The sequence below is a fragment of the Hoeflea marina genome (assembly GCF_003182275.1).
GTDB classification, from domain to species: domain Bacteria; phylum Pseudomonadota; class Alphaproteobacteria; order Rhizobiales; family Rhizobiaceae; genus Hoeflea; species Hoeflea marina.
The window spans coordinates 569,504-682,315 of record NZ_QGTR01000003.1; the positions used below are offsets into that span (position 1 = coordinate 569,504).

At 64.9% G+C, this 112,812-nt stretch carries 111 protein-coding genes, 3 tRNA genes, 1 other RNA gene and 1 pseudogene (2 of these 116 only partly in view); 53 read left to right on the forward strand and 63 right to left on the reverse strand.

All coding sequences use genetic code 11. The annotated features are described in order from the left end of the window. The 4 genes in view from DFR52_RS13890 to DFR52_RS13905 are tightly spaced (at most 17 nt apart) and all read left to right on the forward strand, a layout consistent with a single transcriptional unit that may run on beyond the window. A protein-coding gene (locus DFR52_RS13890) for a sialic acid TRAP transporter substrate-binding protein SiaP (RefSeq protein WP_110032557.1) crosses the window boundary here: on the forward strand, positions 1–64 show its end. It extends 932 nt beyond the left edge of the window; only the last 64 of its 996 coding nucleotides appear in the window; its start codon lies off the left edge, out of view; it ends in the stop codon at positions 62–64. 17 nt (positions 65–81) lie between these two features. Beyond that, positions 82–624 (forward strand): TRAP transporter small permease, encoded by a 543-nt coding sequence (locus DFR52_RS13895; RefSeq protein WP_110032558.1) that lies wholly within the window; start codon positions 82–84, stop codon positions 622–624. Next, the gene (locus DFR52_RS13900; protein ID WP_110032559.1) at positions 621–1,916 is read left to right on the forward strand and encodes a TRAP transporter large permease; all 1,296 of its coding nucleotides are present in this window, start codon (positions 621–623) and stop codon (positions 1,914–1,916) included. The genes DFR52_RS13895 and DFR52_RS13900 overlap by 4 nt, the downstream gene beginning before the upstream one ends. An 8-nt stretch (positions 1,917–1,924) precedes the next feature. Next, the gene (locus DFR52_RS13905; protein ID WP_210205835.1) at positions 1,925–2,797 is read left to right on the forward strand and encodes a shikimate dehydrogenase family protein; all 873 of its coding nucleotides are present in this window, start codon (positions 1,925–1,927) and stop codon (positions 2,795–2,797) included. Positions 2,798–2,817: 20 nt separating this feature from the next. Here the strand turns inward: DFR52_RS13905 and DFR52_RS13910 are convergent, their stop codons facing one another. Then, complete coding sequence (locus DFR52_RS13910; RefSeq protein ID WP_110032871.1) at positions 2,818–3,225, reverse strand: GFA family protein; 408 nt, start codon at positions 3,223–3,225, stop codon at positions 2,818–2,820. 79 nt (positions 3,226–3,304) lie between these two features. Then, positions 3,305–4,003, reverse strand: a complete 699-nt coding sequence (locus DFR52_RS13915; RefSeq protein WP_110032560.1) for an SDR family NAD(P)-dependent oxidoreductase — start codon at positions 4,001–4,003, stop codon at positions 3,305–3,307. A gap of 93 nt (positions 4,004–4,096) precedes the next feature. Between DFR52_RS13915 and DFR52_RS13920 the strand changes: the two genes are divergently transcribed. Genes DFR52_RS13920 through DFR52_RS13930 form a run of 3 tightly spaced genes read left to right on the forward strand, consistent with a single transcriptional unit; the run spans position 4,097 to position 7,832 of the window. Continuing rightward, a complete protein-coding gene (locus tag DFR52_RS13920; protein ID WP_210205836.1) occupies positions 4,097–4,660 on the forward strand; it encodes a 2Fe-2S iron-sulfur cluster-binding protein in 564 nt (187 codons plus the stop codon). Then, positions 4,657–5,643 (forward strand): FAD binding domain-containing protein, encoded by a 987-nt coding sequence (locus DFR52_RS13925; protein ID WP_110032561.1) that lies wholly within the window; start codon positions 4,657–4,659, stop codon positions 5,641–5,643. The genes DFR52_RS13920 and DFR52_RS13925 overlap by 4 nt, the downstream gene beginning before the upstream one ends. Beyond that, positions 5,640–7,832: a xanthine dehydrogenase family protein molybdopterin-binding subunit gene (locus DFR52_RS13930; RefSeq protein WP_110032562.1), complete on the forward strand. Its 2,193-nt coding sequence runs from the start codon at positions 5,640–5,642 to the stop codon at positions 7,830–7,832. The genes DFR52_RS13925 and DFR52_RS13930 overlap by 4 nt, the downstream gene beginning before the upstream one ends. Positions 7,833–7,881: 49 nt before the next feature. Here the strand turns inward: DFR52_RS13930 and DFR52_RS13935 are convergent, their stop codons facing one another. After that, the gene (locus DFR52_RS13935; RefSeq protein ID WP_110032563.1) at positions 7,882–8,805 is read right to left on the reverse strand and encodes a cation diffusion facilitator family transporter; all 924 of its coding nucleotides are present in this window, start codon (positions 8,803–8,805) and stop codon (positions 7,882–7,884) included. Between the two features lie 190 nt (positions 8,806–8,995). Here DFR52_RS13935 and DFR52_RS13940 point away from each other — a divergent pair, with 190 nt between their 5' ends. After that, the gene (locus DFR52_RS13940) at positions 8,996–11,344 is read left to right on the forward strand and encodes a mechanosensitive ion channel domain-containing protein (RefSeq protein WP_110032564.1); all 2,349 of its coding nucleotides are present in this window, start codon (positions 8,996–8,998) and stop codon (positions 11,342–11,344) included. Between the two features lie 37 nt (positions 11,345–11,381). Here the strand turns inward: DFR52_RS13940 and DFR52_RS13945 are convergent, their stop codons facing one another. The 7 genes from DFR52_RS13945 to DFR52_RS13975 form a co-directional block, all read right to left on the reverse strand. Beyond that, positions 11,382–12,362, reverse strand: a complete 981-nt coding sequence (locus tag DFR52_RS13945; RefSeq protein ID WP_170132270.1) for a 2-dehydropantoate 2-reductase — start codon at positions 12,360–12,362, stop codon at positions 11,382–11,384. Positions 12,363–12,389: 27 nt separating this feature from the next. Further along, complete coding sequence (locus DFR52_RS13950) at positions 12,390–13,922, reverse strand: acyl--CoA ligase (protein ID WP_110032565.1); 1,533 nt, start codon at positions 13,920–13,922, stop codon at positions 12,390–12,392. A gap of 98 nt (positions 13,923–14,020) precedes the next feature. Beyond that, positions 14,021–14,773 (reverse strand): ABC transporter permease, encoded by a 753-nt coding sequence (locus DFR52_RS13955; RefSeq protein WP_110032566.1) that lies wholly within the window; start codon positions 14,771–14,773, stop codon positions 14,021–14,023. 8 nt (positions 14,774–14,781) lie between these two features. Then, a complete protein-coding gene (locus tag DFR52_RS13960; protein ID WP_110032567.1) occupies positions 14,782–15,582 on the reverse strand; it encodes an ABC transporter ATP-binding protein in 801 nt (266 codons plus the stop codon). Beyond that, positions 15,569–16,330: an ABC transporter permease gene (locus DFR52_RS13965; RefSeq protein WP_110032873.1), complete on the reverse strand. Its 762-nt coding sequence runs from the start codon at positions 16,328–16,330 to the stop codon at positions 15,569–15,571. The genes DFR52_RS13960 and DFR52_RS13965 overlap by 14 nt, the downstream gene beginning before the upstream one ends. Before the next feature lie 71 nt (positions 16,331–16,401). After that, on the reverse strand, positions 16,402–17,376 hold the full coding sequence (locus DFR52_RS13970; protein WP_110032568.1) for an ABC transporter substrate-binding protein: 975 nt from the start codon (positions 17,374–17,376) through the stop codon (positions 16,402–16,404). 105 nt (positions 17,377–17,481) lie between these two features. Next, positions 17,482–18,183, reverse strand: coding sequence for a FadR/GntR family transcriptional regulator (locus DFR52_RS13975; protein WP_245415338.1), 702 nt, complete (start codon positions 18,181–18,183; stop codon positions 17,482–17,484). 252 nt (positions 18,184–18,435) lie between these two features. On the opposite strand from DFR52_RS13975, the gene DFR52_RS13980 reads away from it, so the two are divergent. Beyond that, positions 18,436–19,032, forward strand: a complete 597-nt coding sequence (locus DFR52_RS13980) for a fumarylacetoacetate hydrolase family protein (protein WP_425351197.1) — start codon at positions 18,436–18,438, stop codon at positions 19,030–19,032. A 141-nt stretch (positions 19,033–19,173) separates the two neighbouring features. On the opposite strand, the gene DFR52_RS13985 is transcribed toward DFR52_RS13980, so the two are convergent. Together DFR52_RS13985 and DFR52_RS13990 are read right to left on the reverse strand one after the other, a co-directional pair. Then, positions 19,174–20,187, reverse strand: coding sequence for a class 1 fructose-bisphosphatase (locus tag DFR52_RS13985; RefSeq protein ID WP_245415339.1), 1,014 nt, complete (start codon positions 20,185–20,187; stop codon positions 19,174–19,176). Between the two features lie 255 nt (positions 20,188–20,442). Further along, the gene (locus DFR52_RS13990) at positions 20,443–21,345 is read right to left on the reverse strand and encodes a LysR family transcriptional regulator (protein ID WP_110032570.1); all 903 of its coding nucleotides are present in this window, start codon (positions 21,343–21,345) and stop codon (positions 20,443–20,445) included. A gap of 120 nt (positions 21,346–21,465) precedes the next feature. Here DFR52_RS13990 and DFR52_RS13995 point away from each other — a divergent pair, with 120 nt between their 5' ends. The 10 genes and pseudogenes from DFR52_RS13995 to DFR52_RS24295 all read left to right on the forward strand — a co-directional run bounded on the left by DFR52_RS13995 (position 21,466) and on the right by DFR52_RS24295 (position 32,777). Continuing rightward, a complete protein-coding gene (locus DFR52_RS13995; protein ID WP_110032571.1) occupies positions 21,466–22,434 on the forward strand; it encodes a TAXI family TRAP transporter solute-binding subunit in 969 nt (322 codons plus the stop codon). 4 nt (positions 22,435–22,438) lie between these two features. Beyond that, positions 22,439–24,298 (forward strand): TRAP transporter permease, encoded by a 1,860-nt coding sequence (locus DFR52_RS14000; RefSeq protein WP_110032572.1) that lies wholly within the window; start codon positions 22,439–22,441, stop codon positions 24,296–24,298. Further along, the gene (locus tag DFR52_RS14005) at positions 24,295–25,659 is read left to right on the forward strand and encodes an acyclic terpene utilization AtuA family protein (RefSeq protein ID WP_110032573.1); all 1,365 of its coding nucleotides are present in this window, start codon (positions 24,295–24,297) and stop codon (positions 25,657–25,659) included. Before DFR52_RS14000 ends, DFR52_RS14005 begins: the two co-directional genes overlap by 4 nt. Next, on the forward strand, positions 25,646–25,945 hold the full coding sequence (locus tag DFR52_RS14010; protein ID WP_110032574.1) for an AtuA-related protein: 300 nt from the start codon (positions 25,646–25,648) through the stop codon (positions 25,943–25,945). Before DFR52_RS14005 ends, DFR52_RS14010 begins: the two co-directional genes overlap by 14 nt. Before the next feature lie 182 nt (positions 25,946–26,127). Beyond that, positions 26,128–26,307 (forward strand): annotated as a pseudogene (locus tag DFR52_RS25100) (hypothetical protein); the annotation flags it as partial. 186 nt (positions 26,308–26,493) lie between these two features. Continuing rightward, the gene (locus tag DFR52_RS14020) at positions 26,494–28,128 is read left to right on the forward strand and encodes an ATP-binding protein (protein ID WP_110032575.1); all 1,635 of its coding nucleotides are present in this window, start codon (positions 26,494–26,496) and stop codon (positions 28,126–28,128) included. A 1-nt stretch (position 28,129) separates the two neighbouring features. After that, positions 28,130–28,945, forward strand: a complete 816-nt coding sequence (locus DFR52_RS14025) for an HNH endonuclease (RefSeq protein WP_110032576.1) — start codon at positions 28,130–28,132, stop codon at positions 28,943–28,945. After that, on the forward strand, positions 28,938–30,770 hold the full coding sequence (locus DFR52_RS14030) for a DEAD/DEAH box helicase (protein ID WP_110032577.1): 1,833 nt from the start codon (positions 28,938–28,940) through the stop codon (positions 30,768–30,770). The genes DFR52_RS14025 and DFR52_RS14030 overlap by 8 nt, the downstream gene beginning before the upstream one ends. After that, on the forward strand, positions 30,767–31,201 hold the full coding sequence (locus DFR52_RS25105) for an EcoRII N-terminal effector-binding domain-containing protein (RefSeq protein WP_110032578.1): 435 nt from the start codon (positions 30,767–30,769) through the stop codon (positions 31,199–31,201). The genes DFR52_RS14030 and DFR52_RS25105 overlap by 4 nt, the downstream gene beginning before the upstream one ends. A gap of 4 nt (positions 31,202–31,205) precedes the next feature. After that, positions 31,206–32,777, forward strand: coding sequence for a hypothetical protein (locus DFR52_RS24295; RefSeq protein WP_146215615.1), 1,572 nt, complete (start codon positions 31,206–31,208; stop codon positions 32,775–32,777). A 166-nt stretch (positions 32,778–32,943) separates the two neighbouring features. On the opposite strand, the gene DFR52_RS14055 is transcribed toward DFR52_RS24295, so the two are convergent. From DFR52_RS14055 to DFR52_RS14065, 3 genes are all read right to left on the reverse strand, one after another. Next, entirely contained in the window at positions 32,944–33,402 is a 459-nt protein-coding gene (locus DFR52_RS14055; RefSeq protein WP_110032582.1) for a very short patch repair endonuclease, read from the reverse strand. Beyond that, on the reverse strand, positions 33,395–34,654 hold the full coding sequence (gene dcm, locus DFR52_RS14060) for a DNA (cytosine-5-)-methyltransferase (RefSeq protein ID WP_110032583.1): 1,260 nt from the start codon (positions 34,652–34,654) through the stop codon (positions 33,395–33,397). Before dcm ends, DFR52_RS14055 begins: the two co-directional genes overlap by 8 nt. 607 nt (positions 34,655–35,261) lie before the next feature. After that, a tRNA-Ser gene (locus DFR52_RS14065) sits at positions 35,262–35,351 on the reverse strand. Positions 35,352–35,632: 281 nt separating this feature from the next. Between DFR52_RS14065 and DFR52_RS14070 the strand changes: the two genes are divergently transcribed. The 4 genes from DFR52_RS14070 (at position 35,633) to DFR52_RS14085 (ending at position 39,372) form a co-directional block, all read left to right on the forward strand. Next, positions 35,633–35,950 carry a hypothetical protein gene (locus DFR52_RS14070; RefSeq protein ID WP_110032584.1) on the forward strand — a complete coding sequence of 106 codons (318 nt, stop codon included), beginning with the start codon at positions 35,633–35,635 and terminating at the stop codon, positions 35,948–35,950. Between the two features lie 26 nt (positions 35,951–35,976). After that, complete coding sequence (gene msrA, locus DFR52_RS14075) at positions 35,977–36,627, forward strand: peptide-methionine (S)-S-oxide reductase MsrA (RefSeq protein WP_110032585.1); 651 nt, start codon at positions 35,977–35,979, stop codon at positions 36,625–36,627. A 173-nt stretch (positions 36,628–36,800) separates the two neighbouring features. Further along, entirely contained in the window at positions 36,801–37,793 is a 993-nt protein-coding gene (locus tag DFR52_RS14080) for a BMP family lipoprotein (protein WP_110032586.1), read from the forward strand. A 955-nt stretch (positions 37,794–38,748) separates the two neighbouring features. After that, positions 38,749–39,372, forward strand: a complete 624-nt coding sequence (locus DFR52_RS14085) for a ribonuclease D (protein WP_110032587.1) — start codon at positions 38,749–38,751, stop codon at positions 39,370–39,372. A gap of 37 nt (positions 39,373–39,409) precedes the next feature. On the opposite strand, the gene DFR52_RS14090 is transcribed toward DFR52_RS14085, so the two are convergent. Next, positions 39,410–40,300 carry a LysR substrate-binding domain-containing protein gene (locus DFR52_RS14090; RefSeq protein ID WP_110032588.1) on the reverse strand — a complete coding sequence of 297 codons (891 nt, stop codon included), beginning with the start codon at positions 40,298–40,300 and terminating at the stop codon, positions 39,410–39,412. 158 nt (positions 40,301–40,458) lie between these two features. Here DFR52_RS14090 and DFR52_RS24515 point away from each other — a divergent pair, with 158 nt between their 5' ends. Continuing rightward, complete coding sequence (locus DFR52_RS24515; protein ID WP_158284966.1) at positions 40,459–40,602, forward strand: hypothetical protein; 144 nt, start codon at positions 40,459–40,461, stop codon at positions 40,600–40,602. A gap of 86 nt (positions 40,603–40,688) precedes the next feature. On the opposite strand, the gene rpsA is transcribed toward DFR52_RS24515, so the two are convergent. The 5 genes from rpsA to aroA form a co-directional block, all read right to left on the reverse strand. Further along, the gene (gene rpsA / locus DFR52_RS14095) at positions 40,689–42,398 is read right to left on the reverse strand and encodes a 30S ribosomal protein S1 (RefSeq protein WP_110032589.1); all 1,710 of its coding nucleotides are present in this window, start codon (positions 42,396–42,398) and stop codon (positions 40,689–40,691) included. A gap of 131 nt (positions 42,399–42,529) precedes the next feature. Beyond that, on the reverse strand, positions 42,530–43,183 hold the full coding sequence (cmk, locus tag DFR52_RS14100; RefSeq protein WP_110032590.1) for a (d)CMP kinase: 654 nt from the start codon (positions 43,181–43,183) through the stop codon (positions 42,530–42,532). Continuing rightward, entirely contained in the window at positions 43,180–43,830 is a 651-nt protein-coding gene (locus DFR52_RS14105) for a DsbA family protein (RefSeq protein ID WP_110032591.1), read from the reverse strand. The genes cmk and DFR52_RS14105 overlap by 4 nt, the downstream gene beginning before the upstream one ends. Positions 43,831–43,850: 20 nt before the next feature. Beyond that, positions 43,851–44,555: an SDR family oxidoreductase gene (locus DFR52_RS14110; protein WP_110032592.1), complete on the reverse strand. Its 705-nt coding sequence runs from the start codon at positions 44,553–44,555 to the stop codon at positions 43,851–43,853. A gap of 29 nt (positions 44,556–44,584) precedes the next feature. Then, positions 44,585–45,943 (reverse strand): 3-phosphoshikimate 1-carboxyvinyltransferase, encoded by a 1,359-nt coding sequence (gene aroA / locus DFR52_RS14115; RefSeq protein WP_110032593.1) that lies wholly within the window; start codon positions 45,941–45,943, stop codon positions 44,585–44,587. 217 nt (positions 45,944–46,160) lie between these two features. On the opposite strand from aroA, the gene DFR52_RS14120 reads away from it, so the two are divergent. From DFR52_RS14120 to DFR52_RS24520, 4 genes are all read left to right on the forward strand, one after another. After that, entirely contained in the window at positions 46,161–46,610 is a 450-nt protein-coding gene (locus DFR52_RS14120) for a TIGR02300 family protein (protein WP_110032594.1), read from the forward strand. Between the two features lie 152 nt (positions 46,611–46,762). Then, positions 46,763–46,838: transfer RNA gene (locus tag DFR52_RS14125), tRNA-Ala, on the forward strand. A 229-nt stretch (positions 46,839–47,067) separates the two neighbouring features. Further along, the gene (locus DFR52_RS14130) at positions 47,068–47,340 is read left to right on the forward strand and encodes a type II toxin-antitoxin system ParD family antitoxin (RefSeq protein ID WP_110032595.1); all 273 of its coding nucleotides are present in this window, start codon (positions 47,068–47,070) and stop codon (positions 47,338–47,340) included. Positions 47,341–47,540: 200 nt separating this feature from the next. Then, complete coding sequence (locus DFR52_RS24520) at positions 47,541–47,696, forward strand: type II toxin-antitoxin system RelE/ParE family toxin (protein ID WP_158284967.1); 156 nt, start codon at positions 47,541–47,543, stop codon at positions 47,694–47,696. 138 nt (positions 47,697–47,834) lie between these two features. Here the strand turns inward: DFR52_RS24520 and DFR52_RS14135 are convergent, their stop codons facing one another. Further along, positions 47,835–48,503, reverse strand: coding sequence for a GntR family transcriptional regulator (locus DFR52_RS14135; protein WP_110032596.1), 669 nt, complete (start codon positions 48,501–48,503; stop codon positions 47,835–47,837). Positions 48,504–48,649: 146 nt separating this feature from the next. Between DFR52_RS14135 and dctP the strand changes: the two genes are divergently transcribed. The 6 genes from dctP (at position 48,650) to DFR52_RS14165 (ending at position 54,558) form a co-directional block, all read left to right on the forward strand. Beyond that, positions 48,650–49,648: a TRAP transporter substrate-binding protein DctP gene (dctP, locus tag DFR52_RS14140; RefSeq protein ID WP_425351185.1), complete on the forward strand. Its 999-nt coding sequence runs from the start codon at positions 48,650–48,652 to the stop codon at positions 49,646–49,648. A gap of 70 nt (positions 49,649–49,718) precedes the next feature. Next, positions 49,719–50,216 carry a TRAP transporter small permease subunit gene (locus DFR52_RS14145; protein WP_110032598.1) on the forward strand — a complete coding sequence of 166 codons (498 nt, stop codon included), beginning with the start codon at positions 49,719–49,721 and terminating at the stop codon, positions 50,214–50,216. Further along, positions 50,213–51,529: a TRAP transporter large permease gene (locus DFR52_RS14150; protein WP_110032599.1), complete on the forward strand. Its 1,317-nt coding sequence runs from the start codon at positions 50,213–50,215 to the stop codon at positions 51,527–51,529. Before DFR52_RS14145 ends, DFR52_RS14150 begins: the two co-directional genes overlap by 4 nt. Further along, positions 51,526–52,872 (forward strand): malonyl-CoA decarboxylase, encoded by a 1,347-nt coding sequence (locus DFR52_RS14155; RefSeq protein ID WP_110032600.1) that lies wholly within the window; start codon positions 51,526–51,528, stop codon positions 52,870–52,872. Before DFR52_RS14150 ends, DFR52_RS14155 begins: the two co-directional genes overlap by 4 nt. Further along, positions 52,862–54,409 carry a malonate--CoA ligase gene (locus tag DFR52_RS14160; RefSeq protein ID WP_110032601.1) on the forward strand — a complete coding sequence of 516 codons (1,548 nt, stop codon included), beginning with the start codon at positions 52,862–52,864 and terminating at the stop codon, positions 54,407–54,409. Before DFR52_RS14155 ends, DFR52_RS14160 begins: the two co-directional genes overlap by 11 nt. Before the next feature lie 73 nt (positions 54,410–54,482). Beyond that, positions 54,483–54,558, forward strand: a tRNA-Ala gene (locus DFR52_RS14165). 131 nt (positions 54,559–54,689) lie between these two features. Here DFR52_RS14165 and DFR52_RS14170 read toward each other — a convergent pair. The 8 genes from DFR52_RS14170 to ffs form a co-directional block, all read right to left on the reverse strand. After that, a complete protein-coding gene (locus DFR52_RS14170) occupies positions 54,690–55,967 on the reverse strand; it encodes a lytic murein transglycosylase (RefSeq protein ID WP_110032602.1) in 1,278 nt (425 codons plus the stop codon). A 123-nt stretch (positions 55,968–56,090) separates the two neighbouring features. Further along, positions 56,091–56,525, reverse strand: a complete 435-nt coding sequence (locus tag DFR52_RS14175) for a pyridoxamine 5'-phosphate oxidase family protein (protein WP_110032603.1) — start codon at positions 56,523–56,525, stop codon at positions 56,091–56,093. 171 nt (positions 56,526–56,696) lie between these two features. Continuing rightward, positions 56,697–57,815: a DegT/DnrJ/EryC1/StrS family aminotransferase gene (locus DFR52_RS14180; protein ID WP_110032604.1), complete on the reverse strand. Its 1,119-nt coding sequence runs from the start codon at positions 57,813–57,815 to the stop codon at positions 56,697–56,699. Between the two features lie 176 nt (positions 57,816–57,991). Further along, positions 57,992–58,597: a recombination mediator RecR gene (recR, locus tag DFR52_RS14185; RefSeq protein ID WP_110032605.1), complete on the reverse strand. Its 606-nt coding sequence runs from the start codon at positions 58,595–58,597 to the stop codon at positions 57,992–57,994. A 182-nt stretch (positions 58,598–58,779) separates the two neighbouring features. Next, complete coding sequence (locus DFR52_RS14190; RefSeq protein ID WP_110032606.1) at positions 58,780–59,394, reverse strand: LysE family translocator; 615 nt, start codon at positions 59,392–59,394, stop codon at positions 58,780–58,782. A 38-nt stretch (positions 59,395–59,432) separates the two neighbouring features. Beyond that, complete coding sequence (locus DFR52_RS14195) at positions 59,433–59,756, reverse strand: YbaB/EbfC family nucleoid-associated protein (RefSeq protein ID WP_110032607.1); 324 nt, start codon at positions 59,754–59,756, stop codon at positions 59,433–59,435. Between the two features lie 61 nt (positions 59,757–59,817). Further along, on the reverse strand, positions 59,818–61,668 hold the full coding sequence (locus DFR52_RS14200) for a DNA polymerase III subunit gamma/tau (protein ID WP_110032608.1): 1,851 nt from the start codon (positions 61,666–61,668) through the stop codon (positions 59,818–59,820). 108 nt (positions 61,669–61,776) lie between these two features. Then, positions 61,777–61,873, reverse strand: an RNA gene (gene ffs, locus DFR52_RS14205) — signal recognition particle sRNA small type. A gap of 94 nt (positions 61,874–61,967) precedes the next feature. Between ffs and DFR52_RS14210 the strand changes: the two genes are divergently transcribed. Continuing rightward, positions 61,968–62,372 (forward strand): HIT domain-containing protein, encoded by a 405-nt coding sequence (locus DFR52_RS14210; protein ID WP_110032609.1) that lies wholly within the window; start codon positions 61,968–61,970, stop codon positions 62,370–62,372. A gap of 4 nt (positions 62,373–62,376) precedes the next feature. Next, positions 62,377–63,336 carry an NAD(+) diphosphatase gene (nudC, locus tag DFR52_RS14215; RefSeq protein WP_110032610.1) on the forward strand — a complete coding sequence of 320 codons (960 nt, stop codon included), beginning with the start codon at positions 62,377–62,379 and terminating at the stop codon, positions 63,334–63,336. Between the two features lie 16 nt (positions 63,337–63,352). On the opposite strand, the gene DFR52_RS14220 is transcribed toward nudC, so the two are convergent. Further along, positions 63,353–64,231, reverse strand: coding sequence for a prephenate dehydratase (locus tag DFR52_RS14220; RefSeq protein WP_110032611.1), 879 nt, complete (start codon positions 64,229–64,231; stop codon positions 63,353–63,355). A 40-nt stretch (positions 64,232–64,271) separates the two neighbouring features. Next, on the reverse strand, positions 64,272–65,030 hold the full coding sequence (locus tag DFR52_RS14225; RefSeq protein ID WP_110032612.1) for a 3-deoxy-manno-octulosonate cytidylyltransferase: 759 nt from the start codon (positions 65,028–65,030) through the stop codon (positions 64,272–64,274). Between the two features lie 150 nt (positions 65,031–65,180). Between DFR52_RS14225 and DFR52_RS14230 the strand changes: the two genes are divergently transcribed. The 6 genes from DFR52_RS14230 to DFR52_RS14255 all read left to right on the forward strand — a co-directional run bounded on the left by DFR52_RS14230 (position 65,181) and on the right by DFR52_RS14255 (position 72,934). Further along, positions 65,181–65,738: a c-type cytochrome gene (locus DFR52_RS14230; RefSeq protein ID WP_110032613.1), complete on the forward strand. Its 558-nt coding sequence runs from the start codon at positions 65,181–65,183 to the stop codon at positions 65,736–65,738. 254 nt (positions 65,739–65,992) lie between these two features. Then, on the forward strand, positions 65,993–67,828 hold the full coding sequence (locus DFR52_RS14235; RefSeq protein WP_110032614.1) for an extracellular solute-binding protein: 1,836 nt from the start codon (positions 65,993–65,995) through the stop codon (positions 67,826–67,828). Positions 67,829–68,079: 251 nt separating this feature from the next. After that, a complete protein-coding gene (locus DFR52_RS14240; protein WP_110032615.1) occupies positions 68,080–69,180 on the forward strand; it encodes a microcin C ABC transporter permease YejB in 1,101 nt (366 codons plus the stop codon). Continuing rightward, on the forward strand, positions 69,177–70,322 hold the full coding sequence (locus DFR52_RS14245) for an ABC transporter permease (RefSeq protein WP_110032616.1): 1,146 nt from the start codon (positions 69,177–69,179) through the stop codon (positions 70,320–70,322). The genes DFR52_RS14240 and DFR52_RS14245 overlap by 4 nt, the downstream gene beginning before the upstream one ends. Further along, positions 70,319–71,965 (forward strand): ABC transporter ATP-binding protein, encoded by a 1,647-nt coding sequence (locus DFR52_RS14250; protein ID WP_245415341.1) that lies wholly within the window; start codon positions 70,319–70,321, stop codon positions 71,963–71,965. The genes DFR52_RS14245 and DFR52_RS14250 overlap by 4 nt, the downstream gene beginning before the upstream one ends. A 12-nt stretch (positions 71,966–71,977) precedes the next feature. After that, positions 71,978–72,934, forward strand: a complete 957-nt coding sequence (locus DFR52_RS14255; RefSeq protein ID WP_110032617.1) for a 2-hydroxyacid dehydrogenase — start codon at positions 71,978–71,980, stop codon at positions 72,932–72,934. Positions 72,935–72,944: 10 nt separating this feature from the next. Here DFR52_RS14255 and DFR52_RS14260 read toward each other — a convergent pair whose 3' ends face one another. The 3 genes from DFR52_RS14260 to DFR52_RS14270 all read right to left on the reverse strand — a co-directional run bounded on the left by DFR52_RS14260 (position 72,945) and on the right by DFR52_RS14270 (position 75,631). Next, a complete protein-coding gene (locus DFR52_RS14260) occupies positions 72,945–73,796 on the reverse strand; it encodes a C40 family peptidase (protein ID WP_110032618.1) in 852 nt (283 codons plus the stop codon). Next, positions 73,793–74,161, reverse strand: coding sequence for a MarR family transcriptional regulator (locus DFR52_RS14265; RefSeq protein WP_110032619.1), 369 nt, complete (start codon positions 74,159–74,161; stop codon positions 73,793–73,795). Before DFR52_RS14265 ends, DFR52_RS14260 begins: the two co-directional genes overlap by 4 nt. 72 nt (positions 74,162–74,233) lie before the next feature. Beyond that, a complete protein-coding gene (locus DFR52_RS14270) occupies positions 74,234–75,631 on the reverse strand; it encodes a leucyl aminopeptidase family protein (protein ID WP_110032620.1) in 1,398 nt (465 codons plus the stop codon). Between the two features lie 135 nt (positions 75,632–75,766). Here DFR52_RS14270 and DFR52_RS14275 point away from each other — a divergent pair, with 135 nt between their 5' ends. Further along, entirely contained in the window at positions 75,767–76,582 is an 816-nt protein-coding gene (locus DFR52_RS14275; protein WP_110032621.1) for a tetratricopeptide repeat protein, read from the forward strand. Between the two features lie 264 nt (positions 76,583–76,846). On the opposite strand, the gene DFR52_RS14280 is transcribed toward DFR52_RS14275, so the two are convergent. The 9 genes from DFR52_RS14280 to DFR52_RS14320 all read right to left on the reverse strand — a co-directional run bounded on the left by DFR52_RS14280 (position 76,847) and on the right by DFR52_RS14320 (position 85,900). Next, complete coding sequence (locus DFR52_RS14280; RefSeq protein WP_110032622.1) at positions 76,847–77,854, reverse strand: type II secretion system F family protein; 1,008 nt, start codon at positions 77,852–77,854, stop codon at positions 76,847–76,849. Between the two features lie 10 nt (positions 77,855–77,864). Continuing rightward, entirely contained in the window at positions 77,865–78,875 is a 1,011-nt protein-coding gene (locus tag DFR52_RS14285; RefSeq protein WP_110032623.1) for a type II secretion system F family protein, read from the reverse strand. Positions 78,876–78,884: 9 nt separating this feature from the next. After that, on the reverse strand, positions 78,885–80,351 hold the full coding sequence (locus DFR52_RS14290; protein WP_110032624.1) for a TadA family conjugal transfer-associated ATPase: 1,467 nt from the start codon (positions 80,349–80,351) through the stop codon (positions 78,885–78,887). 30 nt (positions 80,352–80,381) lie between these two features. After that, positions 80,382–81,647 carry a CtpF protein gene (locus DFR52_RS14295; RefSeq protein WP_245415363.1) on the reverse strand — a complete coding sequence of 422 codons (1,266 nt, stop codon included), beginning with the start codon at positions 81,645–81,647 and terminating at the stop codon, positions 80,382–80,384. 58 nt (positions 81,648–81,705) lie between these two features. Beyond that, a complete protein-coding gene (locus tag DFR52_RS14300) occupies positions 81,706–82,413 on the reverse strand; it encodes a CpaD family pilus assembly protein (RefSeq protein ID WP_110032626.1) in 708 nt (235 codons plus the stop codon). Between the two features lie 14 nt (positions 82,414–82,427). Continuing rightward, complete coding sequence (locus tag DFR52_RS14305) at positions 82,428–83,906, reverse strand: type II and III secretion system protein family protein (protein WP_110032877.1); 1,479 nt, start codon at positions 83,904–83,906, stop codon at positions 82,428–82,430. An 82-nt stretch (positions 83,907–83,988) separates the two neighbouring features. Continuing rightward, a complete protein-coding gene (gene cpaB / locus DFR52_RS14310; RefSeq protein WP_110032627.1) occupies positions 83,989–84,795 on the reverse strand; it encodes a Flp pilus assembly protein CpaB in 807 nt (268 codons plus the stop codon). A gap of 258 nt (positions 84,796–85,053) precedes the next feature. Then, positions 85,054–85,569 (reverse strand): A24 family peptidase, encoded by a 516-nt coding sequence (locus tag DFR52_RS14315; protein WP_110032628.1) that lies wholly within the window; start codon positions 85,567–85,569, stop codon positions 85,054–85,056. Between the two features lie 148 nt (positions 85,570–85,717). Continuing rightward, complete coding sequence (locus tag DFR52_RS14320) at positions 85,718–85,900, reverse strand: Flp family type IVb pilin (RefSeq protein WP_110032629.1); 183 nt, start codon at positions 85,898–85,900, stop codon at positions 85,718–85,720. A 372-nt stretch (positions 85,901–86,272) separates the two neighbouring features. Here DFR52_RS14320 and DFR52_RS14325 point away from each other — a divergent pair, with 372 nt between their 5' ends. The 3 genes from DFR52_RS14325 to DFR52_RS14335 all read left to right on the forward strand — a co-directional run bounded on the left by DFR52_RS14325 (position 86,273) and on the right by DFR52_RS14335 (position 88,109). Then, positions 86,273–86,692: a pilus assembly protein N-terminal domain-containing protein gene (locus DFR52_RS14325; RefSeq protein ID WP_110032630.1), complete on the forward strand. Its 420-nt coding sequence runs from the start codon at positions 86,273–86,275 to the stop codon at positions 86,690–86,692. Positions 86,693–86,841: 149 nt separating this feature from the next. Beyond that, complete coding sequence (locus tag DFR52_RS14330) at positions 86,842–87,474, forward strand: TadE/TadG family type IV pilus assembly protein (protein ID WP_110032631.1); 633 nt, start codon at positions 86,842–86,844, stop codon at positions 87,472–87,474. A 74-nt stretch (positions 87,475–87,548) separates the two neighbouring features. Then, complete coding sequence (locus tag DFR52_RS14335; protein ID WP_245415342.1) at positions 87,549–88,109, forward strand: TadE/TadG family type IV pilus assembly protein; 561 nt, start codon at positions 87,549–87,551, stop codon at positions 88,107–88,109. 54 nt (positions 88,110–88,163) lie between these two features. On the opposite strand, the gene DFR52_RS14340 is transcribed toward DFR52_RS14335, so the two are convergent. Beyond that, positions 88,164–89,033, reverse strand: coding sequence for a phosphate/phosphite/phosphonate ABC transporter substrate-binding protein (locus DFR52_RS14340; RefSeq protein WP_158284968.1), 870 nt, complete (start codon positions 89,031–89,033; stop codon positions 88,164–88,166). A gap of 162 nt (positions 89,034–89,195) precedes the next feature. Between DFR52_RS14340 and DFR52_RS14345 the strand changes: the two genes are divergently transcribed. The 4 genes from DFR52_RS14345 (at position 89,196) to DFR52_RS14360 (ending at position 92,757) form a co-directional block, all read left to right on the forward strand. Further along, a complete protein-coding gene (locus DFR52_RS14345; protein WP_110032879.1) occupies positions 89,196–90,416 on the forward strand; it encodes a phosphopentomutase in 1,221 nt (406 codons plus the stop codon). A gap of 8 nt (positions 90,417–90,424) precedes the next feature. Beyond that, a complete protein-coding gene (locus DFR52_RS14350; protein ID WP_110032880.1) occupies positions 90,425–91,384 on the forward strand; it encodes an adenosine deaminase in 960 nt (319 codons plus the stop codon). 73 nt (positions 91,385–91,457) lie between these two features. After that, positions 91,458–92,087 (forward strand): uracil phosphoribosyltransferase, encoded by a 630-nt coding sequence (gene upp / locus DFR52_RS14355; protein WP_110032633.1) that lies wholly within the window; start codon positions 91,458–91,460, stop codon positions 92,085–92,087. 118 nt (positions 92,088–92,205) lie between these two features. Continuing rightward, the gene (locus DFR52_RS14360) at positions 92,206–92,757 is read left to right on the forward strand and encodes a TIGR02281 family clan AA aspartic protease (protein WP_110032634.1); all 552 of its coding nucleotides are present in this window, start codon (positions 92,206–92,208) and stop codon (positions 92,755–92,757) included. Positions 92,758–92,764: 7 nt separating this feature from the next. Here DFR52_RS14360 and deoA read toward each other — a convergent pair whose 3' ends face one another. From deoA to DFR52_RS14390, 6 genes are all read right to left on the reverse strand, one after another. Next, positions 92,765–94,078 carry a thymidine phosphorylase gene (gene deoA / locus DFR52_RS14365; protein WP_110032635.1) on the reverse strand — a complete coding sequence of 438 codons (1,314 nt, stop codon included), beginning with the start codon at positions 94,076–94,078 and terminating at the stop codon, positions 92,765–92,767. A 65-nt stretch (positions 94,079–94,143) separates the two neighbouring features. Further along, positions 94,144–94,950, reverse strand: a complete 807-nt coding sequence (locus DFR52_RS14370) for a purine-nucleoside phosphorylase (protein ID WP_110032636.1) — start codon at positions 94,948–94,950, stop codon at positions 94,144–94,146. Then, positions 94,947–95,339, reverse strand: a complete 393-nt coding sequence (locus DFR52_RS14375; protein ID WP_110032637.1) for a cytidine deaminase — start codon at positions 95,337–95,339, stop codon at positions 94,947–94,949. The genes DFR52_RS14370 and DFR52_RS14375 overlap by 4 nt, the downstream gene beginning before the upstream one ends. 3 nt (positions 95,340–95,342) lie before the next feature. Further along, positions 95,343–96,314 (reverse strand): ABC transporter permease, encoded by a 972-nt coding sequence (locus DFR52_RS14380; RefSeq protein WP_110032638.1) that lies wholly within the window; start codon positions 96,312–96,314, stop codon positions 95,343–95,345. A gap of 4 nt (positions 96,315–96,318) precedes the next feature. Then, positions 96,319–97,449 carry an ABC transporter permease gene (locus DFR52_RS14385; RefSeq protein WP_110032639.1) on the reverse strand — a complete coding sequence of 377 codons (1,131 nt, stop codon included), beginning with the start codon at positions 97,447–97,449 and terminating at the stop codon, positions 96,319–96,321. Then, positions 97,446–98,981, reverse strand: coding sequence for an ABC transporter ATP-binding protein (locus DFR52_RS14390; protein WP_110032881.1), 1,536 nt, complete (start codon positions 98,979–98,981; stop codon positions 97,446–97,448). Before DFR52_RS14390 ends, DFR52_RS14385 begins: the two co-directional genes overlap by 4 nt. 176 nt (positions 98,982–99,157) lie before the next feature. On the opposite strand from DFR52_RS14390, the gene DFR52_RS14395 reads away from it, so the two are divergent. Further along, positions 99,158–99,592 carry an acyl-CoA thioesterase gene (locus tag DFR52_RS14395; RefSeq protein ID WP_110032640.1) on the forward strand — a complete coding sequence of 145 codons (435 nt, stop codon included), beginning with the start codon at positions 99,158–99,160 and terminating at the stop codon, positions 99,590–99,592. Beyond that, on the forward strand, positions 99,589–99,801 hold the full coding sequence (locus DFR52_RS14400) for a SlyX family protein (protein WP_110032641.1): 213 nt from the start codon (positions 99,589–99,591) through the stop codon (positions 99,799–99,801). Before DFR52_RS14395 ends, DFR52_RS14400 begins: the two co-directional genes overlap by 4 nt. A 19-nt stretch (positions 99,802–99,820) precedes the next feature. Here the strand turns inward: DFR52_RS14400 and DFR52_RS14405 are convergent, their stop codons facing one another. The 9 genes from DFR52_RS14405 to DFR52_RS14445 all read right to left on the reverse strand — a co-directional run bounded on the left by DFR52_RS14405 (position 99,821) and on the right by DFR52_RS14445 (position 109,464). Beyond that, the gene (locus tag DFR52_RS14405) at positions 99,821–100,651 is read right to left on the reverse strand and encodes a TolB family protein (protein WP_110032642.1); all 831 of its coding nucleotides are present in this window, start codon (positions 100,649–100,651) and stop codon (positions 99,821–99,823) included. Beyond that, positions 100,651–102,261, reverse strand: coding sequence for a glycoside hydrolase family 43 protein (locus DFR52_RS14410; RefSeq protein WP_110032643.1), 1,611 nt, complete (start codon positions 102,259–102,261; stop codon positions 100,651–100,653). Before DFR52_RS14410 ends, DFR52_RS14405 begins: the two co-directional genes overlap by 1 nt. After that, positions 102,258–103,301, reverse strand: coding sequence for an L-glyceraldehyde 3-phosphate reductase (mgrA, locus tag DFR52_RS14415; RefSeq protein WP_110032644.1), 1,044 nt, complete (start codon positions 103,299–103,301; stop codon positions 102,258–102,260). Before mgrA ends, DFR52_RS14410 begins: the two co-directional genes overlap by 4 nt. 1 nt (position 103,302) lies before the next feature. Then, positions 103,303–104,448 (reverse strand): Gfo/Idh/MocA family protein, encoded by a 1,146-nt coding sequence (locus tag DFR52_RS14420; protein WP_110032645.1) that lies wholly within the window; start codon positions 104,446–104,448, stop codon positions 103,303–103,305. A 5-nt stretch (positions 104,449–104,453) separates the two neighbouring features. Next, a complete protein-coding gene (locus DFR52_RS14425) occupies positions 104,454–105,206 on the reverse strand; it encodes a sugar phosphate isomerase/epimerase family protein (protein ID WP_110032646.1) in 753 nt (250 codons plus the stop codon). A gap of 26 nt (positions 105,207–105,232) precedes the next feature. After that, the gene (locus DFR52_RS14430) at positions 105,233–106,315 is read right to left on the reverse strand and encodes an ABC transporter ATP-binding protein (protein ID WP_110032647.1); all 1,083 of its coding nucleotides are present in this window, start codon (positions 106,313–106,315) and stop codon (positions 105,233–105,235) included. Positions 106,316–106,319: 4 nt separating this feature from the next. Continuing rightward, entirely contained in the window at positions 106,320–107,261 is a 942-nt protein-coding gene (locus DFR52_RS14435) for a carbohydrate ABC transporter permease (protein ID WP_110032648.1), read from the reverse strand. Then, positions 107,254–108,162 (reverse strand): carbohydrate ABC transporter permease, encoded by a 909-nt coding sequence (locus tag DFR52_RS14440; protein ID WP_110032649.1) that lies wholly within the window; start codon positions 108,160–108,162, stop codon positions 107,254–107,256. The genes DFR52_RS14435 and DFR52_RS14440 overlap by 8 nt, the downstream gene beginning before the upstream one ends. Before the next feature lie 69 nt (positions 108,163–108,231). Continuing rightward, positions 108,232–109,464, reverse strand: a complete 1,233-nt coding sequence (locus tag DFR52_RS14445; RefSeq protein ID WP_425351186.1) for an ABC transporter substrate-binding protein — start codon at positions 109,462–109,464, stop codon at positions 108,232–108,234. Positions 109,465–109,691: 227 nt separating this feature from the next. On the opposite strand from DFR52_RS14445, the gene DFR52_RS14450 reads away from it, so the two are divergent. Beyond that, entirely contained in the window at positions 109,692–110,723 is a 1,032-nt protein-coding gene (locus DFR52_RS14450) for a LacI family DNA-binding transcriptional regulator (RefSeq protein WP_110032651.1), read from the forward strand. Between the two features lie 26 nt (positions 110,724–110,749). Here the strand turns inward: DFR52_RS14450 and DFR52_RS14455 are convergent, their stop codons facing one another. The 3 genes in view from DFR52_RS14455 to DFR52_RS14465 are tightly spaced (each overlapping or abutting the next) and all read right to left on the reverse strand, a layout consistent with a single transcriptional unit that may run on beyond the window. Then, positions 110,750–111,817 (reverse strand): ABC transporter ATP-binding protein, encoded by a 1,068-nt coding sequence (locus DFR52_RS14455; protein WP_110032652.1) that lies wholly within the window; start codon positions 111,815–111,817, stop codon positions 110,750–110,752. Next, positions 111,814–112,620 carry an ABC transporter permease gene (locus DFR52_RS14460; protein ID WP_110032653.1) on the reverse strand — a complete coding sequence of 269 codons (807 nt, stop codon included), beginning with the start codon at positions 112,618–112,620 and terminating at the stop codon, positions 111,814–111,816. Before DFR52_RS14460 ends, DFR52_RS14455 begins: the two co-directional genes overlap by 4 nt. Next, a protein-coding gene (locus DFR52_RS14465) for an ABC transporter permease (protein ID WP_110032654.1) crosses the window boundary here: on the reverse strand, positions 112,617–112,812 show its 3' end. The gene runs 698 nt beyond the window's last position; only the last 196 of its 894 coding nucleotides appear in the window; its start codon lies off the right edge, out of view; the stop codon is at positions 112,617–112,619. The genes DFR52_RS14460 and DFR52_RS14465 overlap by 4 nt, the downstream gene beginning before the upstream one ends.

Consider the following 112,812-nt stretch of genomic DNA (forward strand, 5'->3'; position numbering starts at 1 on the left):
TCTGGAATCGGAATTCTCCAAGTCCTGGCCCGAGGGCATGGTCGACAAGATCAACGCTCTGTGAGCCGAGGTCTGACCGGAATGCACGCCATCGCCGCCTTTCTCAGGGCGAGGGCGGAGAACGTGGCGGCGGGACTTCTCGCCGCCATGTTTGCCACCTTCATCGTCCAGATCGTCGCCCGCTACGTGGTGCTGGGGTTCTTTCCCTCGATCAACATCGGGTGGACGGTGGAGATGTGCCTGACGCTGTGGCTGTGGGCGGTGTTCTGGACCGGCGCCTTCTGCCTCAATGACGGCGATCACGTCAAATTCGACATGCTCTACCAGGCGGCGACGATGAAGACCCGGCGCGTCTTTGCGCTGGTCTCCGCGCTCGCCATCCTCGTCGGCATCGGCGGCGCCCTGCCGGCCACACTCGACTACATCACCTTCTACAAGATCAAGCGCAGCGCCACGATGGGCATCCGCCTCGACTACGTCTTCTCGATCTACGGCGTCTTCGCCGTGGCCCTGCTGCTGCGCTACGCCTGGCGCGTCTGGCACATTGCCCGTGGCGGCGCCCCCGACAACGACGATCCGGGACACGACACGCTGATCGGCGGCGAAGAGGTGCATCCGCAATGAGCTTCGCGTTTGCCGCCTGCCTGCTGGTGGTTCTGGTGCTCGCCGGCATCGGCACGCCGATCGCCTTCTCGATGATCCTCGGGACGATCATGTATGTGCTGGTCAAGGGCCAGGACCTGGCCCTTCCGGCCGAGCAGATGATCCAGGGTCTCTACGACAGCTTCATCCTGCTCGCCGTGCCGCTGTTCATCGTCGCCGCCAACATCATGAATGCCGGCACCATTTCCGACCGCCTGCTCAACTTCTGCGTCGCCCTGGTGGGCCGCTTCCGCGGCGGGCTCGGCCACGTCAATGTCGTCGCCTCGCTGATCTTCGCGGGCATGTCCGGCTCGGCGGTGGCCGATGCCGCCGGCATCGGCAAGATCATCATCGAGATGATGCGCAAGGACGGCCGCTATCCCGCCGGCTATGCCGCCGCCATCACCGCCGCCTCCTCGACCATCGGCCCGATCATCCCTCCCTCGATCCCGATGGTGATGTACGCCCTGATTTCCGGCACCTCGATCGGCTATCTGTTTCTCGGCGGCATCGTGCCGGGCCTGTTCATGGGCGCGGTGCTGATGGCGCTCAACTACTGGATCTCGATCAGGCGCGGCTTCAAGGTGGAGGAGCCGGTGCCGTTGCGCGAGCTGCCGGTCATCACCACACGGGCGTTCCCGGCGCTGCTGATGCCGGCCATCCTGCTCTACGGCATCTATGGCGGCGTCACCACCCCGACCGAAGGCGCCGCGGTGGCGGCCGCCTACGCCCTCATCCTCGCCGCCGTCTTCTACCGGGCGCTCAGCCTCAAGGGTCTCTACTCCATCATGGTGCAGAGCGCCCATTCGTCCGCTGCCGTCGGCCTCGTGATCGGCGGAGCGCTGATCTTCAATTATGTGGTGGCCTCCGAGAACATCCCGGCCAAGGTGGAGGGGTTCATCTCCACGCTCGACGTCTCGCCGATCGTCTTCCTGCTGGTGGTCAACCTGCTGTTCCTGGCGCTGGGCTGCCTGCTCGATGCCTCCACCATCATCCTCGTCATCGTGCCGCTGTTCATTCCGGCCGCCCGGCATCTGGGAATCGACCTCATCCATTTCGGCGTGGTCACCGTGGTCAACTGCATGATCGGACTGATCACGCCGCCCTATGGCATCGTGCTCTTCGTCATCAATGCGGTGACGGGCATCCCCTTGCGCGAGATCGTGCGCGAGATCTGGCTGTTCATCGGCGTGCTGATTGCTGCCCTGCTCGCCATGATCCTGTTTCCGGGGATCATCCTGTGGCTTCCTCGCCTGCTGGGCTACCAGGGATAGGACAGGCCATGCAAAGCGATTCCACAGGCATGCAGCCTTTGCCGAGGCTCAGGCTCGGACTCATCGGCGGCAATATCAGGGCATCCCGCTCGCCCGCACTGCACCGCGCCGCCGGCCGGCTGGCGGGACTGGACACGAGCTACGACCTGCTGATCCCCGACGAGATGGGACTTAGCTTCGAGCAAGTGCTGGCGGATTGCTCCGCCGCAGGGTATCGCGGCGTCAATGTGACCTACCCGTTCAAGGAGCGGGTTGTACCCCTGCTGCGCATCTGTGACCCCCTGATCGCCGCACTCAGGGCGGTCAACACCGTGGTCTTCGAAACCCATGGCATGGTGGGCCACAACACCGACTATTCAGGCTTCATCTCCGCCTACCGCGACCGCTTCGGCGCGGCGGCGCCGGGCAAGGTGGTGCTGGTGGGTGCCGGCGGCGTCGGCCGCGCGATCGCCTTCGGCCTGGTGAAGCTGGGCGCGGCGGAACTGCGCATCGTCGACCGTGACATGACCAAGGCGGCAGACCTTGCCGGCGCCCTTGCCGGTCTGGGCGGCGCGGGTCCGGCCGTGGTCATCGAGCCCGATGTGCGTGCGGCCAGCCGGAGCGCAGAGGGCATTCTCAACTGCACCCCAGTCGGCATGGTCGGCAGCGACGCCACCCCTGTACCGGACGACTGCCTGGACGGCGTGAGATGGGCCTTCGACGCCGTCTACACGCCGGTTGAAACCCGTTTCAAGACCGAGGCCGAAGCCGCAGGTGTCAGCGTGCTGAGCGGCTATGAACTGTTCTTCCACCAGGGCGTGGATGCTTTCGGCATCTTCACCGGCACCCCGCTTGCCGACCCGCGACGACTGCGCGGCGCGCTGCTCAACGAGACGGGGTAGGCGTCGCGGCGCCGCTGCACTCACAGATGCCGCACCTCGTCGGGCCGCTCGCCCCATTCGTCGTTGAGCCCGTCGAAATAGGTCACGGGTGCCGCCACCAATTCGTCGATGTCGATGCCCTCGAGACAGGTCACACTGATGTTGTAGTATTTCGCACCGGTCATGTTGGGAACGTCCACCCATTCAAAAGGATGGACGCCGCACCGGCTGCAGAACAGATGATGCGCCACCGGATTGGCGCCGCGGTAGTCGGTCAGCATGTCTGCGCCGGACAGCAGCCTGAACGCGGCCGGCGCCGCCCTGACCGACCAGAGGCGCATTTTGGTGCAGATCGTGCAGTTGCACTTGGCGGTCCCCGCGGCGATGTCCACATCCGCCTCGAACCGCACCGCGCCGCAATGGCAGCCGCCGCCATAGGTCCTTTTCACCATCGCCTCCCTCGCGAGTCGGAACTGTCGCGATCATTCCCGTCCTTCAGGCCGAAGGCAATGCAGCCATTGCCGCGGATCAGAACTTCTCGACCCAGGGACGCAGCGACAACTCCTCGCTCCAGGCGGAGCGCTGCTGGCGGACCAGCATCAGATAGCTCTCGGCGATCGCATCGGGATCAAGCATCGAATCGGGCCGGTCGGCAGGTTCGGTGCGGCCGGGATTGCGGATGCCTCCGTCGATGTTGATCCAGGCGACGTGAATCCCCTGCGGATGCAGTTCGCGCGCCATCGATTGCGCCAGGCCTCGCTGGGCGAACTTGCCCATGGCGAAAGGCGCCGACATCGGAAATCCTTTTACGCCCGCCGAGGCGCCGGTGAACAGGATCGTTCCGCGAACGCCGTCCTCGGGTGCCTGCGCCAGCATCACCCGGGTCGCGGCCTGGCCGACCAGGAAGGCGCCATAGGCCGTGACCTCAAGCGCATGGCGGACGGCTTCCGGCTCGAGTTCGATCAGAGCACCTCGCTGCCTGGCGGACGGATTGTAGACCGCGAGCCGCAGCGGACCCGGCAGCGCCGCGAACAGGGCGTCGACGTCCGCGGGCCTGGAGGCATCGCAGACCGCCAGTTGCGCCTCCGTCTCCGCGCCCAACCCTGCAATCTTGTCGATGTCGCGCGCGGCGAGGACGAGATCGAAGCCTTCGCGGTGCAGACGGCGCGCCAGCGAGGCGGACAGGCCATCGCCCACTCCGACGATCAGGGCAACAGGTTTCGACATAGGCTTTCCTCCAGCAGGTCACGACGCCCAATCTAGCGCCGGGCCGCAGACATGGGAACCTTTGCCGGCACCACGGATTGATTTGCGACACGGATGCGCGACCAGCCGCGACATCCCGACAGCGATAGCCAGCCGGAGCCCGACCACCCGATGCACACACAGCTTACCATCAACGGCGAGAACCACGACCTAGAAGCCGATGAACGCACGACCCTGCTCGATGCCCTGCGCCAGCATCTCCGCCTCACCGGAACCAAGAAGGGGTGCGACCATGGGCAGTGCGGCGCCTGCACCGTCATCGTCAACGGACGGCGGATCAATTCCTGCCTGACCCTTGCCTGCATGCATGACGGCGACGAGATCGTCACCATCGAAGGCATCGGCACGGCGACCGATCTCTCGGTGCTACAGCAGGCCTTCCTGTCGGCGGACGGATTCCAGTGCGGCTATTGCACGCCCGGGCAGATCTGTTCGGCGACAGCGATGCTCGAGGAGGTCAAGGCGGGCTGGCCCAGCCACGTCTCCGACAGGCTCGACGGCGCACCGGAGTTGAGCGACGAGGAGATCGGCGAGCGCATGAGCGGCAATCTCTGCCGCTGCGCCTGCTACCCCAACATCGTGGCGGCGATCCGCGCGGCGGCGGGGTCGGCGGCATGAGACCCTTCGACTATGTTCGCCCGTCGGGCATGCCTGAAGCCACCCGGGAGGCCAGCAGGGCCGGAAGCGCCTTCATCGCCGGTGGAACCAATCTCCTCGACCTGATGAAACTGGAGGTCATGGCGCCCGACAGGCTGGTCGACATCAACCGTCTCGATATGGGCGAGTGCAGCGCCACGCCCGCGGGCGGCCTGCGCATCGGCGCGCTGGTGACCAACAGCGATCTGGCCGCCGACGAGCATGTGCGCCGCGACTACCCGCTGCTGTCGCGGGCGCTGCTGGCCGGCGCCAGCGGCCAGTTGCGCAACAAGGCCACCACCGGGGGCAACCTGCTGCAGCGCACGCGCTGCTATTACTTCTACGACACCTCGGCGCCGTGCAACAAGCGGGAGCCGGGCAGCGGCTGTTCGGCGATCGGCGGCGCCACCCGGCTGCACGCCATCCTCGGCGCCAGCGAGCACTGCATCGCCACCCACCCCAGCGACATGGCGGTGGCCATGCAGGCGCTCGACGCCGCGGTGGAAATCGAGAATGTCGAGGGCCAGACCCGCTCGGTTCCGCTCTCCGACTTCTACCGGCTGCCCGGCGACACCCCGCAAGTCGAGACCGTCCTCGGCTCCGGCGACCTGATCACGGCGGTCGTGCTGCCGGCGCCGGTCAAGGGATCGCAGATCTACCGCAAGGTGCGCGACCGCGCCTCCTATGCCTTTGCGCTGGTGTCGGTGGCGGCCGTGGTCGGCGTCGAGGACGGCACGATCGGCAGTGTTGCGCTGGCCTTCGGCGGCGTCGCCCCGCGTCCCTGGCGCGACCATGAGGCGGAGCGGATCCTGGCTGGTGAACGCCCGTCGGACGAGCTGTTCGCCCGCTTCGCCGATGAAATCCTGCGCGAGGCCCGGGGTCAGGGCGGCAACGACTTCAAGATCCCGCTGCTGCGCCGCACCCTTATCGCCACCCTCCAGTCAGCCACGGATGAGAGCCGATGACCGCATATCTGAAGATGGACGAACCGGACCGGCGCAACCGGCTCGACTCGATGGCGCAGGGTGTCATCGGCCAGCCGCTCGACCGGATGGAGGGCCCGCTCAAGGTCAGCGGCACGGCCCGTTATGCGCACGAGTGGCCGGTCGAGCGACTTTGTCATGCCGTGCTGGTGCGCTCGACAATTGCCCGCGGCCACGTGGTGCGCATCGACAGATCTCCGGTCGAGGCGATGGACGGCGTGCTGGCCGTCATCGACGATGACCGACTGTTGCGCAATCCGGCCCAGGGCACGGCCGGCAAGGCGCCTGTGCAAGGTCCGAGGGAGATCTTCTATGTGGGGCAGCCGCTGGCGCTGGTGGTGGCGGAGAGCTTCGAGCAGGCCCGCCACGCCGCCACGCAGCTGCGGATCGAGACGATGGCGACCGAAGCAGTGCTGGATCCGGAATCGGAGAGCACCGACCGGGAACGCCCCGAGGGCAAGCAGACCTCGCAGGGCGATCTTGATCGCGCCATGGCCGAGGCGTCCCACAGCATCGACGCGGTCTACCACACGCCCGGCCATTCCAGCGCGGCGATGGAGCCGCATGCCGCGATCGCGCAATGGGACGGCGACGATCTCACCGTGCATGCCAGCTGCCAGATGCTCAAATACAATCAAGAGGAACTGGCCGACGCGCTGGGGATCGACGCCGGCCGGGTGCGCATCGTATCTCCCTATGTGGGCGGCGGCTTCGGTTCCAAGCTCGGCATCGCCCATGACGCGGTGGCCGCGGCGATCGCGGCCAGGGCAGTCGGCCGCCCGGTGGCGCTGGCGCTGTCGCGCCGGCAGGTCTTCGAGACCACCATGCGGCGGTCGGAAAGCCGACAGCGCATCCGGCTGGCCGCCGATGCGGACGGCCTGCTCACCGGGCTCGGCCACGAGGCGCTGGTTTCGCAACTGCCCGGCGAGACGTTCTCGGAGCCGGTGGCGCAGGCCACGCATTTTCTCTACGCGGCCGAAAACCGCGAGATCATTCATGAAATCGTGCGGCTCAACCGGACCTGCGCCGGGTCGGTGCGCGCCCCCGGCGAGGCAATCGGCATGACGGTCCTGGAGACCGCGATGGACGAGCTGGCCGTCAAGGCCGGCATCGATCCCGTGGCGCTGCGCAAGCGCAACATTCCCGACAAGGACCCCGAGGACCAGCGTCCGTTTTCAAGCCACATGCTGGATCAGGCGCTGGACCGCGGGGCGGAACTGTTCGACTGGCAGCGGCGCAGACCCGAGCCGCGTTCGACCCGCAGGGGCGAGTGGCTGATCGGGCTCGGCATGTCGAGTGCGGCACGCGTCAATTCGCTCATGCAGGCCGAGTCACGCGTCACCCTCGGCGGTGAGGGTGTCCGCATCGAGACCGACATGACCGACATCGGCACCGGCACCTACACCGTGCTGGCGCAGATTGCCGGCGAAATGCTCGGTGTTCCGATGGATCGGATCACCACGGTGCTGGGCGATACCGACCTGCCGCCGGGTCCCGGATCGGGCGGCTCCTGGGGCGCGAGTTCCACTGGCAGCGCGGTCTATGTCGCCTGCGAGGAGATCCGAGCGCGCATCGCCCGCAAGCTCGGCTGCCGCGCCGAGGACCTGACGCTCAAGGACGGCCACGCCATCACCGGGAACCGGAGCACCGCGCTCGGCGAGCTGATCGGCGACGCGCCGATCTCCGTCCGCGGCGTGGTCGAGCCGGGCGGCACCTCGAAGAAGGTGCGGCAATCGACCTATGGCGCCTTCTTCGCCGAAGTCGCGGTCAACGACGTGACGGCGGAAGTCCGGGTCCGGCGGATGCTGGGCGTGTTCGCGGCGGGACGGATCCTCAATGCCAAGACCGCACGGTCGCAGTGTCTCGGTGGCATGACCTTCGGCATCGGCATGGCGTTGACCGAAGAGCTGATCCACGATCCGCGCGACGGCAGCATCGTCAACCGCGATCTGGCCGAATACCACCTGCCGGTCAATGCCGACGTGCCGCAGCTGGAGGTCGAGTTGCTTGAAGAGCGGGATCCCTGGGCGAGCCCGATCCAGGCAAAGGGCATCGGCGAACTGGGAATCAGCGGCGCGGCTGCTTGCATCAACAACGCTGTCTTCAACGCCTGCGGCGTACGGGTTCGAAGCTACCCGGTCACGCTCGACAAGATTCTCGCGGAGCTGTGAGGGCTGGAAGCCTGACAGCGCACGGGCCGATGGGGGCATGACCGCTCCGTCATCTCGGGGCTGGAATCGTCGCTGCCAGGGGCGTGACCGAAACCTGCAGGATCTCGCTGTGGGCCTGCTTCAGGGTCCGCTGGATGTCCTGCACCGCCACTTCCAGCCCCGCGGTCCTGAGTTCGTCTGAGAAGTCGATCGACAGGATGACCACAACCTGGTCCGGCGCCAGGTGCACGGTGGTGACCTCGTTGACCCGCTCGACATCCTTCTGGGCGGCGGCAATGTCGCGAATGCTGTCCTCGAGTTCCCTCGAGGCCCGCTCGCCGATCAGCAGCCCCTTGGTCTCGCGGGCCAGGAACAGCGCCGTCCCGGTCAGCAGCACGCCTATGCCGATCGAGGCCGCGCCGTCGAATTCCGCCCGGCCGGTCAGTTGCGTCGCCAGAACACCGGCAAAGGCAATTCCAATGCCGATCATCGCGGCGCTGTCCTCGAACAGCACCGTGAGCGTAGTGGGATCCTTGCTCCGCCGCGCCGCGCTGAAGAAGGAGTTCGATCCCTTCTGGCGGGAGAATTCGCGCAGTGCAATCCGCAGGCTGGCGCCCTCGAACACCGCCGACAGGCCCAGCACCACATAGGTGATGGTGAAGCTCGACACCGGTTCGGGATGCATGAGATGGATGACGCCCTCATAAAAGGAGATGCCGGCGCCAAGCGAGAACACCAGCAGGGCGACGATGAAGGCCCAGAAGTACAACTCCCGGCCATGTCCGAGCGGATGATCGTAATCCGGCGGCTGCGCGGCCCTGTGGAGCCCGTAAAGCAGCAGCAACTGGTTGGCGGTGTCGACCGTCGAGTGCACCCCCTCGCTGAGCATCGCCGAGGAGCCGGTGACGAAGGCGGCCGTAAATTTTGACAGGGCAATAAGGAGATTGCCGGCGAGTGCGGCGTAAATGGCGAGATGGGGGCCGGATCCGGTCAAGGCGTTCTCCTGTGTGATCGGGCTTCAACGCCCTGGCCCGAGATGGGTTCATCCGCCGGCCGGCCGGACCGCGGATCCTGTTTCTGGCCATTTCGGGTTGATGCTCCCTGCCGCTGCCCTATCTTAGCCATGGATTCCATTGCCGGACACTCTATTGCCGCCAGAATGTTTGAACTGAATAGGATATTCCATGCCCAGACACAGCCGCCCCCTGGTGAGGACAGCCGCACTTTTCCTGTTCACTCTCATTCTTGCCGCCGCCTCCCCGACCGCGCCGGTGCATGCCCAGTCGCCGCAATCACCATTGCAGGCAGCCACAATTGACTCTTCCGCCAATCCCGACGCGGTGATCGCACCGCTGCTCGACGTTCTCAAGGACGAGGCGGCCCGACAAAAGCTCATCGAATCGCTTGAGAAGAGCACGGCGGTGCCGGCAGACGCAGCGGCTGCAAACGCGGACACGGCTGCGCAGACAACTGTCGCCGGCCGCCTTGCAGGCATGACCAAGAATGTCATCGAGGAGACCCTGGCCGTCGGCCACAAGTTCGCCAGGGACCTCTCGGGGCTGGCGACCCTGTTCAACGGCGCCTCCGAGTTCGACGGCGGCCATGTGCTGAGCATGCTGACGCCGCTGCTCGCGACCGTCGTGGTGTCGATGCTGCTGCTGATGCTCTGCAAGCGGGGCCTGCGCAGCGCGCTTGCCCGTCTTTCAGGGCGCTTCCAGAATCACGGATTCCTGGCCGCGCTGGCGCTGGTCGGGCTGTATTTCCTGGCCGAGATCCTGGCGCTGGCGCTGGCCTATTTCGCGGGCAGCGCCGTGGCCGCGGCGCTGTCTTCCGGTACGGGAGTCTCGATCTACCAGACATTGTATCTCAATGCCTTTCTGGTCACTGGCGCCGCCTCGATCCTGATCCGGGTGCTGACCGGCATTGCCCAAGGCGACTATGCCGTGCTGAGAATGGCGCCGTCGGTACGCGCGACGCTGCGGCGCCGCGCAATCGTGCTCACCGGACTTCTCATCTATGGCATCGCCTTCGTGGTGCCGGCGGCCAATGTCCTGGTTTCCTTCTCCGTCGGCCGCGGCCTGCGGGTGCTGGTCTACACGCTTGCGGCCATCTTCGCAGTCTGCATGGTTCGGGCGATTTCGCGCCAGCAGCAGATCGCCGCCGAGTTGCCCGCCCAGGAACCGACCGAGGAGGGGGACGCCGCGGTGGACGACGCGCTCCCCGAACCGGTGCAATCGGCGTTCATGCAACTGTGGCCGCTGATCGCCTACGGCTATGTGGCGGTCAGCTACGTCATCGCCCTGTCCCGGCCGGATCTGTTCGTCGAATTTGTCGGCGGCGCCACGGTGAGGACGGCACTGGCGCTGATCGTCGGCGGGCTGGTGCTGCGCGGCTGCGGCTATCTGTCGACATTCACCGTGCGCACGCCGGCCTTCCTGCCGCTCGACAGCCAGGCGCTATCCAACCGCCTGACCTCCTTCGTGCCGATCTTGCTCCGGGTGGTCTGGCTGCTGGTGAGCGTTGCCATTCTCGCCGTGGTGCTCGATGCCTGGTCTATCGTCGATGTCGGCGGCTGGGTGGAGGGCGATCGCGGCAGCGCCATGATCGCCGGACTGGTGAGCAGCCTGATCGTCGTGGTCAGCTGCATCGTCATCTGGGCGGCTGCTTCGTCCTGGATCGATTATCGAATGGCAACCAGCGCCGGGACGAGCCTGCTCGACTCGCGCTATCGCACGCTCTATTCGCTGCTCAAGAACGCCCTCACCGTGGCGCTTGTGGTGTTCGGCGGGATGATCGCACTGTCTGAGCTCGGCATCGACATCGGTCCGCTGCTGGCCGGCGCCGGCGTGCTCGGCCTCGCCATCGGCTTCGGCGCCCAGAAGCTCGTGCAGGACATCATTTCCGGGGTCTTCATCCAGCTCGAGAACGCCATGAATGTCGGCGATGTGGTCGGCGCCGGCGGCATCACGGGTGTGGTCGAGCGGCTGACCCTGCGCTCGGTGTCGTTGCGCGATCTTTCCGGCGTCTACCACATCATCCCGTTCAGCTCGGTGGATTCGGTCTCCAACTACATGCGCACCTTCTCCTTCCACGTCGAGGAGGTGGGCATCGCCTACAAGGAGAATGTCGCCGACGGCAAGGCCGCCATGCAGGAGGCCTTCGATCGCCTCCAGCAGACCGAGCACAAGGCCGACATCCTCGAGCCGCTGGAAATGCACGGCGTGACCGGGCTCGGCGACAGCGCCGTGGCGATCCGCGCCCGCATCAAGACCGCGCCGGGCAAGCAATGGGGCCTCGGCCGCGCCTACACCGAGCTGGTCAAGCAGGTGATGGACGAGCGCGGCATCGAGATCCCGTTCCCGCACACCACGCTGTTCCTCGGGCGCGACAAGGCCGGCAAGACCGACGAACTGCCGGTGAAGCTGCTGCAGGAGGCGGGCAAGTCCGGCAAGGCCGCTTCGCGACGCAAGCGAGCATCGACGGACGACGTGCTGGCAAATGACGGCAACGCCATTCCGGAGAGCGACGACTGAGGCACGACCCCCTTTCGGCCGCCCTCGCCGGCGCCGGTCAGCCGTAGAGGCCCGCTGTGCGTCCGCGCAGCTGAATGAGCGCCAACACGATGTCGATCGCCGGGGTCGGCGTCGAGGTCAGTCGCCCAAGCTCCTGCACCGAGCCCACGAGCGCATCGATTTCCATCGGCCGGCCGGCGTCGAGATCCTGCAGCATCGAGGTGCGGTGGGCGCCGACGGCGGCGCCGCCATCGATGCGTCGATCGACGTCTATGGGGAACTTGACCCCTAGCTTCTCGGCGATGGCCTGGGCCTCCAGCATCATCAAGCGGGCCACCGCGCGGGTGCCTGGTTCGGTGCAGAGCACGTCGAGGGTGGCGTGGGTGAGCGCCGAGATCGGGTTGAAGGACAGGTTGCCCCAGAGCTTGACCCAGATCTCGTCGCGCAGATTGGAGCGCACCGGCGCCTTCAGCCCGGCCGCCGTCAGCGCCTGGGACAGGGCCAGCGCGCGGCCGGATTTCGAACCGTCGGGCTCGCCCAGCGAAAAGCGGTTGCCCTCGATGTGGCGGATCATGCCCGGCTCGATCACCTCGGCGGCGGGATAGACGACGCAGCCCAGCACCCGGTCGGGACCGAAGCCGTCCCATTGCGCATTGCCCGGATCGACACTCTCGAGCCGCGTGCCTTCGAGATCGCCGCCGATCCTGTGAAAATACCACCAGGGCACGCCGTTGACGCCGCTGACGATGGTGGTGCCGGCGCCGATCAGCGGCTGCATGGCGCCGACGACGGCCGGCACCGAATGGGCCTTGAGCGTGACGATGACATAGTCCTGCGGCCCGAGTTCGGCGGGATCGGCGCTGGCGCGCACCGCAACCGTGACCGGATCGGCATCCTCCTCGATCAGCGTCAGGCCCCTGTCGCGCATCGCCGCCAGATGCGGTCCGCGCGCCACCAGGCTCACGTCGGCGCCGGCCCGCGCCAGCTTGACGCCGATGTAGCCGCCGATGGCGCCGGCGCCGAAAATGCAGATCTTCATGGATGGGTTCTCCGTCCGGGACCGGTGTCAGGCATCGGCGAGGCCGAGCTTTTCGGCCAGCCCGATGCGCTGCATCTTGCCGGTGGCGCCCTTGGGGATCTCGTCGAGAATGATCACCTTGCGCGGCACCTTGAAGTCGGCCATGCGGCCGGCGGCGAAATCGCGGATCTCGCGCTCGGTGGCCGAGATGCCCTCGCGCAGCACGACGGCGGCGGCCACCTCCTCGCCGAGCTTGGCGTGCGGCATGGCAAAAGTGACCACCTGGGCCACGGCCGGATGGTCAAGCAGCACGCCGTCGACCTCGAGCGGAGAGATCTTCTCGCCGCCGCGGTTGATGATTTCCTTGAGCCGCCCGGTGAGGCTCAGATAGCCGTCGCCATCGAAGGCGCCCTGGTCGCCGGTGCGAAACCAGCGCTGGCCGTCAGCCATGAAGAAGCTCCTGGCATTGGCATCCGGGTTGCCCTCGTAGCCGGGCGTGACATTGGGGCCGGAGATCACCACCTCGCCGGTGGAGGTGATCAGCCGGTTCTCGACCTCGTGGGCGATACGGACCAGCGGCCCCGCCGCCACGCCCACCGAGCCGGGCTTCTGGGCCCGCGGCGGCAGCGGATTGCAGGCCATCTGGTGGGCCGCCTCGGTCATGCCGTAGGCCTCCACCACCGGCGCGCCGAAGGTCTCGGCCAGCGCCGTCATCACCTGCGCCGGCAGCGAGGCGGACGACGAGCGCAGGAAGCGCAGCGGCGTGGCATCGATGATCTCGCGGTTGCGCTCGGCCCGCGTCAGGATCGCCTGATGCATGGTCGGCACGGCGGTGTACCAGCTCGGCTCAGCGTCCTTCATCCAGCCGAAGAATTTCAGCGCGTCGAAGCCCGGCGCGCACCAGATCGAGGCACCCGCCGACAACGACGCGGCGACGGCGGCAATCAGGCCGTGGATGTGGAACAGCGGCATCACGTTGAGGCAGCGGTCGACGGGCGTCAGCGCCAGGGTCTCACGGATGTGCTCGGCGGAGGCTGCGACATTGGCCTGGGTCAGCGGCACGATCTTCGGCCGCGATGTGGTGCCCGAGGTGTGCAGGATCAGCGCGATGTCGTCGGGGCCGGGCTCGGCGGCGGCGGCGGGCGACGGGGCAGCCCCGCTTGCGGCCAGGCTGAACCGGCCCGCGGGCAGTTCGGGGCCGGAGACGAGCCGCAGCACGGCGATGCCGAGCTTTTCGGCCGCCGCCAGCGCCGGACCGTCATAGGCCTGCGGGATCACCAGCGCCCTCGCCTTGAGGTCGTCGAGATAGAACTCGAACTCCTCCTGGCGGTAGCCGGGATTGAGCGGCGCTGTCACCGCCGCCTGGGCGATGGTGACGAAGGCGGTGGCCATCTCGGGGCCATTGGGCAGCACGATCGCCACCCGGTCTAACGCCCCGATGCCGGCCGCCCTGAGGTCGGCGGCGACAGCGCCTGCCAGCCGCCTCAGTCCGCCATGGCTCAGCCACGGCCGTCCCGGCGCGCCGACGGCCGGCAGATCATCGGCGTGCGGCGCCAGCAGTGCTTTCAGTGTCGAACCCATGTCCTGCCTCTTCCCGTGTCCTGGATGGTGTCGATGGCGTGCTGCCGTGCGATGCCGCGGACCGGCTGCCGGATGCGGCATCAGGCGTGTCGCCGGTGTCAGCGCGAGGCGGCATAATAGGCAACCCTGCGCTCAAGATAGCCGAGAAACTCCGAGATGGCGAAGGCCATCCCGAACAGCACCAGCAGCACCGCCCAGAAATGGCCCATCAGGAAGTTGCTGGAATAGAGCTCGAACAGGGCGCCGAAGCCGACGATCGAGATCAGCAGCTGGCCGATGATGACGCCCTTGACCGCGCGGATGACGCCGATGCGCACGCCGCCGAGGATCTCCGGCAGGGCCGCCCAGACATAGATCTTGAAGAAGGCATCGAGCGGCGAGGCGCCGAAGCTGCGCGCCATCTCGACCAGCGAACGGTTGATCTGCAGCACGCCGGCGCGCGAGTTGAGGATGATGATCCAGATCGCAAACAGCGTCGTGGTGATGATGATGGAGGTCATGCCGAAGCCGAAGAGCACCATCAGCACCGGCACCAGCGCAGTCAGCGGGGCGCTGAGGAAGATGTTGACCCAGGGCAGCAGGATCTCGTCGATCAGCCGGTTCTTGCCCATCAGGATGCCGACCGGAATGCCGATGAGGACCGAGGCGGCCACTCCGCTGAGGAAGGCGATCGCCGTCTCGCGCAATGCCTTGAGAAAGGCCGGCGTGCCGATGATCTCGACCAGCGTGATGATCACCTGCGACAGCGGCGGCACGAAGAAGGTCAGGTGCAACTGTCCGATGATCTCCCAGAGCAGCCCCCAGACGAGGAGCGAGGACATTGCCGGCAATCTGTATCCGAATGCGGTCATCTCATTCCCTATTCTGCATAGCTGCGCAGCGAGGCCCAGATCTCGTCGACGATGTCGAGATATTCGGGATCGCGGCGGATGTTCTCGATGCCCTTGTTGCGGAACCCGGAGGGGCGGATGATTTCCGACACCCGGCTTGGCCGCGGCAGCAGGATGGCGATCTGGTCGGAGACATAGACCGCCTCCTCGATCGAGTGGGTGACGAAGATGAAGGTCTTGTTCTCGTTGCGCACCAGCTCCAGAAGGTCTTCCTGGAACTTGCGCCGGTTCTGCTCGTCGACGGCCGAGAACGGCTCGTCGAGCAGCAGCACCTGCGCATCGACGGAGAGCGCGCGCGCCAGGCCCACGCGCTGGCGCATGCCGCCGGAGAGCTGGTGCGGATAGCTGTTCTCGAATCCGGAAAGCCCGACATTGGCGATGTATTTCTCGGCGATCGCCTCGCGCTCCGACCGGGCGACACCGCGCAGTTCAAGTCCGAAGGCGACGTTGCGGATGACGCTGGCCCAGGGCAGCAGCGCGAAATCCTGGAACACGAAGGCACGGTCCGGGCCTGGAGCGGTGACCGTGTTGCCGTCGATGACGATTTCGCCGGCGCTCGGCTGCAGCAGGCCGGCGATGATCTTGAGCAGCGTGGTCTTGCCGCAGCCCGACGGGCCGAGAAGGGAGGTGAGCTCGCCGCGCGGAAACTCCAGCGACAGGTTCTTCAGCGCTTCGACAGGACCATAGTTCTTCGACACGTTGCGCACCGAGACGGCGCTGTCGGGCGCCGGCCCCGAGGACGGCGCGGTGGCGGCGTCAGTCTGAGACATAACCACGATTGTTCCCTTCGAACAGAGCGTTTTCGAGTCTTTCCAGCAGGTTGAGGAACACCACGGCCAGAAGGATGATGGAGAAGATTGCCGCATACATGCTCGGATAGTCGGCCACCGAGCGGCTGTAGCTGATGATGTCGCCGACGCCGGTGGGCGTGATCTTCAGCTCCGCCAGGATGGCGCCGATGAAGCCGGCGGAAATGCCCAGTCTCAGTCCGGAAAAGATGACAGGCGAGGCGGCGGGGATGATGATCTTGAGGATGATCTCGCGATCGCTGGCCAGGAACGAGCGCCCCATCTCCTTGAGCGAGACGGGCGTGTTGCGCACCGCGCCTGCGGTGTTGAGCACGATCACCGGCATGGCCATGATGCAGACGACGAAGACCTTGGAGGTGAGCCCGATGCCGTAGGCCATCACCAGGAGCGGGATCAGGGCCGCCAGCGGCGCCGCCTGCATGACGATGAAGACCGGCGCGAACAGCCATTCGAAACGCGCGCTCAGTCCGATCCACAGCCCGAGCGTGATGCCGAAGGCCGCCGAGATGGCGACGCCGAGCACCAGCGGCTTCAATGTCTCGGCATAGGCCGTGAACAGGGTGCCTTCGAGCGCCAGACGGAACAGCGCCTGCATGGATTCGATGAAGGTCGGGAAGGCGTAGGAGACCGGGATGCGGCCTGCGATTTCCCAGGCGCCAAAGACGATGACGGCGGAGAGGAGCTTGAGAAACAGGGGTCTGTTTGGCATGGAATCGGCCCGCAACTGGGGAAATCGGGGCGGCCGCCGACCGGATTGCGGTCGGCGGCCGCCGGAGCCTTCTACTTCGCGGCCGCGTCGAGCGGGGCGAGGTACCAGAAGTCCTCGATGTTCAGCGTCGCCGGATCGCCCTTGAGCTGGCCGGCCTCGGTGTACCAGTCCATGTCGGCCTCGGCTGCCTTGCGGCCGCCGCCATTGGGGTCGTAGAGACCGCCCTCGACGGCATCCTTGTAGAAGCCGTCTAGTCCGGCGAGGATTTCCTTGGGCAGCTGTCCGATGGGGCCGTCGGGATTGGTCTCGCGGCTGATGATGGTCGGATCCTTGGCCATGTCCTGCCAGACGCTGGCGAGCGCCTTGACCAGAATGTTGACCTGCTCCTCGTTGGCCTTGATCCAGTCGAGATTGGCAAACAGCGCCTCGTCGCTGGCATCGACCTCGAACATCGGCAGCACGTTGAACTTGTCGCCGCCCTCGGCCATGATCTTGTTCTTGTTGGACAGATCGAGAATGGTCGCGTCGGCCTGGCCGGCCATCATGGCGACGACGCGGTTGGCCGAACCCGGAACATAGGAGCGGTCGCCGAGCTTGATGCCCGCCTTTTCCTCGATGACATTGGCGATCGAGTCGGTGCCGCCGCCGCGCGAATGCAGCATGATCGGCTGGCCGGCGAGATCCTCGAGTTTCTCGTATTTCTTGCTGGTGACGGGGAAGAACTTCAGCTTGGAGAGCTGGAAGATGATGCGGACCGGCGCCTTGGAATTCTGCATGGCGGCATAGGGGGTGCCGAAGCCGATGTTCATCTGGCCGCTGAGCACGGACTGGATGGCCAGTTCCTCGTCGGCGAACGCCGTCCATTCGTAATCGAGGCCGTTGGCCTTGGCGCGGTCGAGCGCGACGAAGAAGGCGGCGAGCTCGTCGGATGGCGTTTCGGCCAGCGCGATCTTCAATGTCTCCGCCTGCGCGGTGGACATCAGCAGGCTTGCGGCCAGCGGCAGGACGGCGGCAAGACCGACGATCCTCTTGATCAGATTCTTCATGATATCTCCTCCCAGAGTATGATGTTGACGCTTCAGTGAGCGGAAAGGCGGCCCTGGGCTCGTTCTCTCTCCGAATTGTCTATGTCCGGCTGTCTCCGTCTCCGGTCACGCTCCCTCGAACAGGCGCGCGGAGACCGACCGAAGGTGGTTGCGCATCGCCTCGTAGGCGGCATCGGGGTCGCGCCGGGAAATGGCGGCGGTGATCGCCTCGTGCTCCCGGAAACTGGAATGGTCGGCGGCCGGCTTGACCGACTGGCGAATGACGCTGCCCCAGGCGACGGCGCGGCGGACGACGTTGAGCTGGTCGAACAGCGCCAGCAAAAGCAGGTTGTCGCTGCCCTCGGCGATGGCGCGGTGGAAGATGTCGTCCTGGATCTCGTAGTCCTGCCAGTTCGACACCGAATGGGCCCGCTCCATGGCGACGTTCATCTGCATCAGCGCCGCGCCCGACGCGTTGATCGCCGCCTCCTTGGCGATCGCCGGTTCGATGGCCAGGCGCGCCCGCATCATCCGGAACGGCGTCAGCTGGCGGCCGAGCTCGACAAGGCTGCCACCGGTGCTCGCGGCGACATGATCCAGGCCGCGCGAGGCCACGAAGGTGCCCTTGCCGACATGACGCCAAATGGCGCCGTCGCGCTCGAGCGAATCCAGAGCCTTGCGCAGCATGCTGCGAGTCATGCCGAGCTGGTCGGTCAGATCCCGCTCGGCCGGCAGCCGGTCGCCGGCCTTGTAGCTGCCCGCGGCAATGAAGGCGCGCAGCCGCGACACCGGGTCATTGCCGTCGATGGCGTCCAGTTCTGCAAGCACGATACACTCCGATTGGTTGACCAATTTCATTGAGATACGCGAACTTTCGGGATCCTCAGTGCTGTTTCCCCAATAATTCGCATATTTTTTGTATTGGTTGTGATTGATCTTAACACGGGACTGACTTATGACAAGATGGAAATTTGCCCTGAAATGAGGTTTGTGATGTCCAGCTACGTGATCCCGACGCCCCCGATTGTCTCCATACCCGTGGCCGGGGGTGGGGCGTTTCCTGTCCGCAGGATCTATTGCATCGGCCGCAACTACGCCGCCCATGCCATCGAGATGGGTCACGACCCGAACCGCGAATCTCCGTTCTTCTTCCAGAAGAACCCGGACAATCTGGATCCCTCGGGCGAGTTCCCCTACCCGCCGCACACATCCGACGTGCATCACGAGGTCGAACTGGTGGTGGCGCTGAAGTCGGGCGGCACCAACATCTCCGTCGATGATGCGCTCGAGCATGTCTGGGGCTACGCGGTGGCGCTCGACATGACGCGGCGGGACCTGCAGGGCGAGGCCAAGAAGCTCGGCCGGCCCTGGGAAATCGGCAAGGCCTTCGAGCGCTCGGCCCCGGTCGCGCCGCTGATGCCCGCCTCCGGCACCGGACATCTCGACCACGGCCGCATCGAGCTGAAGGTCAACGGCGAGGTCAGGCAGGAGGGCGACATGAACCAGATGATCTGGAAGGTGCCGGAAATGATCTCGTATCTGTCGGAGTATTTCGAGCTGGCGGCCGGCGACATCATCATGTCGGGCACCCCGTCCGGCGTCGGCCCGGTCTCGAAGGGCGACGTGATGGAGGCCAGCATCGACGGCCTCGGCACGCTGAAGGTCGTCGTCGTCTAGACCACTTCCCTCTTCGTGCAAGCCGCGGCCCATTCGGCATGGCGGCCTGGTCCGCGACAGGCCGGAAATCGAAAGGTTTCCGGCCTGTCGCCGTCAATCGCCGCATCCGGCCACCGCGGACGGCCGGTCCTGAGCACATTGCTATCCGGAAACGCTGCCGTGGTAGCTTTCGATCAGCGCCACCTCGTCCCTTGATCCCAGAATGACCGAGACGCGCTGATGATGGGACGTCGGCTCGACATCCATGATGCGCTGGCTGCCGGTCGTGGCCGCACCGCCGGCCTGCTCGACGATCAGCGCCATCGGATTGGCCTCGTACATCAGCCGCAGCTTGCCGCCCTGGTCGCGGTTGCCGCTGTCGACCGGGTAGAGGAAGACGCCGCCGCGGGTGAGGATGCGGTGGACGTCCGCCACCATCGAGGCGGTCCAGCGCATGTTGAAGCTGGCGCCGCGCGGCCCGTCCGTGCCCGCCAGGCACTCGTCGAAATAGCGCTGCACCGGCGCTTCCCAGGCCAGGCGGCGCGAGGCGTTGATGGCGAATTCGCGGGTTTCGGGCGGGATGGTCATGTCGCGGTAGGTCAGGCGGAACTCGCCGGTCCCCTGCTGGTGGGTGAAGCCGTTGACGCCGGTTCCGGTGGTGACGATCAGCGCCGTCGACGGCCCGTAGATGGCGTAGCCGGCGCAGATCTGCTCCGAGCCGCGGCGAAGCACCGAGGCGTCGTCGCCTGGATCCAGCGCCCGGGTGGTCTCGACGATCGAGAAGATCGAGCCGACCGACAGATTGACGTCGAGATTGGACGAGCCGTCCAGCGGGTCGAAATAGACGATGTAGTCGCCCGCCTCGGGCGCGGCCTTAAGCCAGTAGACCTCGTCGACCTCCTCGGAGACGAGGGCGGCGACGCGGCTGCAGTTCGAGCAGTGGCGGACGAATTCGTCGTTGGCGATCACGTCGAGCTGCTTCTGCGTCTCGCCCTGCACATTGGTGGTGTCGGTCGAGCCGAGATTGTCGGAGAAGGCGCCGCTGCGGATCTGGTTGGAGATGATCCGGCAGGCGGTGGCGACATCCTCGAGCAGGAAGATCAGGTCATCGGATATCCCGTGCCTGCGCTGATCCTGCAGCAGGAACTGCCGAAAGGTCATCTGATGTTCGGTCACGGCAACTCCGTTTCGATTGATTGAGCCTCGCATCCGATCCGCCGGCCGGCGCCTGCGCCGGCGGATCGGATGCGAGGGATTGCAGCAGGACTACTGCAGCATCGCCGCCAGGTACAGCGGGACCTGCGACACAGGTAAATGAACACCGACGCCATGACCAGCCGGGAATCACCGGACCATCCGCAAAGACGGCCGGACGCACAAGCAGCGCTCCGTCCCGCTTGCCGGGAGGCGTCCGGGCAGTCTCCATTCCGATCACCCGACCGGAGGCACCCGGACATGGGCGAGGAAGGCGGTGGCGGCGGGCGACAGGGTGCGGCCCGAGCGCCTGACCAGACCGATCCGTCGCAACGCTCCGAAATCGCGGATCTCGCGGATGACGAGGGTGTCGCAGCGCAGCACCGCGAGCGTCAGCCTCGGCAGCACGGTGATCCCGAGGCCCTCCGACACCAGTGCCCCCGCCGTCGCCAGATGGGCGACCTCGAAGCGCGGATTGAGCGCCCGCCCGGATCTCAGGCAGGCCCCGTCGATGAGCTCGCGCACGCTGGTTCCCGGCGCCATGACGATGAAGGGCATGTCGATGAGCTCGGCCCAGCCATAGGCGCGGTCCTCGGCCAGCGGCCCGCCGGCGACGCCGAGGGCCACGAATTCGTCCTCCATCAGCGGCTGGAAGGCCAGCCGCGAGCGCGCCGACAGCGTGCCGGCGGTGAAGCCCAAGTCGGCGCGGCCGGTCTCGACCGCATCCAGCACGCTGCCGGACAGCGCGTCGATGATGCGCAGGTCGATTTCCGGATGCTCGGCGGTGAAGCTGCGCAGCACCGGCGGCAGCAGGCTGGCGGTGATCGACGGCAGGCCGGCGATGGTCAGCCGGCCGCGGCGCGCCGACTGATGGGCGCCGAATTCGGCCATGCCGTCATCCACCGTGTTGACCATGCGCTCGGCGATGCGGGCAAAGGCGCGGCCCGATTCGGTGATCTCGACATTGCGGGTGTCGCGGTCGAACAGGCGGACGCCGAGCCGGGCCTCGAGCGCGGTGAGCTGCCGCGACAGCGCCGACGGCGACAGGCCGAGACTGTCGGCGGCGAGGCGAAAGGAGGCGTCCCGCGACAGGGCGAGGACGGCCTGGAAATCCTGCAGGCTGGGATTGTTGCGTGACATGCATCAATTATTCCGAAATTTGCACTTCCTGCAACAAAAAACGATGAGATAGTCTGGGTGCGGGCCTGGCGTCCGACCACTGGAGGGTGGTCCGGTCAGGCGGCAACAAGGGAGGTTACCATGAAACATTTCGTGCAGGCGCTGATCGGCGCGACCATGCTGGCGGGCGCAGGCTCCGCGGCCCAGGCCCAGGATCTGCTCATCGGATCGACATCGGCCTCGTCGAGCCATTACGGCTATTTCGTCGCCGTCGGCCAGGTGATCAACGAGCATGCCGAGGGCATCAAGGCCTCGGTGGTCGAGACCGGCGCCACCATGGACAACATCCGCCGCATCGAGCGCGGACAGATCGACCTCGGGCTGGTCACCACCAATGTGGCCCAGCACGCCAATGCCGGCACCAACGAGTTCGAGGGCAAGCCGCTCGACCTGCGGCTGCTGTGGGTCTACACCGGCGCGCCGCAGAACGTGGTGGTGCGCGCCGATGCGGGCGTCGACAGTCTCGAGGGCCTGGCGAAGACCAAGTTCAACCCCGGCATCAAGGGATCGGCGACCGAATCCACCACCGAGGCGGTGTTCGCAACCCTCGGCCTGACGGCGGACTATGTGCGCGGATCGACCACCGACATCGTCAACTCGATCAAGGACAACCGCGTGGCCGGCTACGTCAAGTCCGGCTCGGGCAACAAGCTCGACGGCTCGACCATGGACATCGCCACCGCCACCGACATCGAGATCCTCGGCCTGACCCCGGAGCAGGCGGAAACGCTGCGCGCCAAGATGCCGGACATCTCGGTGGTCGACATTCCCGCCGGCGCCGCCGACGGCATCCCCGCCTACACCACCTGGAGCTTCGGCGTCGGGGTCGGCGCGCCAGCGTCGATGGACGAGGAGACGGCCTACAGGATCACCAGCGCGATCATGGCCGACACCACCGCCCAGGCCAATGCGATGGCGAGCCTGAAGGGCGAGAGCCTGGCCGACATGACGCTGAAGTTCGGCACCATCCCGCTGCATCCGGGCGCCGCGCGCTGGTTCGAGGAGCAGGGCATCGAGCTGCCCGCCAAACTGAAGCCGGCGAACGGGTGAGCCGGTGAGCCTCGAGCGCGTGCAGAAGGCGCTGGCGGTCGCGGTCGGCGGCTTCGTCTTCTATACGGCCGCCACCGGCCCGTTCGAGGGCCTGATCCAGCGCGCGCTGTTTCTCGCGCTGGTCACGGTGCTGGGCCTGGCGCTCTATCCCTCGGGCGCCGGCAAGTCCTGGCGTCCGCTCGGGGCGGCCATCGACCTGGCGCTCGCCGCCGTCACCGTCGCCGCCTGCCTCTACATCGTCTGGCACTACGACGAGATCATGACCACGCTGCCCTGGGCGACCGGGCTCGACAAGGCGCTGACGGCGGGCCTGGTGCTGGCCGTCCTCGAACTCGGCCGGCGCACGGTCGGGCTGATCTTCCCTGTGCTCGTGCTGCTCGGCATCGGCTACGCGCTGTTCGGCAACCTGCTGCCCGGCCCGCTGCAGCACCGCGGCTTCGACAGCGCCTTCGTCACCGAGACGATCTTTCTCGGCGATCTCGGCATCTGGGGCATGCTCACCGGTGTCGCCGCCACGGTGATTGCCGCCTTCGTGCTGTTCGGGGCGCTGCTGCTGCATTCCGGCGGCGGCCAGGCCTTCATGGACATCGCCATGCGGCTGGGCGGCCGCCAGCCCGGCGGCGCGGCGAAGATCGCCACCATCGCCAGCGGCCTGTTCGGCATGATCTCCGGCTCCGCCGTGGCCAATGTCGCCACCACCGGCAACTTCACCATTCCGATGATGATCCGGCTCGGCTATCCGCGCGCCTTCGCCGCGGCCGTCGAGGCCGTGGCCTCCACCGGCGGCCAGATCGCGCCGCCGATCATGGGGGCGGCGGCGTTCGTGATGGCCGAGATCCTCGGCATTCCCTACCTCACCATCATCCTCGGCGCGATCATTCCCGCCGTGCTGTTCTACCTCTCGGTGTTCATGACCGTGCATTTCGTCGCCGTCCGCCGCAACCTTGCCGTCGTCCCCGAAGAGGACCTGCCCGAATGGGCCGCCATCCTCGCGCCGCGGCGGGTGCTGCCGATCGCCGCCGCGCTCGCAGGCCTCGGCCTCGGCATCTGGCTCGGCCGGTCGATCTCGACGGCCGCCTTCTACGGCATCGTCGGCCTGCTTCTCGCCTTCGTCGCCACGGAGGCCGGGCGACTGTCGCCGCGCGCCATGCTCGGCCGGATCGTCGACGGGCTCGGGGACGCCGGCAAGGGCATGGTGATCATCGGCGTGCTGCTCGCCGGCGCGCAGGTGCTGGTGTCGATGATCAACCTCACCGGCATCGGCGTCACGCTGTCCTCGCTGATCGTCTCGCTGGCGGGCGATTCCGTGGCGCTGGTGGCGCTGATCGTCGGCGGCGTCTGCCTGGTCATGGGCATGGGCCTGCCGACCACGGCGGCCTATGTGCTGGTGGCGGCCGTGCTGGCGCCGGCGATGACCGCCGTCGGCATCGACCCGCTCGCCGCCCATCTCTTCGTCTTCTACTTCGCCACCATCTCCGTCATCACGCCGCCGGTCTGCGTCGCCGTCTTCGTGGCGGCCGGCATCGCCAACACCAATTGGCTGCCGGCGGCCGGCGAGGCGGTGCGGCTCGGCGCGGTCACCTATGTGGTGCCGTTCCTGTTCCTGCTCTATCCCGGCATGACGCTGCAGGGCAGCTGGTTCGATGCGCTGGAGGCGATCGCCGCCGGGCTGGCGCTTGTGATCGCGATTCCGGCGCTGCTGTCGGGCACGCGGCTCACGCGCTCGCGCGCCATCGACATCGCCATTCTCGCCGGCGTCATCGCCGTCGCCATCTGGCCGCACCCGGCCACTCCCTTCATCGCGCTCGCAGCCCTTGCGGCGGCCTTCCGTCTGGGCTCGGCGCAGCGGGGGCTTGCGGCATGAGCGTGCTCCGGATCGGCGCCGGCGCCGGCTTCTCCGGCGACCGCATCGCGCCCGCCGTCGAGCTGGCCGAAAGAGGCGAGCTCGATTTTCTCGTCTTCGAGTGCCTGGCCGAACGCACCATCGCGCTCGCCCAGCTGGCGCGGCTGAAGAACCCCGCGGCCGGCTTCGACCCGCTGCTCGAGCGGCGGATGCGGGCGGTGCTGCCGGTGACCGCACGCAACGGCACCCGGATCGTGACCAATATGGGCGCCGCCAATCCGCGCGCCGCCGCCCGCCTCGTCCGCCGCATCGCCACCGAGCTGGGGCTGCACGGGCTCAGAATCGCCGCCGTCGGCGGCGACGACGTGCTGGCCGCCATCGGCCCGTGCCGGCTCGACGAGACCGGGGCTGCTGCCTCCGCGCTCGGCGACCGGCTGGTCTCGGCCAATGCCTATATCGGCGTCGCCCCCATCGTCGCCGCACTCGACGCCGGGGCGGATGTCGTCATCTGCGGCCGCGCCTCCGACCCGGCGCTGTTCCTGGCGCCGCTGGTGCACCATTTCCGGTGGCGCATGGACGACTGGACCCGGCTCGGCCGCGGCACCCTCGTCGGCCATCTGCTGGAATGCTCGGCCCAGGTGACGGGGGGCTATTTCGCCGATCCCGGCCGCAAGCATGTCCCGGATCTCGCCCGCATCGGCTTTCCGCTCGCCGAAGTCGACGGGGACGGCAACGCCACCATCACCAAGGTGGCGGGCAGCGGCGGCCGCGTCAGCCGGGCCAGCTGCATCGAGCAGCTGCTCTACGAGATCCATGATCCCGCCCGCTATCTGCAGCCCGACGTCGCCGCCGACTTTTCGCGCGTGCGGATCGAGGAGACCGGGCCCGACCGCGTCGCCGTCTCCGGCGCCGACGGCCGGGCGGCCACGGGGATGCTGAAGATCTCGGTCGGATACCGCGACGGCTGGAAGGGCGAGGGGCAAATCAGCTATGCCGGCGCCAACTGCCTCGCCCGCGCCGAGCTCGCCGCGAGCCTGGTCGGCGAGCGGCTCGCGGACTGCGGGGCGGAGATCCTGGAGACCCGCCGCGAGGTCATCGGCCATGATTCCATCCCCCGGCCCGCGGCCGCGGGGCCTTCCGCCGCGCGGCCGGCCGCCGCGCCGCACGAGGTGCGCATGCGCTTTGCCGCGCGCTGCCGCACGGAGGCCGCGGCGGAGACGGTGGGCGAGGAGGTCGAGGGCCTGTATCTGTGCGGCCCCGCCGGCGGCGGCGGCGTCACCCGCTCGGTCACCGAGATCATCGCCATCGCCTCGACGCTGATGCCGGCAGGCGACGTCGAGACCGGCTTCGAGATGGTGGAGGCCGACGATGCGGCTGCATGACATCGCCCACGGCCGCACCGGCGACAAGGGCGACATCTCCAACATCTCGGTGATCGCCTATGACCCGGCCGACTGGGAGCTGCTGGTGCGCGCGGTGACGGTGGAGCGGGTGGCCGGGCATTTCGGCGCGGGATTTGCCAGTTCCATCACCCGCCACCTGCTGCCGCAGCTGCAGGCGATGAACTTCGTGCTCGAAGGCGCGCTCACCGGCGGCGTCACCCGATCGCTGGCGCTCGACGCCCACGGCAAGTGCCTCGCCTCGGTGCTGCTGGAGATGGAGATCTGAGGGGGCGGGGGCTCGAATTCACATCAGTTGAAAGAACCCGAGCAGCATTTGTGTTGCACCCCTCACCCGATGCGGCAATGTTCCACCATCAAGGGGCTGCAGGCGGGATAGATTTGCATTCCTGGTTGCAAAACCCGATGCATTTGGATTGATTGGACGAATTGATTCTGGGGGGTGGATGAGTGACGAAGCCGTTTTACGCTGAGCCGATTCTCAATTCCCCATATCTTGCGCCGTCGCGCCATCACGCCCTGTACGATAGCGGGGAGCCTCTCGACCATCCACCGATCGAAGGCCGTCGCCGCTCGGAATATGTTGCGCCGGTGTCCAGGAGCAGGCGGACGAAGAACCAGCTGAAGAAGGGTCAAGCACGACCGGACCAGCAGGGTTTGACGACCGTCTTAACGAACAGCATTGGCTTAACGCTCTTAGACAGCTGCACAAGCTGGATGCATTTTTGCTTCCGGTGTGTGCGAGCTAAATGTTCATAGAGAATGCGGAAACCCGTAGGCTATTTGCTAACGGGGCAACAGAGGAGATCTTGTGAAATGAACGATCTTATCAACCAGCCAGATGCGCCGCGCCTTATCTATGGCTTACGTGACACGGGTTACAGCTTCAATACCGCGGCCGCTGATATTATCGACAATTCTATCGCTGCCCAAGCCAGCGAAGTACAGGTGAGGATTGAGTTGGCCGAGGATGGACGCAAGTTCGTCTTTTTCGGTGACAATGGCGACGGGATGAGTGGCACAGCATTGTTTTCAGCGATGCGATACGGCGCACCAGCCCGGGCCAATCTCGCAAGCCTCGGCAAGTTCGGCCTAGGTCTAAAGACTGCATCAAGCGCGGTATGTCTCAAATTCACTGTAATCTCGCGCACCGGGCCCGACGCCGACTTCGCAAAGCTCGCGTGGGATCTCGAGTGGGTCGAATCGCAAAACCAGTGGGAGATGCTGCGTGAGCCGATGACCGCCGACGAATTCGAACTATTCGATGAGCTTTGCGGAGAAAAAGGGACACTCGTCATATGGTCAAAGTGTGACCGGCTCCTCTCTAAGGAATATGACGATCCCGGCGGCGCGCGCGAGCAGGCCGCGATCCGCCGGCTGGGCGAGCGCATGATTGAGCATGTCGCTCTCGTCTACCATCGGTTTCTCGATACCAGCGACAAGCGTGAGCGAAATGTTGCGATCTCGGTAAACGGCACACCGGTCAATGCGTGGAATCCATTCTACCCTGAAAAGTCCGATCAGGTGCTCTCCCCTAAACAGCAGCAGCTGGAGATCGAACTCGATGATGGAACCGTCGAGACTGCATACATCAATGCGTGGATCCTTCCGCACCGTCGGGACATGACCAAAGACGAGCAGAAGGTTGCGAACATCACCAATCGTGGTCAGGGTTTCTACATTTACCGTGAGGGGCGAGTTATCCAGCAGGGCGGATGGCTGGGCGTTTTCGGCGTCATCGAGCCGCACTATTCCCTTCTTAGGGTCGAGTTTGACTTTAGCCACAAGCTGGATGAGGCGTTCAAGGTCGACGTCAAGAAGTCAAAGATCCTCTTCGATCCCGCGCTTGAGGAAGCACTTCGGACGCTTCTACAGCCCATTTACCGCGAGGCGGGGAACCGGTACCGCCGCACCGAGCGAAAGGCAGCAGTCGAGCGCGGAGTGGATCATGGCAGCGCGAACAAAGTCATTGGCAACACGCCAGCAACTGCAAAACCGAGCGTAGAATCTGCTGACCCATCACAGCGGACAGCTACCGTCTCCAACAACCGCGGGTCGGGCATCAAGCTTCGTGTTCCGGTGGATACCAATGTGCTACCTGGCACCATCCATGTAGATGCGGTGGAAACCATTACCTCGGGCGATCTCTGGGAACCGGCGATGCGCAGCGACGGCGTGTCGGGCTTTGTTGCCGGCGTCCGTATAAACAAGCACCACGACTTCTATCTCAAGATTTATCAGCGAGCTGCGGCCAACGGTTATGCAGTTGAGGGCATAGACCTGCTGCTCTGGGCATTCGCGGTAGCAGAGAACAACAATGTCAACGAGGAGCTTGAGCCGATTTTCGAGGATATCCGCAATGAGATCTCGACCAATCTTAAGAAGCTCTTGCGCGAGGTTTCTTTGCCCGACGAGCGAGAGTTGAACGGCGCTGAGGAAGGCGAGGACTGAGATGCTGGCGGCGAAGCAGATATTCATCTTGCGTGAGGTCGAGGAAGGGACCGGGGCGACGATCGGTCTTGAGGAGGATCGCTCTGGCATGCAGACCGGATTACGACTCTGGTTCGCGGATCTGCCTCGTTCCCACAGCCCCATCGTCACCCTTCAGCCGGCGGGCCTGCACAGATTCAGGGCCACCCTGACGTTTGGGAACTTCGCGGCAGACACCATCAGCCAAATGAACCGAGCTGATGCTGAGGAGGTAGACTTGGCACGAGCGCTAGTTGCCTCCGTCGCCGAGAGCGCAACCGTCCGATTCGCGGGTGAACAGTCACTCGAAAGTTGGCGCATCAACGACGGACGCTTTCTGTTGACCGCCGAGAAGACCAATATCAAGGAGCGTTACGAGGACGATGCGCTTGCAGCCACGTGTCGTGAATTAGTAATCCCGATCCTTGCGGCGATGGCCGAACTCTACGGCTACGATTCAATAGAGGAACCGATTGATCAAGCAGGTGAGATAGAGGGTGCTCTTTCTATCTCGGTCATCAGCCGACGCGAACGGAATCCCCGAAACCGCCTGCTTTCGCTCCGGATCCATGGTGGACAGTGTAAGATCTGTGGCTTCGATCCGGCACAACGATATCCCGATCTTCGCTCGATCATTGAAGTTCACCACATCCAGCCGCTTTCCTCGCTTGGCGAGCCCCGTGCCTATGATCCGTCAAAGGATTTAATCCCCCTCTGCCCCAACTGCCATCGCGCCGCTCATACCAGACGCCCACTCCCGTGGAGCCCTGACGAGCTGCGGTTAATGCATCATGACTGACCTACCAAAGGAACTTCCTGCCGACTTCAGGCAACTTGTGCTGCATCCACCAATTGGGAGGGCGCTGTCGCACCGGCTTGTCGAAGCGGAAATCCGTTTGCGCCGCGAGGCCGGGCGCTTCGTCGCCGTGCTAGCCGGAACTCGCACGGTCCGCGGTGAAAAGGCAATTTGGGACGTCTCCGGACGCGGCCACAACTGGATTGATGATGGCTCTGTGATACGTCCGATCCCTCGTGACGCCCCACACATTATGGAGCGAATGCTTGGTGATGCTGACGCAGAAGATCTAGCGTTCGCCGACGTGATTCGTCTCCTACGGATTGACAATCCGCACATTCCCGTCTCGGCAGACGCGGATGTCTTACAGCCTGCCCGCCGCGCAGCGGCAGAGCTGTCTGAGAAGGTTCCAATTGCGGGCCTAAACGCTGTCCTCTTTCGCTACCAAGCCCAAGGTGTCGAATGGATGGGGCGAACAATCCGCCATACTGGCGGCATCGTTTTAGCGGATGAGATGGGTCTAGGAAAGACAATCCAAGTTATTGCGCTACTGCTTGGCGACAAACCGACGAATGACGAGCCGGCGCTCATTATTTGCCCTACCAGCCTGATCGCGAATTGGCGTACGGAAGTCCTGAAATTCGGCCCCGAACTGTCTGTTCTCATCCACCGCGGGCCGCACCGTGCTGGCACGACGAGAGGCCTGCAGCGAGCGCAGATCGTGCTTGCAACATACGATACTGTCGTGAATGACATAGCCATCTTTTCGGGCATGGCGTGGAGTTGGGTCATCTGCGACGAGGCGCAGGCACTGAAGAACCCAGATTCCGGGCGCCGAAAGGCGATTGCGGCTATTCCGCGGCGGCGCACCATACCGATGACCGGTACGCCAGTGGAGACGTCACTTCTAAACCTTTGGTCACTGGTAGATCTCGCCATTCCTGGGCTGCTCGGCAAGCAGGCGAGCTTCGAAAGTGAGTTCCCCGATTCAGAAGCCTCCGCACGCCAAGTGGCGCGCCTTACTGACCCGATTATCTTGTGTCGCAAAGTGCGGGATGTTGCGGCTGACCTCCCGGAACGGATCGACATCGACGTGCCGCTTGATCTCGGCGAGGAACTCTCTAAGGCTTATGACGCAGTGCTTGCTGACACGTTGCAGAAATACCCAGTTGCTGGAGCTTTGGTTGCAACAGGCCAGCTTCAACTTTTCTGCGCCCACCCTTGGCTGCAGGGAAGTGATGGAAAGGCGGATAGCAACGATGATGCATCTTGCTTCAGAACACCGGGATTGCCCTTGGTAACCCCAAAGATCGAGCGGACTCTCGCCATTCTCGATGAAGCATTCCGTTGCGGCCAGAAAGTGCTTGTATTTGCAATCTTCAACCGCTGTGGCGACCTCATTCGCGAAGCCGCTGCAGATCATCTGCCCGCCGCGTTTTGGGACACGATCAATGGATCGACACCGCAGAAAGACCGGCAGGCGATCGTGAACGCATTCTCGGCACATCAGGGGCCCGCTTGTCTCGTTCTGAATCCTAAAGCTGCGGGCGCGGGTCTCAACATTACGGCGGCCACAATCGTAATTCACTATACTCAAGCATGGAACCCTGCCCTTGAGGCACAGGCGAGTGCTCGCGCTCATCGCCGCGGCCAAAACGATAAAGTGCGTGTCTATCGTCTGTTTTACGAAAACACCGTTGAGCGGGTGATGGTTGAGCGCGCGGCATGGCGGCGTGAAATGGGTAATGAGGCCGTGCCAGTTTCGACGCGTGACGCCGATGATCTTCGACGCGCCCTCACAATACGGCCGGAAAGGGATGGGGAATGACTATTCAGACATACGAGAAAGAGCTCACCGCCAACGATACCGGCGAAACGGGCGCCCACCAAGCTGGGATCCACATACCCAAATCACAGACCGACCTGCTCTTGTTTCTCCCTCCATTGGACCGCTCGACTAAGAATCCGGATGCTTGGCTCCAGATGAGGGATGACTCGGGCAACGTGTGGCGGTTCCGCTATATCCATTACAACAACAGTCTGCACGACCCACGTGGAACGCGGGACGAATTCCGGGTCACGCATATGACCGGATTTTTCAGGTCCGAAGGAGCGACAGCGGGAGACACGCTAGTCGTGTCGGGTGAACCAGGGACATGGCGTTACAGGATCGCTGTCCGCAATAAGGGCAAAGCGCCGGGAGCCGTGCAGTCGGGACCGCTTCGCGTTCGTTTACGCGGCTGGCAGCGCGTGTGCTAGGCCGATGCCCACGGACAAAAGAGAGGCCCTAGGAGGAGGAGAAGCCAATAGCGTTGACGACTTGCCAATCGGGGTCCTGCATCTGGGTACTAAAACCAAGTTGCTTGAAGAGGCTGGGTTTCTGACGCTCAGAGACCTGAGGGATGTAGATGCTGCCTCGGTTTTGCGCATCCCCTCTGTCGGACGCCGCACCGCTGATGAGCTTGTGCGCAACCAGACCGCCCTGCGGAAGGCTGCAGACCAAAACGGCGCGATAGACTGGACGACATATTGTGCAGCGTTGGGAATTCGACTGCTGCCCGCCCAGGCACCTGCCGACGGGTGTGAACTTTTGGCAGGGCTTCCGGCATTCTTGGAATCGCTTGCGGAAAATCTGGAAGATAATGTCCTGGCCGCCATCCTCTTGGGCCGGATCTGTAGGTCTCCTGGGCGCCAGAAGACGCTCGAAGAGATAGGCTCGGCAGCTTCGCCAGTATTAAGTCGCGAGCGAGTCCGGCAAAAAGAACGCAGGTTACTGCTGAATATAACTGGCGGTCTGCTCAATGATAATTATGCGGCTCTCCATATTCACTTTCATCCCGGTTTTGCGAGTTGGTGGCAGAAAGCAGCAGATGCTCTCGTTGACGTCGAAGAAATTGGGGTGGCCAGTTTCGTGGAGCTGCTTGCTGGTGTCTGGAGTGTCCCTCACGCAGCTGTCTTGGAGCAGCTTCCAACTCTTGTCGCAGTCGTAACCGGTGAGCCACAAATGACATCCGGGTTCCGGGCCTTAGCGCACCTCGATCCCCGGCTGTTCGCAGAAGGCGGCCAGAATCTGAACAATTTACCTGTACTGAAGCTTCGCCTTGGCAAGGTTGCTGTGCGACTGGTTGAAGCGGGGCTCCCGCTTGTTGGGGACGTAATCGACAGTCTCCAGTCAGGAAACACACATAAAATTGGCATGACGGCGATGAAGCGCGTTGCGGATCATCTCAATATCGTTGCATCCTGTATGAGTATCACCGGCGTCGACTGGAATTGTTATCAATCCCGAATCAACATCGAATGCCTTCCCTTGACCTCCACTGGGACTCCCATCGATTTTGTCAGTACGCTACCACAGGTCATCGAAGAGCTTCTCAGAAGACAAGGCGTAAGTCTGCGGGCCGCCGACATATTCCGCCACCGCACAAGAAAGCACTATCGACACCGAATGACGCTGCACCAAGTCGCTGAGACGCTTGGAACATTCGGCTCTTCGATTAAGAGGGAGGAGACGATATTTCTGGCTTGGCTGAACGATGTCTTGGTAAGCCGGGAATTTTTCAGACTGAGCGTCTGGCTTGATGCCACTTGGCTTACTTGGTGGCGGGAAGCGGAGGAGACATATGAGCAATCCCAGGGCGAATATGATCGTTTTGCAAATAACCTCGGGTGGCGCTGGCGTCTGTCAGGCAAAGAGATAAATACTGCCGCTCCAACCTTGTGGGCTGTATTCACAGGCTATCCCGAAGGGCGGCGGTTATCAGTTATTGCGTTGTACGAAGCGAGTCCGAAGTTGGGTCGGATCCGCCTCCAAGGTTTCCGACGTGTCCATTGATGGGTCAATTAGGAGTTCGCGATGTAAACAAGAACGCGCCCTGTGCTCTCAGCTGCAACGCTTCGTACTCTTCAGCAGCCAGATCAGGAAGGCGGGAGTGTTCTTCCGGCAAGAAAATTCCAACAGGTGCAGGAGTATGGGCGATTTCCAGCGACTAGATCCCTCTTCATGTGTCCCGCCCTTGGATTTCCAGCTTAACTACATCAGTCTCGAGCCATCGTGCACATTCTGCAATCAATTCTTCCAAGGGAAGCTTGGCTCGCCCCTTTACGGCACACTCCCAGACTATGCACTGGCGCCACTTATCCTTTTCAAGAAGGGATTCCGAGCGAGCATCAACCTCCTGGTTACGATTAATCTTGGACAGCCAGAATTCCGTACGGGTTGATGGCCATTTGAAGAGGTGACAATGATGGCCATGCCAGAAACAACCGTGCACAAAAATCACCGCTCGGAATTTAGGAAATACTATATCAGGTTTTCCGGGCAGGTGTTTGTCATGCAGACGAAAGCGAAAACCAAGTGCATGAAGCCCACGCCTCACAATCATCTCTGGTTTTGTGTCTTTGCCCCGGATACCAGACATCATCCGGCTTCTGACCTTGGGAGAAACCGTATCAGCCATTCGCGATAATCGGCATTTTGTCAGGTCTTGTCACAGAACGAATATTTGCCATGATCGCCGGCTCATGCTCAGCCTTTCGCACAGCTGACATAATGTGCCTTTGCATCGCCCGCGCGACAAATTCAACGACGGGGACTACAACAGCGTTGCCGAACTGCCGGTAGGCTTGCGTATCGGAAACCGTAATCCTGAAACGCCGGTCGCCGCGGTCAAAGCCCATCAATCGTGCGCACTCGAGTGGCGTCAGACGCCTTGGTCTTTTCCCTGGTTGCTCAACCAGGATCTCTGAACCATCCTTGTAGTAACGCGCCGACAGTGTACGCGTCACGTCATTTGGTCCGAAGAGGCTGAAGCCGAACCCATTACCTTTGGACTGATGTTTGGCTTTGTAATTCTGGAGATACTCCCAAAGGCGTGGTGTTAGGGTATACTTCGGGTCGACATCTTCGTGAGGTTCGAGAATGCTGCCCAGCTTCGGACCATTCTTCGCGTCGGGGATAACAAGAGATTTGAAATCGAAGTCTGTCGGCTCCCTGAAACCGACGATAAATACCCGCTCCCGTTTTTGCGGGACCCACGCCTCCGAGCTGATCACCCGGTGCTGGACATGATAGCCCAACTCATTTGTCAGAACGTTCATGATAGTGGCAAAGGTTCGCCCGCTATCATGCCTTTCAAGGTTCTTCACGTTTTCCAAGACGAAAGCGACAGGCCGATGATGGGCAATAATCTGTGCGGTGTCAAAGAACAGAGTCCCTTGAGTATCGCAAAGGAAGCCGTGAGGACGTCCAAGAGCGTTCTTCTTAGAAACTCCTGCGATCGAAAACGGCTGGCATGGGAATCCCGCCAAAAGAACGTCGTGTTCCGGAACCTTGCTCGGATCCTGCGAATATTCACGGACGTCACCACCTATCTCGTGATTGTCACGGTAGTTCAGGGTGTAAGTTTTCTGGCTGTGCGGATCCCACTCGCAGGTAAAAGCACAATGACCACCAATACTCTCGAAGCCAAGGCGGAGACCACCGATACCTGCGAACAAATCAATAAAACGAAACCGTATCGATGGCTCCTTCATCCCTTGTTGGGAGATTCTTTCGAGAGCTTTGAGCTCAAGACGGCGGGGTTGGCTTTCACCGTCCTCATAACGTCTTGCCGTCCTCATCGAGACGTCCAATAATTCGGCTGCCTGTGCAATGGTCATTCCCGCCTTCTCCCGAAGAGCCGTAAATTCCGTCCGGGTAGTGTGGCGCATTTTGCCCTCGAATCGTTGCTGGGTGATTTTTTGACAAAATGACACTAAACTCCCTAGCCATCAATGCTTGTTCTCTTTTTGTTCCGAGAATGAAATGGAGTGTACAGATTATTGTGGCTGATGGGACCATGACAGCTCCGTGGCCGGTCGGCTCCTATGCCGCGAACATTCGATTGTCGCTGCTACTACGGACGGAACACGGGCACCCCCGCTCATACTCGACCACCGAGTCCCAAGAACCCTCCGCGTTCTGGTGGGCATCGAAGCCCTGCTTTTCGAAGCCAATTATGGCCTCATTTCGCAACTGGTTCAGGACATCGCGGCGATCCGGACTGTTCTCGCTGGCGCTGGCGATGACCCGCTAGAGAAGCAATAGCTATGCCGTCGCGAGACGACCGCCGCTTGTCTCGAGCCTTGCCACTGTCAACATTCAGGTGCGAGGACAGATCAGCCGCTCTCCGCTTTGCAGACACTTTTGCCGTCGCCGGATCTCACGCAAACTGGTTCGACACCCCCCCATATCGAACGGCCTTATTCTCGGGCTGTTCGCAGCAGGCCGGCAGAATCGACCGGATCCTTCGATATTTGCAAGACAGGTGGGCGTTTATGGCGGAGAGAGAGGGATTCGAACCCTCGAGACGGTTCCCCGCCTACACACTTTCCAGGCGTGCGCCTTCGACCACTCGGCCACCTCTCCGCATGCCGCCACGTCGGGAGGTCACCCAAACGCCGCCGGTTTCCCGGCTTGCGGTGATCCGGAAACAGGCGGCCGACACAGGCGCGCCGGGCTACCGGTTCGGGCGGCACTATAGTCAAGACGCCTTGCTTGGCAACCGCTATTTGACGTTATCGTGACTTCGTTTGAAGGCCGCCCGCCGGGCCGGGGATTGCGCCGGGCGGCCGGCGCGCCTATGTCATGGCTACAGCGGATCCGGGCGTGGCAGAACGCCGGTCCGGAGGCCCGCCGGGAGGCTTTGAATGCGGTTCGTGCTCAGGATCATCAGCCTGTTGTTTCTCGTCGTCGCGGTGATCGCCGGCGTCGTCGACGCGATCCAGTCGGTGGCAGCCGGCGGACCGGAGTTCACGCTCCTGGGCGCGGCCTGGTTCCAGTTCAGCCCCGACACGCTCAACCTGGCGCAGGCCACGGTGCAGCGCCACCTGCACCCCTTCGTCTGGGATCCGGTGATCCAGTGGGTGCTGCTGCAGCCGACCTTCGCCGTCTTCCTGGCGCTGTCGCTCCTGTTCCACTTGCTGGGCTACCGGCGCAGCCGGCCCGCCGGGCGGTTCTCCGCCTGAACCCCATCCACACGCGAGGTGACGGAATGTTTCTCATCGACATGTTCAACAAGAAGACCGCCATGCCCAAGCCCGCCGAGGCGCTGCCCGGCCGCAGCGAGCCGATCGCCACCGCCGAGACCCATTTCGTCAACGGCGCGGCGCTGAAGGGCCCGTGGCCGGACAGCATGGAGACCGCCTATTTCGGCATGGGCTGCTTCTGGGGCGTGGAGCGATTGTTCTGGAAGCTGCCGGGCGTGCACGTCACCGCCTCGGGCTATGCCGGCGGCATCACCCCGAACCCGACCTACCAGGAGACCGTGACCGGGCTCACCGGCCACACCGAGGTGGTGATGGTGGTCTTCGACCCCGCCGTCATCTCCTACGAGCGGCTGCTCACGGTGTTCTTCGAGGAGCACGATCCGACCCAGGGCATGCGCCAGGGCAACGACATCGGCACCACCTACCGCTCGGCGATCTACACGACCAGCCAGGCGCAGGCGGAGGTCGCCACAAAAGCCCGCGACAGCTACCAGGCAGCCCTTGCCGCCGCCGGCCACACCGGGCGGGTGACGACGGAAATCGCGCCGGCCGCCGAGTTCTACTATGCCGAGCCCTACCACCAGCAGTATCTGGCCAAGAATCCGGGCGGCTATTGCGGCCTGCGCGGCACCGGGGTCGCCTGCGTCGGCGCGTGAGGGCGGCGGCGCGGTTTTCCACGCCGGCTCAGCCAGATCGGCGTTGGATTCTCGCAAAAGCCGTGCAAAGATGGGCTTCTTCCGGCCGGGCCCCGGCCGGTGGTTTCCGCAGGTTTGCCCGCAAGGGCTGCGGGAGGACCCCCAAAGATCAACACAAAACAGGGCTGCACATCATGAAACGCACGCTTTTGAGCTTCCTCGCCGTGGCCGCCATGTCCGCCACCGCGCTGGCCGCGGACATCAAGCCCGCCATCATCTACGACCTTGGCGGAAAATTCGACAAGTCCTTCAACGAAGCCGCCTTCAACGGCGCCGAGAAGTTCAAGACCGAAACCGGCATCGAGTACCGCGATTTCGAGATCTCCAACGATTCGCAGCGCGAGCAGGCCTTGAGCCGCTTCGCCCGCGACGGCAACAACCCGATCGTCATGGCCGGCTTCTCCTGGGGCGAGGCGCTGCAGAAGGTCGCCGCCCAGTATCCGGAGACCAATTTCGCCATCATCGACATGGTGGTGGACGCGCCCAATGTGCGCTCGGTGGTCTACAAGGAACAGGAGGGCTCCTACCTGGTCGGCGTGATGGCGGCGCTGGCGTCGAAGTCCGGCACGGTCAGCTTCGTCGGCGGCATGGACATTCCGCTGATCCGCAAGTTCGCCTGCGGCTACAAGGGCGGGGTCATGGCCACCAAGCCCGAGGGCAAGGTGCTGGAAGCCATGACCGGCTCGACCCCTGACGCCTGGAACGACCCGGTCAAGGGCGGCGAGATCACCAAGTCGCAGATCGACCAGGGCTCGGACGTCATCTACGCGGCGGCCGGCGGCACCGGCATCGGCGTGCTGCAGGCGGCCGCCGACAACGGCGCGCTCGGCATCGGGGTGGATTCCAACCAGAACGGCCAGCAGCCCGGCAAGGTGCTGACCTCGATGCTCAAGCGCGTCGACGTCGCCGTCTACAACGCCTTCATGGACGCCAAGGACGACAAGTTCGACTACGGCTTCAACGTGCTCGGCCTCAAGGAAGGCGGCGTCGACTACGCGATGGACGAGAACAACGCGCCGCTGGTCACCGACGAGATGAAGGCCGCCGTGGAGGCCGCCAAGGCCGACATCATCGCCGGCAAGATCGAAGTCCACGACTACATGTCGGACGAAGCCTGCCCCTACTGAGGCCGGTTCGCGGGACCCCGGTTCCGCAAATGTGCCATCGCGACGGCCGGGCCCTGCCCGGCCGTCTGCGTTTCGGCGCGCTGACGCAAGGGCGCGAAAATTGAAGGGCGTTGCACCGCCCGGCCTCTCGCCCTTCGAGGGCCGCTCACGCGGCCACCTCAGGGTGAGGGGAACGGGGTGGATCGGAGGCGCCGGGGGGGGGGGCGACGACGCCCTCTCTGGTGTCATGCCGGCCCCCGAGCCGTGGGACTCCCGGCGCGTCACCTCGAAAGGAGTCCCTCACCGCGCGGACGCGCGGTGGCTGGACCCCGGATCAAGTCCGGGGTGACGGTGTGGAGGGGCCGGGGTGACGGGCGGGGGGTGCGGGGCGCAACGCTTGTCCGGAGTGCATGTTCAGGTTCGGAAGCGCCGCCCGATGTCTGATGCCGACGACACCCTCTCCGCCGTCATGCCGGCCCCCGAGCCGGCATCCAGCGGGCTCGCGTCCGCGAGCCGGGGACTCCCGGGGTGTCACCTCGAAAGGAGTCTCTCACCGCGCGGACGCGCGGTGGCTGGACCCCGGATCAAGTCCGGGGTGACGGTGTGGAGGGGCCGGGGTGACGGGCGGGGGTGCGGGGCGCAACGCTTGTCCGGAGTGCATGTTCAGGTTCGGAAGCGCCGCCCGATGTCTGATGCCGACGACACCCTCTCCGCCGTCATGCCGGCCCCCGAGCCGGCATCCAGCGGGCTCGCGTCCGCGAGCCGGGGACTCCCCGGGGTGTCACCTCGAAAGGAGTCTCTCACCGCGCGGACGCGCGGTGGCTGGACCCCGGATCAAGTCCGGGGTGACGGTGTGGAGGGGCCGTCCGACACCCCCGGTCACCTCCGACATGCGCACACCCCGCCGGATGCCGCCTGCGGTTGCGATGGCGGCGGCGCGGGTCTATAGCGGTCCAAGACCAACAGGACCGCCACCATGACGAAGATCCGGCTGCACAAGGGTGACATTTCCGCCGCGGACGCCGCCCGCTACACCTCCGACATCGCCATCGACACCGAGACGCTGGGGCTGGTGCCGCGGCGCGACCGGCTGTGCGTGGTGCAATTGTCGCCGGGCGACGGATCGGCCGACGTCATCCAGATCGCCGCCGGCCAGACCAGCGCCCCCAACCTTGTGGCGCTGCTTGCCGACGACAGCCGGCGCAAGCTGTTCCATTACGGCCGCTTCGACATCGCCGTGCTGTTCCAGAGCTTCGGCGTGACCTGCCGGCCGGTGTTCTGCACCAAGATCGCCTCGCGGCTCTCACGCACCTACACCGACCGCCACGGCCTCAAGGACCTGACGAAGGAGATGCTCGAGATCGACCTGTCCAAGCAGCAGCAGTCGTCGGACTGGGCGGCCGAGGAACTGACGCCGGCGCAGCTCGACTATGCCGCCTCCGACGTGCTGCACCTGCATGCGCTTGCCCGCAAGCTGACCGAGCGGCTCAACCGCGACGGGCGGCTCGACCATGCCGAGGCCTGCTTCGCCTTCCTGCCGACGCGCGCCAAGCTCGACCTTCTCGGCTGGGACGACACCGACATCTTCGCCCACAGCTGAAGGCAAGGCCCCGGCGCGCCGCTGGCCGAGGCGCGCCTCAGGCCCGTCCGGCCTCGGCCAGGATCCAGTCGCGGAAGCGCCTGATCCGCGGCAGGTTGCGGCGTCCCTCCGGATAGACCAGCCAGTAGGCGCCGCCCGAGCGGCCGACAATGTCGAAGGGCTGCAGCAGCCGGCCGCGCGCCAGCTCCTCCCGGTGAAACTCGGGAGTGAGCATCGCCACCCCGGTGCCGGCGATGGCCACCTGCGCCTCCACCGCCTGCGCCCCCATCTGGCTGGCGACGCGGCCGTCGAGCAGCTTCGGGTCGAGCCCGGCGGCCGAAAACCAGATCCTCCACCACGGATCGGTCGCATCGATGATCGGCAGCCGCAGGATGTCGGCCGGCGTGGCGAGGCCGCCGATCGTCTCAGCCAGCGCCGGGCTCAGCATCGGCGTGAAGGTGAGCTCGAACAGCCGGTGCGAGATCAGGCCGGGCCAGTCGCCGCGGCCCGAGCGGATGGCGACGTCGGCCTGGTGGCGGCGAAAATCGATCAGCTCCGAGGCGGATTCGAGCCGGATGGCGAGCGCCGGGTTGGAGAGCTGGAAATGGCCGATGCGCGAGGCCAGCCAGTGGGAGGCGAAGGTCTGCACGGTGTTGACGAGAAGCGTGCCGGCGATGTCATCGGAGAGTTCGTCGAAGGCAGCCCCCAGCCGGCCGAAGGCCTCGCTCAGCTGCGGCGCCAGCCGGGCGCCCGCCGGCGTCAGCGAGACCTGCCGCGGCCGGCGCAGGAACAGCGGCTGGCCGACCCGCTCCTCCAGCACCCGGATCTGGTAGCTCACCGCCGCCTGGGTCATGCCGAGCTCGGCTGCGGCGCGGGTGAAGCTGAGATGACGGGCGGCGGCCTCGAAGACGCGGATGGTGGCAAGCGGCGGCAGGCGGGACTGGGTCATGCATCAGGACTCCTTATGCATACTACCCGCCATTCGGTTGGTCTTCAACGGCTTTCCACGCCAGATTTGCGTCCATGACCCAGAGCACACGCCTGTCACCGCCCCTCCTCTCCCCGTCCCCGCCATGCCGGGGCGCTCCCGATCACGGTCGCGCCGCTGTGACGGGACCGCTCAGCCGGCTCGGCCGCTTCGCCGCCGCACTCTGGCGCGAACTGCAGGCCCGCCGCCGCGTCCGCGCGACGCACGCGGATCTGCGCGATCTCTCCCGCCATGTCCGGCGCGACATCGGGCTCGATCCCTGAGGCCCGCCGCGCCTGCCTGCACGCCGCACGAAAAAGCCCGCCGGATCGCTCCGGCGGGCTGATGTCTGCGGCAAACCGATCGGGGATCAGTCTTCGCTGTTCTGCTTCTTGAGCGCGGCGCCCAGGATGTCGCCGAGCGACGCGCCCGAGTCGGACGAGCCGAACTGGGCCACGGCCTGCTTCTCTTCGGCGATTTCCAGCGCCTTGATCGACAGCGTCACCTTGCGGTCCTTGCGCGAGTAGTTGGTGACGCGGGCGTCAACAAGCTGGCCGACCGAGAAGCGCTCGGGGCGCTGCTCGTCACGGTCGCGCGACAGGTCGGAGCGGCGGATGAAGGAATCCATCCCCTCGTGATCGACCAGGGCGACCTCGATGCCGCCGTCGGTGATCGCGGTGACCTTGGCCGAGACGATCGCGTTCTTGCGCAGTTCGCCCGAGGCAGCACCGGCGTCGCCGCCCGAATCCTTGCCGAGCTGCTTGATGCCGAGCGAGATGCGTTCCTTGTCGACATCGACGTCAAGAACCACGGCCTTGACCATGTCGCCCTTGTTGAACTCCTCGATGACCTGTTCGCCCGGACGGTTCCAGTCGAGGTCGGAGAGGTGAACCATGCCGTCGACATCGCCGTCGAGGCCGATGAACAGGCCGAACTCGGTCTTGTTCTTGACTTCGCCTTCGACTTCGGTGCCCGACGGATGGGTCTGGGCAAACACTTCCCACGGATTCTCGAGCGTCTGCTTGAGGCCGAGCGAAATGCGGCGCTTGTTGGGGTCGACCTCGAGCACGACGACGTCGACTTCCTGCGTCGTCGACAGGATCTTGCCGGGATGCACGTTCTTCTTGGTCCAGGACATTTCCGAGACGTGGATGAGGCCTTCGATGCCCGGCTCCAGCTCGACGAATGCGCCGTAGTCGGTGATGTTGGTCACGGTGCCGGTGATGCGCTTGCCGGACGGGTACTTGACGCCGATGCCATCCCAGGGATCGCTCTCGAGCTGCTTCATGCCCAGCGAGATGCGATGGGTTTCCTGGTTGATGCGGATGATCTGCACCTTGACGGACTGACCGATCGACAGGATCTCGGAGGGGTGGTTGACGCGGCGCCAGGCCATGTCGGTGACGTGCAGCAGGCCGTCGATGCCGCCGAGATCAACGAACGCACCGTAATCGGTGATGTTCTTGACCATGCCTTCGACCGTCTGGCCTTCTTCAAGGTTCTGGACGATTTCCGAGCGCTGTTCGGCGCGGCTCTCTTCGAGCACGGTGCGGCGCGAGACGACGATGTTGCCGCGGCGCTTGTCCATCTTGAGGATTTCGAAGGGCTGCGGGATGTGCATGAGCGGCGAGACGTCGCGGATCGGGCGGATGTCGACCTGGCTGCGCGGCAGGAAGGCCACGGCGCCGTCGAGATCGACGGTAAAGCCACCCTTGACCTGGTTGAAGATGACGCCTTCAACGCGTTCCTGGGCATTGAACTTGACTTCCAGGCGAACCCAGCTTTCCTCGCGGCGAGCCTTCTCGCGCGACAGAACGGCTTCACCCAGGGCATTCTCGATGCGCTCGACATAGACTTCGACTTCGTCGCCGACCTTCAGCACGCCGTCCTTGCCCTTGACGCCGAATTCCTTCAGCGGCACGCGACCTTCGACCTTGAGGCCGACGTCGATGATGGCAACGTCCTTTTCGATGGCGATGACGATGCCCTTGGCAACGTACCCTTCGCCCAGATCATTTGTCGCCAAAGATTCTGCGAAGAGGGATGCGAAATCATCCTTCATGGATACTGCTTCTACCATAAAAACTCCTGGAACCGCTTGATCAGCGGCTGAATGCGCCCGGTTGGTGTTAATCGGACCGAATTCCTGTCTGCCCGGTCTCTCAAGGGAGCGGCGGGCGGGTCTGGCGCAGTGACAGATATCCGGCTTGGTCAAAGACCCAGAGCGGCATCCACAAGTCTGCGGGCCGTCTCGAACGCGGCCTCTATACCCATTTCGCTCGTGTCAAGCAAGTGCGCATCGTCAGCGGGACGGAGCGGTGAATCGGCGCGGCCCGAGTCGCGGGCGTCGCGCAGCCGGATGTCGGCGAGGATGCGGTCGAAATCGGCCTCGCCGCCGCCGGCGCGGATCTCGTCGCAGCGCCGGCGGGCGCGGACCTCCGGGCTGGCGGTGACGTAGAGCTTGAGTGGCGCATCGGGGCAGACGACGGTGCCGATGTCGCGGCCGTCGAGCACGGTGCCCGGCGGGGTCAGCGCAAAGCGGCGCTGCGCCTCGACCAGCGCCCGGCGCACCTTGGGCATCACCGCCACCTGCGAGGCGGCCTCGCCGATGGCGTGGTCCGAGAGCACGGCGCGGTCAAGCCGGCCGAGATCGAGGCCGGCGGCCACCTCGGCTGCCAAAGCCTCGTCGTCGAGCGGCAGGCCGCGGTCGATCAGCGCCCTGGCGGTCGCCCGGTAGGTGAGCCCGGTGTCGAGATGGTGAAAGCCGTAAAGCTCGGCCAGGCGCCGGGCGAGCGTGCCCTTGCCGGCGGCCGCGGGACCATCGATGGCGATGACGGGAACGGGGACCGGGACGGCCGGGCTCACTTGCGCTCCACGCCGACTTCGATGCCGCCGAGATGCGCAAAAGGCTCGCGCGAGAACATCTCGCGATCGGCGAGAAAGGCCTTGAGCATGTCGAAGGCGTCAACGCCCCAGAACAGCTCGGGACCCGACGCGGTGTCGACCACGAAGCTCGGCACGCCGAAGACGCCGAGGGAGATCGCCTCCTCGGTCGAGCGCCGGAGCGCGGCCTTGGCGGCATCGTCGCCGGCGAGCTCCGCCGGCGCGCCGACGGCCGCGGCGAAGGCCTCGAGGTCGAGCGCATTGTCGGGCGCGCGGCCCTGCCGGAAGACGAAATCGAAGGCGCGGCGCACCATCGCCAGATCCGCCCCGGCGCCGCCATTGGCGCCGGCGAGGATGCGCAGGCCGGCCAGCGGATTGAACGGATGGCGCGGCGGAAACCGCATCGCCAGGCCGTGCCGCTCGCCGAGAAAGGCCGCGATGCGGTAGGTGTGCAGCCGCTTGGGCGCGATCTCCGCCGGGCCGCGCTGGCCCCAGTGCGACAAGAGCGCACCGAGCAGCACCGGCCGCGGCACGATCACGCAGCCGGCGGGCAGTTCGTCCAGCCGCGCCAGCGCCACATGGGCAAAGGGCGAGAGGATGTCGTAATGGAATGTGATCTCGGTGCCCATCGCCGTCTCCGTTGCGCCGCTCACACCGAGCGCGTGATGCCGCCGTCGACGCGCAGATTCTGGCCGGTCATGTAGCCGGATTTCTCGGACGCCAGGAACAGGATCAGCTCGGCCACCTCCTCGACGGTGCCATAGCGGCCCATGGGGATGCGGGCGCGACGGTCTTCCTTCTCCGGCAGCGAATCGATGAAGCCGGGCAGGACATTGTTCATGCGCACATTGTCGGCGGCGTACCGGTCGGCAAACAATTTGGTGAAGGCGGCCAGCCCGGCGCGGAAGACGCCCGAGGTGGGGAACAACGCTTCCGGCTCGAAGGTGGCGTAGGTCGAGATGTTGACGATGGAGCCGGATTTCTGCGCCTGCATGATGGGCGTGACCAGGCGGGCGGCGCGGATGACGTTGAGCAGGTAGAACTCCATGCCGAGATACCAGTCCTCGTCGGCGATCTCCAGCACGTCGCCCTTCGGGCCGTGGCCGGCGCCGTTGACCAGCACGTCGATGCGGCCGAAGCGCTCCATCACCTGGTCGGTGAACGCCTTGAGATCCTCAGTCGAGCGGTTGGAGCCGGTGAAGCCGAGACCGCCGAGTTCAAGCGCCAGTTCCTCGCCCCTGCCCGAGGACGACAGGATCGCCACCGCATGGCCGTTTTCCGCCAGCTTGCGCGCCGCCGCCGCGCCGATGCCGCTGCCGCCTCCGACAATCATCGCCACCCTGATCGCACTCATCGGCTTTCTCCCGTTGTTGCAGGCACAGTCTAGCTCTGCTGAATGTCGGCGCCGAGGCCGGCCATCAGCTGCATGAATTCCGGAAAGCTTGTCGCGATGATGGCAGCGTCGTCAACCGTGACCGGGTGCTCGCTCGCCAGGCCCATGACCAGAAAGCTCATGGCGATGCGGTGATCGAGCCAGGTGACCACGCGGGCGTCCGGGGACGGGTTGCCGAGCCCCCTGCCGTCGGGCCGGCCGCGCACCGAGAGCCAGTCGGGGCCTTCGGTGCAGTCGGCGCCGTTGAGTTCGAGGCCACGGGCGACGGCCGCCAGACGGTCGGATTCCTTGACCCGCAATTCGTCGAGCCCGGTCATCACCGTCTCGCCGCGGGCAAAGCAGGCGGCGACGGCGAGCACCGGATATTCGTCGATCATCGAGGGCGCGCGCTCGGCGGGCACGGTCACGCCGGTGAGCTCGGAGGCGCGCACGCGCAGGTCGGCGACATCCTCGCCGCCGGCGAGCCGGGGGTCGAGGATCTCGATGTCGGCGCCCATCTCGCGCAGCGTCAGGATCAGGCCGGTGCGGGTCGGGTTCATCAGCACGTTGCGGATGGTGACGTCGGAGCCGGGCACCAAGAGGGCCGCGACCAGCGGAAAGGCGGTGGAGGACGGGTCGCCCGGCACGTCGATGACCTGGCCGGTGAGCCGGCCACGGCCCTCGAGCCGGATGGTGCGGACGCCGGCGGCGTCGGTCTCCACCGTGAGATCGGCGCCGAAGCCGGCGAGCATCTTTTCGGTGTGGTCGCGCGTCATCACCGGCTCGATCACGGTGGTGACGCCCGGCGTGTTGAGGCCGGCCAGCAGCACGGCGGACTTGACCTGGGCCGAGGGCATCGGCACCCGGTAGCTGATCGGCGTGGGAATGGCCGGGCCGCGCAGGGTCACCGGCAGCCGGTCGCCCGGCTCGGACGTCACCTGCACGCCCATCAGCCTGAGCGGATCGAGCACGCGCCCCATCGGCCGCCGCGACAGCGAGGCGTCGCCGATGAAGGTGGACGGGAAATCATAGACGCCGACGAGACCCATGGTCAGCCGGCAGCCGGTGCCGGCATTGCCGAAGTCCAGCGGCGCCTCAGGCGCCAGCAGGCAGCCATTGCCGGTGCCCTGGATGATCCAGGTGTCGCCGTCCTTGCGGATCGAGGCGCCCATGGCCTGCATGGCGCGGCCGGTGTTGATGACGTCCTCGCCCTCAAGCAGGCCGGTGATGCGGGTTTCGCCGGAGGCGAGCCCGCCGAACATGAAGGAGCGATGCGAGATCGACTTGTCGCCGGGAATGCGGATATCGCCCGAGAGCGCGGAGCTCCGGCGGGCGGTGGCGGGGGTCGGGGCGGTCTCTGTGTGGCTCATCTACCAAATCCGGTTGTCACGCATGCCGGGCCCGATCCGGCCCGCTCCGGGCGCCTGCCTAACACAGGCCCGGGACGGCGTCATCCTGCGGCAAACAAATTATGGGCGAGATTGGCTTTGACAGACCGGCACAAGATGATTATGGGGACCGGACTTGCCAAATGGAAGGTCGGGCACCGGAGTGCCCTGCATCCATACAGTTCAAGAGGCTTCGACAGTGGTAAAACCGGAACTTGGAACTAAGCGTGTATGCCCGGAAACCGGGCGCAAATTCTACGATCTCAACCGTGATCCGATCGTCTCGCCCTTCACCGGCAAATCCTACCCGTTGTCCTACTTTGAGGAAACGATTGCCGCCAAGGTGAAAGCCAAGGAGAAGGAAAAGGAAGAAGACGAGGAAGAGGTCGAAGAAGACGTCGAGGAAGTCGACGTCGAATCGCCGGATGTGGAAATCGTCTCGCTCGACGAAGCCGACGAGGACACGACCGTCGGCTCGAAGGTCACCAAGAAGGCCAAGAACGACGACGTTCCGGATCTCGACGACGATGACGACGATGTGGAAATCGACGACGACGACGACGACACGTTCCTCGCCGACGACGACGATGATGACGACGACGATGTCAGCGACATCATCGGCGTCAATGACGACGACGACGATCAGTGAGGCCTGCGGGGCGGCGCGACAAAACTTTGTCGCCCCTCATTCATTTTGATCTTGATCTTGTGCGGCTTGAGACGTAAGAAGCCGCACCTGCCCACCCCGCCCAGGGGATCGGCAGTCTGACGGGGCCCACCTTCGGGTGTGCCCGCTGGTACGGGGCCATAGCTCAGCTGGGAGAGCGCCTGCATGGCATGCAGGAGGTCAGCGGTTCGATCCCGCTTGGCTCCACCAACCACCTTCCCGATCCTGCCGCCGAATCGACGCCGTCTGCCGCACGCCGTGGGCACCCCGCTGGCCGTTGCGTCGGCTTCAGCACACGTTTCCGAAGGGGGCAATTGCCAGGCTTTCAGCTGTTGCATGACCCTGAGACGATGATGCTGAAGTAAAGCTCCCCATGCCCCGCGACAATATGGTATGAATAAATCATACAATGTGTCATCCTGCGGGATGAGGAGCGATCATGGACAAGCGAACAATCAGCCTTCCCGATGAGCATGCCAGCTATATCGATCAGAAAGTCAAGTCGGGAGACTACGCCTCGGCAAGCGAGGTTGTTCGCGCGGGACTTCGCGCCCTGCAGGAGCGTGACCGCGCCATTGAAGACTGGCTGCGCCATGAGGTTGCTTCCTCCTATGATGCCATGCGTGCCGACCCGTCGCGCGGCATTCCGGCAAGGTCTGTTTTTGATGACATCCGCGCACGACACGCGCTGAAGGAAAAAGGCGCCGGGTGAAAGAGCGGGACATCGTCTTTGCGCCGGAAGCGCGCGCGGATCTATGGGCTTCGGGTCTTTGTTTATGCATGTCGTGGTCCCGAAACCGCTGCACACTTTCGGGCGATATGCATTAGGAGTGCATCAGCGCCAAGGCGAGCGCTGATGTCGCCATCACCTATATCGAACGAATCGAACGCTACTGCAGCGGTTTCGACCTGATGTCCGAGCGCGGTCAGGCCCGTGATGACATTCGGGCAGGTCTGCGCGTCATCGGCTTTGAAAGGTGCGTCACCATCGCCTTCATGGTCTCAGATCAAACCGTGACTGTTCTCCGGCTGTTCTATGGCGGGCAGAATTGGGAGGATGATCTGTGATGCAATGGATTCGTGAAAAGGCCGGGTTTTCGCGGAAGCGCCGGTGCCGGGGGCTCAGATGCACGATCTAGATGTCGGACCTGGCTCACCCGACTGACCGCGGCCGGGCACGACCGGGCGGACTGACTCGGCCGGCGCTCAGCCGGCCTTGCGGGCGCCCATCTGGCGGTAGCTCGCCATCAGATCGTTGAAGCGCTCGCCCTGGATGGCGACATGCAGGCGCAGCGTGGCCGCCGCGGCCTTGGAATCGGAGCGTTCGAGGGCGGCGAAGACGGCCCGGTGCTCGCGCATGGACTGCGGCATGCGGCCGTTGACGCGCAGCTGCATGCGCCGGTAGGGCTTGAGCCGCTTGTGCAGCCGGGCCGCCTCGCGGGCCAGGAAGCGGTTGCCGCTGGCCTCGTAGAGCAGATGGTGGAATTTTTCGTTTTCCCGGTAGTACTCGTCGGAATCGCCCGCGGCGATCGCCGCCTCGCAGGCATCGATGGTCAGGCCGATGTCGGTCATCTGCCGCTCGGTGACCCGCCGCGCCGCCCGGAAACCGCACATCGCCTCGAGTTCGGCCATGACCTCGAACATCTCGACCAGCTCGACGAAGTCGGGATGGCGGATGAAGGCGCCGCGGCGCGCCTCGAGGGTCAGCAGCCCGGAGGCCGCCAGCGACTGGAAGGCCTCGCGCAGCGGCGTGCGCGAGACGCCGAACTGCTCGGCGAGCTTGACCTCGTCGAGCCGCTCGCCGTCGGCGAACTCGCCGGTGACGATCATCTGCTCGATCTGTTCGCGAACGCGGTCTGCAATGCGTGTGCCCATAAAACCATCATGGCCGATCCGTGCGAGAATGCAAATTCATTCTTTTTGTATACAAGAGATTTGACATTGCATCCATAAAATGGTCCGATTGCCGAAGTGGCAGGGCTGGAGGAGTCCTTCCATGACCAATCATCCGGGAGGAAACCATGATGACGACACGACTTTCTGCGCTCGCAAGCGTGCTTGCCGCATCCATCGCCTTCACCGGTCTGGCGCAGGCCGAGACCCTGAAGGCATCGCACCAGTTTCCGGGCGGCAAGGGCGACGCCCGCGACGAAATGGTGCAGGTCTTCGCCAAGGAACTGGCCGCCGCCAATGTCGGGCTCGACGTCCAGGTCTATCCCAACCAGTCGCTGTTCAAGGCCAAGGACCAGTGGGGCGCGCTGACCAAGGGCCAGCTCGACATCACCTCGTTCCCGCTCGACTACGCCTCCGGCCGGGTGCCGCAGTTCTCGGCCACGCTGATGCCGGGCCTGGTGCGCAACCACGACCGCGCCAAGCGGCTCAATGATTCCCCCTTCATGGACGAGATCAAGAAGCTGGTGACCGACAGCGGCGCCATCGTCATTGCCGATGCCTGGCTCGGCGGCGCATTTGCCTCGAAGAAGAACTGCATCACCTCTCCCGACACGATCAAGGGCCAGGTCACCCGCGCCGCGGGTCCGGCCTTCGAGCAGATGCTGGTCGGCGCCGGCGCGTCGATCTCGTCGATGGCGTCCTCGGAAATCTACACCGGCATGCAGACCGGCGTGCTCGACGCCACCAACACCTCGTCGGGCTCGTTCGTCTCCTACCGGCTCTACGAGCAGGTCAAGTGCCTGACCGAGCCGGGTGAGAACGCGCTGTGGTTCATGTACGAGCCGATGCTGATCTCGAAGGAGACCTATGACCGGCTGACGCCGGAGCAGCAGGCCGCGGTGATGGCCGCGGGGCAGAAGGCGGAGGAGTATTTCGACTCCAAGGCCGCCGGCCTCGACAACGAGATGGTCGAGATCTTCAAGAAGGCCGGCGTCGAGATCACGTCGATGTCGAAGGACGACTACGACGCCTGGCTCAAGATCGCCAAGGAGACCGCCTACAAGGAGTTCGCCGAGAAGGTGGACGGCGGCCAGAAGCTCATCGACGACGCGCTCGCCGTCGAGTGATCAACCGACCCCGGGGGATCCGCCCTCCCCCGGGCCTGCTGCCCGGTCCATGATCCGAGGAAATCCCGGAATGAAACGTTATGTCGCCGTCGTCGAGGCCCTGTCACGGCTGTGCGGACTGTCGTCCATGCTGCTCATCGCCGCCTCCACGCTTGTCGTTTCGCAGATGGTCTTCATGCGCTATTTTCTGGGCGCCTCCACCGTCTGGCAGACCGAGTTCGTGGTCTATGCGATGATCGCGTCCACCTTCATCGGCGCACCCTATGTGCTCATGCACAAGGGCCATGTCTCCGTCGACCTGCTGCCCGTCATGCTGGGCGGCAACGCCAAGCGGGCGCTTGACGTTCTGGCCGCCGGCATCAGCCTTGCCTTCTGCGCGCTGCTGGCCTGGTCGGGCTGGCACTATTTCCACGAGGCGCTGTCCAAGGGCTGGACCACCGACACGGTCTGGGCGCTGCCGCTGTGGATTCCGCTGCTGCCGCTGCCGCTCGGCGGCGCCATCCTGTGCCTGCAATACATAGCCGAGATCCACAAGAGCTGGACCGCAACCGGAGGGCCGCGCCCATGAGCCCCATGGAAATCGGCCTCCTGATCCTGGCGGCGCTCATCGGGCTGTTCGCCATCGGCATGCCCATCGCCTTCGCGCTCGGCGCGGTGTCGATCGCGACGCTGCTGATCACCGACGGCTTCCGCTCGCTCGACATTCTCGGCGAAACCTTCTTCTCCGGGCTCAACTCGTTCACGCTGGTGTCGATCCCGATGTTCATCCTGATGGGCTCGGCGGTCGCCAACAGCCCGGCGGGCAAGGACCTCTACGAGGCGCTCGACCGCTGGCTCAACCGGGTTCCGGGCGGCCTGGTGCTGTCCAATCTCGGCGCCTGCTCGCTGTTTGCAGCACTTTCGGGCTCGTCGCCCGCCACCTGCGCCGCCATCGGCAAGATGGGCATTCCGGAAATGCGCAAGCGCGGCTATCCCGACGAGATCTCGGCGGGGTCCATCGCCGCCGGCGGCACGCTCGGCATCCTGATCCCGCCCTCGCTGACCATGATCGTCTACGGCATCTCGACGGAAACCTCGATCGGACGGCTGTTCCTCGCCGGCGTGATCCCCGGTCTGATGCTGACGGCGATCTTCATGCTGTGGACGCTGTATTCCTGCTGGCGCAGCGGGCTGACGCTGTCGGACGTGACCCGGCATTACTCGCTGCGGGAGAAGCTCGAGATCCTGCCGCGCGTGCTGCCGTTCCTGGCCATCATCGCCGGCATCCTGTTCGTGCTCTATGGCGGGGTCGCCACCCCGTCGGAGGCCGCCGGCGTCGGCGCGCTGTTCTGCCTGGTGCTGGTGGTCGTGGTCTACAAGATGTTCTCGGTCCGGCCGTTCATCTCCATGTTCCGCGATTCGACCAAGGAATCGGTGATGATCATGATGATCATCGCCGCCTCCGAGCTGTTCGCCTTCACGCTGTCGTCGACCTTCGTCACCCAGAGCATCGCCGGCTGGATCTCCGATCTCGACGTCAACCGCTGGGTGTTGATGGCGATCATCAACCTCTTCCTGCTGGTGGCCGGCTTCTTCCTGCCGCCGGTCGCCGTCATCCTGATGACGGCGCCGATCCTGCTGCCGATCATCCTCAGCGCCGGTTTCGATCCCTACTGGTTCGCGGTGATCCTCACCATCAACATGGAAATCGGCCTGATCACCCCACCCGTCGGCCTCAATCTCTACGTCATCAACTCGATCGCGCCGGACATTTCGCTCGGCACCATCCTGCGCGGCTCGCTGCCCTATGTGATGTGCATGGTTCTCGCCATCGTGCTCTTGTGCATCTTTCCGCAGATCGCCACCTTCCTGCCGTCACTGGTCATGGGAGCCGCATTGTGAACCGTTCGGGGTTTTTCTACGACCTGCTGTCGACCCTGTTCGAACGGACGGACTTCGCCCGCGCCAAGGGGGACGGACGCTCCATCACCGAACTGTGCGAGGACCTCATCGCCAGCCAGGGAGAGGTCTCCGGCGACAATATGGGTCGCCAGATCCTCACCCGGTTCAGCGAGCTCACGCCGGACGGCGAGATCGAATTCTTCAACTATCTCACCGAGCACATGGACATCGACACCGGGCGGCTGCAGACGCTGGCGGCGTCCTATCAGGCAGAGCGGTCGCCGGAGACCTTCGCGAGCCTGGTGGCGGCCGCCGAGCCGAAGCGCCAGGAACTGCTCCGCCGCATCAACCGGGTGCAGGGCGCCACCGGCGAACTGGTCAAGATGCGCTCCAGGCTGCTCCGGCTGCTCAAGGACCATCCCTCCTTCGGACGCACCGATCTCGATTTCCAGCACCTGTTCGGATCCTGGTTCAACCGCGGCTTCCTGCTGCCGAGGCGCATCCACTGGCAGAGCCCGGCCAACATTCTCGAAAAGATCATCAAGTACGAAGCGGTCCACGCGATCGACGACTGGGACGACCTGCGCCGCCGGGTCGAGCCGGCCGACCGGCGCTGCTATGCCTTCTTCCATCCGGCGATGCCCGATGATCCGCTGATCTTCGTCGAGGTGGCGCTGGTCAGGGGCGTCCCCAATTCGGTGCAGGCGATCCTGGCGGAGAACCGCGAGATCCTCAATCCGGAGAGCGCGGACACGGCGGTGTTCTACTCGATTTCCAACTGCCAGACCGGCCTGCGCGGCGTCTCCTTCGGCAATTCGCTGATCAAGCAGGTGGTCGAGGATCTGCGCGCCGAGGTGAAGTCGATCACCACCTTCGTCACCCTGTCGCCGATTCCGGGGCTCAATCGCTGGCTGCGCCAGTCGCACGCCGCCCAGGCGGGTGCCGCCGGGGGGGGCGACCTCGAGGCCGCCGTCGAATCCGCCATCGAAACCGGCGACCTCGCCGGGCTCAGGGACCAGGCGCCGTGGCTGCGGCGGCAGGCTGCGGACTATCTGGTCAACCAGAAGGACCGCCACGGCATGCCGCTCGATCCCGTGGCGCGCTTTCATCTCGGCAACGGCGCGATGATCCATGACATCCATGCCGCCGCCGACCTGTCGCCCAACGGAGTGCGCCAATCCTGCGGGCTGATGGTCAACTATCTCTACGACCTCAAGAAGATCAGCCAGTTCCACGAGGGATTTGCCGAGAACCATACGGTCTTCACCTCCCGAGAGGTCAGGGCGCTGGCCGATGCGGCGGCCGCAAACAGCAACAGCAGGAAAGCGAAAAATGGCGCGTAACTTTCTCTTCGACGGCCTGCTGGCCGACAAGCTCGCCACCCCGGAGGGCCGCAACGCATTGTTTGCCACCCTGCCCGATGACGGCCGCCGCTACAGCTACGGCGATGTCGAGGACGTCTCGGGCCGCTTTGCCAATGTGCTCTCCGGCCTCGGCGTCAAGCCCGGCGACCGCGTCGCCGTGCAGGTGCCGAAGTCGATCGAGGCGATCATGCTCTATCTCGCCGTGGTTCGCGCCGGCGCCGTCTTCCTGCCGCTCAACACCGGCTACACGCCGGCCGAGATCGAGTATTTCCTCGACAATGCCTCGCCGCGCGTCTTCGTCTGCGACCCGAAGAAGCGGACCGACTACGAAGCCCTCACCGACCGGCTCGGCATCCGGCTTGAGACCATGGGCGTCTGGCAGACCCACGAGATCAGCGGCGGGTCGCTCAATGACGCTGGCCTGGCGGCGCCCGCCGCATTCGACAGCGTCGACCGCGCCGCCGAGGACCTTGCCGCCATCCTCTACACCTCCGGCACCACCGGGCGCTCGAAGGGCGCCATGCTCACGCATGCCAATCTGTTGTCCAACGCCGAGACGCTGGTGGATGTCTGGCGCTTCACGAAGGACGACGTGCTCCTGCACGCGCTGCCGATCTTCCACACCCACGGCCTGTTCGTCGCCACCAATGTGGTGCTCGGCGCCGGTGCCTCGATGATCTTCCTGCCAGGTTTCAGCGCCGAGGCGGTCATCGCCAACATCGCCGACGCCACCGCGATGATGGGCGTGCCGACCTTCTACACCCGGCTGGTCGACGAGCCGGCCTTCGACCGCGAGCTGGTGGGCCACATGCGGCTCTTCGTTTCCGGCAGCGCCCCGCTGCTGGCCGAGACCCATGTGCTCTTCGAGCAGCGCACCGGCCACCGCATTCTCGAACGCTACGGCATGACCGAGACCAACATGAACACCTCCAACCCCTATGACGGCGAGCGCAAGGCCGGCACGGTGGGCTTCCCGCTGCCCGGCGTGGAGCTGCGCATCGTCGCCGCCGAAGACGGCCATGTGCTGCCGCAGGGCGAGATCGGCATCATCGAGGTCAAGGGACCCAATGTGTTCGCCGGCTACTGGCAGATGCCGGAGAAGACGAAAGAGGAGTTCCGCGACGACGGCTTCTTCATCACCGGCGACGTCGGGGTGATCGATCCGGACGGCTATGTGCAGATCGTCGGCCGCTCCAAGGACCTGATCATCTCCGGGGGCTACAACATCTATCCCAAGGAGCTTGAGCTCTTGCTCGACGAGGAGCAGGGCGTGCTCGAATCCGCCGTCATCGGCGTGCCGCATGCCGATTTCGGCGAAGGCGTCGTCGCCGTGCTGGTCCCCCGGCCGGGAGCGCTGCTCGACGAGGCCGCGGTGCTGGATTCAATCAGGCCGAAGATCGCCCGCTTCAAGCAGCCCAAGCGCATCGTGGTGGTGGATGAACTGCCGCGCAACACCATGGGCAAGGTGCAGAAGAACCTGCTGCGCGAGACCTACAGGGATCTGCTCAAGGGCTGAGGCGCCATCTCGCAAATGTCGCCGGCCCCATCTTGCGCAAGCGCCCCGGCGGGATTACCTATTTGAGCCAGGTGGGGTCGTAGCTCAGTTGGGAGAGCGCGTCGTTCGCAATGACGAGGTCGTCGGTTCGATCCCGATCGACTCCACCAATTGATCCCTTCGACACCCGGACCACCCGGCCTCCGGCTGGCCTGACCTCAAGCCGGCTCCGGACGCATTCGACGATTCGGTCAGAGCTCGAAGACAGGCCACCCCGCCGGCGGGCGCGGCACGGCCGGACCTACTTCACCGCCCGGAGCAGATCCGGCGTCGGAAAGCAGGTGGGCTTCATGCCATTTTTCGCCTGCCATTCGCCGATCGAGCGGCGGGTCTTGTAGCCGGGCAGGCCGTCGGCGCCGCCGACATCGTAGCCCTTCGTCTCCAGCATCGACTGCAACCCGGCAATGTCGGAGCGCAGCATGGTGCCGGACTCCTTCCACGGCGTGACGAAGGGGCCCACCCCATGGGCGATGCGGTCGGCGAGGTTGCCGATGAAGAGCGCGTAGAGGTCGGAGTTGTTGTACTCCTTGATGGCGTAGAAATTCGGCGTGACGACGAATTCCGGCCCGTAGACGCCCGCGGGCACCAGCACCATGCCGGGCGCACGGCGCTCGCCCTCGGGAAAGGCGCGGCCGGAGATGCGGATGATGCCGAGATCGGTGAGCGCGCTGATCGGGCGGGCGCGGTCGGGACCTTCGAGCGCGCAGGTCACACCCTCGGGAATCACCGCCTCGAAGCCCCAGTCGCGGCCGGGCACCCAGCCCGACCTTCTGAGGTAATTGGCGATCGAAGCCAGCGTGTCGGGCACCGAATTCCAGATGTCGCGTCGGCCGTCGCCGTCGAAATCGACCGCGTGCTCGAGATAGCTCGAGGGCAGGAACTGCGACTGGCCCATGGCGCCGGCCCAGGAGCTCTTCATCGCCTCAGGCGCGATGTAGCCGCGGTCGATGATCTCGAGGGCCGCCAGCAGCTCGGTGCGGAACAGCTCCGGCCGCGTCGACATGAAGGCCTTGGTGGCCAGAACCTCGATCGCCGATTCGGGGATCTTCGCCCGACCATAGCCGGACTCGCGGCCCCAGATCGCCAGCACGATCGGACCTGGGACGCCGTAGGTGCGCTCGACGCGCGACAGCGTCGCCGCGTGGGTCCTGGCCAGCGTGCGGCCGGAGGCGGCCAGACCGGCGAGGCTCTTGTCGTTGAAATAGGCGCCCGGGCTGCGGAATTCGGCCTGGCTCTGCTTTCGGGTCTTGGGCGCGGGAAATCCGGGCGGCGCCAGGTCCGGCAGGTCCCAGTTGAGCCTGAGGCCCGAGGTGGCGAGATCGAAGGACTTGCGCGGGATGCCCTTGCGGCTGGCCTCGGGCCAGAGATCGGCTTCCAGCCAACGGGCGAACTGGGCCTCAACCGATGCGCGGCTGGGGGCGGCGCGCGCCGGTTGCGGCGCCAGCGGCGCAAGAGAGAGAATGATGAGCAGAGCAAGGACGCTGCGGAGGAGCCGGGGGCACAGTCGGAATCGAATCATGGCCCAGCCTAGACCATCGCCAGCGGCCGCCCAAGTGGGTGGCGTCACAGGCAAACGCCGTTTGCGGCCAACTGCGCAAACGGCGTTTGAAATTGCCGAGAGCCGGCGCACTGCGGTCGACGATCAGACGTCGACTTCGCCCTCGTCCTCGCCGTCCCAGTAGTGCACGACATCGGCGTGAACCTTGATCAGCACCAGGCCGGGGGTGTCGACACCGTCCTCGAACCAGCGCTCAAGATCCTCGACCCAGTGGGCCTCGAACTCGGCCTTGTCGCGGATCAGCTCCGCCTTGCCGGTGATGGCAATGAAAATCGGCGGCTTGCCGAGCAGGCCCTTGGAGCCGGTAAAGGTGAGCCCCACCTGCCGGTCGCCGGCGATGTGCGTCACCATCTCGGTGTCCTCGGAGGTGAAGAAGAACGAATCACCGTCATACTCGACGTCGCCGTTGTTGCTCATCGGACGGGCGGTGATGGCGCCGTCCGGCGCGCGGGTCGAAAGCATGGCGAAATCAATATCGCTCATTGCTTCCGACAGGTCGGTCAGGGTCATCTCGGCCATGGAAGTCTCCTGTTGCAGCCGGCATATGCCGGCATTCGCGGACGACAGCGTCCGGACTGCTGCAACGTCGCAACCGCACCGAAGTTCCCGTGGCGATGCCCGGCACATCAAGCCGACGGGACGACGGCCACCCCTGAGTGGCGGGGCCGTTGCGGCCGGTTCCCGCGCGTCTCAGCCGAAATGCGCGAGAATGCCGTCGCAGATGGCGTGGACCTCGTCGTCGCCGAGATAGGGGTTCATCGGCAGGCTGAGAACGCGGGCGCTCATCAGTTCGCTGACCGGCAGCGAGCCCCTGCCGCCGCCGTGCATCTCATAGGCCGGCTGCAGGTGCATCGGGCAGGCGTAGAAGATCATCGAGGGGATCTGCCGGGCGGCGAGCGATTTCTGCAGCCCGTCGCGGTCGTCGGCCTGGATCGTGTACTGTGCCCAGGCGGAGCGTGAATTCTCCACCCGCGCCGGCACCGTCACGACGGAAGCCAGCCGCTCATCGTAGATGCGGGCGACGCGTTCGCGCGCCACCAGTTCGTCCTCGAACACCTCGAGCTTGGCCGAAAGCACGGCTGCCTGGATCGAATCCATGCGGCCGTTGATACCGACGCGGACGACGTCGTAGCGATGGCTGCCCTGGCCGTGGGCGCGCACCGAGCGCATGACGTCGGCAAGCTTGTCGTCGTCGGTCATGATGGCGCCGCCGTCGCCGTAGCAGCCGAGCGGCTTGGACGGGTAGAAGCTGGTGGCGGTGCAATCAGTGAGCGACCCGATCATCGCATTGCCGGACTTGCCGCCGATCGACTGGGCCGCGTCGCCGATGACGAACAGGCCCTCGGCGCGGGCGATGGCATTGAGCGCATGGTAGTCGGCCGGCTGGCCGAACAGGTCGACGGCGATGAGCGCCCGCGGCGTCAGCTTGCCGTCCCTGCGTACCGCCGCGATCTGCTCGCGCAGGCTTTCCGGGTCGATGTTGAAGGTGGCGGGATCGACATCGACGAAGACCGGGGTGGCGTGGGCGAGGAGGATCGCCTCGGCCGTGGCGGTGTAAGTGAAGCTCGGCACGAAGACTGCATCGGCGGGCGTCAGTTCCATCGCCAGCAGGGGCATGAAGATGGCATCCGTTCCGCTGGAGACGCTGATCGTATGCTTGACGTTGAGATAGTCGGACAACTCGGATTCGAACCGGGTCACCGCCGGTCCGAGAATATACTGGCCGCCATCGAGGACTTCGGCAATATTTGCATCGATGCTCGACTTCAGCCGCGCATATTGAGTCTTCAAATCAATGAATTGAACCATCTCATTCCCCTGAATGTCGCACGGACCCGCAGAGGGATCAGCATGGCGACCAGCTATCATCGCCGAACCCGGCATGGCAAGCGCCTCTCCGGAACGCCGAAAGCACTTTTTGGCGCGAATTGTGTCGCAGCGTGAGCGGCCTCGCGCAGCGCCGCCGCTGCAGGCCGCAGGGCGTCTCAGAAGGCGGTGCGCGAGCGGATCGCGGCGGCGAGCGTGCCCTCGTCCAGATAGTCCAGCTCGCCGCCGACGGGGACTCCGTGTGCAAGCCGGGTGATGCGCAGGTCGAAGCCGGCCAACTGGTCGGTGATGTAGTGCGCCGTGGTCTGGCCCTCGACGGTGGCATTGACAGCGATGAGGATTTCCTTGACCCCGCCGGCCGCCACCCGGTTGACCAGCCCGGCGATCGCCAGATCGTCCGGCCCCACGCCGTCGAGCGGCGAAAGCGTGCCGCCAAGCACATGGTAGGCGGCGTTCATAGCCGCGGCCCGCTCCAGCGCCCAGAGGTCGGCGACATCCTCGACGACGATGATGACCGACTGGTCGCGGGTGGGATCGGTGCAGATGGTGCAGGGATCGGAGGTGTCGGCGTTGCCGCAGGTCGAGCAGATGCGGACCTTGTCGTTGGCCTCGCTCATGGCCAGCGCCAGCGGACCCAGCAACTGGTCCTTCTTCTTGATCAGATGCAAAGCGGCGCGCCGGGCCGAGCGCGGCCCGAGGCCCGGCACGCGCGCCAGCAGCTGGATCAGCTTTTCAATCTCGGGACCGGTGACTCGCTTTGCCATGGGCCGCTTCTAGCCGATATCGCCCGGAAACGGAATCGCCGAACACGGAGCCAGGGATTTAATTCGGCCCGGGTGATCGGCCGGCAGGCAGAGCAGGCGACGGCGGATATCGGCCGAGGTCGTTCCCGCGCGGGATTGCGAATGAGCCGCCGGCGCGAGGCGAGGCCACCGCGCGCCCGGCGTCAGGATCGGGCGGCAATTGCCGCGGCCGCGCCGGCCATCAGCCCCGCGCTCGTGCGGTTGGCCGCCCGCATAGCCCGCGAGCTTCTCAGGAGCATCCGGGCCTTTGCGGCCAGGAACACCCAGCTCAGGTCGACGACGGCGAGCACGACAACCATGGTGAGGGCCAGCTCCGCCCACCCAAGAAAAGTGACATTGGCGAGATCGATGATCGTCGGCAGCAGCGCCACGTAGAAGAGCATGATCTTGGGGTTGCCGAGGGTAACCGACATCCCGGCCAGGAACAGCTTCAGCGGAGAATGGGTCTCGGGCAGCGCCTCCTCCGAGGATCGCACCGGTGCGTTCCACATCTTCCATGCGAGGACGAGCAGGTAGATCACACCCAGCCATTTGATGACCAGGAAGAGAAAGGTGAAGCGTTCGGCGACGGTCGAGAGTCCTGCAACGGCCAGCGACAGCCACAGGGCCTCCCCGATCCACATGGCCGAGAGAAACGGAAGGACATCGCGATAGCCGCGCGTCAACACGCGCGCGACCAGCGCCGCGACACTCGGGCCGGGCGAGCCGGCGGCGATGACGAGTGCACCGGCAAAAATCAGCAGCGAAGCAAGCGTCACGAGGGAGCCCCCTGTTCAATGCAGCCTGTATGACCGTATCAGAACGGGAGTTTCATGCCAGGCGGAATCGGCAGGCCGGCCGTCAGGTCCCTGGTGCGCTCGGCAACCTCCGCCTCGGCCTTGGCCTTGGCGGCATTGTGCGCGGTGACGATAAGGTCCTCGAGGATCTCGACATCGTCCTCCTTGAACAGCGACGGATCGATGGACAGCCCGCGCATCTCGCCCTTCCCCGTCAGCCGTACGGTGACAAGGCCCCCGCCGGAGGTGCCCTCGATCTCCATTGCGGCAATCTCCTCCTGCATGCGTTCCATCTTGCCCTGCAGGTCCTTGATCTTGCCCATCATGCCCATGATGTCCTTCATCGGCGTCTCCTTTGGTCTGGTCTAATGCTCTGGTGGTTGTCGGAATGCTGAAGCGTGCGCTTCACAGATCGGAATCGTCTTCGCCGTCGACGGCGGGAAGAATGTCGCCATCGGCCGATTCGGCGATGCCGTCGTCCTTCAGGTCGTGCTCGTCGACCGCGATGCGCACGTCGGTGATTCGGGCGCCGGGAAACTGGGCGAGGATGGCGGCGACATCGGGGTCCTGGCGGGCGTCGCTGACCAGCGCGTCGCGGCGGCTGGTCTCCCGCTCGGCGATCGTCGGATGGCCGGGATCGCGGCTAAGCGCCACCGTCCACTTGGCGCCGGTCCAGTCCTTGAGTTTCTTGATCAGTTCGCCGGGGAGACTCGGATTGCCGTCGGGGGTGAGGTTTATCTCCAGCCGCCCGGGCTCGATGCGCACCAGCCGAACCATGGTGCGGATCTGCACCTTGGCGGCGATGTCGCGGTGCTTCTCGGCCAGCGCCACCAGATCCTCAAGCGAGCGCACCGGCACGTCCTCGATCTCGGGCTCGGGCTGGGCCGCCTCGGCCATGCGGGCGACGATCTCAGGCAGGGGCTCGGCGGAATGGGCCAGATGCATGGTCGGGCCGGAGGAACCGGCGGGCTGGCCGCGCTCGCCGACCGCCAGCCGCTGCATGGGTGCCCCGCCGCCATTGCCGCCGCCATGGGGCGCGGCCGGGCCTGCTCCGACGCGCGGCAGGGCGTCGCCGGACTGGATCATTCGGGCGGTCTCTTCCGGCGAAGGCAGGCTGGCGGCGTGCGCGATGCGGATGAGGACCATTTCGGCCGCCGCCGCCGGGCGATTCGATGTCTCGGTCTCCGGAATGCCCTTGAGCAGCATCTGCCAGACGCGCGAGAGGATCGGCGTGGCCAGGCCGGCGGCGAACTCCACCCCCCTGAGACGCTCGGTCTCGGTCAGGGACGGATCCCGGGCCGCCTCGGGGACGAATTTCAGCCGGGTGACGAGATGCGTGAAATCGGCAAGATCGGTCAACACCACGGCCGGGCTGGCGCCCAGATCATACTGGTTGCGGTAGCTGGCGAGCGCGCCGGCCACATCGCCGTTCATCATCTGCCCGAACAGTTCGACGATGCGGGAACGGTCGGCGAGACCAAGCATGCCGCGCACGGTTTCGGCATCGACCGCGCCGCCGCCATGGGCAATGGCCTGATCAAGCAGCGACAGGCCGTCGCGGGCGGAGCCCTCGGCGGCGCGCGCGATCATCGCCAGCGCTTCCGGATCGACGCTGATGCCCTCCTTGTCGGCGATGCGCGAATAGAGGCCCACCAGCTCGCCGGCATCGATGCGGCGCAGATCGAAGCGCTGGCAGCGCGACAGCACCGTGATCGGGACCTTGCGGATCTCGGTGGTGGCGAAGATGAACTTCACATGCGCCGGCGGCTCCTCGAGCGTCTTGAGCAGGCCGTTGAAGGCCTGGGTCGAGAGCATGTGGACCTCGTCGATGATGTAGACCTTGTAGCGCGCGGAGACCGGACGGTAGCGCACCTGCTCGATGATTTCGCGGATGTCGTCGATGCCGGTGTGCGAGGCGGCGTCCATCTCGATGACGTCGACGTCGCGGCCATCCATGATCGCCTGGCAATGCTCGCCGAGTTCGGAAAGGTCAACCGACGGCTTGTCGATGGCGGCGGTCTTGTAGTTGAGGGCGCGGGCTAGAATGCGGGCCGTCGTCGTCTTGCCGACGCCGCGCACTCCGGTGAGCATCCAGGCCTGGGCAATCCGGCCCGTTGCAAACGCGTTGGTCAGCGTGCGCACCATCGGCTCCTGGCCGACGAGATCGGAAAAATCGAGGGGACGGTATTTGCGGGCCAGCACGCGGTAGCCGGCCGATCCATCGTTTGTCGCTGTCGTGCCGGTCAGTTCGTTCATGCGCCTTGCAATGCCCTTTCGCCCGGCAGTCGGCTGCCGCTACAGGGAGTGTCCCGCGCCGGCAGGACTCCGTCAATGACAGAATGCGCTGGCCGGTCGACAGGACGGGTGGGAGGCTGGCACGGTGACCCGTGCCGGGCTCGTTGGGGCTGCTTCCTTCCGGACCTGACCCGGTTGGCGAGTGGCTCGTCCACCACCAACCTCCCGAGCCACATATCGTCAATCGACTCGGCAAAAGCAAGCCAAGCGCAAAAAAAACTGCTAGATATGTCGGGCCCATCATCAGCGAGACTGCCGCCATGGCCGACTTCACACTTCATCCGCAGCTGGAGCACGACAGCCGCCTGGTCATCAAGCTCGGCCTGTGCCAGCTGCGACTGATCGACGACAGCCGCTGGCCCTGGCTCATTCTGGTGCCGCAGCGCGACGGGATCACCGAGATCTTCGACATGACGCCGCTCGATCAGACCATGCTGACCTTCGAGACCGGCATTGCCGCCAAGGCGATGAAGGAGAGCAGCGGCTGCCTCAAGATCAACTTCGGCGCGCTCGGCAACAATGTCCGGCAGTTCCATCTTCATGTGGTCGGTCGGTCCGAGGGCGACCATGGCTGGCCAGGACCGGTGTGGGGCCAGGGAGCCGCCGTGCCCTGGCACCCGGACGCACGGGCCACCTTCATTGACAGACTGCTTGAGGCGCTTTGATTCCATGACATTTTCGCTGTTTGACCACAACGCCCCGCATGGCGAGGCCAGTTCACTCGTCGCCTTTTCGCACAACCGGCTCGACCGCAGGTCCGAGCACCGGGACGATGCCGCGGTGGCGCTGGCGCTCGATGACCCCTCGGCCCGGTATTTCGCCATCACCGAGGGCCGACTTGCCATGCGGATCGACGGCGGGCAGCCGGACGGGCTGCTGGACCGCGCCATGATCGAGGCGCTGGCCCCGGACCACGCCAATGCCGTGCTGCTGGGCTGGACCCTTGAGGGCGCCCCCCGGATCGCCATGCCCATTGGCGTCTTGCCCGATGATCTGCCTGCCAGCCTGAAAGCCATCGACACCAGGTCGGTCTACCGCCAGGATCTGATGGACGGGCCGACGCTCGGCGCCTATGCGCAGGCCAACAGCCTGACGGCATGGGCGCTCGGCAACCGGTTCTGCGGCCGCTGCGGCAACGGAATGGCGGCCGAGGCCGGCGGCTACAGGCGGCGCTGCACGGCTTGCAATCACACGGTCTTTCCGCGCACCGATCCGGTGGCCATCATGCTGGCGGTGGACGAGGCCAATGACCGCTGCCTGCTCGGGCGCAGCCCGCATTTCCCCGAGGGCATGTATTCCTGCCTGGCAGGCTTCATCGAGCCGGGCGAAACCATCGAGGACGCGGTGCGGCGCGAGACCCTGGAAGAATCCGGCATCGCCATCGGCCGGGTGCGCTACCACGCCAGCCAGCCTTGGCCGATGCCGCATTCGCTGATGATCGGCGTCTATGCCGAAGCCAGGAGTTTCGACATCAACCGCGACACCCAGGAACTCGAGGACTGCCGCTGGTTCGACCGGGCCGAGACGGCGGCAATGATCGGCCGGAACGAGGGCGAGACCACGTCGACGCCGCCGCCCGGCGCCATCGCCAACCGGCTGATGCGCGACTGGCTCGACTGGACGCGCTGAGCACCGCCGCGGGTGCTCAGCTCTCGTCGTCGATGGCGCTGTTTTCCGCAAGCCGGAACGGATGGGCCGGATAGACGCCGAGTATGTTGATCTCGCGCGAGAAGAATCCCAGTTCCTCCATGGCCCGTGCCACAGCCGGATCCTCGGGATGGCCCTGGATGTCGGCATAGAACTGGGTGGCGAAGAACTTGCCGCCGAGCTGGTAGCTCTCGAGCTTGGTCATGTTGACGCCGTTGGTGGCAAAGCCGCCCATCGCCTTGTAGAGCGCGGCCGGAATGTTGCGCACCCGGAAGACGAAGGTGGTCACCACCACCTCGCCCTCGGCGGGCAGCGGCGGAACCTTCTCTTCGCGCGACAGCACCACGAAGCGGGTGACGTTGGTCTCGGTGTCCTCGACGTTCTCGGCCAGGATATCGAGGCCGTAAAGCCCGCTCGCCAGCCGCGGCGCCAGCGCCGCCATGCTGCGGTCGCCGCGCTCGGAGACGAGCCGGGCCGCACCGGCGGTATCGCCGGCGACGACCGGCTTCCAGCCGTGGGCGCGGACCACCTTGCGGCACTGGCCGAGCGCATGAATGTGGCTGTGAACGGTGCGGATCTCGTCCATCGTCACGCCCGGCAACACCATCAGCTGGAAATGGATCGGCATGAAATACTCGCCGATGATGTGCAGCCTCGAATCAGGCAGCAGGTGATGAATGTCGGCGACCCGGCCCGCGATGGTGTTCTCGATCGGGATCATCGCCAGATCCGCCTCGCCCTGCTCGAGCGCGTTGAACGCATCCTCGAAGGTCGGGCAGGGCAGCGGCTCCATATCGGGGAACATGTCGCGGCAGGCCATGTCGGAGTTGGCGCCGAAATCGCCCTGGAAGGCGATGCGGTTGGTCTTAGCGGTCATTTTTCGGCTTTCCGTATCACAGGCCTGCACGGGCGCAGGCTCAAAGGCCACGATCGGCGAGCAGGCGGCGGGCCCGCTCCAGATCGGCGGGAGTATCGACACCGAGAGGAACCGAGTCAACGATGGCCACATCGATGCGCATGCCGTTCTCCAGCGCCCGCAGCTGCTCCAGCGACTCACGCCGCTCCAGCGTGGATGGCGGCAGCGCGACGAAGCGCTCGAGCGCCGCGCGGCGATAGGCGTAGAGACCGATGTGATGGTAGAGCGGCCCCTCGCCCCAGGGCGCCGTGACGCGGGTGAAGTACAGCGCCCTGAGCAGATCGGGGCCGCGCGGCGAGCCGATAACCTTGACGATGGACGGATTGGCCTTGTCGTCCTCGTTGTCGATGACCACCGCCACGGTGGCGATATCGACGTCCGGGTCGGAAAGCGGGACGACGGCGCGGCGAATGGTTTCCGGCTCGATGGCGGGAATGTCTCCCTGCACATTGACCACAGTCTCGATGCGGCCTTCCGGATCGAGCTTGAGCAGCGCTTCATGGATGCGGTCGGAACCTGACTGGTGGTCGGAACGGGTCATCACCGCCTCGAAGCCCGCCGCCTCGACCGCTTCCAGGATCTCGGCGGCATCGGTCGCCACGGCGACGCGGCCGATCCCCGCCTCGGCGGCGCGGCGGGCGACATGGACGATCATCGGCACGCCGCCGATGAGAGCCAGCGGCTTGCCCGGGAGCCTGGTTGACGCCATTCGCGCCGGGACGAGCAGCAGAGTCCGGCTGGCATTGCTGGCGGTGTTCATGGGTTCCGATTCCTGTGTGTCGGTGGCAAAACGTCTCACCCCGACCATTCACAAACAGTGTTGCAACAGATACGCAAAAGACATAGGTTCCGCGCGAATTCAAGACCGGTTCGACGTCCGCGGCGCTGAACCCAAACGGAGCGGCAAAACATGAACTCCTCATACCTCAACGTTGCAGCCGGGGCTTTCCTTGGTGTGGTTTTCGTCCTGATGACTGTCTCGTTGGTTTCCGAAGGCATCTTCCATTCCCCGGAACCGGCGACGGAGGGCTTTGCCATCGAGGTTGCCGACGCTCCGGCAGCCGGCGAAGGCGCCGCACCGGCAGCCGCGGAAGTCACGCCGATCGGTCCGCTGCTGGCCAGCGCAGACGTCGCCAAGGGCGAGACCATCTTCAAGAAGTGCGCGGCCTGCCATTCCAACGATCCGTCCAGCGCCAACAAGGTCGGCCCCGGCATGTGGGGCGTGGTCAACCGCCCGGTCGCAAGCCATGAGGGCTTCAATTATTCCTCCGCCATGAAGGAATTTGCCGAAGGCGGCGCCAAGGTCTGGGACGACGAGCATCTCAACCATTTCCTCGCCGGCCCGAAGAAGTACGTTCCGGGCACCGCGATGGGCTTTGCCGGCCTGAAGAAGGATGACGAGCGCGCCGACGTGATCGCCTATCTGCATTCTCTGTCCGACAGCCCGGTGCCGCTGCCGACCAACTGAGGCGACACCAGGCGCCGTGGCCGCTCCCACAGGGAGCAGGACCCATGGCTCATCGGCGGGATGCCGCCGCCAGAGAACGAACCAGAGAGGCCGGGCAAGTCCCGGCCTTTTCGTTGCCGCATCGGCGACCCGCTATGGAGAAAGTGCCGGCCTGCCGCCGACAGTCCGGTCAAAAATGGACACGTTGGGTCATTCCGCCTGTTTTTGGCCGCAGAATGCCTTAGTCTGGGTGGACCGACATCCAGGAGAACCAAATGCCGATCGCCTTGCGCCCCCTCAGCCTCATCGGAACCTTCTTTTGCCTCTTTGTGGCGGTCCTCGGCGCGCAGGCGCAGGAGCAATGGCGCCACGCGGCATCGGTTCTGGGAGAGCCCAAATACGAGAAGGGCTTCGACCACTTCGGCTACGTCAACCCGGATGCGCCGAAGGGCGGGCAGCTCCGGCTCTCCGAGGAAGGCACCTTCGACACGTTCAACCCGATCCTGTCCAAGGGCGATATCGCCAACGGAATGGGCCTGATCTTCGATACCCTGCTCAAGTCCTCGGATGACGAGGTCTCCACCGCTTATGGCCTGCTGGCCGAAAGCCTGAGCTATCCCGATGACATTTCCAGCGCCACGTTCCGGCTTCGCGCCGAGGCGCGCTGGGCCGACGGCCAGCCGGTGACACCCGAGGACGTCATCTTCAGCTTCGAGAGCGTCAAGGAATACAACCCCCTGCAGATGAGCTATTACAGCCACGTCAAGTCTGCCGAAAAGACCGGGGAGCGCGACGTGACGTTTCGTTTCGATGAGACGAACAACCGCGAGCTTCCGTTGATCCTGGGTCAGCTCCTGGTCGTCCCCAAGCACTGGTGGGAGGGCGAGGGTCCGGACGGTCAGAAGCGCGACATCAGCCAGACCACGCTCGAGCCGGTGATGGGCTCCGGTCCCTACCGGGTCGCCTCCTTTTCCGCGGGATCCACCATCCGTTACGAATTGCGCGACGACTACTGGGGCAAGGATCTCAACGTCAATGTCGGCCAGAACAATTTCGGCGCGATCAGCTACACCTATTTCGGCGACGCCAATGTTGAACTGGAGGCGTTCCGGGCCGGCCTGATCGATTACCGGCAGGAAAACTCGTCCAGCCGCTGGGTGACCGGCTACGACTTTCCCGCCGTCGCCAATGGCAGCGTCAAGCGCGAGGAAGTCGAGAACCCGTTGCGGGCGGTCGGGATCATGCAGGCCCTGGTCCCGAACATGCGGCGCGAGAAGTTCAAGGATGTGCGGGTCCGCCGCGCGCTCAACTACGCCTTCGATTTCGAGCAGATGAACCAGACCCTCGCCTATGGAGGCCTGACCCGCATCGACAGCTACTTTTGGGGCACGGAACTGGCGTCATCGGGCCTCCCCGAGGGACGGGAAAAGGAGATCCTGCAGGAACTCGGCCACCCGGTTCCGCCGGAAGTCTTCACCACGCCCTACACCAACCCGGTGGGCGGCGACGCCCAGAAGAACCGCGCCAATCTCGGCAAGGCGCTGCAACTGTTCAAGGAAGCTGGCTACGAGCTCAGGGGAACCTCGCTCGTCAATGCCGCCACGGGAGAGCCTTTCGGTTTCGAGGTCCTGCTGGCAAGCGCCTCGCTCGAGCGATCGGTTCTCCCCTATGTCAACAATCTCAAGCGGATCGGCATCAATGTCACGCTTCGTTCGCCCGACACCTCGCAATACACATACCGGATTCGAAGCTTCGACTACGACATGATCTGGGTGGTCTGGGCACAGGGACTGATCCCCGGCAACGAGCAGTACAATTATTGGGGATCGAGCTCCGCCGACCAGGAGGGAAGCCGCAATTACGCCGGGATCTCCGATCCGGCGATCGACGAACTGATCCGCCGCATCGTTTTCGTCAAGTCACGCGAGGAGCTTGTCGCCACCGTTCATGCGCTGGATCGCGTGCTGCTTGCGCATCACTACGTGATGCCGCTCTTCTACAGCAAGGCGTACAAGATCGCCTATTACAAGAGCCTCACCCACCCGGCCGAGTTTCCCTACTACAGCATCGGATTTCCCGATGTCTGGTGGTCCACGGAAGCGGGCGGCTAATCGGCACTTGCAATGAGCGCTCGCTTGGACTCCAAATTGCCCGATACCGAATCAACCCGGCGCGCGCGCCGCGGGGAATGGGACGACGTGATTTACAAGCCAGGCGCTAGAGGTTTTCCGGGCAGGACGGTTTCGACAACGCCGCAGAACCATGCGGCAGGCCACGGGCCCGGACCATGTCCGGGACTCCGGATTGCGCGGCAGCGCTGCGGCGCCGCTCCCGGACGGGCCGAGCGTCGGGGCCGGATCTGATGGGCGCCTATATCCTGCGGCGGCTGCTGTTGATGATCCCGACCATCGTCGGCATCATGGCCATTTCCTTCGCCGTCATCCAGTTCGCGCCCGGCGGCCCGGTCGAACAGGTCATCGCCGATCTGACCGGTCAGGGCGATTCCACCGGCGGCAGGATATCCGGCGGCGGCGACATGCTGGCGGCCGGCCCTGGCTCCAGCGCTGACATCAGTTCACAGTACCGCGGCGCGCAGGGGCTCGACCCGGCCTTCATCGCCAAGCTGGAGAAGCAGTTCGGATTCGACAAGCCGCCGCTGCAGCGCTTCGGCGAGATGATGTGGAACTATGCCCGCTTCGATTTCGGCGAGAGTTTCTTCCGCAACATCTCGGTCATCGACCTGATCGCGGAGAAACTGCCGGTGTCGATCTCGCTCGGTGTATGGATCCTGCTGATTTCCTACATCATCTCGATTCCGCTCGGCATCAAGAAAGCGATCAGCGACGGCTCCCGCTTCGATGTCTGGACCTCCGGCATCATCATCGTCGCCTATGCGGTACCGGGATTTCTGTTCGGGATCCTGCTGATCGTGCTGTTCGCCGGCGGCTCGTTCCTGGACTGGTTCCCGCTCCGCGGACTGACGTCGGACAATTTCGCCCAGCTCAGCCTTGGCGGCAAGATCCTCGACTATTTCTGGCATCTGGCCCTGCCGCTGCTGGCCCTGTCGCTCTCGGCCTTCGCCACCACGACGCTCCTGACCAAGAATTCCTTCATCGACGAAATCGGCAAGCAGTATGTCACCACCGCGCGGGCCAAGGGACTGACCGATCGGCAGGTGCTCTACCGGCATGTGTTCCGCAACGCGATGCTGATCATCATCGCCGGTTTTCCCGGCGCCTTCATCACCGCCTTCTTCTCCGGATCGCTGCTGATCGAGACCATCTTCTCGCTCGACGGGCTGGGGCGGCTCGGCTTCCAGTCGGTGGTCAATCGCGATTATCCGGTGGTGTTTGCCACGCTGTTCATCTTCTCGCTGATGGGCCTGGTGATCGGCCTGGTTTCCGATCTGGTCTACACCTGGGTCGATCCGCGCATCGACTTCGAAAAGCGGGATGTGGGATGACCTCGACCCTGACCAAACCCGAACCCGAGATCAGCGGACGACCGAAGGGGTTCCTCTCTCCGACCAACAAGCGCCGCTGGGCAAATTTCCGCGCCAACCGGCGCGGCTACTGGTCGCTGTGGCTGTTCCTGATCCTTTTCGTGGCCTGCCTGCTCGCCGAATTCATCGCCAATGACAAACCGATTCTCGCCTACTACAAGGGCGAGATCCTCTATCCCGTGCTGGTGGACTATCCCGACGAGAAATTCGGCGGCTTCCTCGCCGTCACCGACTATCGCGATCCCTTCATCCAGGAGGAGATCGAGGCGAATGGCTGGATGATCTGGCCGCCAGTGCGCTATTCCTACCGCAGCGTCAATTCCTACATCCCGCATTCGGCGCCGACGCCGCCGTTCTGGATGATGGACAAGGAGCAGCGCTGCTCGGCCTATCCACTCCAGGCCGAGGACCCCGAATGCAGGCTCGGCAACATGAACTGGCTCGGAACCGACGATCAGGCCCGCGACGTGCTGGCGCGCATGATCTACGGCTTCCGCATCTCGGTGCTGTTCGGGCTGGTTCTGACGCTGTTCTCGGCGGTGATCGGTATCGCCTCCGGCGCGGTACAGGGCTATTTCGGCGGTTGGACAGACCTGCTTATGCAGCGCTTCATCGAGATCTGGTCCTCGATGCCGGTGCTCTACATCCTGCTGATCATTGCCGCCATCCTGCCGCCGGGCTTCTGGGTCCTGCTCGGCATCATGCTCCTGTTTTCCTGGGTGTCGCTGGTCGGCGTGGTCCGGGCGGAGTTCCTGCGCGGCCGCAACTTCGAATATGTCAACGCCGCGCGCGCACTCGGCGTCAGCAACATCACGATCATGTTCCGACATCTTCTGCCCAACGCCATGGTGGCGACACTCACCTTCATGCCCTTCATCCTGTCGGGCTCGATCACGACCCTGACCTCGCTCGACTTCCTCGGCTTCGGCCTGCCTCCGGGATCGCCATCGCTCGGTGAACTGATTGCCCAGGCCACCCGCAACCTGCAAGCGCCGTGGCTGGGGTTCTCCGCCTTCTTCAGCATCTCCATCATGCTGTCGCTTCTCATCTTCATCGGCGAAGCGACAAGGGACGCCTTCGATCCCAGAAAGACCTTCAAGTGAGCGCCGTCCCGAAATCCGACGACCCGCTGCTGTCGGTGCGCGACCTGTCGGTGGCGTTCCACCAGGGCGGCAAGAGCCAGACCGCGGTCAACCGGATCTCGTTCGACATCCGCCGCGGCGAGACGGTGGCGCTGGTGGGCGAATCCGGATCGGGCAAGTCGGTGTCAGCGCTGTCGGTGCTCAGGCTGCTGCCCTACCCGATGGCAAGCCACCCGACCGGCGAGATCCTGTTCAAGGGGCATGACCTGCTGTCGGCATCCGAAGCGGACCTGCGCGGCGTGCGTGGCAACGACATCACCATGATCTTCCAGGAGCCGATGACCTCGCTCAACCCGCTGCACACGGTCGAGCGGCAGATCGGCGAGATCCTGCACCTGCATCGCGGCATCCGGAAGACGGAAGCGCGCAGCGAAGTCATCGCGCTGCTCGACCAGGTCGGCATCCGCGACCCGGAAAAGCGGCTGATGTCCTATCCGCACCAGCTGTCGGGCGGACAGCGCCAGCGGGTGATGATCGCCATGGCGCTGGCCAACCGGCCCGAACTGCTGATCGCCGACGAGCCGACGACGGCGCTCGACGTCACGGTGCAGGCGCAGATCCTGGAACTGTTGCACGGGCTTAAATCGAAGCACGACATGGCGATGCTGTTCATCACCCATGATCTCGGCATCGTGCGCAAGATCGCCGACCGGGTCTGCGTGATGACCGATGGCGAGATCGTCGAGACCGGACCGACGGCAGAGCTGTTTGCCAATCCGCAGCACGAATACACCCGGCACCTGCTGGCGGCGGAGCCGAAAGGCCGGCCGCCGCGCACCGATCGGAACGCGGCCAAGCTGATGGAAGCGCGCGACATCAAGGTCTGGTTTCCGGTCCGCAAGGGCTTCCTGCGCAAGACTGTCGATCACATCAAGGCCGTCGATGGCCTGTCGCTGACGCTGCGCGCCGGGCAGACCCTGGGCGTCGTCGGCGAATCCGGCTCGGGCAAGACGACGCTCGGCCTGGCGCTGATGCGGCTCATCCGCTCGGAGGGCGAAATCCGCTTCGAGGGCGAGGACCTGCATCGGCGCAGCTTCGAGGAGATGCGGCCGCTGCGCTCGGCTATGCAGGTGGTGTTCCAGGATCCCTACGGCTCGCTCAGCCCGCGCATGTCGGTGGCCGACATCGTCGGCGAGGGACTGGCAGTGCATGCGCCGAAACTGTCCGCCGACGAGCGGGACCGGCAGGTGGCCGAAGCCCTGGCCGAGGTGGGCCTCGACGCCACGACGCGCTGGCGCTACCCGCATGAATTCTCGGGCGGCCAGCGGCAGCGCATCGCCATCGCGCGGGCGATGGTGCTCAAGCCCCGCTTCGTCATGCTTGACGAGCCGACCTCGGCGCTCGACATGAGCGTGCAGGCGCAGGTGGTCGATCTGCTGCGCGAGCTTCAGCTCAAGCACAATCTCGGCTACCTCTTCATCAGCCACGATCTCAAGGTGGTCCGCGCGCTCGCCAACGACGTGATCGTCATGCGCGCCGGGCGCGTGGTGGAGCAGGGTTCGGCTGACGATATCTTCGATCGCCCGCGGCACGACTACACCAAGGCGCTGATGGCCGCCGCCTTCAATCTCGAAACGGCGCCCGACGGCGCTCTCAACCAGTAGGACTTCGGGCCGATGGGCGACAAGGGACGCATATTGCTGGCCGCCACGGGCTGGGATACCGACTTCTGGCTGGCCGAGTTCGCCGCCAAGGCGCCGGCCCGGGAGGTGGTGCTGGCGCCCGACGGTGACGTCGACCCGAGCATTGATTATGCGGTGGTGTGGAAACAGCCGCCGGGCCTGCTGTCGAGACTTCCCAATCTCAAGGCGATCTTCTCGCTCGGTGCCGGAGTGGATCATGTGTTCAATGACCCGACCGTCCCCGACGTGCCGATCGTCCGGGTGGTCTCCCCCGACCTGACGACGCGGATGAGCGAGTATGTGGTCTGGCAGGTGCTCGACCACCATCGCCGCGGTCCGTGCTACCGGGCGCAGCAGGCCGCTCATGTCTGGAGCGAAGACAAGAACCAGTGCGCCGCCGCCGACATCACCGTCGGCATGATGGGGCTGGGAGAGCTCGGGCGCGACGCAGCCGCGAAGCTCCGGGCGATCGGCTACAGTCTTAGCGGCTGGTCGCGCACGGCCAGGAGCATCGACGGCATCAGCTGCCATTCCGGCGCGGAAGGGCTCGCGGATTTTCTCGCCTCAGCCGACATCTTCGTGGTGCTGCTGCCGCTGACCGGCGACACAACCGGCATTCTCGACGCCACGCTGTTCTGCCAGATGAGCAAGCGCGGGCCGCTGGGCGCGCCTGTGCTGATCAATGCCGGACGCGGCGGTCTCCAGAACGAGGCCGATATCCTGGCGGCGCTCGACGACGGCACGCTGAGCGCGGCGACGCTTGATGTGTTCTGCAAGGAGCCGCTGGATCGCGACAGCCCGTTCTGGAGCCACCCGAAGGTGACTGTCACGCCGCATTGCGCGGGCGCATCCATTCCGTCAAGCCTGATCGGGCCGATGATCGCACAGATGGATGCCCACGACCGCGGCGCCGACCTCGCAAACCTGGTCGACCGCAGCGCCGGCTACTGAGCCGAGGACCTCAGGGCCGGCGGTACAATGTGGGCTCGCCGTACAGCGGCATGATGCGGGCGATGGCGTCGGCCAGCGGCTCGCGCGTCACCGTCATGGTTCCGCCGGAGGCATGCAGGATCGTCCTCTCGTCCTCGAGAAAGGCGACATGGCCCTTCCAGAACACCAGATCTCCCCGGCGCAGGCCATTGCGGGAGGGATCGATGACCTCGCCGAGGCTCGCCGCCTGCTGATCGGAATCGCGCGGCGCCCGCTTGCCGGCCATTCCCAGCGCCAGCTGCACGAGGCCTGAACAATCGATGCCGAAGCCGGAGCGGCCGCCCCACAGATAGGGCGTCTCGATCATCAGCGCGGCCACCGTGACCGGGTCCGCGTCAACGAGCGGGCGGCAATGGGCGGCAATCACGGCGGTGCCGTCATCGAGCAGCAGATAGCGGGTCCCGCGGGTCTCGGCCTCGCCGATGACGGTGATGCGGCTCGCCATGGAAAGCGCATGCACAACCGGGAAGCGGAGGTCCGGACCGGGATAGACGAAGCTGCGCTGGCGAGTCACCAGGTGGGTGGAAGTGCCGGCGCCGCCCGCCAAAGAGGCCTCTGGCAGGTAACCCACATAGGAGTCGGCCGCCAGCTGAACCCAGGCCCAGCCGTCGGCCCTGTCGAACACGCGGACATCCTCGCCCATCAGAGCCTGGGTGTCGATGCCGGAGCCGAGGTCCGGCCTGCGCCGCAGATCGGCCACCGGCACCACGATGCGCGCCGCCTGCCCGTCGGCGAAGGCACCCGCCTCCACCCGGCCGGCAAGCCGCCGGTCGGCGAGGTCGGGTCGGTAGGCGTTGACGCGGTGGTCGAGAGTGTCGCTCATGCACGTGCTCCGTCGCGGTCCGGCAGTTTCCGGCCTTCGGCAATGATGATATCGCCGAGTTTCTCCACAAACAATGCACCTTCAACGGTGCGCTTGATGATCACATTGCGCTTGTCCCTGTCGTCCCGCACCCGCTTGACCAGGCTCATCGCACCCATCGTGTCGAGCGCCCTGGTGATGACCGGCTTGGTCACCCCCAGGCGGGCCGCCAGGCCACGCACGGTGTGGGGCGGCGGCGCCAGATAGATGTGCAGCAGGATCGCCATCTGCCGTATGGTCAGGTCGGGGCCGATGATCCGCAAATGCTCAAGCGTCGCTGCATGCCAGAGGCCAAGGGCCTGGGACGGCCGGAGATCAATGGACATGGCTACTCTTTAAAGCTTGTTACGGTACCGTTTCATGGTGACGCAATCCCGGCGGCTCCGCAAGGCGAGAATTCATCCCGCCGGATAGCGGTCCGACAGCACCGCGAACAGCGCGCGGATTGCCTGGGCCTCGCCGCCGACCTGGGCGTGCGGCTGCTCCTTCGGATTCCAGCCGAAAATGTCGAAATGCGCCCAGCTGATGCCGGGCTCCACGAACCGCTTGAGAAACAGCGCGGCGGTGATGGATCCGGCAAAGCCGCCCGCCGGCGCATTGGTCAGATCCGCGATCTTGGTTTCCAGCATGGTCTCATAGGGCCTGTAGAGCGGCAGGCGCCAGACCGGATCGGCGACATCGAGGGCCGCGGCCGCGATCTCGCCGGCCAGCGCTTCGTCGTCGGTGTAGAAGGGCGGCAGATCGGGACCGAGCGCCACCCGGGCGGCGCCGGTGAGCGTGGCCATGTCGATGATCAGGTCCGGCTCTTCCTCGCAAGCCAGCGCCAGCGCGTCGGCCAGCACCAGCCTGCCCTCGGCATCGGTGTTGTCGATCTGCACCGACAGGCCCTTGCGGCTGCGGAGCACGTCGCCGGGCCGGAAGGCATCGGCGGAAATCGAGTTCTCGACCGCGGGCACCAGCACGCGCAGGCTGACGGGCAGGCCGGCATCCATGATCATCAGCGCAAGCCCCATCACATTGGCCGCCCCGCCCATGTCCTTCTTCATCAGCAGCATGCCGGACGACGGCTTGATGTCGAGACCGCCGGTGTCGAAGCAGACGCCCTTTCCCACCAGGGTTATCTTCGGGGCCGATTTCTTGCCCCAGCGCAGTTCAAGCAGGCGCGGCGCCTCGGCGGCGGCGCGGCCGACGGCATGGATCATCGGCAGGTCACCGGCGAGAAGTTCGTCGCCTGCGGTGACGGTGACCTTTGCCTTGTAATGCCGGGCCAGCGCCCGGAACGCCGCTTCGAGCTTGGCCGGGCCCATGTCGTTGGCGGGCGTGTTGATGAGGTCGCGCGCCAGGCTGACCGCCGCATTCGTCCGCTCGACGGCCGCTGCATCCGCATCGCCGGGGATGACGATCCGGGCTCCATTCGGAGATCCGGTCCTGTAGGCGTCAAACCGGTAGGCGCCCATGGCGAAGGCGAGCGCCATCTGTTCGCCGGGCATCGGCGAGGTCTCGATGTGCCAGTCCCCTTCGGGCAACAGGCGGGCCAGCCGGCCGGCGGCGAAAGGGTGGGTGCGGCCGGCCTCGCCGAGGCCGAAGAGGGCGCCGGCAAGCTTGCCGTAGCGGTTGGGGACCAGCAGCAGACTGCCCTCGGCCGCCTTGAAGCCAGCGCTCTGCGCCCAGGCGAGGGCCGTCTTGTCAAAATGCCCGCGATCGAGATCGGCCTTGGTCACGGCCCACACTGGCAGGCTTTCGCCCGACATGCTCGCAAACGGGCTCGTCCGATCGGAATGCTGATGCGGCGCCATGAAAACTCCTCTTCTGCCCCGGCGGGGAATCACTCGTTAACGGTTGATTAGGGTTAACAGAATATTGCTTGAAGGAGGAATACGGCTTTGCGGCCCTTGCGGCCCGCGCCGCTGAAAACCCCGGGGTAACGACCGATGTCGCACACGAACAGTTCATCCACCTCCCGCCGTCCGCTGCTGGCCGGCGCCGCCATCGGCCTGCTGGTGCTGTCGACGCTGGGCGGCTGCGCCGCGCGCGGCCCGATGCACACGGGCTCGATTCCGACGCTGAACAAGCCGGTCGAATCGATGAACGAACGCGAACTCAGCGGTGCGGCGCAGAAACTCGGCCGCGCCTACGACAAGAACCCCAAGGACGCCGCCGTCGGCATGAGCTACGCTTCGGTGCTGCGGATGACGGGCAACAATGACCAGGCGCTGGCCGTGATGGAGCAGGTGGCGATCCACAATCCCACCGACCGCAACGTGCTGTCCGCCTATGGCAAGGCGCTGGCCGGCGCGGGCCAGTTCGACAAGGCGCTTGACGCCATCCAGCGCTCGCAGACACCGGATCGTCCGGACTGGCAATTGCTGTCGGCGGAAGGAGCCGTCCGCGACCAGCTCGGCGACACCGCCGGCGCGCGCGCTGCCTACCGGCAGGCGCTCGAGCAACGGCCGAACGAGCCGTCGGTGCTGTCCAATCTGGGCATGTCCTATCTGCTGCAGGGCGACCTCAAGACGGCCGAGACCTATATGCGCTCCGCCTCGCAGCAGCCGGCGGCCGACAGCCGGGTCCGGCAGAACCTGGCGCTGGTGGTCGGCCTCCAGGGCCGCTTCGACGAAGCCGAGCACATTGCGCGCGGCGAGCTGTCCCCCGACCAGGCCCAGGCCAATGTGGCCTATCTCAGGGCGATGCTGAGCCAGCAGAATGCCTGGAGCAAGCTGTCGGACGCGGACAAGGCCACCAACTGATCGCAGCCGCGACAAGCGACCGGAGCCGCATCGTCCGGCCGTGTCCGGGGTAACGCCCCGGCGCGCGCGGGAAAGGCCGGAACCATCCACTGCCACACCCAAGGCCCCCTCGGGGCCCGACGCTCAATCCGACGCAACGCTCCGCCACGGCATGCATCGCGGACCCCGCGTGCAGCCGGCGGCCCGACCGGCCGGGGCGGTCCGCGCCATTCCCAGACGCCAACGGCGCCCCAGGCCTGATGTGGCGTCCGGAAGATCCGCCGGTCAGTTCGGCAGGCCGCCCTGGAAGTTGTCAGAGACCTGGATCATGGCTGGGCCGAGAATGACGGCAATGAGCACCGGCAGGAAGAACAGGATCATCGGCACCGTCAGCTTCGGCGGCAAAGCGGCGGCCTTCTTCTCGGCTTCGTTCATCCGGATATCGCGACTTTCCTGGGCCAGCACCCGCAAGGCCTGCGCGATCGGCGTGCCGTAGCGTTCTGACTGGATCAGCGCCTGGGTGACCGACTTGACCGTGTCCAGGCCGGTGCGGTTGCCCAGGTTCTCGAACGCCATGCGCCGGTCCTGGAGATAGCTGAGTTCGGCCGTGGTCAGCACGAATTCCTCGCCCAGCGGCGGTGACTGGACCGAGATCTCTTCCGCCACCCGCTTCATGGCGGCTTCGATGGAGACCCCCGATTCCACGCAGATGAGCATCAGGTCGAGGGCATCCGGCCAGGCCTTCTTGATCGATGCCTGGCGTTTCTTGGACTGATTGGAGACGAATATGTTGGGCGCATAGAACCCCACATAAGCGCCGACGATGCAGGCCAGCACCCGGACGGTGAAGGGCTTGTCGACCAGATGCTCCAGGACGAAGACATAGACCACCGTGGCGGCCAGGAAGACGAAGGGCAGGACCAGACGGGCCAGCAGGAACATGTTCAACGCGTTCTGGGTGCGGTAGCCCGCGGCGCGCAGCTTGGCCACGGTGGCATCGTCCACCAGCGCCTTGCGCAGATTGAGCTGGTCGACGACCTGGCGAACCGACGAGTTGTTGTGGGCGCGCAGCCCGCCCTTGCTGCCCCGGGACTGGTCCGCATTGAGCCGCGCCCGTTCGCGCGCGCGGATTTCGTCGCGCTCGAGGGCGGCGGATTTCATCCGCTTGTCGAGATCCCCGGTCTCGAAGTAGGGGACCAGCACGGTGAACAGCGTCGCAAAGACGGCAACCGAAACCAGGATGGGGATCAGATAAGCCGGGTCGGTCAGGGAAGACATGAGGATGGAGAACATGGCGCTGCCCCTACAGGTCGAAATTGATCATGTTGCGCATCACCAGCACACCAATGACCATCCAGATCCCGGAAGCGGCCAGGATGAAGTGGCCGCGCTGATCGGTGAACAGGATCATCATGTATTCGGGCGAAGTCAGATAGACGAGTGTCGCGACGATGAAGGGCAGGGCGCCGATGATCCAGGCGGACGCCTTGGCTTCCATCGACAGCGCATTGACCTTCGCCTTCATCTTCTTGCGGTCACGCAGCACGCGCGACAGGTTGCCCAGCGCTTCCGACAGGTTGCCGCCTGCCTGCGCCTGGATGGCGATGACGATGGCGAAGAAGTTGGCTTCCGACAGCGGCACCCGGCTGTAGAGCCGGCCGCAGGCCTCGGGGACACCCAGGCCCATCTGCTGCGCCTCGATGATCCGCTTGAACTCGGTGCGAACCGGTTCCTGGCCCTCGCTGGCAATCATTCGGATCGAATCGTTGAGCGGCAGGCCCGATTTGATCGATCGGACCATCACGTCCAGCGAGTTGGGAAATTCGTTGAGGAAGGCCTTCATGCGGCGGCTGCGCAGGAACCCGATCGCCCATCTCGGCAGGCCCGCCCCGGCGACAATCAGCACGCCGAGCGCGATGAGCGGGTTGCCATTGGCGAGAAAGGCCAGAAGACCGGCAACAAGTCCCAGCACGATCGAGATCGTGTTGAACGTCTTCACCGTCATGACCAGCCCGGCCTGGGCGATGCGGTCCTTCATGGGCGGCGCCTTGCGGCGGTCGTTTTCCTTCTGCTTGTCCTCGAGGGTCTTCAGCTGATCCTGCAGCGACTTGCGGCGCTTGTTGGCTTCCGCCATGCGGTCGCGCGCGGCGACGACCTTGGTGCGGTCGGTTTCTGCCGCCCCGACCCTGCGGATGCGGCCTTCCGTCTTCCGTTCCGAATCGATCCGGTTGTAGAGCACGCCGTAGCCCAGCGCTCCGGCCGACAGCGCGGCAAGCCCAATGATGGCGACGACCATGATATCCAGACCAAACACGTCAGACTCCTACGATGTCATCTTTTCCATCGAATCAAGCGCTGTCGCCAGCCGCTTGTCTTCGCCGAAGTAACGGGCCCGATCCCAGAAATGAGGCTTGCCGATGCCGGTCGAGCGATGCTCGCCGATGATCTTGCCGGCGGCGTCCTCGCCGAGAATCTCGTATTTCATCAGGTCCTGCGTGATGATGACATCGCCTTCCATGCCCATCACCTCGGTGATGTGGGTGATCCGGCGCGACCCGTCGCGCAGGCGCGCGGCCTGGATGATGATGTCGACCGAGCCGGAAATGATCTCTCGCACGGTCTTGGCAGGCAGCGAGAACCCGCCCATGGCAATCATCGATTCCATGCGGCTGAGGCATTCGCGCGGGCTGTTGGAGTGGATCGTGCCCATCGAGCCGTCGTGACCGGTGTTCATGGCCTGCAGAAGATCGAACACTTCCGGACCGCGCACCTCGCCGACGATGATGCGTTCGGGCCGCATGCGCAGGCAGTTCTTGACCAGCTCGCGCATGGTGATTTCGCCTTCGCCCTCGATGTTGGGCGGACGGGTTTCCAGTCGCACCACATGGGGCTGCTGCAGCTGAAGCTCCGCCGAATCCTCGCAGGTGATGACACGCTCATCGAGGTCGATATAGGCGGTGAGGCAGTTGAGCAGCGTCGTCTTGCCAGAGCCGGTACCGCCGGAAATGACGACATTGCAGCGGACTCGACCGATGATCTGCAGGATGGTCGCGCCTTCCGGCGTGATGGCGCCGAAGCGGACCAACTGGTCGAGCGTGAGCTTGTCCTTCTTGAACTTGCGGATGGTGAGCGCAGTGCCGTCGATGGCCAGCGGCGGGGCGATGACATTGACGCGCGAGCCGTCGGGAAGACGGGCGTCGCAGATCGGACTGGATTCATCGACACGACGGCCGACCTGGCTGACGATTCGCTGGCAGATCGACAGAAGCTGGCCGTTGTCGCGGAATCGCACCTCCGATTCGAGGACCTTGCCGGCGACTTCGATGTAGGTCCGGCCGGCGCCGTTGACCATGATGTCGGAGATGTCGTCGCGGGCCAGCAGCGGCTCCAGCGGTCCGTAGCCCAGAACGTCATTGCAGATGTCGTCGAGCAGTTCCTCCTGCTCGGCGATCGACAGCGCGATGTTCTTGATGGTGATGATGTCGTTGACGATGTCGCGGATTTCCTCGCGCGCGCTTTCGGCATCGAGCTTTGCCAGCTGAGACAGGTCGATCGTGTCGATGAGCGCGGAGAAGACCTGCGACTTGGTGTCGTAATAGGCCTCGTCACGGCTCGCCTTCTTGCGGACGACCGGATCATCCTTCCGCATCGGAGTCTGCTGCACCGAAACCGCGGGCACGGCCGGTTGCGCCGGGGCCGGCGCCACGGCGGCCGCAGCCGCAGCCGGCGCCATAGCGGGCTTGGGCTGCGGCGCATGGCCTGGTCCGTCATTGGTGCGCTTGCCAAACATCACTTTGTTCCACTCTGTACTGGCTGAAGACTATTTGCGGGACAGCTTGCTCATCAGGCCGGCCAGCCCGACCTTCTTGCGTTTCTTCACCTCGGCGCGCCCCGTCACCACATGGGCAAGCTGGGACAGCGATTCGGCCACCGGCGATCTGGCGCTGGTCTCGGCGATCATCAGCCCGGAATTGGCGGCATCGCCGAACAGCTGCGCGTCAAAACCGATGATGGCGACGGGCTCGATGCCGAGCGGTTCGCAGAAGACGTCGGGAGCGATCTCGGGCCGCTTGGTCATGCCGACCTGATTGAGCACCAGAATCGGCAGGCGATCGTTGGGGCGGAGCTTCTTGAGCGTGTCGAAGAGATTCTTCGTGTTGCGCAGATTGGCCAGATCCGGCGTCGCCGTGATGACGATCTCGTCGACCTGGCACAGCACCTTGCGGGTCCACTCGTTCCAGGCGTGCGGCAGATCGTAGATCGACACCGGCGCGTTGCGCTGGATAAGGTCGATGATCGGCATGAAGGCGTCGCCGGAAAAATCATAGGTGCGATCGAGCATCGACGGCGCCGCCAGCATGGACAGATGCTCGGAGCACTTTGTCAGCAGACGGTCGAGAAACACCTCATCCAGACGCTCGGGGGAGAACACCGCTTCGGCGATCCCCTGCGGCGGATCATTGTTGAAATTGAGATTGGCAGTACCAAACGCAAGGTCAAGATCGCACAGGATCGTTTCGCTGGAAAACAGGTTCGAGATGTTCCAGGCGCAATTGTGGGCCAGTGTCGAGGAGCCGACACCGCCCTTGGCGCCGATGAAGGCGATGGAGCGACCGAGCGGTTCGGAATCGGGGTCGACGAAGATCGTCGAGATGACGCCGATGATGTCGGCCATCGACACCGGGGCGACGATGTACTCGGACACGCCGTTGCGGATCAGCTCCCGGTAGAGCGTCACATCGTTGATGTGACCGATCATGACCACCCGTGTGTCGGGATCGCAGACCTCTGCCAACTGGCCGAGGTCCTCGATCAGCGTGGACGGATCGGCCTTGGTCTCCAGAATCAGCAGGTTCGGCGTCGATGATCCGGCATACATGTTTGCCGCAGCGAGAATGCCGCCGGAGTTGATGCGGGTGTTGACCCGCGCCATCCGTCGATCCTGCGCACAGCGCTCCATCGTTTTCGCCAGGCCCTCTGTCTCGCAGAAGGCATGAATGGAAATGCGCGGAAGCGGGCGGACCTTTTCGAAATCGCCCCGCCCCTGCGGGCCGTCTTCAGCCGGCACGGCAGCCAGTTCGGGCATGTAGTCAAGATGGGTCATCTGCCTGTCCTGCTTTCGATGATGGGCATGGCGGCGGGCATCAGAGCGCCGCGCCGTCTTCGCGATAGGTGTCAATCACGTTGGACCGACGCGACGCGTCGATCGGGGTCATACCGCGTGGTCCGAGAAGATCGGCGGGGTTCGCGATCTGGGCGGCGATGTTGTTCTGAGAGGCGCAGCCGAAATTGCCGTAGTTGCGGTTCTCCTCGCCACCGGCCAGCATGTCCTCGGACCACTTGCCGCATTCGGCGGTCGAAGCGGTGATCGCCAGGAAGGAAATCCGGATGGGAGCGGCATCGTTGTCGTAGGATGCCTGGTAGAGGGTGGATATGATCCGGTTTCCGGGGACTCCCTGCTTGCGCAACACCTCCGCCACTTCGCGCACGAGCAGCGATGCTGCGCCCGCGTTGGCGGAACCGGACGGCGCCATGATCCGCACGGTGCCCGAGGCGACCGAACGGTATTCGTTGGCCACGCCGCGGACCGTCTCGCGCATGGAGATGCTCAGTTTGCGGTCGCCGGAGGCCACGGGAATGTCAAAGACCCGTTCCTTTTCGGCGACAATGATCGGGTGATTGGTGCGGTAGTCGTCGGGGATGGCGCCGACGGTGACGCTGTGTCCGCGGCCGGCGCAGCCGGACAGCAGCAGGGCCGTCAGGCCGACCGACAGGGCCACCGTGCCGACGCGGATGCGGCGTTGCAAATGCCTGTGACCGGGGCCGGCGAGCGAAAGGAGACTGGTTTGCATCGGATTTCCCCTGATCACTTGTAGATGAAGCCGACGGCGCCATGATAGCGGCCGGGTGGCAGTGCGGTTTCCATTTGGCCGTAGACCCGGTTGACCTTGCCAAGGAAGAAGCCGGCGCCGTCATTGGCTGGATTGAGATTGTCGTCGGGCCGGGCTAACGCCGTGCGCGCCACCGGCTTGACCAGGTAGGGCGTGGCGATGATGACCAGTTCGGTCTCGTTGCGGACGAAATCCTTGCTGCGAAACAAGGTTCCGAGAACCGGGACCTTCGACAGGCCGGGCAGGCCGGACATCGCCTGGCGGAAATTGTCCTGGACCAGGCCGGCCAGCACGATGGAACCGCCCGAGGGCAGTTCGACCGAGGTTTCAGCTTCCCGCCGCTTGATCGACAACGAGGTCATTCCCGGCGTGCTGCCGCCACCGGCCAGCGACACCGCTCCCTCGAATGTCGGCTCCGACACCTCGGTGCGCACCTTGAGGCTGATGCGCCCGGGCGAGAGAACCACCGGCGTGAAATTCAGCCGGATGCCGTATTCGACCTTGTTGATGGAATAGGTCAGCTGGCCCGTGTCCGCGTCCACCGACTGGGACTCGGTCATGTTGAACTCGCCGCCGACATAGAAGGTCGCCTGCTCGCCGGAGATCGCCGTCAGGCTCGGCTCGGCCAGGGTGCGCATGACACCGGCCTGTTCCATGGCGTTGATGTAACTCGAGATGCTGCGGCCGCCGATGGAACCGGCCAGGCGCGCGAAATTGCCGCTGACCAGCGGCTTGCCGAGATTGGCGGGATTGTTGCTGCCGAAGGCCGACACGCCATCGGAATTGGTGATCGCGGTGTTGAAGCCCAGCTGCTTGAGCACCTGGCGGCTGACCTCGGCAATCGTCACCTTCAGCGTGACCTGGTCCTCGCCATCGATCTTCAAGAGATTGACGATCTGGGATTTCTGCCGGTCTTCGGCGAAGATCGCCGCGGTGCTGCCGTCGGAGCCGTTGGCGGTGATGTTGCGCGTGGTGGCCTCGCCGCCGGAGAGGAAGATCTGGGCCAGGTTGGCGGCCTGTGCCGCATCCTGCGGCGTACGCACGCTGCCGGTCAGCACGATGTTGTCGGAGATGATCTCCACCTTGATGTCGGAGTCAGGCAGAAAGCGGGCGAGATGGGCGGTGAGGCCAGTGACGTCGCGCTCGATCTCCAGATCAATGGCGATGATCTCCTCGCCATTCGGACCGAAGACGAAGATGTTGGTCTGTCCCACCGTCTTGCCGAAGAGATACATTCGCCGCGACGTGCGGGTCACCGCATCGGCCAGCGTCGGATCGGCGACCAGGATATCATGCGCGTCTGTCGGAAGGTCGACGACAATCGCCTTGTTGAGGCCGAGCTTGATGCGCTTGGTGGCGCCGGGACCCGACTCGCGGATCTTGACGACATTCTCGCCCGCCTGGACCGACGTGACCGAGAGTCCGGACAGGGGATCAAGCGACAGCCCGACCATGAAGCCGCCGCTCGCCAGAACAAGGCTGGTGATGGACGACAGGAGCGTTTTGGCTATGTGACGCACGTTCGATCTCCGCACTTTAATTGGTGGCGCCGATATTGGTGACCGCGCCCGAACGGATCACCTGGATCGCGGTGGATCCGTCTTCGCCGCTCAAGAGGTACTTGGCGCCTTCGTTGTCCGGTTCCTGGACGTCGGCGACGCTGCGCAGCGCCAGCGTCAGCCGGTCGGCCATCTGCTGGGCAACGGTGATGATCTTCGTCTGTTCCGGCGTCAGCTCGAGGGTGGCGGTCGAACCGACCGCGGTGCGGTTGCCCTCCGCGTCTTCCTCGATGCGCTGGTCGATGGCCAGAACCCGCACATTGGCCAGAATGACTTCGGTGATGAAGCCCTCGGCTCCGGTCTGGCGCCGGACCATGATCACATCGACGCGGTCGTTGGGAAGGATGAAACCACCTGCGCCGGTGGCAACCGAAATCTCCGTTGCCACGGCGCGCTTGCCGGCGGGCAGCAGCGAGGACATGATGCGCGAGGAGGAATCGACGATCTTCTCCGTGCGCAGCGGCTCCCCGAGAAAGATCGGCAGACGGACCACCGCCCCCTGCAGTTCGGCCATGGCATCCGGGCGCTGGTCGCGACGGATCAGCCCCTCGACCATCCCCTCTTCCGGCCAGCCCTTCCATTCCATCGACTCCTCGCCCAGCCGGCCGCCGACGGGCATGCCGGTCTTGGCGACGAGAACATCGATGGACGCCATCTGCTGGATAACCGGCTCGGAGGATTGAGTGACCTGGACGGTCGGCGAGGTCAGGCTCATGGCCAGATAGCCGGCGGCGCCGGCTGCCAGGACGGCCACTGCCATGATGATGACGCGAGCGGGTTTCATGCTTCTTCCTCGGACGGATGTCAGATGTGCTGATCCGAGAATGCGCGAGCAATCGTGTAATTATGGTTAATGACTGGCTTATGTTTTTGGTAAACGAAACATTATCAGCGCGTTTCCTTCCGGATTGACGGCTGCGATCGGGAGCGCGCCGGTGGTCGCGTCAGACCGGCGGCCCCGGAACGGGCGCGGTCTCCCCACTGATTCGGAGACGCCCTGCGACAGTTGGAGGCGGCAGCGACCGCGAGATGCTGCCGGCCGCTATTGCAGCCGCTCGACCGCCGCCCGAAACAGTTCGCTCTCGGGATAGGTGAGAAAGGCCGCCAGGCCGATGGCCATGCCGTAGGGAATGCCGGCGCGGGCCTGGAAGAAATGCATCGGAATGCGGATGGGCGACACCAGGAGGATATTCTGGTTGGCGCGGATCATCAGCACGATGAGGGCCAGAAAACCGCCCAGCATTCCGACGGTTCCCAGGAAGACCACCAGGTCTACGCCGTAGCCGAACCAGAGGGCGCTCGCCGCCAGCACCTTGGCGTCGCCGCCGCCCATGATGTTGAGGGCGAACAGGGTGAAACAGCCGAGAAAGACAAGCGCCGCCGCCAGCACATGCCAACCGAAGCCGATCAGGCCCATGCCGGTGAACGGCGCGATGACGATGAAGGAGAGAACCAAAATGACCGAGACCCGGTTCGGGATCTTCATGGTCAACATGTCGGAAAATGCCGTCATGGCCAGGCAGAGCGGAAAGATCACAAAAATCGCGGCATTCAGCATGAGCTCATCTCCATGGGACAGCCGGATCCTATTGCACGCTGTTTAAGAAACCACCAACGGCGCGGCAGCCGGCAAGGCGCCGGCCAATGCGGACGGAAAAGGCCGCCCTCACGGGCGGCCTCTGCTCAAGCGCGAAACTGGAAATCGATCAGTTTGCGTTCTTGGCGGTATTCATCTTGGTCGACAGAGCCTGGAACTGGTTGTTCAGGGTGGAGCCAAGCGTGGTTGCGCCGGTGATGAGGGCGACGGAGATGAGGGCGGCAATCAGGCCATACTCGATGGCGGTCGCGCCGGATTCGTCATTCATGAAACGTTCAAAAAGCTTCGTCATGGGTTTTTCCTTGATCCACGTGTGTTTTCAGCACTTCCGCCAGACTGTTGCCGTTGGTCGGATGAGCCCACAATAGGGACGCGGCTTTTCAATCTCCTTAAAGAACAAGGTTAGCAAAGCGTTGACCGCCACGGAGCGCCGACATGGTAAACAACCGGTTCGCAGCGCACGGAACCGGCCGCCCCGGATCGCGCCGTCAGCAGCCGACGCAGCCATGCCCACTGAGCCGCCAGTCGCCGTCACACACGGGCCCGAGGGCCGGGCGGCCTTTTTCGCCGTTTCCCGGCCCCTTGGGGATCCGCTCCGGGCTTTAAGGCTTAATTCACCATTCCCGGCGATTCTAGGAGAACCTGCGGACACAAGGACAGCGCAATGACCCCGAGCAAGAGACTTTCCTCCTGGCTTACCGCCGGCGTGCTTTCCGCGGCTCTCATCACCTTTTCCGCCGTGCCTCAGTCCAGGGCCAGCGACGACATGATCCGCGTGTTCATGGACCACGCCCGCATTCTCAAGCTCGACCGTCCCGTCAGCAAGGTGATCATCGGCAATGCCGAGGTGGCCGACATCACGGTGGCCGATCCGAAGACGATCGTGCTGACCGGCAAGGCCTACGGCACGACCAATCTGGTCATCCTCGACGCCGCCGGCGACGCAATCGTCGACGAGCGCATCCTGGTGTCCGTCGACGAGGCGAACACTTTGCGCATCTTCAAGCAGACCGTCCGCACGGTGTATTCGTGCGCGCCGTCCTGCGAGGAACATGTCCAGAAGGCAGCCACCGCCCAACCCTGAACCTTCAGCCGCTCCGTTTTCCGCCGCTGCATTGGCGGGTTAACCCTCGGTTAACGGAGGAATGCCGGATTCACCCCTGAACGTTACGATTGATCAACTCATTTGCAGTAATGTGAACCTCGATGCGTATTTGTACGAGGAGTTGCGCGATGCATTCCGACCCGAGTCCAGGCCCTGCGAACCGTGTGCCCGGATGGCGCCTGCGCGCCGTCCTCAAGCGATTCCGCCGGGCCGAGAACGGCACAGCCGCAATCGAATTCGGCATTCTGGCGTTTCCCTTCTTCCTTCTCGTGTTTGCGACCATCGAGGTGTTCATCGCGTTTGCCGGCGAGCAGCTGCTGGAAAATGCGGTCGATGCGATGGGGCGCCAGCTCCGCACCGGACAGATCACGTACAATCTGGGTCGACCCACGGACCTGACCCAGGCGCAGTTCCGAACCAAGTTCTGCTCCGAAATCAATCTGATGATCAAATGCGTGGCCGAGGAAAACCCGGCCGACCAGAAGCTCTATCTGGACGTGCGGCAGTTCGCCACCTTCGCCAATGTACCGAAGGGAATACCGCGCAAGAGCGGCGCGCTCTACGCCGACCTTGATTCCAGCGGCTTCGCCTACCAGCCGGGCGGGCCAGGTACCATCAACATCGTGCGAGCCTATTACCGCTGGGAAGTGATGACCGATCTGGTGCGGCCCTACATCACCAACATCCGGCCGGACGGAAAATCGCCCAAGGACTACCTGATGGTCGCCACGGCCGCTTTCCGCAACGAGGCCTATCCGTGAGCCGTGACCGGACGATGGCCGGACGGAGCGCGGATGCCGGTTCGATCAAGGAGGGAACCCGGATGACAGGCATCATGACGAGAATGCGGGGCGCCATCGACCGCCTGCGGAGAGACCGCTCCGGCGTCGGCGCGGTGGAATTCGCGCTCATCGCACCGGTGCTGATCGTGCTGTATATCGGTTCGCTGGAAATCTCGGTGGCGATGTCGGTGAACAAGAAGGTGGCGCGGGCTGCCAGTTCCATCGCCGACTTGGTCACCCAGAACACGGATGTGAACAAGACCATGCTGAAAACCATGGTCGACGTGGCGCAGAGCATCATCACGCCCTTTCAGGTCAACGGCCTGAAGATCCGGATATCCGGCATCAAGATCGACAGCACCGGCAAGGAAACCATCGCCTGGTCCTGGGACGAGAAGAACACCCGCCCCTATGCGGTGGGCTCCGTCACGACCGTGCCGACCGATCTCGACGTCAAGAACACCTTCCTGGTCCGCACGGAAGTGAGCCTGCAGCACAGTCTCCTGCTGGTGACGCCGAACATCCAGGATGTCGATGTGAAGACGTTGACGATGAGCAAGACCTATCATCTGCGCCAGCGCATCGGCGACGAAGTGGCCTGCTCGGACTGCTGACGGCGGCGCCGGTTCGACAGGGCCGCTGGAGGCGTCAGCGACCTGCCCTGACGCTCAACGAGCGCCGACGAGGCCGTCGAGACTGCGATAATCATCCGGTGCGGCGGCAACGAAGCCGCCGGCATGAAAGGGCTCGAGGAGATCGAGCAGACCGGGCGAGGCTTGCGGCATGGCGTCCAGAAAAGCGCCGATGGCCTGGGCAAGATCATCGGGCATGGAGCGATGGACGGCATGCGGGCCATGGCGCACGGGCTCGGAAAGCCAGCTGATTCGCAGCGGCCCCGCACCCGCCAGCCGGTTGGAATAGAGCCCGCCGAAGACCTGGTCGGCGCTGGAAACCCGTTCGCCGGGCCGCTCCGGAATCCAGCCGAAGAATCCATCCACCTGGCCCGCGACGAAGCGGTCGACCACCGATCCGACGCTTCCCGCGCGCGCCAGCGTCGGGGTCGCGAGGCCCCCGCTGATCATGGCGAGATGCGGAATCTGCCAGCCCGACACGGACTCTTCGTCCGAGAACGCGATCCGGAGATCGGCCACCTTCGATCCCGCACTTTCGCGGACAACGAGCACCGACCGGAAGCCCGTGGTCCCGTCACCCGCCACCGCTCGCCGCAAGGCCCTGACACAGCCGCAGACGGACTGGGTTGCCGCGAAGGACCTGGCCGAATGGATCGCGTAGAGCACGCGCGCGCTGGCATGGGCGTCGATCAGGCCGGCATAGCTGCGGAAGCGGACAATCTCGACCGGAAGGCCGAGCGCGCTGGCGTAGGCCCGGCGGACGGTCTCGAGCCGGACCGGATCGGCAACCGCCGCATGGCTGTCGACTATGCCGATCCGGAGCACCGGGACCGTCTCGCGATAGTCGGCCCGGGCGATTGCCGGCGCCAGCGCGGCGAAGATGAAAAACACCTGCAGCAATCGCAATCGCCGTACTCCTGCAATGAAATGTGATGGGTTCGCGAGGCCATTTCATAGCATGTCTGCCGGCATCTGTGTCGAGATGGTGGAATCACGGTTACCGTGCGAGGTTGACAAAGGGCGGGCTTCGGGCAATTCCCGTGCGCTTGCCGGCTCAGGAGAGACATGATGGCGCGTGCATTCTTGCTTGTACTGGATTCCTTCGGCATCGGCGGCGCCCCCGACGCCGAAGCCTATGGCGACCTGGGGGCAGACACACTGGGTCACATCGCAGAACACTGCGCCGCCGGGCTCGGTGATCGCGCCGGACTGCGCAAGGGGCCGCTCAAGCTGCCGCACATGCAGGCGCTGGGCCTGAGCGAAGCCGCGCTGGCGGCAAGCGGCATGATGCCATCCGGCATGGAGTTGCAGGCCAGACCACGCGGCATCCACGGTGCGGCGACCGAGACATCGCGCGGCAAGGACACTCCCTCGGGCCATTGGGAAATGACCGGCCAGCCGGTGCGCTTCGACTGGGGCTACTTTCCCGACAAGGGTCCCGCCTTCAGCGAGGCGCTCATCGCGGCGATCATCGAGAAAGGCCGCCTGCCGGGCATTCTCGGCAATTGCCATGCTTCTGGCACGGACATCATCTCCCGTCTCGGCGCCGAGCACATGCTGAGCGGCAAGCCGATCTGCTACACATCCAACGATTCGGTCTTCCAGATCGCCGCCCACGAAGAGAGCTTCGGCCTCGCCCGGCTCTTCGGCCTGTGCGAGACAGTCCGCAAGCTCGTCGATCCGCTCAACATCGGCCGGGTAATCGCGCGGCCGTTCCGCGGCACGCCGGAAACCGGGTTCAGCCGCACCGGCAACCGCCGCGACTATTCGGTGCCGCCGCCGGGGCCGACCCTGCTCGACATCGCCGCCGGGGCGAAGCGGCGCGTGTTCGGGGTGGGAAAGATCAGCGACATCTTCGCCCATCAGGGAATCACCGACATGCGCAAGGCGCACGGCAACGCGGCCCTGTTCGACGCCACGCTGAAGGCCGCCGACGATGCCGGCGACGGCGACCTGGTGTTCACCAATTTCGTCGATTTCGACATGCTCTACGGCCACCGCCGCGACGTGCCCGGCTACGCGGCGGCGCTTGAGCTGCTCGACAGCCAATTGCCGGCGCTGGCGCGCAAGCTCAAGCCCGGCGATCTGGTGCTGATGACCGCCGATCATGGGTGCGACCCGACCTGGCGCGGCTCCGACCATACCCGGGAACGCGTGCCGGTTCTGGGTTTCGGCCCCGGCCTTCCGCCGCGCGACATCGGCGTGCGCGACAGCTACGCCGACATCGGGGCCTCGATTGCGGCTCATCTCAAGCTGGACGCCCCTCAGAACGGCCGGAGCTTCCTGTGACCCCGGCGGTGCCCAAGGCGGAGTTGCACTGCCATATCGAAGGCGCCGCCTCACCGGCCCTCGTCCGGACTCAGGCGCTCAAATACGGCGTGGACATTTCCGGCTTCATCACCGGCGACAGCTACGTCTGGTCCGACTTCACCGGCTTCCTGGCAGCCTATGACGGAGCCGCCGGCCTGTTCAGGACGGAAGAGGACTATGCGGAACTGGCCGAGACCTATCTCCGCGGTATCGCCGAGGAGGGCGCCATCTATGCGGAGATCTTCGTCTCCCCGGACCACGCGAAGGCCGCCGGGCTGTCGACCGAGGGCTACTTCCGAGGGCTAGCCGAAGGCATCGCGCGCGCCCGCGGCCAGTGCGGCATCGAATGCCGGATGATTCTCGTCGGCATCCGGCATTTGGGTGCCGAGGCCGTGGAAGCCGCCGCCCGCCTGGCGGCATCGCGACCCCACCGGCTCATCAGCGGTTTCGGAATGGCCGGCGAGGAGCGCTTCGGGCGCGTCGCCGACTATCGGCGGGCCTTCGACATAGCCCGTGACGCAGGGCTTGGCATCACCATCCACGCCGGCGAACTCTGCGGCGCCGGCAGCGTGCGTGACGCCCTCGACGTGGTGCGCCCGACGCGGATCGGCCATGGCGTCCGCTCGATCGAGGATCCGGCGCTGGTGAGGCGCATTGCCGGCGAAGGCGTCGTGCTGGAGCTATGTCCTGGGTCGAACGTCGCCCTCAAGGTGTTTGCGAGCATGGCGGAGCACCCCTTCGACCTGCTCCTGCGCCAGGGTGTGAAGGTGACGCTGAATTCCGACGATCCGCCGCACTTCCAATCCTCGATCGGCAGGGAATATGACGCGGCCGCCAAGACCTGGGGATACGACGCGCGGCAGCTCATCGGGATCACGCGCACGGCGGTCATGGCTGCCTTCGTTGACGAGCCGACGCGCGAAAAACTCTTGGGACAGCTTGGCTGAGGTGGCCGCTCAGGGTTGCCGCCCCATGCCAATCCGTGTTTGATCACGACCAACTCATGAAAGGCAGAACACCATGGACGGCGTCACGGTCATCAAGCATCCGCTGGTGCAGCACAAGCTGACCATCATGCGCAAGAAGGAAACCTCCACGGCCGGGTTCAGGCGGCTGTTGCGCGAGATCTCGACGCTGCTCTGCTATGAGGTGACCCGCGACCTGGAACTGACCATGGAACGGATCGAGACCCCGCTGCAGGAGATCGACGCCCCGGTGCTGGAAGGCAAGAAGCTGGTCTTCGCCTCGATCCTGCGCGCCGGCAACGGCCTGCTCGAAGGCATGCTGGACCTTGTCCCCTCTGCCCGCGTCGCTCATATCGGCGTCTATCGCGACCATGACACGCTGGAAGCGATCGAGTATTATTTCAAGGCCCCCGAAGATGTCAGCAACCGGCTGGTGATCGTCGTTGATCCGATGCTGGCGACCGGCAACTCCTCCATCGCCTCGATCGAGAAGCTCAAGGAACGCGGCGCCAGGAACATTCGCTTCCTCTGCCTGCTCGCAGCACCCGAAGGCATCCGCAACTTCCAGGCGGCCCATCCCGACGTGCCGATCTTCACGGCCGCCATAGACAGCCATCTCAACGAGAAGGGCTACATCGTGCCGGGTCTGGGCGACGCCGGCGACCGGATGTACGGCACCAAGTAACACGGCCCCATTGGGGTTTGCTTAACCCTCAAGGCACAAACCGGTCCGATTCGGCCGGTCTTTCACCTCGTGTTAGGGCGTTTCGCGTTTGATGCCGGGGATTTTCCGGGGATCATTCATGCTCAAAAAGGCTTTCCTTCTGTGTTGCATTGCACTGGCTGCGGCCGGGGCCCCGCAGTATCTCAGCCAGTTGGGTTCCGCCGGGTCCGGCTCCGCGCCGAAAAAGGCCGCCGATCCGATCGCCACGGCGGCATTGCCCGTCCCGCCGGCGCAGCCCAAGGCCAGCTATCTGACCGGCATTCGCGCCGTGCAGATACCCATGGGCAAGTCCGGCCATTTCTCCGCGCAGTTCCGGGTCAACGGCCGCACGGTCGACGGACTCATCGACACCGGCGCGACCTTCGTCGCCATCAACCAGAGCATGGCCCGGACCGTCGGGCTGAAGCTCAGGGCATCCGATTTCAACCGCACGGTCCGCACCGCCAACGGCAGCACCAGGGCGGCCTATGTCGAACTCGACCGGGTGGAGATCGGCAGCATCAGCGTCTCGGATGTGGGTGCTTTCGTGCTCGAGGATGCGGCGCTGTCCGGCACGCTGATCGGAATGAGCTTCCTGTCGAAGCTGAGTTCGTACAAGGTCAGGGAGCAGGTCCTGGAGCTTGCGAACTAAACGTCGCTCATGCGATCCGGTCGAGGATTGCGGGCGTTGCCGCGGGCCTGGCGTCCGCAACACGAATGGCCTTCATCAGCCGGGAGCGGGCATCGGCGAGTTGGTCTTCGCCGCGCGCATGGACGCAGGCGAGCGGCGCCCCCTTTTCAACTCGCGAGCCGACCGGAAGCAGGCCGGTGATGCCGACGGCGTGGTCAACCGGATCGGACGGGCGCACCCGGCCGCCGCCGAGCGCCACCACGGCCAATCCCACGCCGCGTGCGTCATACTCCGCCACCCACCCCGCCTCCGGGGCCGCAAGCTCGACGATCAGCGGTGCCGCGGGCAGGTGGCGCCCGCAATCCTCCACAAGATCGGCGGGCCCGCCCAGGGCATGGACCATGCGGCCGAAGATCTCGGCGGCGCGGCCGCTGTCGAGCGCCGCACGGGCGCTGGCCAACCCCTCGACGGTGTCGGTGGCGAGGCCGCCGGACACCAGCATCTCGGCTGCCAGCGCAAGGGTGACTTCCGCCAGCCGGGGGTCAGCCGAACCGGTCAGGAAGGCCACGGCATTGGCCACTTCTACCGCATTGCCGGCAGCGGATGCGAGCGGCTGGTTCATGTCGGTGAGCAGCGCCGTGGTCGGCATGCCGGCGCCGCCTGCTACTGACACCAGCGAGCGGGCAAGCCGCGTGGCGCTTTCGCGGTCCGCCATGAAGGCGCCGTTGCCGAACTTGACGTCCATCACCAGAGCCGACAGGCCGGCTGCCAGCTTCTTGGACAGGATCGAGGCGGTGATCAGCGGAATCGATTCGACCGTGCCGGTGACGTCGCGAATCGCGTAGAAGCGCTTGTCGGCCGGAGCGAGATTGCCGGTCTGCCCGATGATGGCGCATCCGACCTCGCCCACGACCTTGCGGAACAGCGCGCTTGCGGGCATCGCCTGATAGCCCGGAATCGATTCCATCTTGTCGAGCGTGCCGCCGGTGTGGCCCAGGCCCCGGCCGGAGATCATCGGCACCGCAAGCCCGCAGGCGGCGGCGATCGGGGCCAGCATCAGCGAGACATTGTCGCCCACGCCGCCGGTGGAATGCTTGTCGACAACCGGTCGATCCAGCTCGGGCCAGGCCAGCACATCGCCGGAGTCTCGCATGGCCAGGGTCAACGAGACCGATTCATCCCGGCTCATGCCCCGGAAGAAGATCGCCATCGCCAGTGCAGCCACCTGCCCCTCGCCGACGCTGCCGTCGGTCAGCCCGCGGACAAAGGCACGGATGTCCTGGTCGGCGAGAGCACCACCGTCGCGCTTGGTCCGAATGATCTCCTGGGGCAGGAATGTCATGGTCCCGGCCTCATGTCGCAAAGCCGCCCCGGAACTTGGTCTTCTGCCGGCCGGGCTGCGCAAGATCATCCATTCCGGTCGGGCTCCTCGAGCATGGTCCGCAGAATCGTCGCCAGCCGTCCGCCGCCGAGCGGCGCAATGTCCTTGGTTTCCTGGTGGCTCAGTTCGGCGCCCGTCATGCCGGCTCCGTAGTTGGTGATCACCGATGCCGCCACCACGTCCATGCCGAGAAAGCGGGCGAGGATGACCTCCGGCACGGTCGACATGCCGACCGCGTCCGCGCCGAGGATCCGCGCCATGCGGATTTCCGCCGGCGTCTCGAAGCTCGGGCCGGAAAACCACATATACACGCCTTCATGCAGCGGGGTGGCGGATGCCCGTGCGGCCTCGACCATCCGCGCAGCCAGCGTTGCATCATAGGCGCTGGTCAGGCCGACAAAGCGGCGGTCGTCGACCTCGCCGATCAGCGGGTTGGAGCCGGAAAAGTTGATATGATCGCTGATCCGCATCACCGACCCCGGCGGCATGTCCTGGCGCAGCGAGCCGGCGGAGTTGGTCAGGATCAGCTTCGTCACGCCGAGGCCCCTGAGGGTCTCGAGCGGTTTCCGCATGACGTCGGCCCTGCCGTGCTCGTAATAATGGGCGCGGCCGGAGAGAACCAGCACCGGCGTGCCGCCGAGATGGCCGGCCACCAGTTCGCCGGCATGGCCGGACACGCCGCCGGCGGGAAATCCCGGCAGGTCGCCATAGGGGACCCGGACCGGATCGCTGATCAGGTCCACGAGGGGCCCCAGCCCGGAGCCCAGCACCAGCGCGTGGCGCGGCATCAGGCCGTTGAGGCGTTCAGTGAGAATGTCTGTCGCCGATGTCATGCGAGCGATCCCGTCTCGAATGCGAAGGGAAGCAGCTCGTCCATCCGCACGCTCCTGGCGATGCCGCCGGGGCCGCCCATGTGGACGAGGGTGCCGGCGGTGGCGAACTCGGCCAGGCGCTGCCGGCAGCCGCCGCAGGGCGAGCACATCTCCAGCTTCTCGGCCACCACGGCCACTTCGACGATGCGCTTGCCGCCGGCCATCACCATATGCGCGATGGCCGAGGTCTCGGCGCACCAGCCCTCCGGAAACGACACCACCTCGATGTTGGCGCCGGAATAGATCTTTCCGTCATCGCAGAGGATGGCGGCACCGACGGGGAACTTCGAATAGGGTGCATGGCATCTGGCCATGGCCGAGATGGCCGCCTCGAACAGCGCTTGCTTCATGGTTCAGCGTTCCTTGACATAGGGCACGCCGCCGGCGCGCGGCGGGATGGCCTTGCCGATGAATCCCGCGAGCAGGATGACGGTGAGAATGTAGGGCAGCGCCTGCATGAACTGCGCCGGCACCTGGCCGATGAGCGGCAATGGATTGCCCTGGAGCCGGATCGACATGGCGTCGAGAAAGCCGAACAGCAGGCAGGCGAACATCACGTTGACCGGCTTCCATTTGGCGAAGATCAGCGCCGCCAGCGCGATGAATCCCTTGCCGGCGGTCATGCCCTTGACGAAGCCGCCGGTCATGGCCATCGACAGATAGGCGCCGGCAATGCCGCAGAGCAGGCCGCAGCAGATCACCGCGCGATAGCGCAGCCAGGTGACCGAGATCCCGGCCGTGTCGACGGCGCCGGGATTCTCGCCAACGGCGCGCAGGCGCAGGCCGAAGCGGGTGCGATAGAGCACCCACCAGGTGGCCGGCACCAGCGCGAAGGCCAGATAGGTCAGCAGGAAATGGCCGGACAGCAGATTCGAATAGATCGGACCGAGCACCGGGATCCCGGCAATCTCGGCGGCGAAGGGCAGCTCATGGGTAACGAAGCGGCCGCCCTCGCCCAGGCGCGGCGTCTGCCCGCCCTGGTGAAACCAGGCCTGGCCGAGAATCACGGTGGCGCCCGCGGCGATGAAGTTGATCGCCACGCCCGAGACGATCTGATTGCCGCGCTGGGTGATGGAGGCAAAGCCGTGCACCAGCGCCAATGCCACCGACACCGCCATGGCCGCCGTCAGGCCCAGCAACGCATTCTGGGTAATCCCTGCCACGGCACCGGCCGCGAAGGCCGCCGCCAGCATCTTTCCCTCAAGCCCGATGTCGAAGATTCCCGCGCGCTCGGAATAGAGCCCGGCGAGCGCCGCAAGGATCAGCGGCACCGAGACCCGGACGGTCGATTGCAGGATGACGATGAGGGCTTCGAAATATTCCATCCGCCTACTCCGCAGGTTTGGCGGTGCCGGGCCGGGCAGCGCCTAGGGTGGCAAACAGCGAGGTGATGGCCGGCCGGAACATGTTTTCGAGCGCACCGGCAAACAGGATCACAAGGCCCTGGATGATGACGATCATGTCGCGCGAGATCTCCGGCATCTCGAAGGAAATCTCCGCGCCACCCTGGTAGAGCATGCCGAACAGGATCGCCGCCGGGATGATGCCGGCGGGATGCGATCGTCCCATCAGGGCGACGGCGATGCCGACGAAGCCGGCACCGGAGACGAAATCGAGCTGCATGCGGTGCTGGTCGCCCATGATCGGGTTGAGCGCCATCATCCCGGCCAGCGCGCCCGAGAGCATCATGGTGATGATGATGATGCGGTTTTCGCGGATTCCCGCGTAGCGGGCGGCTTTCGGACTGTGACCCATCGTGCGGATCTCGTAGCCGAGCCGGGTGCGCCAGATGATGACCCAGACGACGAAGGCCGCAATCAGCGCCAGCAGAAAGGACAGGTTGAACGGCGCGCCTCCGATGTCGAGGCCGAACGCACCCAGCAGCCAGTCGAGCTTCGGCAGCCGGCCACCCTCGACGAAGGTGCGGGTCTGCGGCGCCATCGATCCGGCGGGCTTGAGCACGTCGACCAGCAGATAGACCATCAGGCTGGACGCGATGAAATTGAACATGATCGTGGTGATGACGATGTGGCTGCCGCGCTTGGCCTGCAGCCAGCCGGGGATCATCGCCCAGACAGCGCCCATCAGCGCCGCGCCCAGAATCGCGAAGGGAAAGGTCACGAACCACGGCACATACTGATCGAGCCAGAGACAGGGCAGGGCGACGCCGATGCCCGCCACATAGGCCTGGCCTTCGCCGCCGATGTTGAACAGGCCTCCATGGAATGCCATGGCGACGGCAAGACCGGTGAAGATGAAATTGGTGGCATAGTAGAGCGTGTAGCCGATGCCTTCGCCATAGCCGAACGCCCCCTCGACCAGAAGCGCGGCGGCGCGGAGCGGGCTCTCGCCGACCGCCAGCACCACCAGGCCCGCGACCAGAAACGCCACGACCAGATTTATCAGCGGGATCAGACCGAAATCCACCCAGGCGGGAAGTTTGCCGTAGGGCACGCTCATGCAGCCGCCTCCCTCGAATCGGTGACACCGGCCATCAACAGTCCAAGTTCACCCTCATTGGCATCCGGCGAGCGTTCACCGACGATCCGGCCATCGAACATGACCAGCACCCGGTCGGAGAGCGAGCGGATCTCGTCGAGCTCCACCGAAACCAGCAGCACGGCCTTGCCGGCGTCGCGCATCTCGATGATCCGCTTGTGGATGAACTCGATGGCGCCGACATCGACGCCGCGGGTCGGCTGGCCGATCACCAGGACAGAGGGATCGCGCTCCATCTCGCGGGCCAGCACGATCTTCTGCTGGTTGCCGCCGGAGAAATTGGCGGTCCTGAGGCGCACATCGCGGGGACGGATGTCGTAGCTCTCCATCTTCTCGGCGGCATCGCGGCGGATGCCGTCGATGTTGAGGAAGGCGCCGCTGACATATCGGGGATCGGTGTGGTAGCCGAGAATGGAGTTCTCACTTTCCTCGAAGGCCAGCACCAGGCCCATGTGATGGCGATCCTCGGGCACATGTGCCATGCCGCGGGCGCGCAGTTCGGCGGGATCGGTGCGGCCGGCGACATCGATCGGCTCGCCGTTGAGCAGGATCCGCCCTTTCTCCGCACGCCTGATGCCGCTGACCGCCTCGAGCAGCTCGGACTGGCCGTTGCCGGCCACGCCGGCAATGCCCACGATCTCGCCGGCGCGGACATCGAAGGAGACGTCCTTGACCATGGCGACGCCGCGGGAATCACGTACGGTGAGTTTCTCCACCGCCAGCAGCACGTCGCCGGGACGGGCTTCATCCTTGTCGACGCGCAACAGCACCCGGCGGCCGACCATCAGTTCGGCAAGCTCCTCCACCGAAGTGTCTGCCGTCGTCCGCGTCGCCACCATCTCGCCACGACGCATGACCGAGACCTCGTCGGTGATGGCCATGATCTCACGCAGCTTGTGGGTGATGAGGATGATGGTCTTGCCCTGATCCTTGAGCTGCCGGAGGATCCGGAACAGGTGGTCGGCCTCGGCGGGCGTGAGCACGCCGGTCGGCTCGTCGAGGATGAGAATGTCGGCGCCGCGATAGAGCGCCTTGAGGATCTCGACCCGCTGCTGGTTGCCCACCGGAAGCTCCTCGATGATCGCGTCGGCGTCGACCTCGAGTTCGTACTCCTCTTCGAGCCGCCTGAGTTCGGCCCTTGCCTTCGTGATGCCGGCGGTCAGCACCTGGCTCTCCTCGGCTCCGAGCATGACGTTTTCCAGAACGGTGAAGTTCTCGACCAGCATGAAATGCTGATGCACCATGCCGATGCCGGCAGCAATCGCGGCGTTGGGATCGCGGATGACGGTCCGGGTCCCGTCGACGAAGACATCGCCGCCGTCAGCCTGGTAGAATCCGTAGAGGATCGACATCAGCGTCGATTTGCCGGCGCCGTTCTCCCCGATGATCCCGTGAATCGTTCCCTTGCGGACGCTGAGATTGATGTTTTTGTTGGCATGAACGGCACCGAAACTCTTGTCGATCCCTTTCAACTCAATGGCAATATCACTCATGGCACCCTGTCTTGACCTCAAATTGGCGCAGCGGCCGCGCGTGCCAGCAGTCTCGACAGTTCCGCCGGCAAAGTCCAGAATCATTTCCGGCGAGACTTGTCGCCGCGCGGTTTTCAACATGGCCACGCTCGCCGCAGCTGCGGCAGGCGTCCGCCTTCCACCCCTTGCGAGACAGCATGACCAGACAAAAGCCTTCCCGCCGCCTCGATTTTCCCCTGTTTCGCGGCCTGCAGACGCGGTGGGCGGACAACGACATGTATGGCCACATGAACAATGTGACGCATTACCTGCTCTTCGACACCGCGATCAACGAATGGCTGATCGAGCGCGGCCTGCTGGAGCCGCTCGTCGGCGGCATCATCGGGCTGGTGGTGGAGAGCGGATGCAGCTATCACGGCGAAGCGGGGTTCCCCGATCGGATAACGGCGGGCGTTGCGGTCGAACGGCTCGGCAGCTCGTCTGTCAGCTACCGGATCGGGCTGTTCCGCAATGACGCCGACACGGCATTTGCCGATGGCCGCTTCGTGCATGTCTATGTGGACCGCGCAACGCGCCGGCCGGTCGGTCTTTCGGACGACTGGCGCCGGACCCTTGAGGAGATTGCCCAATGACTGATGCGGTGGACAAGCGGCTTGTCAGGCTCGAAGAGCTGGTGGCCCACCAGTCGGCCACCATCGAGGAGCTGTCGCGTCAGCTCGCCGATCAGTGGAAACTGACGGAACGCCTGCGCCACGAATTCAACCAGATGACCAACAGGTTCCAGGAGGTCGAGGAAGCGGCACTCGGATCGCAGGTGCCGCAGAAGCCGCCGCACTGGTAGGAAGCCCCGCCCGGCCTGCTTACGGCCTTCCCGGCCCATAGCGAACGAAGGCAAACCGGCCTCCATCCGGCGACCAGCACGGCACGTTGATCGTTCCCTGGCCGCCGATCAGCGCCAGCAGCGTGACGACGGCGCCATCGGCCTGATCAAGCAGCCGGAGCTCGACATCCCGGTCGCGCGGATGGCCCTGTGTTCCCGGCCCGTAGCTGAGATAGAGCACGCTCCTGCCATCCGGGGAGGGGTGCGGAAACCAGTTGACCCGGTCGTCATCGGTCATCCGTTCCGGATCGCCGCCGGCGACGCGGATCCGCCACAGATCCATCGAGCCGCCGCGATCGGAGTTGAACCAGATCCATTCGCCGTCCGGGGAATAGTCGGGGCCGTCATAATGGTCGCCGCCTGAGATCAGCAGCCGTTCCTCGCCGCCGCCGGAGCCGGTGGTGTAGAGGCCGAATTCGCCATCGCGGCGGCCGACATAGGCCAGTGCCTCGCCGTCTGGCGACCAGCCGTGCCACCAGGACGGAACCTTCCCGGTGACGCGATGCGGGGACCCGCCCGTGACCGGCAGCACCCAGATGCAGGACTGCCCGGTATCGGTGGAATCGCTGATCGCCAGACGGCCGCCGTCCGGCGAGACGCCATGGTCGTTGTTGCAGGCGACGGCATGGCCGGTGTCAATCCGCACCAGCACGGGCGCGTCGAGCGGGACGCGGAACAGGCGTCCGTCGCCATTGACGATCAGCGCCCGCCCGTCGGGCGTCCAGTTGGGCGCCTCGATCAGCCGGTCGGTGGCGAGCACCTCCGTGACCGCTCCCCCGGCAAGCTCGTAGATCGACAGCGTGCTCAGCATCAGCCCGGCATCGGGGCATAGGTAAAGAACGGAAAGTCGGCCGGTATCGCATCGCCCGACGTGTCGAACGCCGCCATGCCGATGAAGGCGCCGGTGAACGAGGCATGCTCGCCGCGGCCCCCCTCGTCCGAGATCACGCTGGCGTCCAGCACGGATCCCGCCTGCCGCCAGCCGGTGTCCCCGATCCGGTAGAGGAAGCGCAGGTCGGCGCCGTCCACTTCGGCGGCGAGGCCGACCATACCCTCGGCGGGCAGGGCGATCGGCGGTTCGAGCGGGAAGCTCAACCGGCCGTCCGGCCAGTCGCCAGGGCAGCTCAGGATGGTCAGCGCCCGGCCCATCGTCTCGTGCCATGTGACTGCAAGGAAATGAAACTTGTGGCGGTTGTAGTAGTGCACCAGGCCGGCCGCCTGCTGGTAATGCACCGGATCAAAGGCGATCTCGGTCTCGGCCCTGAACGCGAAGTGCTCCTGGCGCCGGGCGACCAGCGCCTGCTCGAACCAGCTGCCGATGGATTCGCGCGCATGCAGCCGGAGCGCCCGGCCGGTGAGGCTGAAGATCCGCTCCGGCTCGGGCGTGCGCAGCCACTGGAAGTCGACCGGCAGGGCGGGACCGTCGAAGCGCGCGCGCACCGGGCCGTCCGGCCGGCGCACGATCGCCGGATCCGGTGCCTCGACCTCCACTTCGGGCACCGGGCCGCCCTGGGCCAGATAGAGCCAGCCGTCCTCACGCCAGACGCATTTCTGGATCGCCGTCTCGCGCCCCATCGGCGAGCGGCGCAGTCCGGGCAAGGGTCGGGAGCAGAGGTGGGTGTGGTAGGTCTCGCCGTCCGGCGTCTCGACGATCTGGCCGTGGCCGGCACGCTGCAGCGGGGCGTCGGGGGCATCCTTCGAGGTGATCAGGAAGGTGTCCGGGTGCAGCTCGTAGGGCCCCTGCAGGTGGCGCGAGCGGGCCATGGTGACGGCATGACCGTATCCGGTGCCGCCCTCGGCGGTGGTGAGGTAGTACCAGCCGTCGCGCTTGAACAGATGCGGACCCTCGACCAGGCCGTGGCTGGAGCCGGCGAAGATGTTGGAGCGCGGGCCGACCAGCTTGCCGGCTTCGGGGTCGAACTGCTGGCACAGGATGCCGGCGAAGGCGGGATGCCTTGGACTGCCGCCGATGGAATCGGTGCGGTGATTCCAAACCATGTTGAGGAACCACTTGCGGCCGTCGTCGTCATGAAACAGCGATGGATCGAAGCCCGACGAGTTGACCCGCACGGGATCCGACCAGGGACCGTCGATGGCGGGCGCGGTGACGATGTAATTGTGGGTGTCCTTGAAGTTGCCGTCCAGCCGCTTGACGTCGGTGTAGACCAGCCAGAACCGGCCGTCGGCAAACGACAGGCAGGGCGCCCAGATGCCGCAGGAATCGGGATTGCCGCGCATGTCGAGCTGGCCGGCGCGGTCGAGCGGGCGCGATGCCAGCTGCCAGTCGACCAGATCCGAGGACCGATGGATCTGCACGCCGGGATACCACTCGAAGGTTGAGGTGGCGATGAAATAATCCGCGCCCACCCGGCAGATGGAAGGGTCGGGATTGAATCCCGGCAGGATGGGATTGCGGATCATTTGCGCGAAGGCCCCTTGCGCTCCGCCGAGGCGGCCCAGAGATTGATGTCGGCGTCGCTTGCATGGACGTCGATTTCCGCCAGTTCGGCCTGGCTGAAATCGAGATTGCGGAGGGCACCGACGCAATCCTCCACCTGCTCGGGCCGGCTGGCGCCGATCAGCGCCGACGTCACGCGTCCACCGCGCAGAACCCAGGCCAGCGCCATCTGCGCAAGGGTCTGGCCGCGGCGCTCCGCGATGGCGTTGAGCGCGCGGATGTTGCCGATGTTGCGCTCGGTGAGGAATTCGGGCCTGAGCGACTTGCCCCGCACGGCGCGCGAATCCTCCGGAATGTCGTTGAGATACTTGCCGGTGAGCATGCCCTGGGACAGCGGCGAAAAGACGATCGAACCGATGCCGAGGTCATCGAGCGTGTCGAGCAAGCCGTCCTCCTCGACCCAGCGGTTGATCATCGAATAGCTCGGCTGGTGAATCAGGCAGGGCGTGCCCAGATCCTTCAGGATGGCTGCGGCCTCGCGGGTGCGCTGGGAATTGTACGACGAGATCCCGGCATAGAGCGCCCGGCCCGAGCGCACGATGGTGTCGAGCGCCTGCATGGTCTCTTCCAGCGGCGTGTCGGGATCGAAGCGATGGGAGTAGAAGACATCGACATAGTCGAGCCCCATGCGCTTCAGGCTCTGGTCGCAGCTGGCGATCATGTATTTGCGGCTTCCCCATTCGCCATAGGGGCCCGGCCACATTCCATAGCCGGCTTTCGACGAGACGATCAGTTCGTCGCGCAGGCCGTGGAAATCGGTTCGCAGGATCTCGCCGAAGGCGGTTTCGGCCGATCCCGGGGGCGGACCGTAATTGTTGGCCAGGTCGAAATGGGTGATGCCGAGGTCAAAGGCCCTGCGGCAGATGGCACGCTTGGATTCGTGCTGCGTGTCGCCGCCGAAATTGTGCCAGAGGCCGAGCGAAATCGCCGGCAGCTTCAGCCCCGACCGTCCGGTCCTGCGGTAGATCATCCGTTCGTAGCGATCGGGCGCGGGAGTCCACATGCTATTTGCCTTTCTTGCGCAGGATCCGGGCGGCTTCCTTGACGCCGAAGGCTGCGGGTCGCTCACAGCTGGTGGTGAGCGTGATGAACCTGCCGGTCTCGCCCGACTTGAGGACAGCCGTCATAACATCGACCACATGCAAAGCGAACTCCAGAGAACAGCGATGCGGACGGTCCTCGAGAATGGCCTGCGCCATCTCCGCCATGCCGGCGGTGCGGTAATTGGCCATCATGCCGTTCGGATGCTTCTGGTTTGGAACCGAGAGGACATGCTTCCAGGCAGGCAGTTTCTTCTTCCTGCCATTGCCGTCGAGCAGCGTGACATCACCCCCGAAAAAATTCGGATCCGGAACCGCCAGTGTCCCGCTGCTGCCATAGAGCTCCATCGGTGCATGGCCATGGTTGAGGACATCCCAGCTGGCGCCAAAGGTGATGACCGCACCATTGGCGAATTCCAGCAGCGCATGAATGGTTGTCGGAGTTTCGACGGTGATCGTCTCGCCGGTGCGCGGCTTGGAGGTAATGGTGCGCTGCGGGGTGGGGATCGAGGTCATTGACCCAACGCGGACAACCGGGCCGATCAACTGCACCAGATTGGAGATATAGTAGGGTCCGAGGTCGAGGATCGGCCCGCCGCCACGCTGAAAGAAGAAATCCGGATTGGGGTGCCAGTGCTCCATGCCACGGCTCATGACATGGCAGGTGCCGCCCGTAATCCGGCCGACAGCCCCGTCATCGACGAGATGGCGGGCAAGCTGGTGCGCTCCACCCATGAAGGTGTCCGGTGCCGAACCTACACGGACGCCCTTTTTCGCCGCACGCTTGGCAAGATCTCTGCCTTCGGCAACGGAAAGAACGAAAGGCTTTTCGGAATAGACATGCTTGCCGGCATCGAGCACCGCGCGCGAGACTTCGTAGTGCACGACAGGGATCGTCAAATTGACGATGAGCTCGATGTCGTCAGCGGCCAGCAGGCCTTCCACGGTCTCGGCGCGGACGCCGAATTCCTTCGCGCGGGCCTGCGCCGCGGCGGAATTGATGTCGGCGCAGGCACGCACCTCGATCCCCTTGAACAACGGCGCAAGGCCGAGATAGGCGGCAGAAATATTGCCGCAACCGATGATTCCGACACCCAGTGTGCGCGCCATGATTTCTATTCTCCCTTGCCCTTGAGCCAGGCGATCGACCGCTCGGCAAAACGGGTAGCATCCGATGGCTTGTCGTGTTCCATGACGTAGAGGCGCTCGGCGCCGGAGCCGCGCAATTGCGCCAGCAGATCGGTCCAGGCAACGGTGCCGTGACCGACATCGGCCCAGCCGTCCTCGTCAGCACACTCCCCTTCCGGCGCGATGTCCTTGACATGGACCGCGGTGATGCGGGCACCATGGCGCCGGATCCAGTCGCTCGGATCCCCGCCTCCGCGAATGATCCAGGCGATATCGGCTTCCCATTCGATGGTGGGCGCCGAATCGAGGATGACCTGCATCGGCACCGTGCCATCGGCGAGTGCCACGAACTCGAAGGCATGGTTGTGCCAGCCGAAGCCGTAGCCGGCGGCGCGCACCCCGGCGCCGACGGCTTCCAGCCGGGCGGCAAAGGCCTCCCAGCCGGCACGGTCGGTCGGACGCAGCTCCTCGGCCAGATGCGGGCAGTAGATGGTCCTGATGCCGAGCGTGGACGCCTTGGCCAGGACGCCGTCGAGGTCGCCTTCCAGCGCGTCGATGGCGAAGTGCCCGGAGGGCATGGTCAGGCCATTGCCATCCATCAGGGCGCGGAAGCCTGCCGGGTCCTCATAGACGCCGCCAAATCCCTCGACCTGGCCATAGCCGGCCTCCGAGAGCATGGCGAGCACGTCGGACCAGGGCTGGAAATTGCGGGCGCTGTAGAGCTGGAACGAATAGGTCATTGCTTGGTCTTTCTGTGATTGGGAGATCAGAGACGAAGTTCCGTGGCTGTGTCAAAAACCGAGGCGCGGGCCGGATCGAAGCCGATGCGCACATGATCGCCGACCCGCATTCCGGTCTGGCCGTCGACGCGGAAGCGGAACTCGGAGCCATCGAGCATCGCCCAGACCAGCGTGTCGGCGCCCATGGGCTCGACCACGTCGATTTCGACCGTCGCCTGATAGGGCTCGACGGAGGCGGCATCGCCGGACACGATGTGCTCGGGCCGGATGCCGAAGATGCCCGGTCCGGACTTGATCGGCGCCGACGCCGGATAGGTCGACAGGTCGATCGACTGGCCGGCAAAGCGGAATGCGGGGCTGTCGCCGCCGTCGATTTCCCCGCTGATGAAGTTCATGCCGGGCGACCCCATGAAGCCGGCGACATACAGATTGACCGGACGGTTGTAGATCTCGTGCGGAGTGTCGAGCTGCTGGATGGCGCCCGAGCGCATGACCGCGATGCGGTCGGCAAGCGTCAGGGCCTCGATCTGGTCGTGGGTCACGTAGATCATGGTGTTCCTGAGCTTCTGGTGCAGGCGCTTGATCTCGACGCGGAGTTCGGCGCGCAGCTTGGCATCCAGATTCGACAGCGGCTCATCGAACAGGAACACGTCGACATCGCGCACCAGCGCCCGGCCGATGGCGACGCGCTGACGCTGGCCGCCCGAAAGCTGCGACGGCTTGCGGTCCAGCAGCGGCTCGATCTGCAGCACCTCGGCGGTGCGGGCGACCTTGCGCGCGATCTCGTCCCTGGGCACCCGGGCCGTCTTGAGGCCGAACGACAAATTGCCCTTCACCGTCATCTGCGGATACAGCGCATAGGACTGGAACACCATTCCGATGCCCCTGTCCTTGGGCTCCTCCCAGGTGACATTGCGGCCCTTGATGAAGATCTGGCCCCCGGAGATGTCGAGCAGGCCGGCAATGCAGTTGAGCAATGTGGACTTGCCGCAGCCGGACGGCCCGAGCAGGACCAGGAACTCGCCGTCCTCGATGTCGATGCTGAGCGACTTGAGCACCTCAAGGGCGCCGAATTTCAGGCTCAGGTCGCGGATCGATACGCTTGTCATGCTGTTATCCCTTCACCGCACCGGCCGCGATGCCGCGCACAAACAGTTTTCCGGACACGAAATAGACCAGCAGGGGCACCAGTCCGGTGAGGATGGTGGCGGCCATGTTGACGTTGTATTCTTTCACGCCCTGCACGGAATTGACGATGTTGTTGAGCTGGACCGTCATCGGATAGGTGTCGGGCTTGGTGTAGATGACGCCGAACAGGAAGTCGTTCCAGATGCCGGTGATCTGGAGGATGATGGCGACGACGAAGATCGGCAGCGCCATCGGCAGCATGATCTTGAAGTAGATCGCCCAGAAGCCGGCGCCGTCGACGCGCGCCGCCTTGAACAGCTCCTCCGGCACCGAGGTGAAGTAATTGCGGAAGAGCAGCGTGAGGATCGGCATGCCGAAGATCGAATGCACGATCACCAGCCCCCAGAGCGTGCCGTAGAGGCCTATCTCGCGCAGCAGGATGACGATCGGGTAGATCATCACCTGATAGGGGATGAAGGCGCCGACGATCAGGATGGTGAAGAATGTGTTGGCGCCCTTGAAGCGCCAGTTGGCAAGCGCGTAGCCGTTCACCGAGGCCACCGCGATGGAGAAGATGACCGACGGCACCGTGATCCTGACCGAGTTCCAGAAGCCGCGCGACAGGCCGTCGCAGTTGAGACCGGTGCAGGCGGTCGCCCAGGCCTTCACCCAGGGCTCGAAGGTGATCTCCACGGGTGGCGAGAAGATGTTGCCGAGCCGGATTTCCGGCATGCCCTTGAGCGAGGTGACGATCATCACATAGAGCGGCACCAGGTAGTAGGCGGCGACGAAGATGAGCGTGCCGTAGAGAAAGATGTTGCGCCGCGACAGCACTCGCTTCGGCCTGGCGCCCTGCGGGCCGGACAGCCGGTCTGCGACGGGATCGATGCCGACGGCGACAGTGTTGAGGGTCTGGACATCAGCCACGCTTGCGCCCTCCGAATTCCAGATAGGCCCAGGGCACGACGATGATCGCCACCGAGAGAAGCATCATGGTCGAGGCGGCGAACCCCTGGCCGAGGTTCTGGGCCAGGAACATGTAGTCGTAGACATATTTCGCCGGGACCTCTGAGGCCCCGCCCGGACCGCCGCTGGTCTGGGCCACCACGAGGTCGTAGAGGCGGACGATGCCGGAGGCGATGATGACGAGTGTCGTGATGAAGACCGGGCGCATCATCGGGATGACGATGAAGAGATAGGTCTTCCACATCGGGATGCCGTCGACGCGCGCCGCCTTCCAGATGTCCTCGTCGATGCCGCGCAGACCCGCCAGCATCAGGCACATGATCAGCCCCGTCCCTTGCCAGAGCGCCGCGATCAGAATGCCGTAGATGACGATCTGCTGGTCGTAGAGAGGGTTGAAGGTAAAGCTCTCCCACCCCGCGCTGCGCACCAGGTGCTGGACACCGAAATCGGGATTGAGGATCCACTGCCAGGTCAGCCCCGTGACGACGAAGGACAGGGCAAAGGGATAGAGAAAGATGGTGCGGAAGACCCCCTCGAAGCGGATTTTCTGGTCGAGCATTGCTGCCAGCAGGAAGCCGATCACCAGCGAGAAGATCAGCGAGAGGATGCCGTAGACGAAAAGGTTCTCGATCGAAGTCAGCCACCGGGGGGCCGACCACAGCCGCTCGTACTGATCGAGGCCCACGAACTTCAGCCTCGGCAGCAGCTTCGAGTTGGTGAAGGAGTAGACGATGGTCCATACCGTGCCGCCGAGAAAGACGCAAAGCGCGGTCAGGATCATCGGAATCGACGCGATCTTCGCGTTCAGGTTCCTGAACATCTGGCTGGGTCGGCGGGTGGCGGTACCGCTGCTGCTGCTCATGATCGGCTCCGGGTGTGCGCGAACAGGCCGGTCCGTCCCCGGATCGGCCTGTCGCGTCAGGCGTTGCAATCAGTCGGCGGAGGCGATGATGGCAGCGTAGCGCTTCTGCGCTTCCTCGGGCGTCAAGGCCGGGGTCTTGAAGAACTCGACGAACAGATCGTTGAGCTGGTTGTTCGTATCCTCGGTGTTGAGCTGGTTGGTGTCGGGAATGATGTCACCCTTGGCGAGGATTTCGAGACCCTTCTTCATGCAGTCGTTGGCGGCGGACACGTCGACATCGCCGCGCACGGGCACGGACCCCTTCTTCAGGTTGAAGGAGACCTGTGTTGCCGGGCTGAGCATGGTCGAGGCAAGCACTTCCTGGGCTGCAGTCTTGTCCGGATCATCGAGCTTCGGGAAGTAGAAGGAATCACCCCCCGTGGAAATCAGCTCGTTGACGCCGAGGCCGGGCAGACAGGTATAGTCCTCACCGGCCACCTGGCCGGCGACCTGAAACTCGCCCTGTGCCCAGTCGCCCATGATCTGGCCGCCGGCCTGGCCGGTGATGACGAGATTGGTCGCCTGGTTCCAGTCCTGCACATTGGATTTTGCCGACATCCGGCGCGCATCGTCGGCGGCCTTGAACACCTTCGCGATTTCCGGTCCTGCGGCCACTTCCGCATCATGGTCCTGATAGACCTTGAGAAAGACATCCTTGCCGGCGATGGCCGGAATGAGGACGTTGAAGGTGCCGGTTGTCTGCCAGGACTGGCCGCCGATGGCGAGCGGGATCTTGCCGGCTTTCTCAAGTGCAGGACCCGCGGCGACGAATTCGTCCCAGTTGGTCGGCACCGGCACGCCGGCATCCTCGAAGGCCTTGTTGGAAAGCCAAAGCCACTGCCACGAATGGATGTTGACCGGCACGCAATACACCTTGCCGTCGACCGTGCAGCCTTCGAGCAGGCTGGCCGGACGGATCACATCCTTCCAATGCTCCTTCTCGGCAAGATCGGTAAAGTCGCGCATCAGGCCGGCCTCGACCAGCTCCTCTGCCTGCCGGCCGGTGTTGAACTGGGTCGCGCCCATCGGCGAGCCGCCGGTAATGCGGCTGACCATGACCGGGCGTGCGGTGCTGCCGCCGCCGGCGATGGCGCCGTCGATCCATTTGTTGCCGGTGGCTTCAAAGGCCTTGGCGAATTCGGCGACCGCTGCCGCCTCGCCGCCCGACGTCCACCAATGGGTGACTTCAAGATCGGTCGCGCCGGCCATGGACGAGAAGGCAAGTGCGGACGCGCTTGCCAGAAACAGCTTGAAAGATTTCATCATAATCCCTCCCAGGAAAGTTCCTCGATCCGGCGCGGCTGCCTTCCCGCAGCGCTGTCCCGGCCTCCCAGCACCGGCTTCCTCAAACCAGTGCAACCGATCCCAAGCATGGTCGAAATTGCGCCTGCAATCGATTACATCAAGGTTGACGAGGATGCGAAATAGAGTCAAGTGATATCTGAATATTAGCGATGCTCCAAAAGTTCTAGGCCACGGGAATTGGTTTGATGGAAATGCGTGCGCCCAGAATCATCGACGTGGCCCGGATCGCGGGCGTGTCCACGGCGACGGTAAGCCGGGCCTTATCCAAACCGGAGACAGTCGCGGAAACAACGCGGATTTCCGTGCTCGCGGCCGCCGAGCAGACCGGCTACCGGGTCAATCATGCCGCCCGCAACCTTCGCCGCCAGCGCACCGGCGCCATCGTCGTTCTGGTGCCGAATCTCGGAAATCCGTTCTTCTCGGAGATTCTCGCAGGCATCGAGGTGATGCTGTCGCGCGCCGATCTCAACATGCTGGTGGTCGATACAGGCCAGGCCCACGCCAAGCCCGACCTGATGTCGGAATATCTGCACAACACGCGCGCGGACGGCATCATCGCGCTGGACGGCTGGCTTCCCGACAGCGTCCTGGCGTCGGTGCGCGATTCCAATGCCAGTCCGCCAATCGTGTTCGCCTGCGAATGGACCGCCGACCCCAGCTTCGCCTCGGTTCGCGCCGACAATGAGGGCGGCGCGCGGCTGGCGATCGCCCATCTCAAGGCGCTGGGCCACAGCAAGATCGGCATTCTCAGCGGCCCGCCCGACAATGTGCTGACCATGGCTCGCGGCACGGGAGCCAGGGATGCGATGCTGGGTGGCGGCATCCCGGTGCGTGACGACTTCATGTTCGACGGCGATTTCACCCTGGATTCGGGCGTGATGGCCGCACACGCCTGGCTCGATCTCCCGGACCGGCCGACGGCGGTGTTCTGCGCCAGCGACCAGATGGCGTTCGGCTTCATTTCCGAACTGGCGCGCAGCGGGATTTCGGTTCCCCGATCGGTGTCGGTGGTGGGATTCGACGACATCGACATCGCCGGCCGCTACATTCCGGCACTGACCACGGTGCGCCAGCCCAGGGCCGGCCTCGGTACCTCGGCCGCGCGCATGCTGCTCGACCGGCTGGCGGCGCCGGAGGGCGGCCTGCCGACGGAGCATCTCATGCTCGACGTCGAACTGATCGTGCGTGACAGCACCGGGGCCGCGCCTTCCGGCTGATGCCGCCGCAGAAACCGCGCCAGTGCTCAGTCGGCAAGCACCAGCACCGACTGCGGATCGAAATGGACCTGCATGGTTTCGTCGACCGAGGGCGGCGGCCGGGTGGGGTCATTGAAGCTGTCGAGCGAAATCCGGGTGCCGCCGAGCTGGAGCCTGATCCGGATCACCGATCCGAGGAAATCGACGACCGTCACCCTGGCCTCGAACTGCTGATCGCCGTCACGCCCGTCGAGGCGCAGCGACTCGGGCCTGAGCGCCAGCCGCACCGCGTCGCCGTTTGCCAGCCGTTCGGGAATGCGCAGCCCCGCCAGCGGCACGCCTTCGACCCTCACCTCGCCGCTCGCCCTGTCGGACACAACCGCTTCCAGCAGGCTCAGCGTGCCCACGAAGGAGGCGACGAAGGCAGTGGCGGGGCGGTTGTAGACCTCGAAGGGCGTTCCGATCTGCTCGATCCGGCCGGCATTCATGACCATCACGCGGTCCGACATCGACAGCGCCTCCTCCTGGTCGTGGGTGACGAAAATCGTGGTGATGCCGAGCTCACGCTGGATGGCGCGGATTTCCTCGCGCAGCGACACGCGGATCTTGGCATCGAGTGCAGAGAGCGGCTCGTCGAGCAGTAGCACCGAGGGACGCGGGGCAATGGCGCGGGCAAGCGCCACGCGCTGCTGCTGGCCGCCCGACAGCTGCCACGGGTAGCGGTCGGCCAGCTGCGGCAGCTTGATCAGCGCCAGCATCTCCTCGACGCGGGACGATATCTCGCCCCGGGAAGCGCCGGCGACCTTGAGGCCGAAGCCGATATTGCCGGCAACCGTCAGATTGGGAAACAGCGCGTAGGACTGGAATACCATGCCGATGTTGCGCTGGCTCGGCTTGAGATGGGTGACATCCCTTCCGTCAATGCGGATGACGCCCTGGCTCGGCGTCTCGAATCCGCCCACCATGCGCAGGATCGTGGTCTTGCCGCAGCCCGACGGTCCGAGGAACGACACGAACTCGCCGCGGGCGACCGAGATGTCGGCCTGGCGCACGACCTGGGTGGATCCGAAGGACTTCGAGATGCCGGCGATTTCCAGATAGGGAGTTTCCGTCATAGGTCTTTCACCGGTGTTGCTGGTTTGGGGGCGAACCGCGCGACCAGTTGGATGATGGCGATGCAGCCCCAGGTGATGCCGAAGGCGATGACCGCCAGCGCCGCCGGTTCGTAGGCACGGTTGGCACCCAGGAGCTGCATGTAGGGCCCGAAGGCGGGACGGTTGAGAAGCGCGGCCATGGTGAATTCGCCCAGCACGATGGCGAATGTCACGAAGGCGCCCGACAGCACGGCGACCAGCACGTTGGGCAGGATGATCCGCCCCAGGATGGTTCCCCAGCCGGCGCCCAGACTCTGGGCCGCCTCGGTCAATGTGGCAATGTCGATGGTGCGCAGGCCGGTGTCGACGGCCCGGTACATATAGGGCAGCGACAGGGTGGCATAGCCGAACATCAGCAGCAGATTGGTGCCCGCGGCCGTGCCGGTGAGCGGCAGCCAGCTCGAGGTGTTGTAGAGCCGGATATAGCCAAAGACGATGACGATGGCCGGAATCACCAGTGGCAGCAGGGTGACAAATTCGATGTAGGGTCTGAGCCGGGGCAGCTTGAGACGCACCCAGTAGGCCGTCGGCACCACCAGCAGCACGCCGAAGACGATGGTGAACAACGCCATGAACACCGAAAAGCTGAAGGTCTCCTGGAACTTCGGATCTTCCAGCACCTTCACGTAGGCGTCGAAGGAATAGACCCCGCGCCGCATCTTGAGCGAGAATTCGGTCATGCCGATCAGCGGCAGGATGAAATAGGCCAGGCCGAACAGCAGCGCAGCCCACGACCAGAGGCGCTTGGGCAGGAGCCGCGTCATTTCAGCCACCGTTCGGAGCGGGCGCGAAGCCAGATGTAGATCGCATTGGCGATGGAGGTGATGAAGATCATGCCGAAGGCCAGGGCATAGCCAAGATGCGGGTCGCCGAGCACATCGCCGCGGATCTGGGCAAAGAGCAGGATCGGCGCGATCGACAGCGACGAGCCGGTCAGCGCGATCGCCGTCGCCACG

Coding starts and splice junctions, on each gene's coding strand:
- DFR52_RS24520 (WP_158284967.1), top strand. CDS start 47,541: ATGTCCGAGCGCGGTCAGGCCCGTGATGACATTCGGGCAGGTCTGCGC.
- DFR52_RS14070 (WP_110032584.1), top strand. CDS start 35,633: ATGCGGTTCGTGCTCAGGATCATCAGCCTGTTGTTTCTCGTCGTCGCG.
- DFR52_RS14260 (WP_110032618.1), bottom strand. CDS start 73,796: ATGAGCGACACTCTCGACCACCGCGTCAACGCCTACCGACCCGACCTC.
- DFR52_RS14265 (WP_110032619.1), bottom strand. CDS start 74,161: ATGTCCATTGATCTCCGGCCGTCCCAGGCCCTTGGCCTCTGGCATGCA.
- DFR52_RS14020 (WP_110032575.1), top strand. CDS start 26,494: ATGAACGATCTTATCAACCAGCCAGATGCGCCGCGCCTTATCTATGGC.
- DFR52_RS14150 (WP_110032599.1), top strand. CDS start 50,213: ATGAGCCCCATGGAAATCGGCCTCCTGATCCTGGCGGCGCTCATCGGG.
- DFR52_RS14245 (WP_110032616.1), top strand. CDS start 69,177: ATGACCTCGACCCTGACCAAACCCGAACCCGAGATCAGCGGACGACCG.
- DFR52_RS14375 (WP_110032637.1), bottom strand. CDS start 95,339: ATGAAGCAAGCGCTGTTCGAGGCGGCCATCTCGGCCATGGCCAGATGC.
- DFR52_RS14385 (WP_110032639.1), bottom strand. CDS start 97,449: ATGAGCGTGCCCTACGGCAAACTTCCCGCCTGGGTGGATTTCGGTCTG.
- DFR52_RS14455 (WP_110032652.1), bottom strand. CDS start 111,817: ATGACGGAAACTCCCTATCTGGAAATCGCCGGCATCTCGAAGTCCTTC.
- DFR52_RS13930 (WP_110032562.1), top strand. CDS start 5,640: ATGACCGCATATCTGAAGATGGACGAACCGGACCGGCGCAACCGGCTC.
- DFR52_RS14330 (WP_110032631.1), top strand. CDS start 86,842: ATGCATTCCGACCCGAGTCCAGGCCCTGCGAACCGTGTGCCCGGATGG.
- msrA (WP_110032585.1), top strand. CDS start 35,977: ATGTTTCTCATCGACATGTTCAACAAGAAGACCGCCATGCCCAAGCCC.
- DFR52_RS14320 (WP_110032629.1), bottom strand. CDS start 85,900: ATGACGAAGCTTTTTGAACGTTTCATGAATGACGAATCCGGCGCGACC.
- mgrA (WP_110032644.1), bottom strand. CDS start 103,301: ATGTGGACTCCCGCGCCCGATCGCTACGAACGGATGATCTACCGCAGG.
- DFR52_RS14230 (WP_110032613.1), top strand. CDS start 65,181: ATGAACTCCTCATACCTCAACGTTGCAGCCGGGGCTTTCCTTGGTGTG.
- DFR52_RS13895 (WP_110032558.1), top strand. CDS start 82: ATGCACGCCATCGCCGCCTTTCTCAGGGCGAGGGCGGAGAACGTGGCG.
- DFR52_RS14405 (WP_110032642.1), bottom strand. CDS start 100,651: ATGCTGAGCACGCTGTCGATCTACGAGCTTGCCGGGGGAGCGGTCACG.
- DFR52_RS13915 (WP_110032560.1), bottom strand. CDS start 4,003: ATGTCGAAACCTGTTGCCCTGATCGTCGGAGTGGGCGATGGCCTGTCC.
- DFR52_RS14130 (WP_110032595.1), top strand. CDS start 47,068: ATGGACAAGCGAACAATCAGCCTTCCCGATGAGCATGCCAGCTATATC.
- DFR52_RS14195 (WP_110032607.1), bottom strand. CDS start 59,756: ATGAAGGACATCATGGGCATGATGGGCAAGATCAAGGACCTGCAGGGC.
- upp (WP_110032633.1), top strand. CDS start 91,458: ATGGACGGCGTCACGGTCATCAAGCATCCGCTGGTGCAGCACAAGCTG.
- DFR52_RS14055 (WP_110032582.1), bottom strand. CDS start 33,402: ATGGCTGATACGGTTTCTCCCAAGGTCAGAAGCCGGATGATGTCTGGT.
- DFR52_RS14085 (WP_110032587.1), top strand. CDS start 38,749: ATGACGAAGATCCGGCTGCACAAGGGTGACATTTCCGCCGCGGACGCC.
- DFR52_RS13905 (WP_210205835.1), top strand. CDS start 1,925: ATGCAAAGCGATTCCACAGGCATGCAGCCTTTGCCGAGGCTCAGGCTC.
- DFR52_RS14400 (WP_110032641.1), top strand. CDS start 99,589: ATGACTGATGCGGTGGACAAGCGGCTTGTCAGGCTCGAAGAGCTGGTG.
- DFR52_RS24295 (WP_146215615.1), top strand. CDS start 31,206: ATGCCCACGGACAAAAGAGAGGCCCTAGGAGGAGGAGAAGCCAATAGC.
- DFR52_RS14445 (WP_425351186.1), bottom strand. CDS start 109,464: ATGAAATCTTTCAAGCTGTTTCTGGCAAGCGCGTCCGCACTTGCCTTC.
- rpsA (WP_110032589.1), bottom strand. CDS start 42,398: ATGGTAGAAGCAGTATCCATGAAGGATGATTTCGCATCCCTCTTCGCA.
- DFR52_RS14315 (WP_110032628.1), bottom strand. CDS start 85,569: ATGCTGAATGCCGCGATTTTTGTGATCTTTCCGCTCTGCCTGGCCATG.
- DFR52_RS13940 (WP_110032564.1), top strand. CDS start 8,996: ATGCCCAGACACAGCCGCCCCCTGGTGAGGACAGCCGCACTTTTCCTG.
- DFR52_RS14380 (WP_110032638.1), bottom strand. CDS start 96,314: ATGGAATATTTCGAAGCCCTCATCGTCATCCTGCAATCGACCGTCCGG.
- DFR52_RS14170 (WP_110032602.1), bottom strand. CDS start 55,967: ATGATTCGATTCCGACTGTGCCCCCGGCTCCTCCGCAGCGTCCTTGCT.
- DFR52_RS14395 (WP_110032640.1), top strand. CDS start 99,158: ATGACCAGACAAAAGCCTTCCCGCCGCCTCGATTTTCCCCTGTTTCGC.
- DFR52_RS14305 (WP_110032877.1), bottom strand. CDS start 83,906: ATGGTCGGGCTGTCGCTTGATCCCCTGTCCGGACTCTCGGTCACGTCG.
- DFR52_RS14175 (WP_110032603.1), bottom strand. CDS start 56,525: ATGGCCGAGATGACCCTGACCGACCTGTCGGAAGCAATGAGCGATATT.
- DFR52_RS14135 (WP_110032596.1), bottom strand. CDS start 48,503: ATGGGCACACGCATTGCAGACCGCGTTCGCGAACAGATCGAGCAGATG.
- DFR52_RS13970 (WP_110032568.1), bottom strand. CDS start 17,376: ATGAAGAATCTGATCAAGAGGATCGTCGGTCTTGCCGCCGTCCTGCCG.
- DFR52_RS14110 (WP_110032592.1), bottom strand. CDS start 44,555: ATGAGTGCGATCAGGGTGGCGATGATTGTCGGAGGCGGCAGCGGCATC.
- DFR52_RS14275 (WP_110032621.1), top strand. CDS start 75,767: ATGTCGCACACGAACAGTTCATCCACCTCCCGCCGTCCGCTGCTGGCC.
- DFR52_RS13945 (WP_170132270.1), bottom strand. CDS start 12,362: ATGAAGATCTGCATTTTCGGCGCCGGCGCCATCGGCGGCTACATCGGC.
- DFR52_RS13950 (WP_110032565.1), bottom strand. CDS start 13,922: ATGGGTTCGACACTGAAAGCACTGCTGGCGCCGCACGCCGATGATCTG.
- DFR52_RS14460 (WP_110032653.1), bottom strand. CDS start 112,620: ATGACGCGGCTCCTGCCCAAGCGCCTCTGGTCGTGGGCTGCGCTGCTG.
- DFR52_RS14200 (WP_110032608.1), bottom strand. CDS start 61,668: ATGAACGAACTGACCGGCACGACAGCGACAAACGATGGATCGGCCGGC.
- DFR52_RS14420 (WP_110032645.1), bottom strand. CDS start 104,448: ATGGCGCGCACACTGGGTGTCGGAATCATCGGTTGCGGCAATATTTCT.
- DFR52_RS14345 (WP_110032879.1), top strand. CDS start 89,196: ATGGCGCGTGCATTCTTGCTTGTACTGGATTCCTTCGGCATCGGCGGC.
- DFR52_RS13955 (WP_110032566.1), bottom strand. CDS start 14,773: ATGACCGCATTCGGATACAGATTGCCGGCAATGTCCTCGCTCCTCGTC.
- DFR52_RS14410 (WP_110032643.1), bottom strand. CDS start 102,261: ATGATCCGCAATCCCATCCTGCCGGGATTCAATCCCGACCCTTCCATC.
- DFR52_RS14270 (WP_110032620.1), bottom strand. CDS start 75,631: ATGGCGCCGCATCAGCATTCCGATCGGACGAGCCCGTTTGCGAGCATG.
- DFR52_RS14240 (WP_110032615.1), top strand. CDS start 68,080: ATGGGCGCCTATATCCTGCGGCGGCTGCTGTTGATGATCCCGACCATC.
- DFR52_RS14005 (WP_110032573.1), top strand. CDS start 24,295: ATGAGCGTGCTCCGGATCGGCGCCGGCGCCGGCTTCTCCGGCGACCGC.
- DFR52_RS14080 (WP_110032586.1), top strand. CDS start 36,801: ATGAAACGCACGCTTTTGAGCTTCCTCGCCGTGGCCGCCATGTCCGCC.
- DFR52_RS14295 (WP_245415363.1), bottom strand. CDS start 81,647: ATGCCCGAACTGGCTGCCGTGCCGGCTGAAGACGGCCCGCAGGGGCGG.
- DFR52_RS14280 (WP_110032622.1), bottom strand. CDS start 77,854: ATGTTCTCCATCCTCATGTCTTCCCTGACCGACCCGGCTTATCTGATC.
- DFR52_RS13925 (WP_110032561.1), top strand. CDS start 4,657: ATGAGACCCTTCGACTATGTTCGCCCGTCGGGCATGCCTGAAGCCACC.
- dctP (WP_425351185.1), top strand. CDS start 48,650: ATGATGACGACACGACTTTCTGCGCTCGCAAGCGTGCTTGCCGCATCC.
- DFR52_RS14300 (WP_110032626.1), bottom strand. CDS start 82,413: ATGCAAACCAGTCTCCTTTCGCTCGCCGGCCCCGGTCACAGGCATTTG.
- DFR52_RS14425 (WP_110032646.1), bottom strand. CDS start 105,206: ATGACCTATTCGTTCCAGCTCTACAGCGCCCGCAATTTCCAGCCCTGG.
- DFR52_RS14090 (WP_110032588.1), bottom strand. CDS start 40,300: ATGACCCAGTCCCGCCTGCCGCCGCTTGCCACCATCCGCGTCTTCGAG.
- DFR52_RS14335 (WP_245415342.1), top strand. CDS start 87,549: ATGACGAGAATGCGGGGCGCCATCGACCGCCTGCGGAGAGACCGCTCC.
- cpaB (WP_110032627.1), bottom strand. CDS start 84,795: ATGAAACCCGCTCGCGTCATCATCATGGCAGTGGCCGTCCTGGCAGCC.
- DFR52_RS14325 (WP_110032630.1), top strand. CDS start 86,273: ATGACCCCGAGCAAGAGACTTTCCTCCTGGCTTACCGCCGGCGTGCTT.
- deoA (WP_110032635.1), bottom strand. CDS start 94,078: ATGACATTCCTGCCCCAGGAGATCATTCGGACCAAGCGCGACGGTGGT.
- DFR52_RS13960 (WP_110032567.1), bottom strand. CDS start 15,582: ATGTCTCAGACTGACGCCGCCACCGCGCCGTCCTCGGGGCCGGCGCCC.
- DFR52_RS14030 (WP_110032577.1), top strand. CDS start 28,938: ATGACTGACCTACCAAAGGAACTTCCTGCCGACTTCAGGCAACTTGTG.
- recR (WP_110032605.1), bottom strand. CDS start 58,597: ATGGCAAAGCGAGTCACCGGTCCCGAGATTGAAAAGCTGATCCAGCTG.
- DFR52_RS14010 (WP_110032574.1), top strand. CDS start 25,646: ATGCGGCTGCATGACATCGCCCACGGCCGCACCGGCGACAAGGGCGAC.
- DFR52_RS14220 (WP_110032611.1), bottom strand. CDS start 64,231: ATGACCGCTAAGACCAACCGCATCGCCTTCCAGGGCGATTTCGGCGCC.
- DFR52_RS13900 (WP_110032559.1), top strand. CDS start 621: ATGAGCTTCGCGTTTGCCGCCTGCCTGCTGGTGGTTCTGGTGCTCGCC.
- DFR52_RS13990 (WP_110032570.1), bottom strand. CDS start 21,345: ATGTCACGCAACAATCCCAGCCTGCAGGATTTCCAGGCCGTCCTCGCC.
- DFR52_RS14145 (WP_110032598.1), top strand. CDS start 49,719: ATGAAACGTTATGTCGCCGTCGTCGAGGCCCTGTCACGGCTGTGCGGA.
- dcm (WP_110032583.1), bottom strand. CDS start 34,654: ATGCGCCACACTACCCGGACGGAATTTACGGCTCTTCGGGAGAAGGCG.
- DFR52_RS14440 (WP_110032649.1), bottom strand. CDS start 108,162: ATGAGCAGCAGCAGCGGTACCGCCACCCGCCGACCCAGCCAGATGTTC.
- DFR52_RS14450 (WP_110032651.1), top strand. CDS start 109,692: ATGGAAATGCGTGCGCCCAGAATCATCGACGTGGCCCGGATCGCGGGC.
- DFR52_RS14025 (WP_110032576.1), top strand. CDS start 28,130: ATGCTGGCGGCGAAGCAGATATTCATCTTGCGTGAGGTCGAGGAAGGG.
- DFR52_RS14210 (WP_110032609.1), top strand. CDS start 61,968: ATGGCCGACTTCACACTTCATCCGCAGCTGGAGCACGACAGCCGCCTG.
- aroA (WP_110032593.1), bottom strand. CDS start 45,943: ATGAGCCACACAGAGACCGCCCCGACCCCCGCCACCGCCCGCCGGAGC.
- DFR52_RS14390 (WP_110032881.1), bottom strand. CDS start 98,981: ATGAGTGATATTGCCATTGAGTTGAAAGGGATCGACAAGAGTTTCGGT.
- nudC (WP_110032610.1), top strand. CDS start 62,377: ATGACATTTTCGCTGTTTGACCACAACGCCCCGCATGGCGAGGCCAGT.
- DFR52_RS25105 (WP_110032578.1), top strand. CDS start 30,767: ATGACTATTCAGACATACGAGAAAGAGCTCACCGCCAACGATACCGGC.
- DFR52_RS14225 (WP_110032612.1), bottom strand. CDS start 65,030: ATGAACACCGCCAGCAATGCCAGCCGGACTCTGCTGCTCGTCCCGGCG.
- DFR52_RS14370 (WP_110032636.1), bottom strand. CDS start 94,950: ATGACATCGGCGACAGACATTCTCACTGAACGCCTCAACGGCCTGATG.
- DFR52_RS14160 (WP_110032601.1), top strand. CDS start 52,862: ATGGCGCGTAACTTTCTCTTCGACGGCCTGCTGGCCGACAAGCTCGCC.
- DFR52_RS14105 (WP_110032591.1), bottom strand. CDS start 43,830: ATGGGCACCGAGATCACATTCCATTACGACATCCTCTCGCCCTTTGCC.
- DFR52_RS14235 (WP_110032614.1), top strand. CDS start 65,993: ATGCCGATCGCCTTGCGCCCCCTCAGCCTCATCGGAACCTTCTTTTGC.
- DFR52_RS13965 (WP_110032873.1), bottom strand. CDS start 16,330: ATGCCAAACAGACCCCTGTTTCTCAAGCTCCTCTCCGCCGTCATCGTC.
- DFR52_RS14430 (WP_110032647.1), bottom strand. CDS start 106,315: ATGACAAGCGTATCGATCCGCGACCTGAGCCTGAAATTCGGCGCCCTT.
- DFR52_RS14255 (WP_110032617.1), top strand. CDS start 71,978: ATGGGCGACAAGGGACGCATATTGCTGGCCGCCACGGGCTGGGATACC.
- DFR52_RS13920 (WP_210205836.1), top strand. CDS start 4,097: ATGCGCGACCAGCCGCGACATCCCGACAGCGATAGCCAGCCGGAGCCC.
- DFR52_RS13995 (WP_110032571.1), top strand. CDS start 21,466: ATGAAACATTTCGTGCAGGCGCTGATCGGCGCGACCATGCTGGCGGGC.
- DFR52_RS14360 (WP_110032634.1), top strand. CDS start 92,206: ATGCTCAAAAAGGCTTTCCTTCTGTGTTGCATTGCACTGGCTGCGGCC.
- DFR52_RS14290 (WP_110032624.1), bottom strand. CDS start 80,351: ATGTTTGGCAAGCGCACCAATGACGGACCAGGCCATGCGCCGCAGCCC.
- DFR52_RS14180 (WP_110032604.1), bottom strand. CDS start 57,815: ATGGTTCAATTCATTGATTTGAAGACTCAATATGCGCGGCTGAAGTCG.